Origin of the sequence: Micromonospora sp. URMC 105 (genome assembly GCF_051386295.1) — a bacterium.
Taxonomy (GTDB): Bacteria; Actinomycetota; Actinomycetes; order Mycobacteriales; family Micromonosporaceae; genus Micromonospora.
On sequence record NZ_JBPQTL010000001.1, the window covers coordinates 57256 to 172598 of the forward strand.

Consider the following 115343-nt stretch of genomic DNA (forward strand, 5'->3'; position numbering starts at 1 on the left):
GCGACGCAGCGGTCCACCAGCTCGTCCATGCCGAGCAGCGGCTCGTCCGGCCGGTTCAGGTCGTGGCCGGGCCGCTCCAGGGCGTACAACGCCACGCCCGGCGGGAGGGCGTCCGCCAGCGGCTGGAAGGTGATCGCGGAGCCGCCGCCGAACGGTACGCAGAGAAGGGTCAGCCGCGTCGGCGTCGCCGGTCGTGCCGGGGTCAGCTCGTGCAGCAGCTGCCCGGCCGAGCCCCCGGTGGCATCGAGGTGCTCGGTCAGCGACCGGATCGTCGGGTGGCGGAACAGGTCGAGGACGCTGATCGCCGGGTCGTTCCCGGAGAGGGCCTTGATGGCCTTGAAGGAGTCCCCGCCGAGGTCGAAGAAGTCGTCGTCGATGCCGACGCTGTCGTAGCCGAGCACCGCAGCCCACCGCTGCGCCAGCGCCTTCCGCAGCGGGGTGTCCGGCGCCGCGGCACCGGCGACCGCGCCGCCGCGGCGGGGTGCGGGCAGCGCCGCCCGGTCGACCTTGCGGTTGGCGTTGAGCGGCATCCGGTCGAGGACCACGAAGGCCGACGGCACCATGTAGTCCGGCAGGTAGGTGCGGGCGAAGGCCCGCCACGGCGCCGGGTCGGCGTCGAAGTCGGCCGTGACGGCCGTCCCCTGGGCCGCGTCCGGGTCCGCGCCGTTCTCCGCGTCGGTGCTCAGCGTCAGGTAGGCCACGATGGTCTTCTCGGCCTCGTCCTCGCGGACCACCACGGCGGCGTCGCGGACCGCCGGGTGGCGGCGCAGCACCGCCTCGATCTCGCCGAGTTCGATGCGGAACCCGCGCACCTTCACCTGCGAGTCGCTGCGGCCGACGAACTCGATGCGGCCGTCGGCCAGCCACCGGCCCAGGTCGCCGGTGCGGTACAGCCGGCCGCCGCCGTTCGGGTCCGGCACGAACCGCTGCGCGGTGAGCACCGGGTCGCCGAGGTAGTCGCGCGCCAGTCCCGCCCCGCCGAGGTACAGCTCACCCACCACGCCCACCGGGACGGGGGTGAGCTGCGCGTCGAGCACGTGGACCCGCATGTTCCCGATGGGACGGCCGATGCTCAGGTGGGTGAAGCCGGGTTCGAGGCGTTCCATCGTGGACCAGACGGCGGCCTCGGTCGGGCCGTACAGGTTCCACAACGCGTCGACCCGCTCGGCCAGCTGCCGGGCCAGCGGCGCGGAGACCGCCTCGCCGCCACACACGGCGGTCAGGCCGGGCGTGCCGGTCCAGCCGGACTCGATCAGCAGCCGCCAGGTCGCCGGGGTGCCCTGCGCCAAGGTGACCCCCTCCGCGCCGAGCAGGCCGGCCAGCCGCGGCGCGTCGTAGGCGACGTCGCGACCCACCAGCAGCATCCGGGCGCCCACCACGAGGGGAAGGAAGAGCTCCGGTACGGACATGTCGAAGGCGAAGCTGGCCATCGCCAGCATGGTGCCGTCGCTGGTCAGGCCCGGCCGGTCGCGCATGGTGGCCAGGGTGTTGACGACGGCGCCGTGGGTCACCCGGACGCCCTTGGGCCGCCCGGTCGACCCGGACGTGTAGATCACGTACGCGAGGTCGTCCGGCCCGGCCAGCGGCTCGGGGTCGGTGTCCGGCTCGGCGTACGGTGCCTCGCCGCCGAGCACCACCTCGCCGGCGTACCCGGCGAACCGGTCGGCCAGCTCCGCCTCGGTGACCAGGACCGGGGCGCCGCTGTGCGTCAGCACGTACCGCTGCCGCTCGACCGGGTAGTCGGGGTCCACCGGGACGTACGCGCCGCCTGCCTTCAGCACCCCGACCAGCGTGACCGGCAGCTCCGGCGAGCGGTGCATGCAGACGGCGACCGGTACGTCGGGGCCGACGCCGGCCCGGCGCAGCCGGTGCGCGAGCCGGTTGGCCCGGGAGTTGAGCTCGGCATAGCTGAGCGTGCTCGCCCCGAACGTCACCGCCGGCCGGTCCGGGTGCGCCGCCACCCGGCGCTCGATCAGCTCGACGAGGGTCGGCACGCGTCCGGCCGGGGCGGCCCAGTCGAGCGCGGTGGCGGTGTCGTTCCACTCGTCGAACCGGGCCAGCTCGGCGGGGGTCAGGACGGCCACGTCCGCCAGCCGGACGCCGGGGTCGGCGACCGCGGCGGCGAGCAGCGTCTCCAGGTGCCCCATCAGCCGCTCGGCGGTCGCCGCGTCGAACAGGTCGGTGTTGTACTCCAACCGGAACCGCAGCCCCTCGTCCACCTCGTACGCGTACAGGGCCAGGTCCTGCTGGGCGATGCCCGGCTCGACGGCGAACGGCACCATCCGCAGCCCGGCCGTCCCCAGCTCCCCCCGGTCGGGGACGTTGAGCAGGTTGAACATCACCTGGAACAGGGGGTTGCGGCTGAGGTCGCGGGGCGCGTCGACCAGGTCCACCAGCCGCTCGAACGGCACCTCCTGGTGGTCGTACGCCCCCAGCGCGGTGCGCCGTACCTGCCCGAGCAGCTCCTCGAAGGTCCAGTCGCCGTCGATCACCGTCCGCAACGGCAGCATGTTGACGAAGAAGCCGACCATCGGTTCCAGCTCCGCGCGGACCCGTCCGGCGACCGGTGTGCCGACGCAGATGTCGCGCTGGCCGGTGTAGCGCCAGAGCAGGGCCTTCAGCGCGGCCAGCACCGTCATCGCCAGGGTGGCGCCCCGGGCCTGGCTGAACCGGCGCAGCTCGTCGGCGGCCGCTCGGGACAGGACGCGGGTGCGGACCGCGCCCTCGAACGTCTGCACGGGCGGCCGGGGCCGGTCGGTCGGCACCTCCAGGGCACTCGCCATCCCGTCGAGCTGCCGGCGCCAGTACCGCATGGCGTCGCTGTCGGTGTCCGCCATCCGGCTGCGCTGCCAGCGCGCGTAGTCCCCGTACTGGACGGCCAGTTCGGGCAGCGGCGACGGGCGACCGTCGCGGACGGCGTCGTAGAGCGTGGCCACCTCGCCCGCGATGACGCCGAGGGACCAGCCGTCGGAGACGGTGTGGTGCATGGTCAGCGACAGCACGTGCCGGTCGTCGGCGATCCGCAGCAGCACGGCCCGGAACAGCGGCCCCCGGGCCAGGTCGAACGGGCGGCGGACGTCGGCGGCCAGGGCCTCGTGGGCCCACGGCGGCACCGCCTCGGCGACCGCCGGCTCCACGATGGTCCGCCGCACCGGCGCGTCCGCGCCGTCGGCGTCCGGCGGTGCGGACACGATCGGCAGGTCGACCGGGGCCGGCGGCCGCACCTCCTGCACCGGGTCGCCGTCGGGTCCGGTCGGGAAGACGGTACGCAGCGACTCGTGCCGCCGGACCAGCTCGGCCAGCGCCCCGCGCAGCGCCTCCACGTCGAGGGCGCCGTCGAGCAGCAGCGCCGTGCCGACGGTGTAGGCGTCCTGGTGGTACGCCTGGTCGAGGAACCAGAGCCGGTGCTGCCCGGAGGAGAGCGGCGCCGCTGGGGCGTCGGCGCCGGCGCGGGGGATTGCCAGCTCGGCCGGTTTGGCCGGCGCGGGGGTGGGGCGTTCGGCGGCGGCCGGTGCGGCGGGGACGGTGCCGGTCGCCGGCAGCGCCGCCGCGATCCCGGCGACGGTCGGCTGCGCGAAGACCGCCTCGAGCGGCAGCGCCACGCCGAGCCGGGCCCGCAGCCGCACCACGAACTGGGTGGCGAGCAGCGAATGCCCACCCAGCTCGAAGACGTTGTCGAGCACCCCGATCGGCCGGATGCCGAGCAGCTCGGTCCAGATCTCCGCCACGCACCGCTGTTCCGGCGTGCTCGGCTCGACGTAGGCCGTGCTGAGGGCCGGCCGGTTGCCGGCGTCGACCGGTTCGGGCGCGTCCGGGGAGGCCGGGGGCGTCACCGGCGGGGCGGGCGGGAGCTCCGCCAGGTTGGTGCGCGGCGCCGCGTCCACCCAGTAACGGTGCCGCTCGAACGGGTAGCCGGGCAGCGCCAGGCGGCGGCGCGGACCGTCGTGGAACCGGTGCCAGTCGACCGGTACGCCGGAGAGCCACAGCCGGCCGACCGCGTCGAGCAGCGTGGTGAGGTCGTCGGCGTCGGCACGCGGATGCCGCATCGCCGCCACCACCTGGCCGGGCCGCAGGCCGGCCAACCGCGCCAGGCCGCCGAGGGCGTGCCCGGGGCCCAGCTCCGCGAGGACCACGTCCTGCTCGGCGAGGAGCGCGGCCGACTCGGCGAACCGCACCGGCCGGCGCATGTGCCGCACCCAGTACTCCGGATCCGTGACCTGCCCGGGGGTGACCGGGCCGCCGGTCAGGTTGGCCAGGTAGGGCCGCGCGGGTTCGGAGTAGGTGACTCGGCGGGCGTGCGCGGCGAACTCGTCGAGCACCGGATCGAGCAGGGCCGAGTGGTAGCCACGGGTGACCCGCAGCGGGCGGCAGTCCACCCCGTCGCGGGTCAGCCGCCCGCGAAGCTCCTCGATCGCCTCGGGAGCACCGGAGAGCACGCACAGCTCGGGGGCGTTCACGGCCGCCAGCGACAGCCCCTCGCCCAGCAGCCCGGCCACCGCCGACTCGGGCAGGCTCACCGCGAGCATCGCCCCGGGCGGGGTCCGCCCGACCAGCTCACCCCGGGCGCAGACCAGGCGCAACGCGTCGGCCAGGGAGAAAACGCCGGCGAGGCACGCGGCGACGTACTCGCCGAGGCTGTGCCCCACCATCAGGTCCGGGGTCACGCCCCGGGCGAGCAGCGCGCGGGCCAGCGCGTACTCGGTGACGAAGAGCGCGGGCTGGACCAGCCGGGGCTGCGCGAGCAGCCGCTCCGCCCCGGCCTGGCCGCCGGCCGCCGGGCAGAGCAGGGTACGCAGGTCGAGCCCCAGGTCGTCGCGGATCAGCTCGGCGCACTCGTCCACCACGGCCCGGTAGGTGGGCTCCGCGCGATACAGGCCGGCGCCCATCGCCACGTGCTGGGCGCCGTGCCCCGGGAAGGCGAACACCAGCGGCCGCCGGCCGCCGGGCTCGGTGCCGCTGAACTGCCGCTGCGGCGAGTCGAGGGCGGCCAGCGCGTCGGCGTGGTCCGCCGCGACGAGGAAGCGCCGGTGGGGCATCGACTGGCGCCGGCCCAGGTTGGCCGCGACGTCGGCGAGGTCCACCTCGGAATGGGCGTCGAGCCAGGCGCGGAGCTGGCGCGTCTGCCGCTCCAGTGACTCGGCCGTACGGGCCGACACGACCAGCAGCTGCGGCCCCGGCTCCGGCGCGGCCGGTGGCGCGACCGCGGTGGCCGGCGGCTCCTCCAGCACCACGTGGGCGTTGGTGCCGCCGATGCCGAACGAGCTGACCCCGGCCCGGCGAGGTCCGTCGGCGGGCCACGGGCGGGCGGTGTCGTTGAGGTAGAACGGGCTGCCCGCGAAGTCGATCGCCGGGTTGGGCCGGCTCACGTTGATCGTCGGCGGCAGCGTACGGCTCCACAGCGCCATGATCGTCTTGATCAGGCCGGCCACCCCGGCCGCGGCGTCGGTGTGCCCGATGTTGGCCTTGACCGAGCCGAGGGCGCAGAAGCCGCGCTCGTCGGTGCCGCGCCGGAACGCCTCGGTCAGGGCGGTCACCTCGATGGGGTCGCCGAGGCTGGTGCCCGTCCCGTGGGCCTCCACGTAGCCCACCGATCGGGGGTCCACGCCGGCCGCGGCCAGCGCGCTGCTGATCACCTCGACCTGCCCGTCGACGCCCGGCGCGGTGTACCCCGTGCGGCGGCCCCCGTCGTTGTTGACGGCCGAGCCGCGGATCACGGCGTAGACGGTGTCGCCGTCGGCGACCGCGTCCTCCAGCCGTTTGAGGGCGACGATGCCGACCCCGCTGGATTCGATGCTGCCGCGCGCGTCGGCGCTGAACGGGCGGCAGTGCCCGTCGGGGGAGTAGATCCCACCGTCGTGGTAGAGGTAGCCGCGGCGCTGGGCGGGGAAGACGCTGACCCCGCCGGCCAGGACCAGATCGGACTCGCCGGTCAGCAGGCTCTGCCGGCCGAGGTGCACGGCCACCAGCGAGGTCGAACAGGCCGTGGCGACGGTGACCGCCGGGCCGGTCAGGTCGAGCTTGTAGGCGACCCGGCTGAGCAGGAAGTCCTTGTCGTTGCCGATGGACAACTGGTGCTCGCCGACGGCGCTCGTCAGCTCGGGGTGGCTGCTCAGGTGGTCGAGCAGGTAGGTGCTGCGACCCGACCCGGCGAACAGGCCGATCCGTCCGCGGTGGCCGGACGGGTCGTAGCCGGCGTGCTCCAGCGCGTGCCAGGCGCACTCCAGCAGGAGCCGGTGCTGCGGGTCGAGGGTCTGCGCCTCGCGGGGCGTGATGCCGAAGAAGGTCGCGTCGAACTCGTCGATCCCCGGCAGCCAGGTGCCGGCGCGGACGTACGCCGGGTCGTCGAGCCGGGCCGGGTCCGCGCCGTCGGCCAGCATCTCCTCGACGGTGAACTCCCGGACCGACTCCACCCCGGCGCGGATGTTGTGCCAGTACTCGTCGACCGTCGCCGCCCCGGGGAAGCGGCCGGCCATGCCGACGACGGCGATCAGGCCGCTGGGCCGGCCGGTGTCGTCGCTCACGCCGGGCCGGGCGACGCGGACCGGCGCGGCGGCGGGGCGCGGGGCGGCCGGGGCGGTCGCCGCCGAAGAGGTGGCGGTGGCCAGGAACGCCGTCAGGGACTCGACCGTGGGGTTGCGGAACAGGTCGGTGACCGTGACGACGTCACCGAGCTCGGCGCGCAGCCGCTCCAGGACGGTCAGCAGGCGCATCGAGTGGCCGCCGAGGTCGAAGAAGGTGTCCCGCACCCCGATCTGCGCGACGCCGAGCACGTCGCGCCACACGTCCAGGACCAGCCGTTCGAGGCGTACCCGGGTGGAGTCCCACTGGGCGGGGCCGGGACCGGCGGGCGCTGCCACCGGTACGTCGTGCGCGGGTCGCTGCCGCGGCACGTCGGGTGCGCGGCCGGGTGCGGGCAGCGCCGCGGCGTCCACCTTCCCGTTGCCGGTCAGCGGCAGCGCGTCCAGGAAGACGAAGGCGGCGGGGACCAGGTAGGACGGCAGCTCGGCGGCGAGGGCCGTCCGGAGGGCCGGGGCGTCCCGGCCGGTCTGCGCCCCGCCCGCCACGTACGCGACGAGCTGCGGGTCGTCGGGGTCGTCCCGGCGCAGCTGCACCGTCACGTCGCTGTCCGGCAGGTTCCGCCGGACGGCCGCCTCGATCTCGCCGCACTCCACCCGGAAGCCGCGCAGCTTGACCTGGCTGTCGGTGCGGCCCAGGTATTCGAGGTTCCCGTCGGGGCGCAGCCGCACGAGGTCACCGGTGCGGTACAGCCGGGCGCCGGGAACGGACGAGAACGGGTGCGGGACGAACCGCTCGGCGGTCAACCCCGGCTGGTGCAGGTATCCGCGCGCCACCCCCGCCCCGCCGACGTACAGCTCGCCGACCACGTCGGCCGGCACCGGGTTCAGCCACCCGTCGAGCACGTACAGCTCGGTGTTGGCGATCGGCCGGCCGATCGGGACGGAGCCGTCGGCCGGGGTGGCCGGGTCGACCTCGTAGGCGGCGCAGCCGACCACGGTCTCCGTCGGGCCGTACTCGTTGACCAGCGCGGTGCCGGGCGCGTGGGCCCGCCAGGGGGCCACCTGGTCGGCGCGCAGGTTCTCGCCGCCGATGACGAAGCACCGGGTGCGGTCGGCCAGCTCGGCGGGGCGGAGCTGATGGTTGACCAGGTCGAGCTGCGCCGGGGTGATCTTGACCAGCCCGAACGCCGGTCGCTGGTCGCGCAGCGCCTCGCCCAGCGCCTCGGGGCCGAGGTGCTCGCCGATCATCCGCACGGTGGCCCCGCCGGCCAGCGGGACCAGCAGGCTCGTGACGGTCAGGTCGAACCCGATCGACGAGTGCAGCGGGACGACGTCCCCCGGCTGCAACCGGTAGGCCTGGGCCGCCCAGCGCACGTAGTTGCACACCCCGCGATGGGTGACCATGACGCCCTTGGGACGGCCCGTGGACCCGGAGGTGTAGATGACGTACGCCAGGTCCTCCGCCGTCGGCGCCGGCCGGCGGCGCGGCCGTCGCCTCGGCCCCGAGCCGTTGCCGCCACGACCGGGCTCGGCCGCCGGGTCCGCCGGGTCCGCCGGGCCGCCCGGCGGGTCCGCGCCCGGCACCAGCAGCGCCGTGCCGTCCGGCACCAGGTGCGCCAGCTCGGGGCAGGTGAGCACGACCGGAGCGGCCGTGTCGTCGACCAGGTACCGCAGCCGGGCGGGCGGGTGGGACGGATCCATGGGTACGTAGGCCGCGCCGGTCTTCAGCACGGCGAGGACCGCCACGGCGAACGGGGTCGCCCGCGGCAGCAGCACCCCCACCAGGCTGCCGATGCCGACGCCCCGGCGGCGCAGCGTCTCCGCCAGCGCCTCGGCGCGGGTGTGCAGCTCCTGGTAGCTCAGCGCGGTCTCGTCGTCGGTCACCGCCACCCCGGCGGGGGTCCGCCGCGCCTGCCGCTCGATCAGCACGTGGACCAGGTCGTCCGGTTCGGCGGGGACGGCGGTGCGGTTCGACTCGACGACGAGCTGCCGATACTCGTCCGGGGTGAGCATCGCGGCCGAGCCGACCGGCGCGCCCGGGTCGGCCACCAGCGACCGCAGCAGCGTCTGGAGGTGCCCGGCGAGGCGGCGCATCGCGTCGTCGAAGAGGTCGGTGCGGTACTCCAGCACGGTCCGCAGGCCGTCGGCGTGCTCCCGTACCGAGACGGTGAGGTCGAACTTGGCGGTGCCGGTCGGTACCTCGATCGGGGTGACGTCGAGGCCGTCGAGGCGCGGGGGCGACGCCTCCCGGCCGTACACGAACATCACCTGGAACAGCGGGCTGACGCCGGGCCGGCGGGCCGGGCGCAGCGCCTCGACCAGCGTGCCGAAGGGCAGCTCCTCGTTGCCGAGGGCATCGAGCACGGCGGTGCGCACCCGCCCGAGCAGCGTCTCGAACGACGGGTTGTCCTCCAGCCGGGCCCGGATGGCGACGGTGTTCAGCAGCAGCCCGACGAGCTGCTGCGTCTCGGCCCGCTGCCGGTTCGCCACCGGCGTGCCCACCACGATGTCGCGCTGCCCCGTCCAGCGCGCCAGCAGCACCTGGACAGCGGCGAGCAGGACCATGTACGGGGAGACCCGCGCCCGTTGGCACAGCGCCGTCAGCGCCTGCGCGGGCATGTCCAGCGGCACCGACAGGGTGGACCCGGCACCGGACGGTACGGCGGGCCGTGGCCCACGGGTGGGCAGGTCGAGCAGGGCGGGCGCGTCGGCGAGCCGGCTGCGCCAGTACTCGCGCTGGGCGGCCGCCTCCGCTCCGCCCAGCCACTCGTGCTGCCACGCCGCGTGGTCGCGGCAGTCGACGCCGACCGGGTGGAGCTGCGCGGGGCGTCCCGCCCGGTGTGCGGCGTAGAGCCGCTCCCACTCGTCGTGCAGGATGCCCAGCGACCACTCGTCGACGGCGACGTGGTGCAGGGTCAGCAGGAGCACGTGCTCCTCCGGCGCGCAGCGCAGCAGGCTGGCCCGCAGCACCGGCCCGCGTTCCAGGTCGATCGGGGTACGCGCCTCGGCGTGGAGCCGGGCCTGCAGCTCCTGGTCACGCTGCCAGGCGGGCAGCCCGCTCAGGTCGTGCATCCACAGCAGCCCCGGGCGCGGCTGGTGGACGACCTGGACCAGGTGCTGCGCCGCACCGTCCGGCGCCGCGTCCACGCCTGCCGGGCCGGCCGGGGCGTCCGCCGCCGGCGCGAGGGTGGTGCGCAGGGCGGCGTGCCGGGCCACCAGATCGTCGAGCGCCGCCGACAGCGCCGCCACGTCCAGCGGCCCCCGGAGCCGGTACGCCAGCGGCACGAGGTAGGTGGCCGACTCGGGGTCGAGGCGGCTCAGGTGCCACATCTGGCGTTGCGCGTAGGTGGCCGTGGCCGGGCCGACGTCGTCGGGGTCGACCCGGCGCGACGCCACGGGCGTCGTCTGCCGGGACCTCAGGACGTCGGTCATCGCGTCCGCCTCCTCTGTACCCACACCGACCGGAGCGGCGCCGCCGACGTGGCGGCCCGCTCCACCGGTTGCTCGTAGTTCACAAGCCCGAGATCCGTCGACGACCACCGTCGAGCCGGCGTCGGCCCGGCGTGCTCGATCAGGACTGCGGGCACGGTGCCGGATGCGGTGACACGACCGGCCGGCGGGTTGATTCCCGCAGCTCGGAACGTACTCGCGCCCGTTCCCGTGAACAGTCATTCATGTGACACGTGTACATCTCTCGATAGCTGGAGCTGTTCCACATCATGGCACCGATGATCTTCGGCGGGATCGCCGGATCGTGTCAGCTGTCGATGCGTTCGGGGGCGGCGTTTGCACGTTCGTCTATTCCTCGCCGACGGAAACAGCGACGACGCGGAAGGCGACCACCTCCGGTGCCGCGAACACCACCGGTACGGCGGACCGAACGGTCGCCGACCCTGACCGAGTGCGGGAGGACGCCGCGCCGGTGTCCCGAATCGCCCCTCCCACGCCTGCGGGCACCGATGGCGCCCCGGCAGCCACGCCGACGGCTTCGTCGTGGTCTTGTCCGCAACGGCAGCGGACAGGCATGCCGGTGACGTTCGTGGGTAAGCGGCTGCCCGCAGTGGCCGAGGAGGGGGACCCATGGGTGACGCGGCGGCGGGACGGTCCGGAGCATCCGCAGGAGTGGTCGGTCCGACCGAGCGCCTGGCTGCCGAGGTGGCCGAGGTGGTGCGGGAGGAGATCCGGCAGGTACGCGCCCATGTGGTGCGGTCGGCCCGTCCGGCGGGCGCCGGCCTGGCGCTGCTCGCCACCGCCGGCGGGTGTCTCGTCCTGGGGGCCGGGGCCGCCTCGGCGACCGCGCTGCGCGTGCTGGAGAGCTTCCTGCCCCGCCGGCTGGCCACCGCGGGACTCACCGCGGGCTACTTCGCTGCCGCCGTGGTGCTGGGCCGGGCGGGCCTGCAGCAGCTGCGGGCGGCCGGCGGCGGCTCGGCCTGGCTGGCCGACGAGATGCAGGACGCCGTCTCCGCGACCGCGAGCCAGGTGGTGCCGGCCGGGGCCGCCGCCGTTCGGGAGGAACTCGACCGGTGGGGTTCCGCCCGACGGGACGGGTGACCTCGACGGCCGCGCGCGCGTCGGCCGTGGCGTCGCCGGTGAGCCCCGGACACGTGAACCTCGCCCTGGGTCGAGGGGCCGGCAGGCATAGGCGGTGCAGGCCCGGGTAGCTGCCACCCATGGCGCGATACACGAAGCCCGAACTCAGGGAGCAGCTCAAGGAAGAGATCAAGGCTTCCGACAAGGGCGGCAGGCAGGGGCAGTGGTCGGCGCGTAAGTCGCAGCTGCTCACCCAGGAGTACAAGAAACGCGGCGGCGGTTTCCAGGGCCCCAAGGACGAGCGGCAGAAGTCCCTGCAGCGTTGGGGCGAGGAGAAGTGGCAGACCAAGGAGGGCGACACCCGCGCGCGTCGCGACGGCACCACGAGTCGTTACCTGCCGAAGCGGGCCTGGGAGGAGCTCTCCGAGGGCGAGAAGCGCGCGACGGACAACAAGAAGCGCGCGGCGTCTCGATCCGGCAAGCAGTACGTGTCCAACACCGGGTCGGCCAAGCAGGCGCGCCGGGACGCCACCACGGCCGGCCGGCTGTCGGAGCTGCCGGTCGCCGAGGCGGCCAAGCTCGTCCGCGGCCTCGACACCGGGCAGCTCAAGACCGCCCTGCGGCGCGAGCGCGAGGGCAAGGCGCGTAAGACGCTCCTCCAGCGCCTCGAAGCGGAACTCGGCCGGCGGTGATCGGAGCGGGTCACGAACAGCGGCCACCCGAGAGCCGGGTGGCCGCTCTCCCTGCGCAGAGGCTTCGCCTTCCCCGGCCCTGACCAGGTCTCGTCAGCCGGGTGACGAGGTCCGGCCGGCCCGGTGCAGCCCGAGCAGGGCGACCAGGGCGAGGAGGATGACGGCGACGGCGAGCTCGATGGCGGTCCGGGGCAGGCCGCCGCCGTAGACCACGAGGAAGCCGGCGATGACGGTGGGCAGGCCGAAGCCGACGTACGACACGATGTAGAGCACGGAGAGCACACCGGCGCGTTGGTGCGCCTCGACCAGCGGCAGGACCGTCTTGAGGCTGCCGGTGAAGCCACCACCGAAGCCGATGCCCCCGAGCGCGATGCCGACGAAGAAGCCGGCCAGGGATTCGGCGGCGATCGACACCAGCGTGATGATCATGCCCAGGATGAGGGCGGCGATCGCCGTGTGCATCACGGTCCGCGCGGCGGCGTTGCGCAGCAGGAGGATGGCGCCGACCCCGAAGAGGGAGAAGACGAAGACGACCAGGCCGCCGACCACGATCGACATCTCCATGAGGGCGCGCACGAGCGCCGGGCCGAGGGCGAGGAAAAAGCCGGCCAGCGCCCAGACGGCGAAGACCACCGGGGCGACGGCCAGTACCGGCCCGCGGACGGCGCGGGGCAGCGTGACCTGCGGCCGCAGGCTCTGCAGCGCCCCCTTCATCGGCGTGACCGTCTCCGCCATCAGCGCGACCCCGATGCCCTGGATCAGCAGGACGACGAGCAGGACCACGTACACCAGTCGGGTCGGCGCGGGCAGGAACTGGACGAGCAGCGCCGAGAGCAGAGCACCGATCCCGGTGCCGACACCGGGGGCGAGAGCGTTCGCGAGCGTGCCGCGGGCGCGGTCGATGTCGAGCATGGCGGCACCGGCGGTACCGATCGCGGCGCCGGCCGAGAGCCCCTGCACGATGCGGGCGACCACCAGCGCGGATACGCCGTTGGCGACGATGAAGATGACCAGCGAGACCGCCTGGACGGCGATCGCCACGAGCAGCACCGGCCGCCGCCCGACGTGGTCGGAGAGCTTGCCGACCGTGAGCAGGGAGGCCAGCACCGCGACGGCGTAGACGGCGAAGATCACCGTCGTGGAGATCGGCGAGAACTGCCAGCGCATCTGGTAGATCTCGTAGAGCGGGGTCGGCGCCGCCGATGCGGCCACGAAGCTCACGAGGATCGAGGCGAGCAGCAGCAGGGCGACCTTCGGCGAGAGACGCCTCGTCTCGGCGGTACTCATCAGACGTGCTCCTCGGGTGAGCTGCGAGCGGCGGTCCGGCACGGAGGCGGACGGTGTCTAGGGACCGAAGGTGAAGGCGTACGCGCGCAAGCCGGGCCGGTCGGCGACGAGGGTCAGCAGGTGGTCGTCCCGGGACGCGGCGGCGACGAGCCGGATCATGGCGGCCCGGTCGACGTGCGCGATCGCGTCCGGGTCGACGTCGGCGCCGCGCTCGTCGCCGATCGGCTCTCCGTCGAGCAGCACCCTGACCGCGGCCTGCCCGGCGGGCCCGGGGTCGACGACGAGGTTCACCTCGCCGGCGTTGAAGGGCACGGCCAGCTCGCCGGTGCCGCCGGCGAGTTCGACGTACTCCTTGCTGGTCGCCCAGTCGCCGCTCAGGGCGAACGTGCCCGGCAGGCTGCGCGCGGCGCCGAGGTACGTCTCGGGCGTGACGCCGACGTACGAGGGCGGCCCGGTCCGGGCGAAGGTCATCGTCTCCTGGCTGACCGGCGGGAGCCTGGTGCCGGGCGCCCGGATCTCGAGAAGCCGCCGGATCTCCGACTCCACCCGCTCGTAGCTGCCCTCGCCGACCCACCGGTCGACGAGCCTGCCGTCCGCGTCGAAGAGGTACTTCGCCGGCCAGGCGTCGTTGCCGAGGGCCCGCCAGAACGTGAAGTCGTTGTCGATCGCAATGGGATGCGTCAGGCCGTGGTCGCGGATCGCCCGGTCGATGTTCTCGGCGTGCCTGCCGAACTCGAACTCGGGCGCGTGCACGCCGATGACGGTCAGCCCCAGGTCGGCGTAGTCGCGGTGCCACGCCTTGACGTACGGCGCGGTGCGGATCCAGTTGATGCAGGTGTACTCCCAGACGTCGATCAGGACCACCCGGCCGTGCAGCGCATCCGGGGTCAGCGGCGGCGAGTTCACCCACCGCTGGCCGGCGAAGGTCGGAAGCCGCATGGCCACCGCGGTCACCGCGGCGACCGGGAGGTGGCCGGGAGGTGCTCCGCGGTCCGCTGCGCGGTGGCGCCCGGGACGACGATCCGGCACGGGCGTACGACGGTCGGCATCGACATGAGACTCCCCAGTCCGCTGGGTTCCTGGACCTGCCCGGGTGCGGGCGACGGAAGACGATCGAGAGCGGCGCGGGCCGCCCGCCCCCGCAGGGCGGCGTCGCGCCCTGACCGCCGCGCGAGCGGTGCCCCCGGTGCCGCCGGTGGTTCCTCGCGATGTCGTGCTCAGCGTAGCCACGCGTCAGGGCGCGCGAGCCTGAAAGCCGAGTTCATCCCGCTCCGGTGGTCCCTCCTGGGGGCTACCGGACGCCGCCGGTCACCCACTCGTGCCGCCCGGTCCGTCCGGCCGGCCCGTCGCGCAGTGCGCGGTGAGAACCTTCGGTGTCCGATCCCGTGCACGGGACTCTCGCACAATTCCGCGGCACGGCAGCGATTCCTGACCGCTTTTGTATATCCGCCGGGACGGTGCCCCGGAAAACGGCGCTCCCCGCCCGGCGAAAAGCGGGGAAGAAGTCTGGTTTGGGGCTCCGGCCGGGGGTACTGGATCGGCACCGACAGACAGAAAAGAGAGGTGCCACATGATTGGCCAGGAGCATGCGACCACTGTCATCGGCCGTGAGGTCTTCGACCGCGACGGCGACAAGATCGGCACGGTAGGCCAGGTCTGGGCCGACGGGGCCGGCCAGCCGGCGTGGGCCAGCGTCCGTACCGGCTTCTTCGGGATGAACGAGTCGCTGGTGCCCCTGCAGTCGGCGGCGCTGGACGGTGACCGGCTGACCGTGCCGTTCGACAAGGGGCGGGTGAAGGACGCGCCGAACGTCGACGTCTCCCACGACGAGCCGCTCAGCGGCGAGGAGGTCGCCGACCTCTACCGGCACTACGGCCTGAGCTGGGACGAGTCCTACCGGGACCACGGCTCGGCCGGTTACTCCGGCGCCGACGCGTCCTACCAGGCCGGCGCCGGGCACGACACCTCCGGTCCGAACACCGACGACGCCATGACCCGCTCGGAGGAGCGGCTCCACGTCGGCACCGAGCGGGAGCAGGCCGGCAAGGCGCGGCTGCGTAAGTACGTGGTGACCGAGCACCAGCAGGTGACCGTGCCCGTCCAGCGCGAGGAGGTCCGGCTGGAGCGCGAGCCGATCACCGACGCCAACGTCGGCAGGGCGATGGACGGCCCGGCCATCAGCGAGGAGGAGCACGAGGTCACGCTGCACGCCGAGCGGCCCGTGGTCGCCAAGGAGGCCGTGCCGGTCGAGCGGGTCCGCCTGGGCAAGGAGACCGTCACCGACACCGAGACCGTCGGCGGCGAGGTCCGCAAGGAGCGCATCGAGGCCGACCTGCCCGACGAGGGTCGCCGCGACCTGAACTGAGTGCCGCGAAAATGCGGTGCCGCCTCCGAAATTGGTGCGGAGGTGGCACCGCATTTCCGTGCGTGGGATCCGATGGTCGGAGGAGTCTTGGGTGTCACGTGGGCGGGTAGATCGGATCCTGGAAATGCTTCTATAGGCATGGAGGGCGATTCGATGAAAGACAATTTTGGCGACGCGGTGGGTGACGCGCTTCCGCTCAGTGATGTTGTTCCTGCCCAAGGCGGTCGCCTTCGTGGCGATCCTGGTGGTGGGCTGGCTGATCGCCAAGGCCGTACTGAAGATCGTGGACAAGGTCCTGGAGCGGGTCCACTTCGACCGGGCCGTCGAGCGGGGCGGCATCAAGACCGCGCTGGCCCGGTCGAAGTACGACGCCAGCGACATCGTGGCCAAGCTCGCCTACTACGGGGTCCTGCTGGTCACCCTGCAGCTGGCCTTCGGCATCTGGGGCCCGAACCCGATCTCCGACCTGATCCGCGGCGTGGTCGCCTGGCTGCCGAAGGCGTTCGTCGCCATCGTCATCGTGGTCGTCGCCGCCGCGATCGCCAAGGCCGTCAAGGACCTCATCTCCAGCGCCCTCGGTGGCCTGTCCTACGGCCGGGTGCTGGCCACCATCGCCTCGGTGTTCATCCTCGGCCTGGGCATCATCGCCGCGCTCAACCAGATCGGTGTCGCCACCGCGGTCACCACTCCGGTGCTGATCGCCGTGCTCGCCACCGTCGGCGGCATCCTCGTCGTCGGCGTCGGCGGCGGCCTGGTCCGGCCGATGCAGAGCCGCTGGGAGAACTGGCTCACCCGCGCTCAGGAGGAGTCGCAGACCATCGCCGCCCACACCCGCGCCTACCAGGCCGGTCGCCGGGACGCCGAAGCGGCGATGGCCACCATGCCGCCGGCCCAGCCGGTGGGCGGACCGGGCGTGGAAGCCGGCAACGAGGCCACCATGGTCATCCCCGAGGCGGGCCGCGCCAACTACCGCTGATCGTCGACGATCGAACGAGTGGAGGGCGGGCACCGGTCCTCCGGACCGGTGCCCGCCCTCGCGCTGTGCGCACCCCGCGCACCGTTGGCGGCGCCGAGGCGTCAGGCAGCGACGGCCTGCGCGACGACGTGGGTGTCCTCGTACAGGTGCAGACGGACGATCTTGCTGTTCTGCACGGTGAAATGGAAGGCCACCGGCGTGGTGAAGGTCCGGTTGTTCGCCTTCACCGTGTGGGTGAACCGGCCCAGCCACACCGCGTCGTCGCCGTCGACGAGCAGCTTGTCGAACTCGACGACGCTCTTCCCGGCGACGAGGGCCGGCCAGAGCAGCGTGAAGTACTCGGGTACCTCCCGGCGGTGGGTGCGACGCCCGGTCCAGGGCAGGCTTTCGTCACCCGGGACGTACCAGTCGATCTCTTCGGCGAAGACGTCCGCGATGCGGTCCGGATCGCCCGCGCCGAGCAGTTGGAAGAAGGTCTGGACCGTTTCCCGGACCGTTGCCTCCCGAGCGGTGCCATGCGACATCAGAAACTCCGTATGGGGACAGGCGGTGGCGTCGGCCACCGCGAGAGTGGAACTGTGCGGTCAGCTGCGGAAGCCGGTCGCATCCGCGCTGCTCACCGCGCGTCGAGGACCTGTTCGGCGTACGCCCAGAGCCGGTCGGCGGCGGCCGGGTCGACCGCGTGCTCGGCCACGCCGGTGCTCGGCTCCGGGCCACCCGGCACGACCTCCGCCTCTTGGTTGTCGTCCTCGAAGTAGCGGCCGCTGACGCCCTCGACCAGTGGCGACGCGGCGAGCAGCACCGAGGTCGCCGCGCCCTGTGCCGGGCTCTTGTAGTACGACGGCGTGACGAGGTTGCCCGCCTCGTCCATCGCCCCGAAGGCGCGCATCGTGTCGGCGTCGAGGTGGCGTTGCAGGTTGGTGTGGACGTACCCCGGCGTGAAGGCGTTGGCGGTGATCCCGTCGCCGGCCCACCGCCGCGCGATGCCGACCGCGAGCAGGACGTCCGCGGTCTTGGACTGGCCGTACGCGGTCCACGGGTCGTACGCGCGCCGGGTGAACTGCGGGTCGTCGAAGTCGACCCCGGCCCGCAGTTGAGCGCCCGAGCTGACCACCACGACCCGGGCCGACCCGGCGGCCCGGAGGTTGTCGCGCAGCCCGCGGGCGAGCGCGAAGTGGCCCAGGTAGTTGGTGGCGAGCTGGAGTTCCCAACCCTCGGCGGTCAGTTGCCGCTGCGGCACCGCCATGATCCCGGCGTTGGCGATCAGGGCGTGCAGCGGGCCCTCCCAGCCGGCGACGAACGCGTCGACCGAGTCCAGGTCGGCCAGGTCGAGCGCCGCGGCCCGGACGGCGCCCGGGGCGGCCGCGGCGAACTCCTCGACCAGGCCCGCCGCCCGTGCGGGCTCACGGGTGGCGACGGTGACCTCCGCCCCCGCTCCGGCGAGGGCACGCACCGTTTCCGCGCCGATGCCGGAGGCGCCGCCGGTGACGATGATCCGGCGCCCGGTGAGGTCGACACCGTCGAGGATCTCGGCGGCGGTGGTCCGGGCGGTGAACGGGGTGGTCACGCGCGTGGTGCTGGTCATGGCGGCAACGCTACGAGCGCTCGGCCCGGACTGCCTATAGTCTGAACTCTTACATTCTTTCGTGTGCGTCCAAGGGGGCAGGGATGGACCCGTTGGAGGACGTGCTGTCGCTGTTGCAGGTGTCGAGCTATCTGTCGTGCGGTATGTCCGCCGGCGGGCGCTGGGCGGTCGCCTTTCCGCCGCCGGCCGGGCTGAAGTTCAACGCCGTTCGCCGGGGCGACTGCTGGCTCCGGGTGGACGGCCTGCCCGATCCGGTCCGGCTTCACGAGGGCGACTGTTTCGTGCTGACCCGGCCGCGCCCGTTCACCCTCGCCAGCGACCTGGCGCTGCCGGCCGAACCCGCGCATCCCCTCTTCGCGGCGGCCGGGGACGGCGTGGCCCGGGCCGGAGAAGGCGATGAGGCGTTCCTGATCGGCGGTGGGTTCGACTTCGTCGGGCGGGCTCGCGAGCTGCTGCTCGACGATCTGCCGCCGGTCCTGCACGTGTCCGCCTCGACCCCGGAGGCCGCGACGGTGCGGTGGGCGGTGGGGGAGATCGACGTCGAACTGCGGCGCCGGCCGATGGGGGGAACGCTGGTCGCCGAACACCTGGCGCTGGTCATGCTGATCCGCATCCTGCGCCTGCATCTGGAGCGCGATCCGGGCAGAACGGCGGGCTGGCTGGCCGGGCTGGCGGACCCGACGGTCGCCGCCGCGCTGCGCGGCATGCACGCCCGGCCCGCCCACCCCTGGACCGTGGCGGAGCTGGCCCGAGCCGCGGCCGTCTCCCGGTCCACGCTGGCCGCCCGGTTCAAGGACGTGGTCGGCAAGGGTCCGCTGGAGTACCTCACCCACTGGCGGGTCGAGCTGGCAGCCGAGCGGATCCGCCGTGGCGAGACCCTCGCGACCGTCGCCCGGTCCGTCGGCTACGGCTCGGAGAGCGCCTTCAGCGTGGCCTTCAAGCGGACCATGGGCTGCTCTCCGCGCGCCTACCGCAGCCGGCTCGCCCACGGGAGCTGAGCCCGGATGCATTGCACTTGCATTGCGAAGCGCGTACCCTGACTTCGCAATGCAGCCGCATTGCCAAAGGGTGGGGGTGCCACGTGCGGGTGATTGCGTTGTCCGAGTCGACCGCCGGCCTGGCCCACCTGGTGGGTGGCAAGGCCGCCGGACTGGGGGAGATGGCCCGGTCGGGTGAGCGGGTGCCGGAGGGCTTCTGCGTCACCACCACCGCCCACGAACTCGGGGTGATCCCGGAGGACGAGGTCGCCGAGGCGTACGAACGGCTCGGCGCGGGCCGGGTGGCGGTGCGCTCCAGCGCGACGGCGGAGGACCTGCCGGACGCCAGCTTCGCCGGCCAGCAGGACACGTTCCTCGACGTCGCCGGAGTCCCGGACCTCCTGGCGGCGATCCGGGCCTGCTGGGACTCGCTGCACCACGACCGCGTCGTCGCCTACCGCGACGCGCACCAGATCGACCAGCGGTCGGTGCGCATGGCCGTCGTGGTGCAGCGCATGATCGACCCGGTGGTCGCGGGGGTGCTGTTCACCGCGAACCCGCTCACCGGTCGCCGGACGGAGATGATGGTGGAGGCCGCCGCGGGGCTGGGCACCGCCGTCGTGGACGGCAGCGCCACCGCCGAGCGGTACGTCCTCGACGGCTCGCCACCGACCGGCGCCGGCCTGCTCACCGCCGCCCAGCTCGACGAGCTGCGGGCGGCGGGCCGACGGCTGCAGGAGCACTTCGGCGGGCCACAGGACGTCGAGTGGGCGTACGACCGGGAGGGCGTCCTGTGGCTGCTCCAGTCGCGGCCCGTCACCACCCTGTTCCCGCTGCCGCCGGAGACGGGGCGAACAGCTCCCCGCGTCTACCTCGAATTCGGACACGTGCAGGGCATGCTGCAGCCCGTCACCCCGATGGGCATGTCCACCTTGAAGTCGCTGGTGGCGGCGATGCTTGCTGCCGTCGGCCTCAGCGTGGAGATCACCGACATCGGCGGCCGGCTGTACGGCGACCTGACCGACCTCGCGCGCCACCCGTCCGCGCGCAAGCGACTGGTCAAACTGATGGCGGTGGACTTCGGCCCGCGCGCCCAGGCGGTGATGGAGCACGTCCTCGCCGATCCGCGATTCGCCCCGCAGCCCGGCGCCGCCCCTCGCCGCGCCGGGACGGGGCCTGGCCTGCGGATCGGGCTGCGTGCCGTGACCGGGGTCGTCCGGGCGCTGGCCCGCCCGGAGGCCGCCCGGATCCGCCTGCTCCGCGAGGTCGAGCGACTGAGGATCGCCTCGGCCGCTCCCGCCGGGCTGGACACCGCCGCCGAGCGGCTGCGGTTCGTGCGTGCCGTGGACACCTCGGACGGCTCCGACGAGATCGTCTGGCCGATCGTCGCCGGCATGCTCGCGTCCGCGCTGCCGCCCGTGCTGTTGCGGGGAGTGGCCGGCCCCGACGAGATCAACACGGTGCTGGGCGGGATGCCGCACAACGTCACCATCGAGATGGACCTGGCGCTGTGGGCGTTGAGCCGACAGGCCCGCGAGCACCGGGAGCTGCTGCTCACCACCGCGCCGTCGGAACTCGCCGAGGCGTACGCCCGGGGAACGCTGCCCGACATCGGCCTGGCGGCCTTCCTGGACAGGTACGGCCACCGCGGCGCCGCGGAGGTGGACCTCGGCGTGCCGCGCTGGGCGGAGGACCCCACCCCGGTCTTCGCCGCCATCGCCAACTACCTGCGGGTCACCGACCTGGAGCTGGCCCCCGACCGCCGGTTCGCCCGGGCCGCGGCGACCGCCGAAGTCACCCTGGAACAACTCTCGGTCCGGGCGCGCCGCCGCCGGCCCGTCCGTGGCCGCCTCGCCGGCTTCCTCCTGCGCCGGGCCCGGATGCTGGCCGGGCTGCGCGAGGCCGGCAAGTTCGCCGGCCTGTACCCGTTGCGGGAGATGCGCCGGCAACTGCTGCTCGTCGGCGCCGAACTGGCCCAGCGGCAGCTGCTGGAGCAGCCCGACGACATCATGTTCCTGACCCTCGACGAGGCGGAGACCGCCGTGCACGACGGTGCCGACCAGCGGTCGACCGTCGCCGCCCGACGCGCGGTGCACCGGCGGGAACTGCGCCGCCGGAGCGTCCCGGTGGCCGTGCTCTCCGACGGCACCGACGTCGAGGCCGTCCTGGCGCCTGCACCGGCCCCGAGCGGCGCGCTGCGCGGAGTGGGGGCAGCCGCCGGCCGGGCGACCGGACCCGCCCGGGTCGTGCACGACCCCGCCACCGCTCACATCGAACCCGGCGAGATCCTGGTCGCGCCCACCACCGACCCGGGCTGGACACCCCTGTTCCTGACCGCAGCCGCGCTGGTCACCGAGACCGGCGCGATCATGGCCCACGGTCCGACCGTCGCCCGTGAGTACGGCATCCCCGCCGTGATCTGTGTCCCCGGCGCCACCCGCGCGATCCGCACCGGGCAGATCGTCACGGTGGACGCCGCCGCCGGCACGGTGACCATGGCGACCGCACCGGGCGAGGGTGGTGCCGCCCAGCGGCCGGCGATCAGCGGCTCGCTCGGCACCGCCGTCTGAGGCCGTGCCGAGCGAGGCCCGGGTGGGTCACGCACCACGAGGTGTCGGGGCCCACCCTCCGCTCAGGTGGCGACGTTCTGCAGGGCCGCCGCGAGCTTCTTGAGGTCGATGCCCGCCAGGTGGTCGAGGAAGTTCCGGCGCACTGCGGCGAGGTGGGCGGGCCAGGCCTGCTCCAGGCGGGCGAAGCCCGCGTCGGTGAGGACGGCGTTCCAGCCCCGGGCGTCCTCCTCGCACCGGACCCGCTGGACGTACCCCTGGCTCTCCAGCTTCTGCACCACCCGGCTCATGCCGCTGAGCGACATCTCGCAGGCGGCGGCCAGTTCGCTCATCCGCAACCGCCGCTCGGGCGCCTCGGAGAGGTGCATCAGGGTCAGGTACTCGATGGCGGGCAGCCGCTGGGCGCGGACCATGTCGGCGTCGATCGCCCGGGGCAGGGCGTAGATGACGCGGTTGAGGGACCGGACGACGGCCTCCTCGTCCGGATTGAGCGGTTGCACCCCTTCCGGGGTCGGTGACGGCTGCGATGTGACGACGGACATGACTCCAGCGTACTTGCTTGACGAAGAAAATGCGCGGCCTATAGTTGCGACGCGAAGCAAGAACACCTGTCCGGGTGTTCTCCACCGAGAGGAAACGCAGATGACCAGGATCGGAATCATCATCGGCAGCACCCGACCGGGCCGTAACGGAGCCGCCGTCGGACAGTGGGTCCACGAGGTCGCCGCGCAGCGCAGCGACGCCGAGTTCGAGATCGTCGACCTGATCGACTACAAGCTGCCGCACCTCGACGAGATCTACCCGCCGTCGATGGGCCAGTACCAGCAGCCGCACACCCTGGCCTGGGCCAGCAAGATCGCCTCGTTCGACGGCTTCGTCATGGTCACCCCCGAGTACAACCACTCCACCTCCGGTGCCCTGAAGAACGCCATCGACTTCCTCTTCGCCGAGTGGAACAACAAGGCCGTCGGCTTCGTCAGCTACGGCGCCCTCGGTGGTGCCCGCGCCGTCGAGCACCTGCGCCTCGTCGCCGGCGAGCTGATGATGGCCGACGTCCGCGCCCAGGTCGCCCTCTCGCTGTTCACCGACTTCGAGAACTTCAGCACCTTCAAGCCCGGCGACCACCAGCGCGACGCCCTCACCACCACCCTCGACCAGGTCGTCGCCTGGAGCCAGGCCCTCGCCCACCTGCGCAAGTGATGACGTCGCCTTCCGGCGCCAGCCGGAGGGCGACCCGTCAGCTGTCCGGTTTGTGCCGGCGCTGACCGGTATCGAGGAAGGCCGCTTTCGAGCACCGGCCGCTCAGCGTGGCGCGGCTACTGCTCGGCGCGGCCTTTCTCCATGTCCGGGTAAGAACGGCCCGGGCCGGCCGGACCCGGCCACTACCGCGGCGGGTCCGGCCGCGGGGTAGTCCGCCGTCGCCGCTGCGGGGGCACGTCCGGCCCGGAAGGGTCGAGCCGTTCGACCCGGATGGGGTCGCCCCGGACCAGCTCGTCGTGGACGCGTCGGCGGGCGGCGGTGACGGCCCGCCCCGCCGCCTCGTCGCCCTGCGCGATGCGCTCGCGCAGCAGCCGCAGGGCGATCCGGCGATTGAGGCTGAACTGCCGCTCGGTGTCGACCACCACGACCAACCCCGTGGGGCGGTGGGTGGCCCGTACCGCCGTGCTGGCCTTGTTCCGGTGCTGGCCGCCGGGACCGCCGGTGCGGCAGGCGACGACGTCGACGTCCGCTTCGACGAACGGCGTCCGCGGGGTGTCCACCCGGCACGGTCGGGCGATGACGTACCAATTCTTCCGGCCGACGCCGGCCCGGTAGGGGCTCGGGGCCTGCAGGCACAGCGTTCCGGTCCAGGTACCGGCGAACTCCTCGGCGCCGGTTCCGTCGATCCGGATCAGGACCGATCGGTAGGTCTCGGGCCGGTCACCGGGAAAGGTCTCGACCCGATGGATCTCCAGACGGTGCCGGACGGCGTCGGCTTCCAGGCGCCCCAGCAGCCGGGCCAGCGCCCAGGCACACTCCTGCGGGCCCCGCCCCGCCGACAGCAGCAGGTGGACGCTCACTGCCGGCCTCGCGTACGGCGGTGGTCGCGGCGCTCCGGCCGGCTCGTGGACCCGAGCTCGGGCGTCTTGTAGGTGACCAGGGGAACCGTGGTGGCCACGGGCGTGGCCAGCTCGTGATCGACCAGGTCGGCGATCACCTGCTCGATGCGCTTGTAGGCGGTGGGCGCCTCCTCGAAGAGAAGCTGACGGTCGCCGCACACCACCAGCGACCCCACCGGCGTACGGCGCAGCTCCTCGACGGTGTGCTTGGCCCGGCCGCGGCGCAGGGCGTCGGCGCGCGACATCTTGCGGCCCGCGCCGTGCGCCACCGAGTGGTTCGCCGCCGGGCCGGCGTGGGCGGCCACGAGGTAGGAGGCGGTGCCCCGGGTACCGGCGATGAGCACGTCGTGGCCGTCTCCCGGCGCCGCGCCCTTGCGGTGCAGGTAGGCCCCGTCGCGGATCTCCACGAGGTTGTGGCACTGGTCGACGATCGGCTCGGTGGGCTCGGCACCCAGGGCGTGGGCGACCCGGGCGGCCAGCAGCCGCCGGTTGAGTGAACCCCAGCGCACGGCGTCGTCGTGCTGCGCCAGGTAGCCGGCGGGATCGGGGGCGGGGCCCGCGCCGTGGACCTCGGTGTGCGCCCGCAGGATGCGCTCACCCAGCCCGCGGGAACCGCTGTGGACCACGAGCACGAGGTCGCCGGCGGCGATGCCGAGGCGGCTCGCGTCCTCCGGCGCGAAGACGGAGCCGACCCGGGCCAGCTCGACGAAGTGGTTACCCCGGCCGACCGTCCCGAGCCCCTCGACGTGGCCGGCGGGGATCTCGCCCGGCACGACCGCCCAGGCCGGGTCGTCGGCATCCTGCTCGGGGTCGAGAGCGCGGTCGAGGTCGGGGAACCGGGCGGCCAGCCGCTCGGGCACGGCACGCCGGAGCCTGATCGGGAACACGGAGATGCCGCACCCGATGTCGGAGCCCACCAGGAACGGGTAGAGCACGGCCGACGTCATGGCCGCACCGATGGGAGCGCCCTTGCCGGGGTGCAGGTCCGGCATGGCGGCGACGTGGATCATGCCGTCGAGGGCGGCCACCTGATGGCACTGCGCGACGGCGTCGGACTCGATCCAGCTTCGCGCGGACGCGAACACGGTGACCGTGGCGGCACCGGCGGCCGGGGCGGACTGCGGCAGGGACTCCTGCCGAGGGAGTTGCTCGGACAAGACGTTCTCTTCCTGATCAGGATGTGGACGGACGGCAGCACGGCGCGCGTCGGCGCCGGGGAGCCTCGGGGGAGCGGGGTGCGGTCCGTCAGAACGTCATGGGCAACACCTTCCCCGAGCCGCGCGCAGGCGACAACCGGATTTCGCCCCGCTGCCCGCTGTTACACGCCAGTTACCCCACGGTGAAGCTGCTGCCGTGGACGCGTCCCACCGTGAACTCGACGTCACCGGCGACGACGCCGGGGAAGCCATCGGAGCGGGATCACAGGAGGAGACGATGAGGATCAGAAGTGGACTCATGGCGCTGGTCGTCGTGCTCGGCGGGCTGGTGGCCGGCGCGGGCACCGGCACGGCGGCGACCACCAGGGCCGCGGCGACGGGATCGCCGTACTGCGGGATCACCTGGGGCAGCGGGGAGAAATCGGCCGGCACGCTCAGCGGCGCGCCGCTGATCAACGTGCGTACCGGTCGGCACGACTGCTTCGACCGGGTGGTGTTCGAGTTCGCCGGGCCGGTGAGCGGCTACACGGTCACCTACGGCGAGACCTGGACCGAGGGCGAGGGGCTGGCGCTGTCGCCGTACACCGCCGGGGGCGCGCTGCTGCGGGTCTCGCTGCAGGCCCCGGCGTACGACGACGGGCACGTCGCCACCGTCCCGTACCGGGTCGGCGAGCACGCCGCGAACGTGCTGCGCCACCAGACGCTGCGGGACGTCGTCTTCGGTGGCAGCTTCGAGGGTTACACCACCTTCGCGGTCGGGGTGCGGGCCCGGCTGCCGTTCCGGGCGTTCGTGCTGGCGGGCCCGGGCACGCACAGCCGGATCGTGCTCGACGTCGCCCACCAGTGGCAGGAGTGACCCATCGGGGCGGGGGGGCCCGGCGCCGGCCGGGCCCCCTCGCTGCCGTCGGCCGGGCGACCACGCGGTGACGGTCGACACCTTGACAACCTGACACTACGCGCAAGAATTGTCAGCATGTCAGAGACCGTCGTACTGATCACCGGCTGCTCGTCGGGTATCGGCCGGGCCACCGCCCAGCGCCTGCTCGCCCGCGGCTGCACCGTCTACGCCACCGCCCGCCGGATCGACTCCCTCGCCGACCTCGCCGCCGCCGGCTGCCACACCCTGGCCCTGGACGTCACCGACGAGGAGTCCATGACCCGGGCCGTGGCCCACGTCGAGGCCGCCCACGGCGCGATCGACGTCCTGGTCAACAACGCCGGCTACGGCGAGTACGGGGTGATCGAGGAAGCCGACCTGGACCGGGTGCGGGCGCAGTTCGAGACCAACGTCTTCGGGCCGGCCCGGCTCAGCCAGCTGGTGCTGCCGGTGATGCGCCGGCAGGGCGGCGGCCGGATCGTCAACGTCGGCTCGATGGGCGGCCGGCTGGTCTTTCCCGGCGGTGGCTACTACCACGCCAGCAAGTACGCCGTGGAAGCCATCACCGACGCCCTGCGGTTCGAAGCCGCCCCGTTCGGCGTGCAGGTCAGCCTCATCGAGCCGGGCCTGATCCGTACCGGCTTCGGCGGCACCGCCGCCGGCACCCTGGCCGGCAGCGCCGTCCACAGCGGCCCGTACGCCACCCTCAACAAGGCCGTCGACGAGTCCATGGCGCGCGGCTACGCCAACCGCACCATGTCGGCGCCGCCCGAGGCCGTCGCCCGGGCCGTCGAGCACGCCGCCACTGCCCGCCGCCCCCGCGCCCGCTACGTCGTCACCGCCGCCGCGAAAATCATGGTCCACACCCGCCGCCTGCTCGGCGCCCGCGTCTTCGACGCCTTCCTCCGTACCCAGTTCCCCGTCCGCTGAGCCCCGCGATCGACCACCCGAGGTGGACGGCATTGCGCCCTACGATCGGGCGACCACGCGCGACAGGTAGGAGGCAGCAATGACGAGGACGGCCGGTTCGGCGGTGCGGGCTCTGCGCACGGAACGACTGGCGTTCCTGGCCACGGTGGCGTCGTTGGACGAGGAGGTGTTCGAGTCCGGCCCCACCCTCTGCGCCGGATGGGCGCCCCGCGACGTGCTGGCACACGTCGTCGGCATCGACGACCAACTGGGCCATTACCTCAGGGCCGGCGGCAACGTGGGACGCGCCAACGCGCGGATCGTGGCCGCGCAACGCACCCTTCCGCGTACCGAACTGCTGCGCCGGGCACGCGACTGGGCCGAGCGGCCCCGGTGGACCGCCCGGCTGGCAGCCGGGTTCCTCCTCGGCGACCTGGCCGTGCACCACCACGACGTGCTGTTCCCGCTCGGCCGCAGCCGGGAGATCCCCGAGGCGGTGCGGCGGGCCATGCTGCGGGAGGGGACCATCCTCGGGATCCGTCGGCTGCGGCACCACCGGGTCGTCTCCACGGACCTGGGCGTGGCCCGGGGGCGCGGGCCGGTGCTGACCGGCAGCACGGAAGCGATCGCCATGTGGCTGGCCGGCCGCGACGCCTACCGCCGGCACCTGCAGCCCGCGGAGCTGTAGCGGTGACGGCAGCGGCCCCGCCGGTGCTGCCGCCGACGCGCACCCGGGGCGGCCGTACCGGACCGGGGTCGACGGACGGCGGCCCGATGGCCCCGCACGGGCCCGGCGGCGCTCGTAGGGTGTGAGCATGGCTGAGCGATCCCTGACTCTGATGGCGGTGCACGCCCACCCCGACGACGAGGCGACGAGCACCGGTGGTGTCCTCGCACGCTACGCGGCGGAGGGGATCTCGACCGTCCTCGTGACCTGTACCGACGGGGGATGCGGCGACGGCCCCGGTGGGGTCAAGCCCGGCGATCCGGGGCACGAGCCGGCCGCCGTGGTGGCGATGCGCCAGGCCGAACTGGAGGCCAGCTGCGCGGCGTTGAAGATCGGTCACCTGGAGACGCTCGGCTACGCCGACTCCGGGATGATGGGTTGGCCGACCAACGAGCTGCCCGGATCGTTCTGGAGGACACCGGTCGCGGAGGCGGCGGACCGGCTGGCCGAGCTGATGCGCCGCCACCGCCCGGACGTGGTCGTCACCTACGACGAGAACGGCTTCTACGGCCACCCGGACCACATCCAGGCGCACCGCGTCACGATGGCGGCGGTCGCGCTGACCGGCATCCCCGCCAAGGTCTACTGGACGACGGCGCCGCGCTCCATGATCGAGGACTTCGGCCGGGTGATGAAGGAACTGGGCGTCGAGTGGGCGGAGCCGGAGGTGACGTCCGAGCCGGGGCCGCAGATCGGCCTGCCCGACGAGGAGATCACCACCTGGGTGGACACCAGCAGCTACGGCGCGCAGAAGTTCGACGCGCTGGCCGCGCACTCCAGCCAGAGCGAGAACATCTTCTTCCTCCAGCTCGGCCGGGAGCGGTTCACCGAACTGATGGGCGTGGAGACCTTCGTCCGGGTGCACGACACCACGAACGCGCCGCTGCCCGAGGACGACCTCTTCGCCGGCCTGCGCTGAGGTCCGAACGCCGTCACCCGCCCGGCAGTACCGACCGCACGCGTTCGCGGTGCCCTATGCTGCGCGTCACGAGTTCCCCCTCCCGCACGTGAGGACCGCAGATGAGGCGTCGATCGGCTGCCGTCGCCGCGCTGGTCGCCGCCCTGGTCGCCGGGTGTGCCGCGCCACCGGCGGGCACCGACGGCGACCTGGTCGACGACTGGGGCCGGCCGGCGGCCGCGCAGCAGTTCGTGCCCCGGGTCGGCGACTGCCACGCCGTCTCCGAGCCCACCGTCGACAACTACGAACCGGTGGACTGCGGGCAGACCCACCTGCTGGAGACGATCCACGTCGGAACGTTCACCGGCGATCTCGCCCGGCGTCCCACGCCGCCCCGGTTCTGGTCGACGGTGATGCGGCCCGCGTTCACCGAGTGCGACGCCGCGGCGCGGGCGTTCGTCGGCCGGGACTGGCGCGACGGGCGGGTGGCGGTGCAGGCCGTACCCCCGTCGACGCAGGGCTGGCAGGGGGGCGCGCGCTGGTTCCGCTGCGACGTGTTCCTGCTGAGCGGCCACAGCAGCGCCAACGGATCCAGCGACTCGATCATGAGACGGACCGGCAGCCTGCGGGGCGCCATGGCGGGAGCGTCCCCGCTGACGCACACCTGTTTCGACCTCGACCAGTGGTACACGCTGGAGGCGAGGCCCTGCGCCGGCCCGCACCGCTACGAGTACGTCGGCGTCTGGACCTCCCCGCTGGAACGACGCGCGGACGTCGACCGTGACCCGGAAGCGGTGCACGCCCGGTGCCGGGAGCTGGTCTACCGGTTCGCCGACGTGCCGGCGGACCGTGCGGTACGCACCGGGACGCAGTACAAGCTGCCGTCGGAGCAGGGCTGGGCACGGGGGGACCGGGGGGTGCGCTGCTTCCACTGGACGGGCGGTCGCACGGTCAGCCAATCGGTGCGCGGCCGCGGCGCCTCGGCCATCCGGCTCTCCTGACGCCGCGACCGCACCGGCGAACGCGCCCTGGTCCGCGTCCGGACCGGTCAGACGCGGGTCAGCCGGACGGCGTCGGCGATGACCAGCCCGCCGGAGGAACTCCACCGGCTCACCGCCACCCGGTTGGCGTCCCCCGCCGGGAGGGTAAAGGTGCCGAGGGAGCGCCACTGCCCGCCGTTCGACCGCTGGTCGACGTAGACGGTCCGGTTGCCGGTGGTGGTGGCGACGACGTACGGGGTCGCGCCGTTGTAGCCGGTGTTGGCCGGCCACCAGGCCTCCACCCGGTAGCTCGCCGTCGCCGGGACGTTGAACTTGTACCAGGCGGCGTCGCTGGCCGCGACCGGGTCGGCGTAGCGGTAGTCGGCGCCGTAGCGCTGCCCGGAGAAGGACGAGACGCCCCAGTTGGCACTGGCGCTGAACCGGCCCGCGGTGGCGTTGTCCACCACCGAACTCCAGGGGGTGCCGCCGCCGGCCATCCGCGCCGCCACGTCGGCCCGCATCACGTTCAGGTCGATGAACGACGGGTCGATCTTGCCGGAGGTGCTGGTCTCCCGGTGCCCTCGGGCGTGGCTGGCGTCGCGGCCCAGCCGGGTCAGGACGGCGGCGGTGGCGGCCAGCGACGCCTCGTACTGCGCCGCCGTCATCTCCTGGTTGACCCCGTTGTAGTCGATCTCCCAACCGATCATCAGGGTGTTGCCGTCACCGGCGGGGATCGGCCCGCTGCCGCCGCTGGTGCCGGCGTGGTTGCACCGGCCGGCGGAGATCACGTGAAAGACCCCGTGATAGTCGACGAGGGCCTGGCAGAGCGGCCCGGGCAGGTCGGACCGGCCGTTGATACAGATGTTGAGAGCCGGGTGCGGGTTGCCGGCGCTGGAGGTGGCTGCGGTGTGGTGCCACAGCACGCCGATGGGGTCGAAGGAGCCGGGGCGCATCCGGTTGAGCCAGTCGCCCTCCACGACGACCTGGACGCCCGCGGCCCGCAGGACGTCCACCAGCCAGGGGATCGTCGCCATCAGGACGCCCCGAGCAGGTCGGCCAGGCACTCGACCTTGCCGGCGGCGCTCGCCTTGGCGGGCCGGACGGTGGTGGCCAGGGTGGAAGCGGTCAGCAGCAGGGGGATGCCGAGGACACCTCGGCGCGGGAGACGGATGGATCGGGCGGTGGCCATGGCGCTCCTTCAGCGACGCGGGGGTGCCGACAGAGATTGACGCTCGTCGTGACCGGCACGCTATAGCGTTACCACCGTCTATGTCGATACCCTTCGCTTCCGAGGTTGGAATTGAAGGAAAATGTCAACGCGCCGCCGTCCCGCCACCGGCGCGGTACGCCGTCGTGGCCGAGCCTTGGTGCCGTCTGCCATGCTCGGGACCGTGACGACCGGCCGCCCGCCGAAGCTCCGTACCCGCCGCGCGCCGAGCCGCGCCGTACTCGTGCTCGGCGCGGTCGCCGCCCTGCTCGCCCTCGCCGTGGTGGTCGTGCCGCTGCTGCGGCCACCGGGTCCGCGCCCGCTCTTCCAGCTTCCCGTCGCCTGCGGCGAGACCTGGCAGCTTGGCACCTACCCCGGCCACGACGACTACGACGTCGACCTCTTCCCGGCCAAGGGGGAGGCGTGGGGCCGACCGGTGCTCGCGTCCTACGCCGGCACGGTCACCGTGGCCGGGATCAACGGCTCACTCGGCGACCGCACCCCCGAGCGGCCGGACGGCCCCCGGGGTCGCGGCGGCGGCTACTGGGTGAAGATCGACCACGGCGGCAAGTGGGAGACGCAGTACCTGCACCTGCTGGAACCGCCCCTGGTCCGGGTCGGTCAGCGGGTCGTCCAGGGCGAGCAGATCGGGCGGGTCGGCAGTACCGGCAACTCCGGCGCGCCGCACCTGCACTACGAGCAGCGCCGGGGCTGGCAGAAGGTGGAGACCTGGTTCGACGGCTCGCCCTCCGGCATCACCCGGGACGACACCGAGTACACGGTCACCCGGACGAGCAACAACTGCGCGGCGGAGGACCCGGACCGCAAGGCCGGTGCCGCCCGGGGCAGGGGCGAAGGTCCCGGTCCCGCCTGACGCCCTCCGGCCGCCGGACCGCGACGAGCCGTACGTGTCTCGGCGGGTGGCAGCGCCGAGAGGTGCGGGTGCCGCCGTCGGCGGCACCCGGACCCGGCGGCTCAGCTACCGCAGATGCCGTACGCCGTGAGTTTCCAGGAACCGGCGAAGCCGTCGGCGTCCTCGTTGGCCCAGCTCCGCACGGTGACGCCGGCGGTCACGTTGACGCCGGTCAGGAGCACCTGACCGTTGCCGGCGTTGATGTCCGCACCGGCGCTGTAGAGCGCCTTGCCGGCCGGGCAGGTCACGATCCGGGTGTCCTGCGGGTCACTCGCGCTGGAGCCCGTCGCCGTGATCCGCTCCAGGCCGGCCGGCCCGGTGGCGCAGACCGCGAACGACGTGGCGCTCCACCCGGTCGGCGCGGTGCCCTGCACCGCGACCGCCCGGACGGTGACCGACTTCAGGTCGGACGACGGCACCACCTGGTCGAGCACCACGTCGCCGAATCCACCGTTGATGCGCCCGCCCACGCCGATGACGCGCTTCGTCCCGCAACTGGCCGTGACGAACTCCGCCCCGACCGCGCCGGTCGCCGCGACCACCTGATAGCCCGCCGGCGCGGGGACGCACTGGGCGAGCGCGGTCATTCCCCAGTCACCGGTGTAGTTGACCGGGCCGGTCTCGCGCATCGCGGCGACGAAACCGCTGCCGTTCGCCCACGGCTCCAGCCGCTCCAGCCCGACCCGGCCCGCCGCGGCGGACTGGGTCAGGAAGCCGCCGCCCCCGGTGACCACCTTGCCGGCCGGACACGAGGCGGCCACTGTCTTGTCCAGGCTGCTTCCGGCCTCCGTCCCGAACACCGTCTCCAACCCGGCCGGCGCGGCCGAGGCCGGTGCGGCGATGCCGATCGTGGCCACTGCCGCCGTGGTGCCGATGGTGGTGAACAGCCGGCGTCTCGTGGTTGCTCGCATGGTCGGTCTCCCCTCCCGGTCGACGGCCGACGCCAGAGCCGGCCCGTCGACGCCGGCCCCTTGCCGGCGTATGGGAAGAGCCTGCGGGCGGCGGCTAGCCGCCCACTATCCGTCGGCTTGGCGTCAGCGGTTCCGGCCGTTCCTTCCTACAGTGGTGTCGTTCGATCACAGACGGTGAGGCAGGCCCATGCGGTGGTCCCTTCTCGGTCCGGTGCAGATCACCGCCGACGGGCGGGTGCTCGCCGTCGACCGGCCCCAGCAACGCGCGGTGCTCGCGCTGCTGCTGCTCAACGCCGACCGGCTGGTCTCCGCCGCGCACCTCGCGGCAGCGCTCTGGGCCGACGAGCCGCCGGCCAGCGCCCGGACGCAGGTGCAGGTGTGCGTCTCCCGCATCCGGGCCGTCCTGCGGGCGGAGGGCGGCGGCGACCTGCTGGTCAGCCAGGCCGGCGGCTACCGGCTCCGGGTACCGGGCAGCGAGCTGGACCTCACCGAGTTCGTCGCGGCGGTCGAGCAGGCCCGGGTCGAGGAGACGGCGGGACGACCGGCGGAGGCGGCGCGGCTGCTGCGGCGGGGCCTGGCGCTGTGGCGGGGGCCGGCGCTGGCCGGAGCGGTGGGCGCCTTCGTCGAGACCGCCGCCGCCGGGTTGGAGGAACAGCGCCTCGTCGCCTACGAGCGCCTCGCCGCGGTGGAACTCACCCTCGGCAGGTGCGCCGCGGTGGCTGACCTCCTGCGCCCCCTGGTGGAGGACCATCCGCTGCGCGAACCACTGGTGGCCAACCGGCTGCTCGCGCTGGCCGGCTGCGGCCAGCAGGCCGCCGCGCTGCGGCTCTACGCCGAGACCCGGCAACGCCTGGTGGACGAGCTGGGCGTCGAGCCCGGTGCCGAGCTGGCCGAGGCGCACCTGCGGGTCCTGCGGGGGCAGCTGCCGCCGGTCGTACCGCCGGACGAGGACGCGGACCCGGAGCCGGACCGCCCGGCGGCGGCGGAACGACCGGCGCCGCCGGCCGCCGGAGCGCGACCCGCGCAGCTCCCCGCGGACCTGGCGGTGTTCACCGGCCGGTCGGCGGTGCTACGCGAACTCGACGACCTGCTGCCCGGCGGCGACGGCACCGGGCGCGCCGTGATCATCTCCGCCATCGCCGGTACCGCCGGGGTGGGCAAGACCAGCCTGGCGGTGCACTGGGCGCACCGGATCGCGCACCGCTATCCGGACGGTCAGCTCTACGTCAACCTGCGGGGCTTCGACCTCGACGGCCGCGCGGTACCGCCGGGCGAGGCGCTGCGCGGCTTCCTGGAGGCGCTGCAGGTGCCGCCCCAGCGGGTCCCGGCCGACGTCGCGGCGCAGGCCGCGCTCTTCCGGACGCTGCTCGCCGGGCGGCGGGTCCTGGTGGTGCTCGACAACGCCCGCGACGGCGAGCAGGTGCGGCCCCTGCTGCCGGGATCGCCGGGGAGCCTGGTGGTGGTCACCAGTCGCGACCGGCTCACCGGCCTGGTCGTCAGCGAGGGGGCGTACCCCGTGACGCTGGACCTGCTCTCCGCGCAGGAGTCCCGGGAAGTGCTCGCGGCCCGGCTCGGCGCCGCGCGGGCCGGGGCCGAACCGGCGGCGGTGGACGACCTCGTCCGCCGCTGCGCGGGCCTGCCGCTGGCGTTGGCGATCGTGGCCGCGCGCGCCGCCGGTCGTCCGGACCTCCCGCTGGCCGGCCTGGCCGCCGAGCTGCGCGACACCCACGCCGACCCGCTCACCGCATTGGAGACCGGCGACGCCGCGACCGACGTCCGGGCGGTCTTCTCCTGGTCGTACCGGAGGCTGGACGTCGACGCCGCCCGGCTGTTCCGGCTGCTGGGCCTGCATCCCGGCCCCGACGTCACCCGGCCCGCGCTGGCCAGCCTGACCGGGCTGCCGCCGGCCCGGATCGCCCCACTACTGGCCGAGCTGACCCGGGCCAACCTGCTCACCGAGGGCCGCCCCGGCCGGTACACCATGCACGACCTCCTGCGGGCCTACGCGGCGGAGCTGTGCCGGCAGGTCGACCCGGACGCCGAGCGGCAGGCGGCCCGGCGTCGCCTCTTCGACCACTACCTGCACATGAGCCAGGCCGCGGACCACCTCCTCGACCCGTACCGGTTGGCGCGGCCGGTCACGCCACCCCCGCCCGAGCCGGGGGTGACGGTGAGCGTCCCCGCGGACCACACCGGGGCGATCGACTGGTTCACCGCCGAGCACGACGTCCTGCTGGCCACCGTGGAGCAGGCCGCGGTCACGGGTGCGGACCACCACGCCTGGGCACTGGCCGCGACGCTCACCACCTACCTCGACCGGCGCGGGCACTGGCCCGAGCTGGCCGCCGCGCACCGCAGCGCCCTCGCGGCGGCCCGCCGGCAGCGCCACCTCTCCGGCCAGGCCCACGCCCACCGGGGGCTCGCCATCGCCGCGACCTGGCTGGGTGATCACCGCGCGGCGCATCTGCACTACGGCCAGGACCTGGCGCTCTACCGCGAGCTGGGGGACACCACCGGTCAGGCGCACACCCACCTCGGACTGAGCTGGGTGCTGGCCCGGGAGGGCCGGCACCGCTCGGCGATAGAGGAGACCCGGCGGGCGCTCGAGCTGTACCGGCTGGCCGGCTACCGGGCCGGACAGGCCAAGGCGCAGAACAACCTGGGCTGGCTGCATGCCCGCGTCGGCGAGCACGAGCCCGCTCTGCGCTGCTGCCAGGACGCGCTGCGCCTGCACGACGAGACCGGCGACCGGCACGGTGCCGCGCTGGCGTGGGACAGCCTGGGGTACGTGCACCACGGCCGTGGCGACCATCGGCAGGCGGTGGCGTGCTACCGGCGGGCGCTGGCCCTGCATCGGGAACTCGGCGACCGGTACGACGAGGCGGAGGTGCTGGACAACCTCGGCGACAGCCACCGGGCTGCGGGCGACCTGACCGCCGCCCGCCGGGCCTGGCGGGCGGCGCACGCGATCTTCGACGAGCTACACCATCCCGACGCCGACCGGCCCCGGGCCAAGCTGGCCGCCTCCGCCGCCGCCCGCCCGGCCGGTCGCGATGCGGCAGCCGCGCCGGGCGGCCTGCCGTGCGCCGAGGTATCGCGGGAGCCGCAGCCGTACGACACCCCGGCACTGCAGGCCACCACCGGACCGTGAGCCGACCGCGCCGGACGGGTCCACCGGCCGACGGGGACCATGCGGTGAGGCTTGCGCGCCCTGCAGCCCCCGCGGGCGGCGCGCGGAGGTCACCGGTCGGGCGCGGGAGCCCGCCGGCATAGCCGGCGGTGCTCGGCGGTGACCACGCCGAGCAGGAAGAGATCGACGGCGAGCGCGGAGAGCGCCCCGAACTGGTTGACGGTGAAGCTGAAGATCTGCCCGAAGAGCAGGTCGACCAGGAGCGCGAGCTTGAACAGCCGGAAGGCCCGCACCCGGTCGCGCGGCAGCAGCCACGCCCCGCGGATGCTGAGCACCGCGGTGATCAGCGCGGCGATCGAGACCCCGAGCACCGCACCCCACTCCCGCTGGTCGTGCCACTGCCCGGTGACCGTGTCGAGCAGGAAGCTCGACACCACGACGAACGGCTCGCCGATCAGGTAGAGGACCACCAGCGACACGACCCACCGGTGGGTGGTCACCCAGACCATGGCCCGGCGGGCCCGGCTCAGCCACGGCTGCCAGAACCGGGGGCCGGGCGCCTCGCGCCGAGGCACCACGTTGAGCAGCCGGGCCACCCCTTCCTCGACGTCGGGGCCGCACCCGCGGACCAGCCGGGCCGCCGCCGCCCGGCGGTCGTCGGTGAGGCCGGAGCGGAGCCCACCGACCACCGCGTACAGCGCGTTCGCCGTCCGCTCCGGGCCGGAGAGCCGGATCCGGCCCCGGATCGCCTGGCTGATCACGACGAGCAGGGCGAAGGCGCCGTAGATGATGCCGGCCGCCGGGGCGTAGAAGTAGTCCGTTCCGGCGGTGACGAACTTGCCCACCTCGTCGATGAAGAGCCCGAACCCGATGCCGCCCAGGACCGCGCCGAGGATCCGCGCCGCGCTGCCCAGGTAGACCAGCGCGACCCCCAGACCGGCGGTCATCAGCACGCCACCCCAGAGCACGTGCGCGATGTGCAGCCCGCCCCCGCCGAGCCGGGGATAGCCGGCCGCCTGCAGGAAGGCCCGGGTGACCAGCACGGTCACCACCCCGGAGAGCACGAACGCCTGCAGGTACGACGGTGCCTCCAGTACCCGGAGCGGCATCGACCAGCGGGACGGACGGGCGGGCATGCCCCGACGCTAGTGGCGCCGGCCGTCACCCCGGGTCGGTTCCGCCCAAGTCGCGCCGGCCCGCGGCGCCCTCACCGGCGCCGGGGTCGCCAGGCGTTGACGGTGGCGGGCAGGCCCCGCCGGATGATGCCGGCCCAGTCGGTGTCGCCGCGCAGCAGCGCCGCGGCGGTGTTGCGGGCCTGCTCCAGCGTGAAGTGCGGGGGCAGCATGAGTTCGGCGGGGTCGACGAGCGCGTTGATCACCACGGGCCGGTCGGCGTTCAGGGCCCGCTCCCAGACGCCGGGGATCTGGTCCGGGGCGTCGACGAGTTCGCCGCGCAGGCCGAGCACCTCCGCCCACCGGTGGTAGCCGATGTCCGGCAGCTCCTGGCTGTCGGGGAACATCGGCGTGCCCTCGGTGGTGCGCTGTTCCCAGCTGACGAAGGCGAGGTCCCGGTTGTTCAGCACCAGCACCACGAACCGGGGATCGGACCAGCTGCGCCAGTACTTGGCCACGGTGATGAGTTCGTTGACGCCGTTCATCTGCATGGCGCCGTCGCCGATGAGGGCCACCAGCGGGCGGTCCGGGTGGGCGAACTTGGCCGCCAGCGCGTACGGCATCGCGCCGCCCATGGACAGCAGGGTGCCGGAGAGGCTGGCCAGCATGCCCGGGCGGACCCGGATGTGCCGGGCGTACCAGGCGGTGGTCGTGCCGCAGTCCACCGCGATCATCACGTCGCCGGGCAGCCGGTCGTCGAGGGTGGCGAAGAGGAGCTGCGGGTTGACCGGGTCGGCCGGCTGCTCGGCGAGGTCCCGCTGCGCCTGTCGCCACGCCCGGTTCTCCGCGGCGATCGTCTCCCGCCAGCCGGTCGGCGCGGGACCGGGCCCCAGCTCGCGCAGCAGCGCGCGGAGGGTGGCGGACGCGTCGCCGGTCAGGTTCACCTCGGTCGGGTACCGCAGCCCCAGCAGGGTGCCGTCCCGGTCGATCTGCACCGCGCGGGCCTGCCCGGGTGGCGGGTAGAACTCCGAGTACGGCATGTTGCTGCCCACGATCAGCAGCCGGTCGCAACCCTGCATGAGCTGCCAGCTCGGGCGGGTGCCGAGCAGCCCGATCGCCCCGGTCACCCAGGGCTCCCGGTGGTCGACCGCCGCGAAGCCGAGCAGCGCGGTGGAGACGCCCGCGCCCAGCCGGTCGGCGACCTCGCGTACCTCGTCCTCGGCGCCGAGCGCGCCCTGCCCGACGAGCATGGCCACCCGCTCGCCGCCGCGCAGGACGTCGGCCGCCCGGCGCAGCTCCGCCTCCGGCGGCACCGTCGGGCCGGTGCTCGCCACGCTGCTGGTGTGGTAGTACCCGTGGGCGTACGGCGGCTCGGGCACCGCCGGCTCGTCCTGCACGTCCAGTGGCAGCACCAGGGCGGTGACGGTACGCCGGGCCAGGGCCGTCCGGCAGGCGCGGTCGACCAGGTGGCGGACCTGCGCGGGATGGTCCAGTTGGGCCAGGAACGCCGCCGCCACGTCCTTGTACAGGGCCAGCAGGTCGACCTCCTGGTAGTACCCGCCCCCCTCGGCGGTCAGCGCGGTGTGGCCGACCAGGGCCACCACCGGCTGGTGGTCCAGCTTGGCGTCGTACAGGCCGTTCAACGCGTGGATCGCCCCCGGCCCGCTGGTGACCAGCACGCAGCCCAGCGGCCCACCGCCGTACTTGACGTGCGCCGATGCCGCGAAGCCCGCGGTCTCCTCGTGCCGGACCTGGACGAACTGCGCCCGCTCACGGGTGCGTTGCAGGGCGGAGGTCATCCCGTTGATGCCGTCGCCCGGATAGCCGAAGTAGCGGCGGACGCCCCAGCACGCCAACCGCTGCACGAGGTGATCCGCCACCCTGGCGTCCCTGGGCAGCGGCCAGGGCTCCGCGGGCACCGCGCCGCCGCCGTCAACGCTCACCTGACTCGCTCCCATCGGCTCGGTCCACGGCACCGGCGTCCGCCACCCGGGGCGTTTCCGCGCGGCAGCAGCGGGGCCGCCGCACGTTTCGAGTATGGGACACCCTTTGTGGCGAGACGGGGTACTTGCGGATGGTTCGGCGGAACGGGCCGCGCCGGGTGCGGGCCCGGTGGTGGCACCGGCGGATACGGTGGCAGGCGTGACCGAGGCGGCGCCGTGCAGCTGACGTGGTACGGGCACAGCACCGTGTGGATCGAGGACTCCGGCACCCGGCTGCTGACCGACCCGTTGCTGCGTGACCGGCTCGCCCACCTGCGCCGGCGCCGGGGCCCCACCCCGCGGCTGCCGGGCGCCCCGGACGCCGTACTCGTGTCGCACCTGCACGCCGACCACCTGGACTTCGGGTCGCTGCGCCGGCTGCCCGCGCAGACCGCGCTGGTGGTGCCGGCCGGCGCCGCGCGGCTGGTCCGGCGGGCGCTCGGCGCGGCCGCCGCCGGCCGCTGCACGGAGCTCGCGGTCGGTGACCGCACCACGATCGGGCGGGTCACGGTTGCCGCCGTCCCCGCCGCCCACCACGGCGGCCGTGGCCCCTGGTCCGGTCACCGGGCACCCGCCCTCGGCTACCTCGTCGAGGGGCAGGCGCGGGCCTGGTTCGCGGGGGACACCGGCCTTTTCGACGAGATGACCGGGCTGGGGCCGCTCGATGTGGCGCTCGTCCCGGTCGGCGGGTGGGGACCCACGCTCGGCGCCGGCCACCTCGACCCGGCGGGCGCCGCCGAGGCGGTCCGCCGCGCGGCGGCGGCGTGGGCCGTACCGATCCACTTCGGCACGTTCTGGCCGCTCGGCTGCGACCTGATCCGGCCGGACCGGTTCTTCCGGCCCGGAGACGACTTCGCCCGCCACGCCGAGGCGGTCGCGCCGGGCACCCGGGTGCGGGTGCTGCGACCGGGCGAGTCGCTCACGGTGCGCCGGCCGTGACGGCGACGCTCGGCGCGCTGGGCTCGCTGGTCCTGGTGGTGCTCGTCGGGTCCGTGGTTCCGGTGGTGCCGACCGGCGCGGCGGTCAGTGGCGCCGCCGCGCTCGCCGCCCACCAGCACCCGGTGACCGTGGTGCTCGTCGTGGTCGCCGGCGCCCTCGGCGCGTACGCGGGCGACCTGGCGACCTACCGCCTGCTCGGCTGGGGTGGCGAGCGGCTGGCCCGGCGCCTGCACCGGCTGCGCGGACGGCAGCGGGTCGGCCGGATGACGGCCCGCCTGCGCGCGGGACTCGTCCCGACGCTCCTGGTGTCCCGGCTCATCCCGGGCGGCCGGATCCCGGTGCTGCTCGCGGCGGCCGTGGGCGGGCTGGCCTGGCGGCGCTTCGCCGTCGCCGACGCGCCGGCCAGCCTGCTCTGGGCGGTGCTCTACGCCGCGATCGGCGTGCTCGGGGGAGCGATCTTCCCCGAGCCGTGGCAGGGCGTCGTCGCCGCGATCCTGCTCGTCGTGCTGGTCACCCAGGCGCTGAGCTGGGTGAGCCGTCGCCGGGCCCTGCCGGGCGAGCCGCCCGTGGTGCCGTAGCCGGCACCGCCCGGGCCGCTCCCGCCGCGTCTCCGGACGAGCGGCCCGCGTCGTGGTCCCGCTCGCCGTCGGCCCGGTCGTCGGCGAGGTCGTCGGGCCGGCGCAGCCCGAGCCCGCGCAGCCAGTCCAGCAACTGCCGGTGTACGGCTTCCGGGCCGACCAGCTCGCCCTGCTGCGGCCAGTCGGCGGGGTGGATGAGCAGCGCGTCGGTCTGCCAGCCGCCGAGCCCGCCGTGGCAGCCGATCAGCTCCTCGAAGGCCGCCACCTCCTCCAGGCCCGGGTCCACCGTGCTGATCACCACGAGGTCGCCCACGTGGTCCATCGCCTGGTGACGCAGCAGGTCCCGGCGCGCCCGCGGGCCGTACGGCGCCAGCGGATCGTCGCCGTCGACCTGTCCGTCGCGCAGGTTGTGGCAGCCGCGGGCCCCGATCGCCAGCGGCCCGGCGGCGGAGTCGACGACCACCAGCCCGATGCCGGGGTGCGCGGCCAGGCCCTCGATCAGTCCCGGTACGGCGGCGTCCAGACGCTCGCGGGTCAGCCGCCCCGGATGGCGGGGCAGGTAGATCATCGCCAGGTTGCCCGACGCCACCACCACGGTCTCCGGATCGGTACGCGTCGCCGCCTCCTCCCGGTCGGCCGGCCCCAGGGTGACCTCGCCGCCGTCGGTGTGCGACCGCACGGCCACCCGGGTCGCCGCCCCGGTCGCCCCGCCCCGGCCGGCCACCTCGGTGAGCAGCGTGTTCACCCGTCCCCACTCCTCGACCGGGCCGGCCGCCTCGGCGGTCGTCGCGGCCCGTACCGGGACGGGCCCCGCCGGCCCGCCCTCCGCAGCGGCCGGGCGCACCGTCGGCGCGGCGAGCCGGGCGACCACCTGTGCCAGCGACTCGCCGTACCGCTGCCGGAACGTGGCCCCCTGGCTCTGCCCGTGGTCGCTCAGCACCACGATGTGATAGCGCCGGGCCGCCTCGGCCGCCAGCCGCTGCAGGATGCCGAGCGTCTGGTCGAGCGCCTCGAGGACCGCCAGCGCCTGGGGCCGGGCCGGCCCGGCGTGGTGGGCCACCTCGTCGTAGTCGACGAAGTCGCAGAAGATCACCGGTGCCCCGCCGGCCATCTGCTCGGCGATCAGCGCCACGTTGAGGTCACTGAGCAGGCTCCCCATCGGACGCAGCGCCAGATAGGAACCGCTGCGGCGCCCCCTGGGCCGGACGCCGCGCAGCCGTTGCCGCCGCGCCTCGTACAGCTCGCGCACCACCTGCCCGGCGCCGCGCACGATGGCCCGGGCGAAGCCGTACGGGCTGGCCATGAACGCCGCGTACCCGCGGGTGGACCGCCCGGGCAGCCCGGCGCGGCTCACCGTGAGCAGGCTGGTCGGGGCGTCGCCGGAGAAGGCGGTGCTGATGCTGACGCCGCCGTCGCGCAGCAGCCCCTGACCGGTGGAGAGGCGCCGCTCAATCTCGGCGGCGTCGCGGGGCCGGCTGGTCACCATGAGACGGCCGGGGGAGGCGCCGTCGCCGCCCGCCGTCGCCTTCTCGTACCAGCGGTAGGCCGGCACCCGCCGGACGTCACCGTGCAGCAGACCGGCGTGCGCCGCCGGGGTGGTGGCCGGGAGGCCGGTGTGCCAGCGGGTCATCCGGTGGCTGCGGGAGCGCAGCCACCCGCCGATCGTGGGCAGGTTGCCGGCTCTGATCGCCCACTGCACCAGCGGCGCGGCCACGCCGTCGAGCTGGATGACGAGCAGTGCGTCGGGCGGCCGTTCGGGTGGCACCGCGTCGCCCCGGTGCCGCCACGCCGCCCGGCGGTGCCGGCGCGGTCCGCGCCGGACCCGGTTCATCACCCACAACATCTCGCTGACGAACGCGTCGTCGGTGCCGGCGTCGGCGAGCCAGTTCAGCAGCGCGGCGAGCGCCACGGCGAGCCAGGCGGCGGCGAAGGCGTCGGCGAACCCGCCGACGTGCGCGCCCGGGTCCACGCGCAACGCGACGTACATGACGACGGCCTGCACGCACACGCCGATGGCCAGCGCGCCGAGCCCGCCGAGCGCGGTGGAGAGGGCGAAGAGCAACGGACGCAGCACCGCACCGATGCCGGCGATCAGCCCGACCAGCCACAGCATCGCGACCAGCCCGTTGGCGGTGACCCCGGGCAGCAGCCACAGCGTCGTGCTGAGCACCACGAACGAGGTCACCATGCTGCGCAGCAGCGCCCGCAGCCGGGCCAGCGTGGGCCGGTAGTCGCGCAGCACCCGCAGGCCGATGCGGAACGGCTCGGACAGCGTCGGCCGCGACTCGGCGTCACCGTCCGGCTCCATCCCCATCACGATGCCACACCTGATCTGTCAGGAATCGGCGCGAGCGGGACGAGTCGACGCGGGGCCGGACCGACCTGGCGGGTGTCCTGGCCGGGCGATGGGTACGACGCCGGCGCCCCCGGCTCGGTGAACCGCTACCCGAGCGTGCCGCCGAAGGCCGCGAACGCCTGGGGGCCGATCGGCAGGTCGGCCGCCGACCAGGTGGTGTGGCCGGTGGTGGTGACCCCGCCGGGCGTGTCCGGGGTCGCCGGCGTACTGCGCAGGACGATCACCCGGCCCGCCCGTTGCAGGTCCGCGATCGTGGCGCTCCCGCAGCCCACGACGAGGGCGGCCGCTCCGTCGGGCTGGCGCACCGCGTGCAGGACCTCGCCGAGGTAGTGGAACGGCGTGCCGGTGTTCGCCGGCATGCCGGGCGTGGTCCAGTCCAGCCGGCGCAGCCCGGTGGTGGTCAGCCCCTGCGTGCTGCCGCGCAGGATCGTGACGGCACCCGCGCCGTCGACGCCACCGACGTCCTCCTGCGGGCTCGCGACGGCGATGTCGCCCCACCCGTCGTTGTCGAAGTCGGCGAAGGCGAGTTCCGTACCGAAGTAGGCCGACGGGTCGTCGCTGCCGGGGATGCCGGCGCTCCGCTGGGTCCAGTACTGGACACCGTCGACGGTCAGCCCACCGGACGAGCCACGGAGCACGGTGATCGAGGAGCCGCGGTTGGGCGTGCCGGAGCTGAAGCCCTCGCTGTCGGTGGCCACCACCAGGTCCGCGTATCCGTCCCGGGTGATGTCGCCGGCGGCGAGCGCGGCACCGAAGTTGTCGCCGTACTCGGCGACGTCCGGCACGCCCGGAGTGTCCTGGTAGAACAGCTTCGCCCCGGCGATGTCGAGGCCGTCGGCCGCGCCGGGCAGGACGACCACCGAACCGGCGAAGGACGCGGTGCTGAAGTGGTCCCGGCCGAAGCCGACCGCGAGGTCGTCGCGGCCGTCGTTGTCGAAGTCCGCCGAGGCGAGCACGCTACCGAAACCGTCGGTCTCCGGGGTGACCGGCAGGCCCCGGGCGTTGCCGGGCAGATAGCTGGCAGCGGCGGGGCTGAGCCCGTCGGGCGTACCGCGGAACAGCGCGACGCCGCCGACCCAGGGGCTGCCGGCGCGGGGCGCCCCGGCCACCAGGTCGTCGGTGCCGTCGCCGTCGAAGTCGCCGACGGTGAAGGCCGAGCCGAACAGGTTCTCGCCGGCGACGCCCTCGCCGGGGACGTCGGCGGCCGGCGCCACGTCCGCCAGCCGGATCATCCGGGCCTCGGCGGTCGTGAGCCCCGACCGGCCGCCGTAGAGGATGCGGAACCGGTCGTGCACACTGCCGATCGCGAGGTCGGCGAAGCCGTCGTGGTCGAAGTCGCCGGACGCCAGCGCGCGACCGAAGTCGTTGATCTCGCGGTGCGGGTCGGGTGAGCCGTCGTCGTTCGGCATGCCCGGCGTCGTGTGGTCGAAGGACTGGCTGCCGGCGTTGGTGAAACCACCTCTGACGTCACCGAGGAGCACGTGGACGGCGCCGGACTGCCGGCCGTCCACCACCTGTCGCAGCTCGCTCACGGCCAGATCCGGCCGGCCGTCGCCGTTGAAGTCGCTCCGTACCTCGTTGAGCCCGGTCACCGGCCGGAAATGCTGGGCGCCAGGGGGCTTGGGCAGCGGCTTCACCGGCCTGGTCACCTGCGGGGTCCCCGTCGTCGCGCCCGGCGCCGTGACGGCCCGGGCGGTGCTGCGCGCGGCCGTCGCGGCCGTGGTCGCGTCCGTCGTCGCAGGTCCAACCGCCGGGCCCGGCCGGGCGGGCCGGCCGCCGTCCACGGCCGCCGTGCCCAGGTACGACGTGGGTGCGCCCGGACCGGCGGGCGGCGCGCTCGTCGTCATGCTCGCTGCGACGAGTCCACCGAGGGCCACCGCAGTGCCCAGCAACCGGTACGCGCCCACGATGTCTCCCCCCGACGGTCCGGCGACATGATGCCACGCCGCCGACGCCTCTGGGGGGCACCGAGGTCGCCGCCCCGGCCCGCCCGCATCCTCGCCGGCATCCCGGTGTCCTGGCACGACTCCGGACGATGATCCCGACGGTCGACGGTCACATCCCCCGGTGCTCCCGGGTCAGGACCGGTAGGCGGGCCGTCCCTCGACCCGCCGCGTCATCACGAGGAGGAGCCATGGCCGCCGCCGTTTCCACCATCGACATCGCCCGGCCGCCGGAGCAGGTGTTCTCGTACGTCACCGACCCGTCGCGCTTCGCCGAGTGGCAGGACGACGTCGTGGACGTACGCCTGGAGCCGGCCGGCCGGGCCGGGTTGGGCTCGCGCTTCACGACGATCCGCCGCATCGGCGGGGCCGAGCGGACCATGACCCAGGAGGTGACCGAGGACCGGCCGCCCCGCAGGTGGGCCGTGCACGGGATCGACGGTCCGATCCGGCCGCGCATGACCGTCACCGTGGCACCCCTCGACGAGGGCGCGCGATCGCGCGTGACGTTCGCCCTGGACTTCGTCGGACACGGGATCGGCGTGCCGCTCGTGCCGATGGTCCGCCGGATGGCGGCGAAGGGCGCGCCGGCGAGCTACCGGCACCTGAAGGACCGGCTGGAGGCGGAGGTCTCCTAGCGCCTACAACCGGTGCCGGACCCAGACGTTGGGTTCGACGTAGACGGCGTGGTCGTGCGGCACGTCGCAGTGCACCGGCACCAGCGCGCCCGGCACGTGCACCGGCCCGCTCGTGTCGAACGGCAGGCCCGTCCAGCGGCGCCAGTCCGCCAGGCTCCCGCTGATCATCATCGAGCGGCTGGCGACCCGCTCGATCCGCCCGCCCGCGCGCACGTGCACCCGCAGCCACGGGTCGACCGGCAGGCCGTCCGCCCGGACCTGGGCCGCGTACTCGGTCATCGGCAGGTCCGGGTCGGTGTGCTTGCCGCTCGGGCGGACCGGGGCGACCAGGGTGTCGTACCCCCGGTCGGCGACGGCCCGCCGCATGGCGGCGAGCATCCGGGCGGACAGCCCGCCGCCGCGCCGGTCGGGGCGGACGCAGATCTCGATGGCCGAGACGATGTTCGGGGTGGCCCCGGTGAGCCGGGTGACCGTCGCCCGCTGGATGGCCCGGTCCCAGCCGCCGTCGGGAAGCTCCGGCTCCGTCCAGCGCAGAGGCACCGCGTACGCCCGGGCGATCGCGCGCCCCGGCTCGGCGGAGTCGACGGCGGCGAACACGAACTCGGGGTAGAGGTCGTGGGCGACGTTGTAGTAGATCCCGCCCATCGGGTCCCAGAGCATGAACTGCGGCCACGCCCCCTCGAAGTCCTCGTCGAGCAGGCCGGCGAGGTCCGGGCGGTCCGCCAGGCTCACGATGTCGATCGTCACGGGCGGAAACCGTAGGCGGGCACCGGGCGCGGCGCATCCTGATTTGCGGCCCGCCCCTTCCCCGGGAAGGTGCTGCCTCAGCCCCAGGCGCGCGACCGGTCGACGACCGCGGCCAGCGCGGCCCTGGCCCCGCCGGTCAGCTCCGCCACCAGCTCACCGGCCGGCGTTTCGCGGGTCAGGGAATGCGCCTGACCGGCCCACAGGTTCGCCACCGAGGCGTCCCCGCTGCTCCTGGCGGCGGCCAGCAGCGGGCGGGTGAGGTGCAGCACCTGCGGGTAGCCGACGGGTGCCGACCCGTCGTGCCGGCGGAGGAACTCGTTGACCAGGCCGCGCGCCCGCTTGCCGGTGAACGCGCGGCTCAGGGCGGTCGGCGCGGCGCCGGCCACCGCGGCCCGGTGCAGGTCGGAGGTGCCCGCCTCCGGGCAGCGGAGGAAGGCCGTACCGACCTGCGCGGCGGCGGCCCCGGCGGCGAGCACGGCCGCCACCGCGGCGCCGTCGGCGATGCCGCCCGCGGCCACCAGCGGGCGGTCGCAGCGGGCGGCGACCAGCCGGAGCAGAGGCAGGAGCGCGTAGTCGTCGTCGTCCGGCAGGCCACCGCGGTGCCCGCCGGCCTCCGTGCCCTGCACCACGACGGCGTCCACACCGAGTCCGGCCGCCGCCACGGCGGCGTCCGGGGACGTGACCGTGGCCCAGACCTCGGTGCCCCGCTCCCGCAGGGCGGCCACCGCCGCCCGGTCGGGCAGCCCGAAGACGAAGGACACCACCGGGACCGGGTCCGCGAGCAGGGCGGCCAGCTTCTCCGGGTACCCGTCGTCGCCGCTGATCGGTTCGCCCAGCGTCACCCCGTACCGCCGGGCCTCCGGGGCGAGCCGGTCGCCGTACGCCCGCACGGCGGCCTCGTCGACCGCACCGCCGTTCGGGTCCGGCAGGAACACGTTGACGCCGAACGGGCGGTCGGTGCGGCTACGGACCTCGGCCACGTCGGCGACGAGCCGGTCGACGCCGATCATCCCGGCGGCCAGGAAACCCAGGCCACCGGCCGCGGAGACGGACGCCGCCAGGGCCGGCGTCGACGGGCCGCCCGCCATCGGCGCGGCGACGATCGGGCGAGGCAGCACGGACAGCACGGACATCCACCCATCCTGCCGGATCGCCGTCGCGCCGGTGGCCGCCGCCCGCGAGGGCCGGCCGCCGGCGCCGCCGCCCGGCGCCCGGCGAGGCCCCCGTCGTGCGTACGGAATTCACGATGTCACGGCGGCGACTCCGTCGGCGGTCATAGGCTGCGGACGGATGCACCGGGTCCACCGGTCCGGGTTTCACGATCGGCAGGGGGTGTGCGTGACGGCGACACGACCGCGCCCCACGCCCGTCGACCCGGTGCCGGACGGACGCGGCCGGAAGGTGTCCAGCGGCGCGTGCCGTGACCTCCCTCCCGAGCTGGGGCCGGACGCGATCGGCGTGCTGGAGGGGCGCACCTTCATGTTCTCCGACGCGGTGGGAAACGTGCCGAAGGGGTCCATCGGCGGGCTCGTGCACGACGACACCCGTTTCCTGAACGAGTGGGTGCTCACCATCGGCGACGCGCCGCTGCTGGTGCTCTCCTCCGGCACCGTGGACCCGTACTCTGCGGCCTTCTTCCTGGCCAATTCCGCGCTGCCCGAGCTGCCGGCGAACCGGGTCGGCGTGCGGCGGCAGCGCTTCGTCGGCGAGGGGCTCTACGAACGGGTCGAGCTGCGCTACTTCGGCCTGGAGCCGGCGTCGCTGCGGCTGCGGCTGCAGGCCGGCACCGACTTCGCCGATCTGTTCGAGATAAAGGAATCCGGCCGGGACCGCGGCCCGCACATCGTCGGCCGGCACGAGCCGGACGGGTCGGCGCTGGAGTTCAGCTACCGCAACGGCGACTACGCCGCGTCGGTGCGGATCGAGGCCGACCCGCCGGCCGACCGGATCGACGGCGACAGCCTGGTCTGGGACCTGCGTCTGGAGCGGGGCCAGGAGTGGGGCTGTGAGCTGCGGGTACCGCTGCGCTTCGGCGAGGAGGACTACCGCCCCACGCCCCGGGGGTTCGGGCAGGGGGTCGACCACGGGCTGGAGGACCCGTCGACCCGGTGGGCGGCGAGCAAGCCGCACCTGCACGCGGAGACCGACCTGGTGCGCGACGTCTACCACAAGTCGGCGGTGGACCTCGTCTCGATGCGGATCGAGAAGACCATCGCCGGGGAGCCGGTCGTGCTCATCGCCGCCGGCCTGCCGTGGTTCCTCACCGTCTTCGGCCGGGACACCCTGATCACCGCCTACCAGACCATGATCTGCGGTCCGGACGTCGCCCGCGGCGCCCTGATCGTGCTGGCCACCCACCAGGCCACCACCTTCGACGACTTCACCGACCAGGAACCCGGGAAGATCTTCCACGAGTACCGGTCGGGCGAGCTGACCCGGCTCGGCCTGAAGCCCTACCGGCCCTACTACGGCGGCGCGGACACCACCGCGCTGTGGTTGATCCTGCTGTCCGAGTACTGGCGGTGGACCAGGGACGACGAACTCGTGCACCGGCTGCGCCCCAACGCCGAAGCCGCCCTGCGCTGGATCGACCGCTGCGGTGACCTCGACGGCGACGGCTACGTCGAGTACGCCACCCGCTCCAGTCAGGGCCTGGGCAACCAGTGCTGGCGGGACTCACCGGACGGCGTGCAGTTCGCCGACGGGACCATCCCGGTCCTGCCGATCGCCACCTGCGAGACCCAGGGCTACACCTACGACGCCAAGCTGCGCCTCGCGGAACTCGCCGAGGGCCCCTGGCGGGACCCGGAGCTGGCCCGCCGGCTGCGGGAGGAGGCCCAACGGCTGCGTGTGCAGTTCGACCGGGACTACTGGATCCCGCACCGGGGTGGCTACTACGCCGTCGGGCTCGACGGCGACAAGCGGCGGATCGACTCGATGACCTCCAACATGGGCCACCTGCTGTGGAGTGGCATCGTGCCCGAGGACCGCGCCGCACACATCGCCCGGCAGCTCATGTCCGACGAGATGTTCTCCGGCTGGGGCGTACGCACGCTGTCCACCGCCGACATCGGCTACAACCCCATCGGCTACCACCTCGGCACCGTCTGGCCGCACGACAACTCCATCATCGCGGCCGGTCTCGCCCGCTACGGCTACCGCAAGGAGGCCAACCGCATCGCGATGGCGATGCTGGAGGCCGCCCGCCACTCGGAGCACCGCCTGCCGGAGGCGTTCTCCGGCTACGACCGGTCCTTCGGCCGCCGGCCGGTGCCCTATCCGACCGCCTGCAACCCGCAGGCCTGGGCCAGCGGCGCGCCCCTGCTCCTGCTCCGCACGATGCTCGGCCTGCACCCGCAGCAGGAGACCCTGATCGCCGACCCGCACCTGCCCGGCGAACTCGGCCGGATCCGCCTGCACCACGTCCTGGCCGGTGGCCGCCGGTGGAACGTCGAGGCGACCGGTTCGCACGCCACCGTCACCCCCGACGACGGGCCGGGTGAGCCGGCGACCTGACCCGACGCCGCCGGGGTGAGGGCGCTCGGACGGCACGCGACCGGGGCGACGTCGCGGCAGACTGACCCGATGTCGTCGACGATGCTGGTGGTCGGTCCGAAGCTGGCGGTGACCCTGGTCGTGCTGACCGCCGTGGCGGCGGCCGTGGCCGTCGCCGGCCGGCTCGGGCACGGCCGCCAGATCGTCGTCGCCGCCGTTCGCGCCACGGTCCAGTTGGGGGCGGTGTCCCTGCTGATCGCCGCCATCGTCGCCGCGCTGTGGGCCACCGCGGCCTTCGTGGTGGTGATGTGCGTGGTCGCGGCGGGCACCTCCGGCCGGCGGATCACCGGCGGGGCGCGCGGCTGGTGGGCCGCCGTGCCGATCGTGGCGGGAAGCCTCTCCGTCGTGGCGGGCCTGCTCGTGGCGGGCCTGGTGCCGCTGCGCGGCATCGCGATCATCCCGGTCGCCGGCATCCTGATCGGCGGCGCGATGACCGCCACCTCGCTGGCCGGCCGGCGCGCGCTGGACGAGCTGACCGGCCGCTGGGGCGAGGTGGAGGCAGCCCTGGCGCTGGGCCTGCTGCCCCGGGACGCGGTGCTGCTGATCTGCCGTCCGGCGGCTGCTCAGGCGTTGATCCCGGCGCTGGACCAGACCCGCACCGTGGGGCTGGTGACCCTGCCCGGGGCCTTCGTCGGGGTGCTGCTCGGTGGGGCCGATCCGATCGCTGCCGGGATCACCCAGTTGTTCGTGCTCGTCGGGCTCCTGGCCGTGGAGGTCGTCGCGGTCGTGCTGACCGTCGAACTGGTGGCCCGCGGGCGGCTGCGCCCGGCCCCGTGACCGACCGGCACGCCCGCGACGACCTCCGCGGGGACGCTCAGGCGGCTGGAGCTCCGCCGCCGGCGGGGCCGACCGGGACCGCCGGCAGCGGTCGTGGACCCCGGTCCCGGTGGGTTGCCGGCCGCCGGGACGACGGCCGCACCGGATCCCGGACCGGCACGAGGCGACGAAGGCGCCGCTCCGGTGACGCCAGGGCCCAGTCGCGACAGGCCACCGCGCTCGCCCCGGTGTCGAGGCCCGGCGAATGCCCCCTGCCCGGCCGGGTACCCGACGAGTGCCGACGGCCCGGCCGACCACGTCCCGGTGCCGTGACCGCCTCGTGCCCGCCGACCGTCGCCGGTCCACCGGCCACGGTCGCGCGGGTCGCACAGGAAGGGATGGCTCGCGATGAAGGTGCGAAGCTCGCTGCGCTCGTTGAAGCAGAAGGCGAACTCCATCGTGGTTCGCCGCCGAGGCAAGCTGTACGTGATCAACAAGTCCGATCCGCGCCAGAAGGCGCGCCAGGGCTGAGGCGGGTACGCCCCGGCACCCCAACGAGGGGTGCCGGGGCGTACCCGGTCAGCGGGCGTCGGCGGGTCAGCCCTTGAGTGCCGCCGCGACCGCGTCGGCGAGGGTGGTGGTGGGGCGGCCGGCGAGCCGGCGCAGGTCCCCGCTGTCGGTGGTCAGCTCGCCGCGGGCGATGCCCAGGTCGCACTCGGCCAGGATGGCCGCGTACGGCTCCGGCAGGCCGGCGGCGACCAGAGCCCTGGTGTACTCGTCGGCGGGCAGGTCCCGGTAGACCACCTCGGTGCCGCTCTGCCGGGAGACCTCGGCGGCCAGTTCGGTCAGCGTGAACGGCTCGTCGCCGCCCAGCTCGTACGTCGCGTCGTCGTGGCCGTCGCCGACCAGGACGGCGGCGGCAGCGGCGGCGTAGTCGGCGCGGGTGGCGGCGGCGACCCGGCCGGCACCGGCGCTGCCGAGGACCGCGCCGTGCTCGAGCGCGGCGGCGAGGTTGCCGGTGTAGTTCTCGGTGTACCAGCCGTTGCGCAGCAGCGTGTACGGCAGGCCGGAGGCGCGGATCAGCTCCTCGGTGGCCCGGTGCTCGGTGGCGAGGGGGAAGCCGGCGGTGCCGGCGTTCAGGACGCTGGTGTACGCGATCAGGCGTACCCCGGCGGCCACGGCGGCGTCGACGACGGCCCCGTGCTGGGCCACCCGCCGCCCCACCTCGTTGGATGAGACGAGCAGCAGGCGGTCGGCGCCGGCCAGGGCGGTGGCCAGCGTCTCGGGACGGTCGTAGTCGGCCTCCCGGACGAGCACGCCCCGCGCGGCCAGGTCGGCGGCCTTCTCGGGGGTGCGGACCGCGGCGACGATCTCCTGGGCGGGCACGCCCCTGTCCAGCAGTTCGGTGACGACGAGGCGGCCGAGCAGGCCGGTGGCTCCGGTAACGACGATCATGATTGCTCCTCGGGGTGACGGGTACCTTGAAGCATGCACTAACTTTTAGAAAGTGCCAACCTAGAAGTTAGTGCGGTGGATCGGGAGGTGTCCGCCGGGTACCGTCGGAGCCATGACTGCTCCCCTCACCAACCCCGGCGGAGCGGACGCCCCGGACGCCGACGACCAGTTCCTCGTGGACGTCTTCGCCCGCAACTGCGACTCGCGCCGCACCCTGGAGAACATCGCCGGCAAGTGGGGGATCCTGGCGCTCTCCGCGCTGCACGAGGGCGCGTACCGGTTCAACGCGCTGCGCCGCCGGGTCGACGGGGTCAGCGAGAAGATGCTGTCCCAGACGCTCCAGGCGCTGGAGCGCGACGGCCTGGTCCGGCGCGACGTGCAGGCGACCATCCCGCCCCACGTCGAGTACAGCCTCACCCCGCTCGGTGCCCGGGTGGCCGAGCGGCTGGTCGGCCTGATCGAGCTGGTCGAGAGCGAGATGGGTGCCGTGGTCGCGGCCCAGGCCGAGTACGACCGGGCGGCGGACCGGAAGCGGCGCAATCCCGCCTGAGCCGGCACCGTCGCGCGGATTTCCGCCCGTTCGGGGCGACACCGTCGGAATGGCGACAGTGCCGGCGGCGGCCGAGGGCCGACCAGACCCGCTAGATTCGCCGGCGAGGCTCATCGCAGAGCCACCCCCGCTCGGCCTGCCACGTCGATGACCGCAGCCCCGGGCCCCCCGCGCACCGACGGGGTGGCCCGCAGCGCGCAAACGACGCCGGCACCCGGACCGCCGCCCCCCGGGAGGTCGTGGTGTACCAGTCGCCCGCGCGCGTCTTCGCCCGGCTCGGCGCCACCGGGCCCGCGCCCGCGCCGTCCGTGATCATCCGACGGGCCGTCGTGCTCGGCGCGAGCGTGGCCGGGCTGCTGGCGGCCCGGGTGCTCGCCGAGCACGCCGAGAGCGTGCTGGTGGTGGACCGGGACGAGCTGGGGGCGGGCACCGGGCACCGGGCCGGTGTGCCGCAGGGCACCCAGATGCACGTCCTGCTGCCGGCCGGCCGGGACCAGATCGACCGGTGGTTCCCCGGCTTCTCCGGCGAGGCCGTGGCCGAGGGCGCCGTACGCCTTCCCGCCGCCGCCCGCCGCAGTTACCTCGACGGCCGGCGCAAGGTGCCCGGTTCCGACGTCGACATGATCGCGGCGAGCCGGCCCTTCCTGGAGGAGCTGCTCCGGCGCCGCACGCTGGAGCTGCCCAACGTCACGTTGCTGCCGGGACGGGTGACCGGCCTGGAGTTCGCCGGCGGGGCGGTCACCGGTGTGCGGCACGACAGCGCGGCCGGCCCGGTCGTCACGGCCGCCGACTTCGTGGTGGACGCCACGGGCCGGTCCAGCCGGCTCGGCGACTGGCTGGAGCAGGGCGGGTGGGACCGTCCCCCGATGCGCCGGATGGCGATCAACCTGCACTACGCGACCGCCACGTTCCGGCGTACCGAAGAGCAGCCGGTGCCGGTCGCGGTGCTGGCCGCCTGCACCGCGGCGGCCGGCGGCGACATCGCCGGCGCCGCCTTCTCCGCGATCGAGGACGGCCGGTGGATCGTGATGCTCGGCAGCTACGGCGACGACCGGCCCGGCCGCGACGCGGACGACCTGATCCGCCGGTGCCGGGAGGACTTTCCCCCCGAGTTCGCCCGGGTGGTCGGCAACGAGCTGCTCGGGCCGGTCCGCACCTACCGGCAGGCCGACAGCCGGCGCCGGGACTTCCACCGCCTGCGCCGGGTGCCGGCCGGACTGGTGGCGGTGGGTGACGCCGTCTCCTCGTTCAACCCGATCTACGGGCAGGGCATGTCGTCCGCCGCCCTGCACGCCTCCTGCCTCTCGGAGTACCTCCGCTCCGGTCCCGACCTGCGCCAACCGCCCCGGGAGTTCCACGCGTTGCAGCGGGTGGTGGTGGACGCCGCCTGGGGGATGTCGACCTCCGCCGACCTGGCCCGCCCGTCCGTGCCCGGCCCCCGTCCCCGGGGATACCGGATCTCCCGCTGGGTGGCCGACGAGATCACCGCCGCGTCGGTGACCGACCCGGTGACCGCCCGGCGCTTCGACGCCGTCGTCGAGATGCGCCGCCACCCGAACGCGCTGGCCGCACCCGCCACCCTGCTGCGCGCGGTACGGGTCAACCGGGCGCGGCAGCGGGCGGGTGACTGACGCCGGTCAGCACCGCCGCCGCAGGAACTCGTCGGCGCGCTCCCGCATCGGCGCGGTGGAGACCTGCCCGCTGCGAACATCGCGGCCCCGTGCAGCGCGTCACTCGCTGGCGCTCGGCCCCAGCAGCCGGATCTCCTCGATGTCCAGCGCGGCCTGCACCTCTCGCTGCACGGCGTCGTCGATCTCGTTGTTGTCGCGCATCCGGTTGATCTCGCGGCGCTTGTGGTCGAGCAGCTGGAGCCGGAGGCGGCGGTCGCGCTCCCGCGCCTCGGCGGCCTCCTCGCCGCTCTCGGTGGTGAGCACGTCGTCGAGGTGCCGCTCGTAGTCGGAGCGGAGCCGGTGCACCACGTCGGCGTCGACGCCGATTCCGGCGGCGACCTCGGGCAGCGCGGCCAGGCCGGCCCGGGTGGCCGCCGTCCGGGCCTGCCGGATCTCCTCCTCCTGCTCGGTGTCGCCCCGCAGCCGCGCCCAGTCGAGCACGGCCGGCAGCGTGCTGCCCTGGATCAGGATCGTCAGCAGGATGACCATCGCGGTGCAGAAGATGATCAGGTCACGTTCGGCGACCGGAGCCCCCGAGGCGGTCGTCATCGGCACCGCGAGCGCCGCCGCGAGCGACACCGCGCCGCGGAATCCCGCCCACCCGGCGGCGGTGCGCACCCGCCAGCCGGTCGGGCCCCGCCGCTGCCCCTTGCGCCGTTCGACGAGTTCCAGGCCGAAGCCGGCAAGGTGCACCATCGCCATCCGGGTCACCACCACCACGACCGTCGCGACCGCCCCGATGGCCAGGGCCTGGGTCGTCGAGGTGCTGGTGATGCTCTCCGCCGCCCTGGGGATCTGCATGCCGAGCAGGACGAACAACGAACCGTTGATCAGGAAGGTGGAGAGGTCCCAGAAGGCGAACGCCAGCACCCGGGAGCGGGCCCGGATCACGCGGGGCCCGTAGTAGGACAGGAGGAGGCCGGAGACCACCACCGCCAGCACGCCGCTGGCATGGACGAGCTCCGCCAGCAGGAACGCGAGGAACGGGGTCAGCACGCTCAGCGCGCCCTCGCGCAGCGGGTCGTCGAGGCGTCGGCGGATCGCGATCACGACCGCGCCGGCCAGCAGGCCGGCCGCGACCCCGCCCCCGGCCGCGCGGCCGAACTCCCCGAGCAGGGCCGGTGCGTCCGGCCAGGCGCCGCCCACGATCAGGCCGACCGTGACGGAGAAGAGCACCAGCGCGGTGCCGTCGTTGATCAGGCTTTCCGCGCGCAACGTCGTCAGGATCCGGCGGGGCATCCGCTTGGCCAGGCCGGCGACCGCCGCGGCGTCGGTCGGCGCAAGCACCGCGCCCAGCGCCCAGGCCGCGGCCGGATCCACCCCGAGCTGCTGCACCGCCAGGGACACCGCGACCATCGTGATCCCCACCAGCACCACGGCCAGCAGCGCGATCGCCGGCAGGTTCGCCCGGATCTCGCGGATGCTGACGACCAGGCTCTCCCGGTAGAGGATCGCCGGCAGGAAGAGCAGCAGCACCACCTCCGGCTCCAGCACCACGTGCGACAGCGGTGGCAGCAGCGCGAGCAGCGCACCCATGGTGATCAGCAGGACCGGTGGGGCAACGCTGTAGCGGCCGCCGAGGGTGGTGCCGATCAGCACCGTGGCGGCCAGGACCACGATCAGGAGCAGTGCCTCCACGTCACCCCCTCCGCCGGTGGCGATCGGCGCACCGCCGCTGCGGCGGCGTTCCGACCGGTCTCCGGCCGGCGGCCCGGCGCCGCCCGCCCGGGCGCGGGCGGGCCCGCCGGTCGCCGGCCACCCGCACATCGTGATACGGCCGGTGGGCGGCGTGGGGCGGAACGATCGATCCGGTCGTCGACGGAGGTGGCCGCACCGTGCGCGGCAGCAGTAGGGGTCGGAAGGGGTACTCGGGCGCGGCGTACGTGGTTAGCGTCGGCCCCGAGCGGGCCACCGTACGCGAGAAAACCGCCGCACGCGGCGCTGCTCCCGGTCGGTCTCGGCTCACCTTTCACGCGATCCGGCAGAGGGAGACCCACATGGGGCGGGCGGAGAACAAGGTCGTCGTCATCACTGGCGCGGCCCGTGGTCAGGGGCGCAGCCACGCGGTCCGGCTGGCCGAGGAGGGCGCCGACATCATCGCGATCGACATCTGCAGGGACATCGACACGGCCGGCTACGGCATGGCCGGCAACGAGGACCTGGAGGAGACGGCGCGCCTGGTCAAGGAGACCGGTCGCCGGGTGGTCGTCCGGCACGCGGACGTCCGTGACTACGCCGCGCTGCGCACGGCCATCGAGGAGGGCGTCGCCGAACTGGGGAAGGTCGACGTCCTGATCCCGAACGCGGGCATCCTGCCGATGGGGCCGGACCAGCCGATCAGCGCCTTCACCGGCACCATCGACGTCAACCTCGCCGGCGTGCTGAACACGGTGCACGCCGCGCTGCCGCACTTCAACGAGGGCGTGTCGGTCATCATCGTCGGCTCGATCGCGAGCTTCCTGCCGCCGATGCCCTCCGACGTGATGGCGGGCGCCGGGTACGCCGGTTACCGGTTCGCCAAGCACGTCCTGGTCGACTACGTGAAGGCGCTGGCGCTGCAGCTCGCGCCGACCAGCGGGCGGGTGAACTCGGTCCACCCGACCACCGTGGACACCGACATGGCCTTCAACAAGGGCATGTTCCAGACCTACCGGCCGGACCTCGACGACCCCACCGTCGAGGACGTCGCGCCGATCCTGAGCGCCATCCACGCCATGCCGATCTCGCACGTGACCCAGGCCGACGTGACCCACGCCGTGGTCTACCTGGCCTCCGACGAGTCGCGGTACGTCACCGGCAGCCAGATCAAGATCGACGGTGGCGCGCTGGCCATGCAGCACCTCTGACGTCGTCCCGCCGTACCCCTAGGGCGGGGTGGTGGACAGCCGGCGGTCGGGCCGTGCCGGATGCGGCGCGGCCCGACCGGCGTCCGGCACGGGCAACCAAGGACCGATCGACAGCGGCGCCGGCACGCGCGCCGGCCGCGGAACAGGACGGACAGATGACCGACACGGGTGTCACGCTCTACCTCGAGCTGATCAAGAAGGTGATCGCCAACGAGATCTACACCGACAACGCGGCCCCCTGGTGGACCGGGGCCGAGGGCGCCGCGGTGCCCGAGGGCGGCCTGCCCGGTACCTCCGCCGCGCACACCCTGGTCGGTCTCGAGGGCCTGGACAACGTGCAGGAGTGCGTCGAGCGCGTGCTGGCCGACCAGATCCCCGGGGACCTGGTCGAGACGGGCGTGTGGCGCGGCGGCGTCACCATCCTGATGCGCGCCATCCTCAAGGCGCACGGCGTCACCGACCGGCGGGTCTGGGCCGCCGACTCCTTCGAGGGCGTGCCGGAGGCGGGGGAGGCCAGCCACCCCCTCGACCAGGAGATGGCGCTGCACAACCTGAACAGCATGCTCAGCGTCTCGGCGGACGCCGTACGGGCCAACTTCAAGGCGTACGACCTGCTCGACGAGCAGGTGGAGTTCCTGGAGGGCTGGTTCTCCGAGACCCTGCCGGCGGCGCCGATCTCCTCGATCGCCGTGCTGCGCCTCGACGGCGACCTGTACGAGTCGACCCGGGACGCGCTGATCCCGCTCTACCCGAAGCTCTCCGCGGGCGGCTTCATCATCATCGACGACTACAACATGGAGCCCTGCCGGGCGGCGGTGCACGAGTACCGCGACGCGCACGGGATCACCGACGAGATCCGGCCGGTGGACAACGGCGGGGTCTTCTGGCGCAAGACCGCCTGACCTGCGTACGCCGAGAAGGGCGCCACCTCCCGACGGAGGCGGCGCCCTTCTCGCGTGGCCGGGCCGGCGCACGCGCGAAGGCCCTTCTCCAACGGGGGAGGAGAAGGGCCTTCGCTGTCGGTGACCGACGCCGACGCTCAGTCGGTCTTCTTCTGGAAGAAGACGGCGGCGAGGGTGACGGAGACGACGAGGATGCCGACGGACCAGGTGAGAGCGATCCACGGGTTGTCGCCGACCGGCCGGTCGAGCAGGAAGCCGCGGACGCTCTCGATGATCGGCGTCGACGGCTGGTGCCGGGCCACGCCCTGCAGCCAGCCGGGCAGCGTGTCGATCGGCACGAACGCGCTGCTGACGTAGGGCAGGAACATCATGATGAAGGCGAAGCTGGCCGCCGCGTCGGTGGACTTGGTGAGCAGCCCGACCACCGCGGAGAGCCAGGACATCGCCAGGATGAAGGTGACCAGGATGCCCCCGGCGGCGAGCCACTGGAGCAGGCCGGCCTCCGGCCGGAACCCGATGAGCAGGGCCACCGCGATCACCACGACGGTGGAGACGACGTTCTTGATGACGCTGGCGGTGACGTGGCCGCCGAGCAGCACCGCCCCGCTGACGTCCATGGACCGGAAGCGGTCGATGATGCCGGTGCTCATGTCGTTGGCGACGCCCACGCCGGTCTGGGCGGCCCCCCACACGGTGCAGAGCAGCAGTACGCCCGGGGACACGTAGGTCACGTAGTCGCCGCCGGTCTGGATCGCCCCGCCGAAGAGGTAGACGAAGAGCACCATCATCATGATGGGCAGCATCAGCGCCATCATCAGGGCGTCCAGGTCCCGGCTGGTCAGCCGGGTGCAGCGCCCGATCATGGTCACCATGTCGGTCCCCAGCGAGGTGGGCCGGGGGCGGTTGCGCAGGACGATGGACTCAGTCACCGACAGTCTCCTTCACTCTCTCCACCTCCGGGGTCGGGGTGGGGTGACCCGTCAGCGCCAGGAACACGTCGTCCAGCGTCGCGCTGTGCACCTGGAACTTCGTGATCCGGTTGCGCTGCGGGTCTGCCTCGTCCAGGACGGCCCGCACCTGGTTGGCGGAGCCGTCGGTGGTGACCCCGATAGTCAGCAGGTCGAGATCCTTGGTGACCACCCGCTCGCCCAGCAGCACCAGGACGTCCTCCAGCGCCGTGCGGTCGACCAGCTCGAGGTCGAGCCGCTGACCGGCGACCCGCTCCTTGAGCTGGGTGGGTGTGCCCTCGGCGACGATGGTGCCGCCGTCGAGCAGGGCCACCCGGTCGGCCAGCCGGTCGGCCTCCTCCAGGTACTGCGTGGTCAGGAAGATGGTCAGGCCGTTGGCGGCCAGGTCGGCGATGACGCCCCACAGCGCGAGGCGGCTGCGCGGGTCCAGGCCGGTGGTCGGCTCGTCGAGGAAGACCACCGACGGCGCCCCGACCAGGCTGGCGGCGAGGTCGAGCCGGCGGGCCATCCCGCCGGAGTAGGTGGCCAGCCGACGGCCACCGGCGTCGGTCAGGTCGAACCGGGCGAGCAGGTGCGTCGCGCGCTCCTGCGCCTCGGCGCGGGACAGCCCGGTGAGCCGGCCCATCATGCGCAGGTTCTCCTCGCCGGTCTGGTTCTTGTCGATCGCGGCGTACTGCCCGGTGAGGGTGATGGCCCGCCGCACCTTGCGGCGCTCCTTGACGACGTCGAAGCCGGCGACCCGGGCGCGGCCCGCGTCGAGGGAGGTGAGCGTCGAGAGGATGCGGACGGTGGTGGTCTTGCCCGACCCGTTCGGGCCCAGCAGGGCGAAGACGCTGCCCCGGGGGACGCTCACGTCCACGCCCTTGAGCACCTGCACGTCGCCGTAGGACTTTCGTAGCCCGGTGGCTTCTATTGCCAATTCGTAGGCCATTGTCGTTGCACTCCTCGCCGTCCCTGCTCCGGGTGGTCTTCTGCGTGCCTCGTACGCTGATTCGTGTAGACTGTACGCAGTTCGATGTTTGCCTGTCAACCGGCTTCGATGCCGCAGGTCAGGCCCGTTCTTCAGCTCGCGTCGCGCGCCTGCCGGCGGCGGCTCGCGGGCGACGCCGGGGCCGTGTCGGGCTCGGGTCGACCGTGCCGCGGCCGACCGGTGCCCCGAGCCGGTCGCCACGGCCCGCAATGGAAGGTGGCGGGGCTGGATTTCCCGTGCCCCGACAATGCGCGGAATCATCGCTACCGGCTCGGCGGCGACGCGCCCTGAAAAGCCTTCACTCATTTTTCGTCATCCGGGATCAGATGGGGGATGACCCTGACCCGTGGCCCGGCGGAACGTTCGACGACCCCTAGGTGGCGACCATAGGCGCTGTTCACAGCCATGATCCCGAAGGCTTCCGTCGATCGCCGATGAGGGTTCCCGGTGGTCGGTCCGGGGCCGCCGGAGGGTGTGGGGTTGACGCGCCGACTACGCGGTGTGTACGGTCTGCACATAACGGTATACGGCATACACAGAAGATTTCGGAGTCTTTTACCGAGCTGATTTCTGTTCGGTTCGAGGTTGACGCCGGGAAAGTCGCCACATTCATTCCGTTCTTACTTGTCGCATTGATGTTCGACTTCTTTCTTTCGTCGCCCGGACGCGGCGACGGACGGCGGCGCGGGCGAAGCGGCGGCGCGGACGCGAGGGCGTGGGCGGCCGGCGGCCCGGGAGAGGGCACCCACGGGTGGTCGCCGGGGCACGCCACCTGCGGAGGTGAGGACGACGGTGATCGGAGCGCACGGAGAGCGAATGAAAGCGATGTCGGGAGGAATGGTGGGCCTGCGTTGGGAACACAACGTGGAGGTCACGGTGTCCCCGGACGGGTGGCTGATCCTGCACCGGCAGCCGACCGCCGTCACGTACCGGTATCCGCCCCTCGTCACGGTCTCCTGGATCTCGCTGCAGCGGCACGGCGGCGACCTCCACCTGGCGGCCGACGAGGTGGCCACCAGCTGGCAGGCCGACCGGGCGGACATCATCGTGGTCATCGGCCGGTGGCTCGACGAACTGCGCGAGGCCGGGCTGGTGCGAGAGGACTGAGCACGCCGACCGCCGACGCCCCCGGTGCCGTCCCGACCCCGGTCGTGCCGCGGCGACGGTGTCGAGGAGGTCAGTGGCATCGCGATGCCCAGGCGCCCGGCGCCCGGTAGTCCACCGCGGCGGACCAGGAGGCCTCGGCGCGCCGGGAGACCGTCGCGGTCCCGTCCCGCGCGGCGCGCAGCGAGCACATCAGCGCCACCGTGGCCGCCGCGAGCTCCTCCTCGGTGGGAGCGCCCCGGAGCACCACCAGCCGGGCCACCGGCGCGGCCGGGTCGACCTCCTCCGGGCCGGTCACGTCGGCGGATTCCCGTGCTTGCGCCCCGGCAGCTGCACCCGTTTGGCCCGCAGCGTCTCCAGCGCCCCGATCAGCACCGCGCGCGTCTCCGCCGGGTCGATGACGTCGTCCACCAGGCCCCGCTCGGCCGCGTAGTAGGGATGGACCAGCTCCTGCTCGTACTGCTTGATCCGCTGCCGCCGGGCCGCCTCCGGGTCCGGCGCCGCCGCGATCTCCCTGCGGAACACCACGTTGGCCGCGCTCTCCGCGCCCATCACCGCGATCTCGTTGCTCGGCCAGGCGAAGGAGAGATCCGCGCCGATCGACCGGGAGTCCATCACGATGTACGCCCCGCCGTACGCCTTGCGCAGGATCACCTGGATCCGGGGCACGGTCGCCGAGCAGTACGCGTACAGCAGCTGCGCGCCGTGCCGGATGATCCCGCTGTGCTCCTGCGCGGTGCCGGGCAGGAAGCCGGGCACGTCGACCAGGGTCACCAGCGGGATGCTGAAGGCGTCGCAGGTCTGCACGAAGCGGGCCGCCTTGGCCGAGGCCGGCCCGTCGAGGGCGCCGGCGAGCATCCGGGGCTGGTTGGCGACGATGCCCACCACGTGCCCGTCCAGCCGGGCCAGGCCGCAGACGATGTTGCGGGCCCAGGAGGCGTGCACCTCCAGCAGGTCCCCGTCGTCGACGATCTCCTCGATCACCTCGCGCATGTCGTACGAGCCGCGGGAATCGGCCGGCACCAGGTCGAGTAGGCGCGGGCAGCGGCGGCCCGGCGGGTCCCCGGTGGGGTGCACCGGGGGCAGCTCCCGGTTGTTGGAGGGCAGCAGCGAGAGCAGGTGCCGCACGTCGGCCAGGCACTCCGCCTCGGTGTCGTACGCGAAGGAGACGGTGCCGGTGACCGAGGCGTGGACCTCCGCGCCGCCGAGCTGCTCGTGCGTCACCGTCTCGCCGGTCACCGCCTGCACCACGTCCGGCCCGGTGAGGTAGAGCTGAGCCACGTTCCGTACGGCGAAGACGAAGTCGGTCAGCGCCGGGGAGTACGCCGCGCCACCGGCGCAGGGCCCGAGCATCACGCTGATCTGGGGGATCACCCCGGACGCCTGCACGTTGCGGCGGAAGATGCCCCCGTACCCCGCCAGGGCGGTGACCCCCTCCTGGATCCGGGCGCCCGCGCCGTCACCGAGGCAGACCAGCGGCGCGCCGGCCGACTCGGCCATGTCCATGATCTTGTGGATCTTCTCGGCGTGGGCCTCGCCCAGCGACCCGCCGAAGATCCGGAAGTCGTGCGCGTACGCGAAGACCGTGCGGCCGTCGACCTTGCCCCAGCCGGTCACCACGCCGTCGGTGTGCGGGCGGCGGTCCTCCAGCCCGAACCCGGCGGCCCGGTGCCGGCGTAACTGCTCGATCTCCCGGAAGGTGCCCGGGTCGAACAGCAGGTCGAGCCTTTCCCGGACGGTCAGTTTGCCCTTGGCGTGCTGCTGCGCCGTGGCTCGGGGCCCTGGTCCGGCCACGGCCGTGGCCCGGACGGAATGCAGCTCGGCCACCCGGGACCGGAGGTCGGAATGCGATTTGTCCACCATGCGCGCCTCGCCCCTCACGCTCGCCGACGTCGACCCGCGTCAACCGGCCGGTCGGGTTCTCACGTAACCACCGCGTGCGGGGGCCGGACCAGAACGGTCGCCCCCTAACCCGCGCGGCAGATCCCCTAGCCGCCGTCCCTGCCACCCCAGGGCCATCGCCATTACCGCAGGTCAGCCCGGTTATGGGCGGGGTCGGTGAAACTGATCGGACACTCGGCCGAAGAGCTTGACGGTGTTCCGCCGTACTGCTTAGCATGTACGCGTGGGGCATACGCAGAAGCGCGCCCCGTGTGGTGGGGCACCTTCGAAAATGGCCGTCAGGCCCGATGAGCGACGAGGTCTTGTCCCCGTCTCCAGGCGGACGACGCCGGGATCTCCGTGCCCTGGACGATCAAATCGGCATAGACGGGCATAGAAGGGTTTCGGCTCAATGAGCGATTCTGTCGGGCTACTGGCCAAACTGCCGAGTGGTCGGCGTTCCAAATGGGCCCTCCTCGCGTTGTGGATTGTCCTCGCCGTCGTGCTCGGCCCGCTCTTCGGCAAGATCGAGGAGTACGAGGACCGCACTCCCTCCGGCAGCCTCCCGCGCGGCGCCGAGTCCACCGCCGTGATGGAGGAGCTGGACAAGTACCGCTCCGCCTCCGAGGCCGTCCCGGTCGTCGCCGTCTACACCCGGGAGGCCGGGATCCAGGACGCCGACCGGAGCAAGGTGGAGGCCGACCGCGCGGCGTTCGCCCGGTTCGCCGACGGCGGCGCGGCCATCCAGCCGGCCATCCCGTCGCAGGACGGCAAGGCGCTCATGCTGGTCGTGCCGCTCACCCGTGACGACGTGGAGATCGACTTCGCGGTCAAGGACCTGCGGGCCGCCGCCCAGGCCGGCGCACCCGCCGGGCTGGACGTCGACCTCGGCGGCCCCGGCGGCCTGCTCAACGACTACACCCAGGCGTTCGAGAACCTGGACGTCAACCTGATGATCGCGACCAGCTCGATCGTCGTGGTGCTGCTGTTGCTGATCTACCGCAGCCCGTTCCTCTGGATCTTCCCGCTGCTGGCCGTCGGCTTCGCCAGCGCGCTCACCCAGGGCGTGGCGTTCCTGCTCGCCAAGCACGCCGGGCTGCCGGTCAACCCCGCGAGCTCCAGTCTGCTGATGATCCTGCTGTTCGGCGTCGGCACCGACTACGCGCTGCTGCTCATCGCGCGCTACCGCGAGGAGCTGCGCCGGCACGCCGACAAGCACCTGGCGATGGGCATCGCGCTGCGCCGCTCGGGCCCGGCGATCCTCGCCTCCGCCGCGACCGTCGTGGTCGGTCTGGCCTGCCTCGCCCTCGCCGACATGCAGAGCGCCCGCAGCCTCGGCCTGGTCGGCGCCACCGGTGTGCTCTGCGCGTACCTGGCGATGGTCACCATCCTGCCGGCGCTGCTGGTGATCGCCGGCCGGTGGGTGTTCTGGCCGTTCGTGCCGAAGTTCGGCCAGGAGGCCCGGGCCGGGCGCGGGTTCTGGTCCCGCATCGGTACGGCCGTCGGCCGCCACCCCCGGGTGGTCTGGCTCGGCTGCCTGATCGTGATCGGTGGCCTCGCCGTCAGCGCGCTGGACATCAAGATGGGGCTGGCCCAGACCGAGGTGTTCCAGACCAAGCCCCAGTCGGTCACCGCGCAGGAGAAGCTCGCCCGGCACTTCCCGTCCGGCGCGTCCGACCCGGCCATCCTGGTCGCCGACGCCTCGGCCGCCGGGCCGGTCAAGGCCGCCGCAGCCGGCGTCGACGGTGCGACGGTGGGCCAGGAGTCGCCCAGCCCGGACGGCCGCCGGGTCATCATCGACGTGGTGCTCCGGGACGCGCCGGACAGCGCCGCGGCGAAGGAGACCATCGACGACATCCGGGACGCGGTGCACGCCGTACCCGGGGCCAACGCGAAGGTCGGCGGCACGACGGCGGAGACCCTCGACATCGACCGCGCCTCCAGCCGGGACGCCCAGGTGGTCATCCCGGTCGTGCTGGCGGTGATCCTGCTGTTCCTGATCATCCTGCTCCGCGCCCTGGTGGCACCGCTGGTCCTGCTCGGCACGGTGGTGGCGTCCTACTTCGCCGCCCTGGGCGCGTCGCATTTGCTCTTCAAGCACGTCTTCGGGCACGAGGGGACGGCCTGGCAGTTGCCGCTGGTCAGCTTCGTCTTCCTCGCGGCACTCGGCGTCGACTACAACATCTTCCTGATGACCCGGGTGCACGAGGAGGCCGCGCGGCACGGCCACGCCGAGGGCGTACGCCGTGGTCTCTCCACCACCGGCAGCGTCATCACGTCGGCCGGCATCGTGCTGGCGGCGACCTTCGCGGTCTTCGCCTCCATGCCGGTGGTCGACATGATCCAGTTCGGAGTGGTGGTCGCGGTGGGCGTCCTCCTCGACGCCTTCCTGGTGCGGACCCTGCTGGTGCCGGCGCTCTCCTTCGACATCGGCCGGGCGAGCTGGTGGCCCGGACGGCTCTACCGGGACCTCGGCAGGCCGGCCACCGCGCCGGTCAGCCCCGGGGTGCCGGGCCCGGTGCGCGCCACCAAGTAGGGCCACCGGGCGGGCGGGCCGGGTCGGCCCGCCCCTCGGGTGGGGCTGCGCGCTCTGCCGCGGGTGGTCGGCCTCGGCGCCCCCTCGCCGAAAGCGTGACCCGGGGCTGGGAGGCACCGGCCCGAAACAGGACGTGCGCTTTGCGACGGCGGTGCGCCCGACGATGTCGTCGGGCGCACCGCCTCGTCGCTCTCCGGGCCAGGCATCGGTCGGTCGGGGAAGCAGGGATGCCGGATCTTCGTGGCCCGGGCCGGTGCGGCAAGACCGCGGTGGCGCCTGCCGTGTGGGTGGTGCGTGTCGGCCAGGTCGACCGGTGGCTTCGGCGCGGTTTGCGGTGTGTCGGGGTGACGATGGGCGGGGATGGCCCGACTTGCCGCAAAGCGGGTAGCAGGGCGTGTCCGTGCCCGACCGCTGCCGGGGAGGGGCTGCCCGGGGCAGGGCGTGTCATGTGCCCAGCCGCTGTCGCGGAGAGGGGCCCGTGGTGGCGGCCCGGTTTGCAGTGTGTCGGGGCGACGATCGGCGGGGATGCCCCGACTCGCCGCAAAGCGGAGGCAGCAGGACGTGTCCGTGCCCGGGGGTTGCCGGGTGACGCTGCCCGTGGCGGCCCGGTTTGCGGTGTGTCGGGGTGACGATGGGCCGGGATGGCCCGACATGCCGCAAAGCGGGGGAGGGCACCTCGTCAGCGCGCGCACCGTCCGGTCGAAGTGGAGAGTCACCCAGCCGGCGGTATTCGTCGCGGGCGGCTCGTCGAGCCTTGCGCCGCGACGGCCTGAGTCGGAGGTGGCCCCGACGACGTGACACGCCCGGGATCTGCGGGGACTCGGGAGCGGAGCCTGTCGGGAAAGGGTCAGGCCCGACGGGCACGAGCGGGAAGGGACGCCACTGGTGGGTCGTCCCAGCGGCGCGAGTCGCATCGCTGTTCGGCGGTGCCGATCAGCCGGACGGTCAGCGTGCGGAGGCCCATCGTCCGGGCCGTCGACGGGCCCCGCCGAGGTCCGGCTAGGTCACGGCCAGGTCACAGAGCGGCTGTCGGGTGACGACGGGCGGGCGAGCGCGGCCGGTACCCCGCCGGCGCGATCCGGCAGGAGAGGAGTGGACCTGCGCGAATGCGGAGAAGCGGCCGCACTCTGTTGGGAAAAGTGAACGACAAGTTGCCGGATCAAGTAACGTTTCGTGACATCTGAAGATCGTTCACAGTGGTCCTCGTATTGATTAGCGGCCGAGCCGGCGACGTGCGCAGACGCAATAAAAATGGGACACACCGACGAACTGGACATTCTGCAATTTGCGCGGATCGGATCGCCGACAGAACGGCCTGGCCGGGGGCCTGTGCCCGATCTGTGCTAAAGAGGGTGGACTGGCATCACCGTCGATCTGTGGATATGATACGCGGCAACGTGGCTACCAGTGCTGAAGCGTTTCGACTACTACGCTACTTAGGGGTATGCAAACGTGGCGACCATGGGATATGAGGGGGCCCTGTCGCTGTTGCAAGGGCTCCTTCGCCAATGCGACGGCTCAACCGGTCGACTGGCGCTAGTCGAGGGGGGACTGGCCAGCGGTAAAACATATCTGCTCCGTCAATTTTCGCGTTACGTGGCGGAGACGGATGCGTTACTTCTGACGGGTACGGGATCGCGGGCGGAGCAGTCGGTGCCGCTCGGCGTGGTCGACCAGTTGTTCCGGAGCGCCGACCTGGTGGACGCGCTGCCCGAACGGGCCGCCCGCCTCATCGGTTCGGTGGACGCGACCGGCCAGGACGGGGGATGGTCGGACCCACCTGCGGAGCCCGATGCTCGTTCGGGCTGGATGCGTGAGTTCTGCGGGGTGCTGCTGGGCCTGGCCCGGGAGCGCACCGTCGTGATCGTCATCGACGATCTGCAGTTCGCCGATTCCGCCTCGCTGCGGCTGTTGTTGTCCTTGCAGCGACGGATGGATACGGCCCGAATGCTGCTGGTCCTCGGCAAGTGGCACCGGCGCCGGCCGAGCCTGCCACTTTTCTACACGGAACTCACCCGCCAACCGCACGAGAGCATCAAGTTGTCCGCGCTTACCGTGCCGGACATCGCCAATCTGCTCGCCCGGAAATGGGGAAAGGCAGCGCCCGAGTCGGTTGCCCAGGAATACCACGAACTGACGAATGGTAATCCGCTGTTGGTGCACGCGCTGCTCGACGACAATGCGGCGGATGCCGGAGCCGAGGACGGGGCCACGCCCGTCGTCGGTGACGGATATGCCCATGCCGTGCTCGCCGGCCTGCACCGGTGGGACGGGCAGCTGCTGGACGTGGCCGCCGCGGCCGCGGTGCTGGACGACCGTTCCGACCCGGCCCTGATCGGCCGTCTTCTCGGAATGCGGACGGAAACCGCCGAGGAGATCGTCGGAATCCTGACCGAGGCCGGCGTGCTGCGGGACTGCCGCATGCGGCACAGTCTCGGCGGCACCACGGTGCTGGAGAGCATGACCGCGGCCGATCGGGCCGCCGTCTACGTCCGCGCCGCCGACCTGCTGCACCAGCAGGGCGCACCGGCGGCCGAGGTCGGGCGGCACCTGCTCCACGCCGAGCAGGTCCCCGCCGACTGGGCGGTCGCCGTGCTGCGTACCGCCGCCGATCAGGCGCTGGCCGGGGACGACCCGGACCTGGCGGTGCGCTACCTGGAACTCGCGCTCTCCGGCTGCACCGACCGCCGGGAACGGATCGCCATCATGTACGCGCTGACCGGCGCGCTCTGGCGACGCAACCCCTCGGCCACGCTGGCGTACCTGCCCTGTCTGCAGGGTGCGGTGCAGGACGGGGAACTGCACGGGCCGGACGCGGCGGCGGTGATCCGCTACAGCCTCTGGAACGGCGACGAGGACGCGGCGGCCCAGGCGGCCACGGCGCTCGGCGCCTCCGCCGATCCGGTCGACGCGCAGACGGCGGCCGAACTGGCCGTCAGCTTCCACTGGTTCCTCGGCACCGCCCGCGGGCGGCTGCCCGAGTTCGGACCCAACGGCACCACCCACCCGAGGGATCTCTGGGCGGACGCCGCGCAGCGGCTCACCTCGCTCTGGGGCCGGGGCGGCGGGGAGGCCGCCACCACCAGTGCCGAGCACATCCTGCGTAGCTGTCAGATCGGTGAGACCCCGCTGGAGATGGTGGCCGCGGCGGTGCTCGCACTGCAGCGCGGCAACAAGCCGGAACTCGCCCGCAGCTGGTGCGACCGGCTGCTGCGGCAGGCCGCGGACCGGGGGGAGGTCACCTGGCAGGCGGTGCTCTCCTCGCTGGCCGGCAGCATCGCGTACCGGCGTGGTGACCTGGTCAACGCGATCCGGCACGCCGAGCAGGCGCTGGCCCTGCTGCCGGAGAAGGGCTGGGGGGTCCTGATCGGTCAGCCACGCGCCACCCTGATCGTCGCGCGGACGGCCCGGGGCGAGTTCGAGCAGGCGGCGCAGGTGCTCCAGGCGCCGGTTCCCGACTCGATGTTCGGCACCGTGTTCAGCCTGCCGTACCTGCGGGCCCGGGGGCAGTACCACCTGGCCACCGATCGGGTGCTCGCCGCCGGGCGGGACTTCCAGCTGTGCGGCCGGCTGATGCGCGAATGGGACGTGGACGTGCCGGCGCTGATCCCCTGGCGCAGCGACCTGGCCGAGGTGAACCTGCGACTCGGCCGCTCCGTCGAGGCCCGGGACCTGCTCACCCAGCAACTGGAGCGGGCCCGTGGGGCCGACGTCCGGGTGCGGGGCATCTCGCTACGGGTGCTCGCCGCCGCCAGCGAACCGGCGCAGCGTCCGACGCTGCTGCGGCAAAGCGTGGAGTGCCTTCAGGCGGCCGACGACCGGCTGGAGCTGTCCAAGGCCCTGACCGCGTTCAGCGTCGTCCGGCAGCAGCTCGGGGAGTTCGACCGGGCCCGGGTGCTGGCCCGGCGGGCCGCGCAGGTCGCGCAGACGGGTACGACCGGCCCATCGGTCCCCGCCGGCGGGGACCGGCCGGTCGAGCCGCCCGCGCTGGTCGGCCGCTGGCACGACCGGGAGAAGGAGGAGCGGCACGTGCTCAGCGAGGCCGAGCGCCGGGTGGCGAAGCTGGCCGCGTTGGGTCACACCAACCGCGAGATCAGCCAGACGTTGTACATCACCGTCAGCACCGTCGAGCAGCACCTGACGCGGGTCTACCGCAAGCTCGGCATCACCCGGCGTACCGACCTGCCGGCCGAGCACGAGCTGCGCAAGCGGCTGTCGGAGTCCCGTGGCGAAAGTGCCGCCGGGCTGCTCCACGCCGGGCAGGACTGGGAGGAACTGGCCGGCTGAGGGGAGACCGCGCCCGTCCGGAGCATCCGGGACAGTGCTCCGGGCGGGCGCTCCGCCGTCCGCACGTACGACGGCGCCCCGACCGGTCCGGTCGGGGCGCCACTGCGGTGCGGAAACCGTCGCCCGAGGAGCTGGCCGGACCGGCCCGCCGGGCCGCGCACGTCAGGGGGCGCTAGGGGTTTTGCGGGGGTACGGGGCTGCACCAGCATTGCCTCACACGGGCGTCACGGATCAGTGGCCGACCCGGGCCTCGGTCACCTGGCCCGTGACGCCCAACGCGGTGAGGCTCGCCCAGATCGTGCCGGGAGTGGCGAAGTTCTCCAGGCTCAGCAGGTCGTCGACGAACCGGACCCGGTACGTCGACTCGAGGTCGGAGATCAGCTCCACGGTGGCCATCGAGTCCAGGCCGAAGTCGCGCAGCGGGGTGTCCTCGGTGAGGGTGTCGGTCGGCGACAGGAAGGCCAGGTAACCCCGCAGGATCCCCTCGAACCGTTCGTCCAGCATGAGTCACTCCGAATCTGTCGGAACCGGTGTCGGCGGTGACCTCGATACAAGTACCTGCCCGTGCGGCCGACAACCCCTGTCGCCCCTTACTGTTGGAGCACCGGATGGTAGATGTGGACGGTCCCGCCCTGTCGGCGCGTTTCCTTCGCGGCCTGGCGGCCAACCCCACCGGCACGGCCCTGCGGGTCGGATCCCGCGCCGTGAGTTACGAGGAACTGCACGAGCTGGCGCTGGCCCGGGCCGGTGCCCTGCACGCCGCCGGGGACGGGCAGCCGCCGCGCGCCGTCGCGGTGCTCACCGGCAAGAGCGTCGAGGCGTACGCGGGGATTCTGGCCGTGCTGTACGCCGGCGCCACGGTCGTACCGCTGCACGCCGGCTTCCCGGTGTCGCGGACCCGGCGGATGCTGGAGGTCTCCGGCGCGACCGCGGTGGTGGCCGACGAGGCCGGCCTGGCCACCCTCGGCGAGCTGGCCGCCGCCGGGCTGGAGCTGCCGGTGCTGGCGCCCGGCCTGGACGCCGACGCGGTGCCGGTCGCGGCGCGCATCCCGCTGGGCCGCCGGTCGCTCGACGCGCCGCTGCCGGTCACCGCGTCGCAGGTGGCGTACGTGCTGTTCACCTCGGGCTCCACCGGCCGGCCCAAGGGCGTGCCGATCACGTACGGGATGACCGACCACTACTTCCGGCTGGTCGACCGGGACTACGACTTCGACGCCGCGGACGTCTTCTCGCAGACCTTCGACCTGAACTTCGACTGCGCGGCGTTCGACATGTTCTGCGCCTGGGGAGCCGGCGCGACCGTGCAGCCGGTGCCCGCGCAGGCGTACCGGGACCTGCCCGGCTTCCTCGCCGAGCGCGCGGTGACCGTCTGGTTCTCCGCGCCGAGCGCGATCACCTTGATCCGTCGGCTGGGTGGCCTGCGCCCCGGCGGCATGCCGGGGCTGCGGTGGAGCCTCTTCGCGGGCGAGGCGCTGCGCGCGGCGGACGTGGCCGACTGGCACGCCGCCGCCGACCGGTCCACGGTGGCGAACATCTACGGTCCCACCGAGCTGACCCTCACCGTCACCGGCCACCGCTGGTCGCCGGAGACCTCCCCGGGGCTCTGCGTCAACGGGCTGGTGCCGATCGGGCGCCTGCACGAGGGGCACGACGCGCTGCTGCGCACCCCCGACGGGGAGCTCTCCGACCACGAGGGTGAACTCTGCGTCACCGGTCCGCAGATGACCCCCGGCTACCTCGACCCCGCCGACGACGAGGGGCGGTTCCTCGACCACGACGGGCGCCGCTGGTACCGCACCGGCGACCGGGTCCGCCGGCTGGCCGACGGGGAGCTGGTCTACCTCGGCCGGTGGGACGCGCAGGTGCAGGTGAACGGCTGGCGGATCGAGCTGGCCGAGATCGAGCACGCGCTCGCCGGCTGCCCCGGCGTACGGGACGCGGTGGCGGTCACCCGGACCGTCGACGGGCTGGTGGAGATCGTCGTCTACTACACCGGCGAAGAGGTCCCGGCCGCCCAGCTCGCCAAGCAGCTCGCCGAGATCCTGCCCAAGGGGATGCTGCCCCGCCGGTACACCCACCTCGACGAGTTCCCGCTGAACTCCAACCGCAAGATCGACCGTGGCCGGCTGGCCCGGGCGGCGGCGGCGAGCTGATCCACCGGCCCCGATCGGCACCGGTAGGGGCTGGTAGGGGATTCGGAAAGCCCGGCCGGACCGTAATTCTGGGCGGGTGGCAGAAGAGGGTACGGAGAACCGGGGAACGCCCACGTCGGCCGCCCGCCTGGCGGGCCTGCCGGGACCGGAGCAGACGCGCGTCCTCGTCGACCTGGTCCGCGCGCAGGCGTTGGCCGTCCTGCGGGAGATCGGCGCGGACGACGCGCCGGACGCCGTCGACGCCGGCCGGCCGCTGCGCGAGCAGGGCCTGGACTCGCTCGGGCTGGTCCAGCTGCAACGGCAGCTCACCGCCGCCACCGGCCTGACCCTGCCACCCACCGTCGGCTTCGACCACCCGAGCGCCACCGCGCTCGCCGCGCACCTGCGCACCCTGCTGCTCGGCGAGGGGCCCGACGGCACCGAGCCGGCCCCGGCCGGACCCCCGGCCGAGGAGGAGCCGATCGCCGTCGTCGGCATCGGCTGCCGCTACCCGGGCGGGGTGGACTCCCCGGACCGGCTGTGGGCGCTGGTCGCCGAGGGCGGCACCGTGGTCACCGGCTTCCCCACCGACCGGGGCTGGGACCTCGACCGGCTCTACCACCCCGACCCGGACCACCCCGGCACCACGTACGTGCGGCACGGCGGCTTCCTCGACGACGCCGCCGGCTTCGACGCCGAGTTCTTCGGCATCAGCCCGCGTGAGGCCGGCGCCATGGAGCCGCAGCAGCGGCTGGTGCTGGAGACGGCCTGGGAGGCCCTGGAACGGGCCGGCATCGACCCGCAGTCGCTGCGCGGCAGCCGCTCCGGCATCTTCATCGGCGCCGACCCGCAGGACTACGGCATGCGCCTGCACGAGGCCCCGGACGGCCTCGACGGCTACCTGATGACCGGCAACTCGCCGAGCGTCGTCTCCGGGCGGCTGGCGTACGTGCTGGGCACCGAGGGACCGACGCTGACCGTCGACACCGCCTGCTCGGGTTCGCTGGTCGCGCTGCACCTGGCCGTCCGGTCGCTGCAACGCGGCGAGTGCACCCTGGCGCTGACCGGCGCGGCGTCGGTCATGGTCAACCCCGGCGCGTTCACCTCGTTCAGCCGGCAGCGCGGGCTCTCCCCGGACGGCATCTGCCGCCCGTTCGCCGCCACCGCCGACGGCACCGCCTGGGCCGAGGGCGTCGGCCTCCTCGTCCTCGAACGACTTTCCGACGCCCGCCGCCACGGCCACCCCGTGCTCGGCCTCATCCGGGGCACCGCGATCAACTCCGACGGCGCCAGCAACGGCCTCACCGCCCCGAACGGCCGAGCCCAGCAACGGGTCATCCGGCAGGCGCTGGCCGACGCCGGGCTCACCCCCGGCGAGGTCGACGCGGTGGAGGCGCACGGCACCGCCACCACTCTCGGCGACCCGATCGAGGCGCAGGCCCTGATCGCCACGTACGGACGGGGCCACCACGCCGACGCGCCGCTCTGGCTCGGCTCGATCAAGTCCAACCTCGGTCACGCCCAGGCCGCCGCCGGCGCCGCCGGGGTGATCAAGATGCTGATGGCGATGCGGCACGGCACGCTGCCCCGCACCGTCGGGGTGGACGCGCCGACCCCGCACGTCGACTGGTCGGCCGGCACCGTACGACTGCTCACCGAGGCTCGGCCCTGGCCCGCCGGTGGCGCCCCGCGCCGCGCCGGCATCTCCTCCTTCGGGGTCAGCGGCACCAACGCGCACGTCATCGTCGAGGAGCCGCCAGCGGTCGAGCCGGCCCCCGCGGCGGACCCCGGGCCGCCGGTCACCACCGCGCTGCGCCCGGTCGTCGTCTCGGCCCGGACCGCCCCGGCGCTGCCCGCCCAGGCCGCCCGGCTGCTCGACGCCACCGAACCCGCCGGCCCGTCCCCCGACCTGGCCGACCTGGGGTGGTCGCTGGCCACCGGCCGCGCGGCCCTCACCCACCGCGCCGTGCTGCTGGCCCGCGACACCGACGAGGTACGCGCCGGACTGCGCGCCCTCGCCGCAGGTGACCCGGCCCCCGGGCTGATCCGGGGCACCGCCACCGGCGGCCGGCTGGCCCTGCTCTTCACCGGCCAGGGCAGCCAGCGCCTCGGCACCGGACGCCGGCTGCACGCCGCGTACCCGGTCTTCGCCGACGCCCTGGAGGAGGCGATCGGCCACCTCGACCTGCAACTGGAACACTCGCTCTGGGACGTGCTCTTCGCCGCCGAGGGCACCCCCGAGGCGGCCCTGCTCGACCAGACCGGGTACGCCCAACCGGCGCTCTTCGCCGTCGAGACCGCGCTCTACCGGCTCGTCGAGTCGTGGGGCCTGCGGCCGGACTTCGTCGCCGGCCACTCCATCGGCGAGCTGGCCGCCGCCCACGCGGCCGGGGTCTTCTCGCTGCCCGACGCCGCCATGCTGGTCGCCGCCCGGGGCCGGCTCATGCAGGAGCTGGAGTCGACCGGCGCGATGGTCGCGGTGGCCGCCGCCGAGGACGAGGTCCGCGAGCTGCTCGTCGACGGGGTGGACCTCGCCGCCGTCAACGGCCCGGCCGCCGTGGTGATCTCCGGGGTCGAGGACGAGACGCTGCGGATCGCCGCCCAGCTCGCCGGCCGGGGCCGGCGCACCAAGCGGCTGCGGGTCAGCCACGCCTTCCACTCGCCGCTGATGGAGCCGATGCTCGACGAGTTCCGCCGGGTCGCCGAGCTGGTCGCGTACGAGCAGCCCCGCGTCCCGGTGGTCTCCAACGTCACCGGCGCGCTCGCCGACGCCGACCTGGCCACCCCCGACTACTGGGTACGGCACGTCCGGCAACCGGTCCGCTTCGCCGACGGCATCGCCTTCCTCGACGCGGCCGGCGTCGACACGTACCTCGAACTCGGGCCCGACCCGGTGCTCAGCGCGATGGCGCAGGAGTGTGTCACGCCCGACGGCGACCGCGCCTTCGTCGCCGCCCTGCGCCGCGACCACGACGAGGAGCGCGAGGTGCTCACCGCGGTGGCGGTGGCGCACGTGCGGGGCGCGGGCGTCGACTGGTCGGCCTGCTACGCCGGCAGCGGCGCCCGCCGCGTCGAGCTGCCCACCTACGCCTTCCAGCACCGGCACTACTGGCTGAGCACCCCGCCCGCCACCGGCGACGCGTCCGGGATCGGGCAGCTCGCCGCCGACCACCCGCTGCTCGGCGCGCTGCTGCATTTGGCCACCGAGGACGGCACGGTGCTCACCGGCCGGCTGTCCCGCCGCTCCCACCCGTGGCTCGCCGACCACGTCATCGGCGGGGTCAACCTGGTGCCCGGCACCGCGCTGGTCGAACTGGCCGCGTACGCCGGCGACCAGGTCGGCTGCGCCCTGGTCGAGGAGCTGACCCTGGAGGCGCCGCTGGTGCTGCCGGACGACACCGGGGTCGCCCTCCAGGTCGTGGTCACCCCGCCGGACGCCGACGGGCGGCGCACGGTGGAGTTCCACTCCCGTCCGGAGGACGCCCCGCCCGGCGGCGACTGGACTCGGCACGCCAGCGGGGTGCTCGCCCCGGCCGCTGCCGCCCCGTCCCGCGACGACGACCTGACCCGGTGGCCGCCGCGCGACGCCGAGCCCGTCGACGTGACCGACTTCTACCCGCGCCTGGCCGCGCAGGGCTACGGCTACGGGCCGACCTTCCACGGGCTGCGGGGCGTCTGGCGGCGGGCCGGCGAGGTCTTCGCCGAGGTGGCGCTCCCCGAGTCCACCACGGACGGTGCCGCGTACGGGCTGCACCCGGCGCTGCTCGACGCCGCGCTGCACCCGCTGGACCTGGCGCTGCCGCAGCCCGCCACCGGGGTCACCCTGCCCTTCACCTGGTACGACCTCACCCTGCACGCGTCCGGTGGCACCGCCGTACGGGTGCGGCTCACCGCGACCGGGCCGGACACCGTCCGGGTCGTGCTGGCCGACGCCTCCGGCGCCCCGGTCGCCACCGTCGGCTCGCTGCTGGTGCGCACCGTGGACGCCGAACAGCTCGGCGCCGGCACCGGCGGCGGGGACCTGCTGCGGATCGAGTGGACCGAGCAGCCCGCGCCCGCCCCGGTCGAGGCGTCCGTGGCCGTCCTCGGCCCGGACCCGTACCGGCTGGCCGACGCGCTCGGCGTACCCGTGCTGGCCGGTCCGGCGGCCGTCGAGGCCGCACCGGACCTGCTGGTCGCGACGTTCGACGCCGTGGAGGGCGAGACCCTGGCCGGCGTACGGGCTGCCGCGCACCGGGCACTGCGGCTGGCCCAGGACGTCCTCGCCGACGACCGGTTCGCCGACACCCGGCTGGTCGTGGTGACCCGGCACGCCGTACGGGCGCTGCCGGAGGACCCGATCGAGCTGACCACCGCACCGCTGTGGGGCCTGCTGCGGGCGGCGCAGGCCGAGAACCCCGACCGGCTGCTCCTGCTCGACCTCGACGCCGCGACCCCGGCCACCGCCCTGCCCGGGGCGGCCACCACGGGCGAGCCGGAGGTGGCGCTGCGCGAGGGCCGGCTGCTCGCCCCCCGCCTGGTGCCGGTCCGCCGCCCGCGCGCCGCCGCTCCCGGCACCTGGGACGGCACCGTCCTGGTCACCGGGGGCACCGGCGGACTCGGCGCGGTGCTGGCCCGGCACCTCGTCACCACCCACGGGGTCCGGCACCTGCTGCTGACCAGCCGGCGCGGACCGGACGCCCCGGGCGCCACCGCGCTGCGCGACGAGCTGACCGCCCTCGGCGCCCGGGTCACCCTCGCCGGCTGCGACGTCGGCGACCGCGACGCCCTCGCCGCGCTGCTCGCCACCATCCCCGCCGACCATCCGCTGACCGGTGTCGTGCACGCCGCCGGAATCGTCGACGACGGCACCTTCGACGGCCTCACCCCGCAGCGGGTGGACGCGGTGCTGCGCCCCAAGGCCGACGCCGCCTGGCACCTGCACGAGCTGACCCGCGACGCCGACCTGCGCGCGTTCGTGCTCTACTCCTCTGCCGCCGGCTTCCTCGACGGCTCCGGGCAGGCCAACTACGCGGCGGCCAACACCTTCCTCGACGCCCTCGCCGCGCACCGCCGCGCCGCCGGGCTGCCCGCCACCAGCCTCGGCTGGGGGCTCTGGCCCCGCCACATCGGCATGGGCGCCGGGGTGGACGACGTCGGCGCGCACCGGGTGAGCCGCCTCGGCCTGCGCGAACTCACCGTGGCGCAGAACCTCGCCCTCTTCGACGCCGCGCTCGACGTGGACGAGGCGTTCCTCGCCCCGCTCCGCTTCGACCTGGCCGACCTGCACCAGCGGGCCGCCGAGCTGCCGCCGCTGCTGCGCCGGCTGGTCCGCGCGCCCCGGCGGCCCGCCGTCCGGGCCGGGGGTGCCGTCCCGGTGGAGCTCTCGCTGGCCCGGCAGCTCGCCGACCTGACCGAGGCGGAGCGGACGTCGGTCCTGCTCGACCTGGTCCGTACCCAGGTGGCCGCCGTGCTCGGGCACAGCGGCGCGGACGCCATCGCGCCCCGGCAGGCGTTCAACGAGATCGGCTTCGACTCGCTGGCCGCGGTGGAGCTGCGCAACCGGCTCAACGCGGCGACCGGGCTGCGGCTGACCGCCACCCTCGTCTTCGACTACCCGAACCCACGCGCGCTGGCCGGGCACCTGGGCGAGAAGCTGCTCGACCTGCGTCCGGCGGCGGAGCCGGTCCGCACGGTGGCGCCCGCTGTCCCCGACGAGCCGATCGCCATCATCGGCATGAGCTGCCGCTACCCGGGCGGGGTCAGCTCGCCGGAGGAGCTGTGGCGGCTGGTCGCCGACGGGGTGGACGCCATCGGCGAGTTCCCCGCCGACCGCGGCTGGAACGTCGACGAGCTGTACGACCCGGAGCCGGGCCGGTCGGGGCGTACCTCCACGAAGGAGGGCGGCTTCCTCTACGACGCGGCCCTGTTCGACCCGGACTTCTTCGGCATCAGCCCGCGCGAGGCCGCCGCCATGGACCCGCAGCAGCGGCTGATGCTGGAGGCGTCCTGGGAGGCGTTCGAGCGGGCGGGCATCGACCCGCACTCGGTCGCCGGGTCCCGTACCGGGGTGTTCGCCGGGGTGATGTACCACGACTGGGCGACCCGGCCCGGCGAGATGCCGGAGGAGGCGCTGGGCTACCTGGGCAACGGTGGCCACACCAGCGTGGTCTCCGGGCGGGTCGCGTACGTACTCGGCCTGGAGGGGCCGGCGGTGACCGTGGACACCGCCTGCTCGTCGTCGCTGGTGGCGCTGCACTGGGCGATCCAGGCGCTGCGTACCGGGGAGTGCGAGCTGGCCCTGGCCGGCGGCGTGACCGTGATGTCCACGCCGGACACCTTCATCGACATGAACCGGCAGGGCGGCCTCTCCTCCGACGGGCGGTGCCGGTCGTTCGCCGCCTCGGCCGACGGCACCGGCTGGGGTGAGGGCGTCGGCGTCCTGCTGGTCGAGCGCCTCTCCGACGCCCGCCGCAACGGGCACCCGGTGCTGGCGGTGGTGCGCGGTTCGGCGGTGAACCAGGACGGTGCGTCGAACGGCATGACCGCGCCGAATGGCCCGTCCCAGCAGCGGGTGATCCGCGCCGCCCTGGCCTCGGCGGGCGTCAGCGCCGCCGAGGTCGACGCGGTGGAGGCGCACGGCACGGGTACGACGCTGGGCGACCCGATCGAGGCGCAGGCGCTGCTGGCCACCTACGGCCAGGAGCGCCCGGCGGACCGCCCGCTCTGGCTCGGCTCGATCAAGTCCAACCTCGGCCACACCCAGGCCGCCGCCGGAGTCGCCGGGATCATCAAGATGGTCCACGCGATGCGCGCCGGCATCCTGCCGCCCACCCTGCACGTGGACGCGCCGTCGCCGCAGGTGGACTGGTCCGCCGGGGCGGTGGAGCTGCTGACGCAGGCCCGCCAGTGGCCGGTGAACGGGCACCCGCGCCGGGCGGGTGTGTCGTCGTTCGGCATCAGCGGCACCAACGCGCACGTCATCATCGAGCAGGCCCCGCAGGACGTTTCGGCTGCCGAACCCGCGACACCGGCCGGAACCACCGGCGACGCTGCCGATTCTGCCGGAATCGTCGGCCTTCCGGCGGTGGTGCCGTGGCTCCTCTCCGCCCGGTCCGAGCCGGCCGTCCGGACCCTGGCCGGCCGGCTGGCGGAGTTCGCGTGGTCGATGGACGCCGCAGAGATCGCGCCGGCCGCGCGGACCCTGGCGACCGGGCGGGCGCTCTTCGACCACCGGGCCGTGGTGTTCGGCGCTAACCCGGCGGAGCTGTCGCCGGCTCTCGCCGCACTCGCCGACGGCGCTTCCCAATCCGACGTGGTGTCCGGTGTCGCTCGGGCCGGTCGGCTGGCGGTGCTCTTCACCGGTCAGGGTGCGCAGCGTCTGGGTATGGGCCGTGAGTTGCACGCGGTGTTCCCGGTGTTCGCGGCGGCGTTCGATGCGGTGGTGTCGGAGCTGGATGCGCATCTGGATCGGCCGTTGCGGTCGGTGGTGTGGGGTGATGACGAGGAGCTGATCCGGCTCACGGGTTATGCGCAGGCGGGGTTGTTCGCGACCGAGGTGGCGTTGTTCCGGTTAGTGGAGTCGTGGGGTGTGCGGCCGGACTTCGTGGCGGGGCATTCGATCGGTGAGCTTGCCGCGGCCCATGTCGCCGGCGTGTTGTCGCTGCCGGACGCGGCTCGTCTGGTGGCGGCGCGGGGCCGGTTGATGCAGGCGTTGCCGGCTGGTGGGGCGATGGTCGCGGTGCAGGCGTCGGAAGACGAGGTGCGGGCTGTCCTGGCGGGTCCGCAGGCCTCTGTCGCGTCCTACCAATCTGATGACGTAGATGATTCAGCCTCCACCGGCACCGGCACCGGCACCGGCACCGGCACCGGCAGCGGCAGCGGCGCGGTTGCCGGCGGTGGCGGTGGCACGGTTGCGGTCCACGGCGCGGGCATCCCGGTCACAGGTGCCGCCGGTGTGGACATCGCCGCCGTCAACGGTCCCCGGTCCGTGGTCATCTCCGGGCCGGAAGCCGCCGTGCTCGCGGTCGCCGAACACTTCACCAACCAGGGGTGCAAGACCACCCGGCTGCGGGTCAGCCACGCCTTCCACAGCCACCTGATGGACCCGATGCTCGACGACTTCCGCACCGTCGCCGCGAGCCTGACCTACGCCGAGCCGCAGCTCCCGGTCGTGTCCAACCTAACCGGCGCCATCGCCACGACCGAGCTGACCGACCCTGACTACTGGGTGCGGCACGTTCGCGAGGCGGTCCGCTTCGCCGATGGGATCACCGCCCTGCATCAGGCGGGCGCGACCACGTTCCTCGAACTCGGCCCGGACGCCGCCCTCACCCCGCTGATCGAGGACATCCTCACCGACGACGTCACGATCGTGCCCAGCCTGCGGCGGGGACACGACGAACACCGCCAGGCCCTCACCGCGCTGGCGAGGCTGCACGTCACCGGCAGCACCGTCGACTGGACCGCCCTGCTCCCGCAGACCGGCCGCACCGTCGACCTGCCGACCTACCCCTTCCAGCGGCAGCGCTACTGGTTGAACCCGCTGCCACCCGCCGGTGACGTCGGCTCGGTCGGGCTCGATCCGGTCGGGCACCCGCTGCTCGGCGCCGCCGTGCCGGGCGCCGACACCGACCGGGTGGTGCTCACCGGGCGGCTCGCCGTCGACCGGCAACGCTGGCTGGCCGACCACGAGATCCTCGGCGCGGTGCTGCTGCCCGGCACCGGCTTCGTCGAACTCGCCGTCCGGGCCGGTGACCACGTCGGCTGCGGCCGGGTCGAGGAACTGACCCACCGGGCCCCGATGATCCTGCCCGGGCGGGGCGCGGTCACCGTACAGGTGGCCGTCGGCTCGCCCGACGACAGCGGGGTACGGCAGATCGGCATCCACTCCCGACCGGAGGGCGGGGACGGGGCGTGGACTCTGCACGCCACCGGCGCGGTCGCGCCGACCGCCGCCCCGGCGACCTGGGACCTCACCCAGTGGCCGCCGCCGGGTGCCACCGTACTGCCGGTCGAGAGCTTCTACCCGGGGCTGCGCGCCCGCGGCTACGGCTACGGTCCGACGTTCCAGGGGCTGCGGGCCGCCTGGCGGCGCGGCGAGGACGTCTTCGCCGAGGTCGCGCTCCCCGAGGGCGAGGACGCCGAGCGGTACGGCCTGCACCCCGCCCTGCTCGACGCCGCCATGCACGCCGACCAGCTCGGCGAGGACGGGCCGCTGGACGGCGAGACGCTGCTGCCGTTCTCCTGGTCCGGGGTCACCCTGCACGCCGCCGGGGCCCGCGCGCTGCGCGTCCACCTGGAACGGGTGCGCGGCGACGAGGAGTGCCGGATCCGGGTGGCCGACCCGGACGGGCAACCGGTCGCCACCGTCGAGTCGCTGCTGGTCCGGCCGGTCTCCGCCGGGCAGCTCGCCGCCGCCCGGGACGACCGCGCCGGTGCGCTGCTGCACCTGGAGTGGACCCCGGCGCCGGTCCCGCCGACGCCCGCCCGGGCCGTCGTGCTCGGTGACCTGCCGGGGACCGGACTGCCCGCGTACCCGGATATGTCCGCGCTCGGCGCGGCGCTCGACGCGGGGGAGAGCGGCACCCCGGACCTGGTGCTGCTCGCGCTCGGGCCGGCCGGGGGAGACCCGGCCGAGGCTGCCCGGGCCGTCACCCGCGACACGCTGCGGACCGTCCGGTCCTGGCTGGCCGATCGCCGGCTCGACGGGGCCCGGCTGACCGTCGTCACCCGGCAGGCGGTCGCCGCCGCGCCCGGCGAGGACGTCGACCTGACCCAGGCGCCCGTCTGGGGGCTGCTGCGGGCGGCGGCCGGCGAACAGCCGGGCCGGTTCGGGCTGCTCGACACCGACGGCAGCGGCGACTCCGCGCGGCTGCTCGCCGCCGTCGCCGCCACCGAACCCGAGGCGGCGGTCCGCGCCGGCCGGGTCACCGTGCCGCGGCTGGCCCGGCTGCGCCCCGTTGACGGCGCACCCGGCTGGAACCAGGACGGCACGGTCCTGGTCACCGGTGGCACCGGCGGGCTGGGCGCGCTGATCGCCCGGCACCTGGTGACCACCCACGGGGTACGCCGGCTCGTGCTCACCAGCCGGCGCGGCCCCGACGCGCCCGGCGCGGCGACGCTCCGCGACGAGCTGCGCGCGCTCGGCGCGGTGGACGTCACCGTCGCCGCCTGCGACGTCACCGACCGGGCCGCCGTCGCCGCCGTGCTCGCCGCCGTCGGAGCCGAGCACCCGCTCACCGCCGTGGTGCACGCCGCCGGCGTACCCGGCGCCGGCCTGGTCGCCGACCTCGACCCCGACGGGCTCGACCCGGTGCTGGCCCCCAAGATCGACGGCGCCTGGCACCTGCACGAGCTGACCCGGGACCTGCCCCTCGACGCGTTCGTGCTGCTCTCCTCCGCCGGTGGGCTGGTGCTCGCCGCCGGGCAGGGGCACTACGCCGCCGCGAACGTCTTCCTGGACGCCCTCGCCGCCCACCGGGCCGCCGCGGGCCTGCCCGCCACCGCGGTCGCCTTCGGTCTCTGGGACCTCGGCGAGGCCTCCGCCGCCGACGTGGCCCTGGTGCGCCGGCTCGGCCTGCCGGCGCTCGCCGTCGACGACGGGCTGGCCCTGCTGGACGCCGCCGTCGCGACCGCCGAGCCGCTGGTGGTGCCACTGCGCGTCGACCCGGCCGCCGTCCGGGCTCGCGGCGACGTGCCGACCCTGCTGCGCGGCCTGGTCACCGCCCCCACCCGACGCGCCGCCGCCGGTACGACCGGCAGCGGCGGCGCGGGCAGCGGACTGGCCCAGCGGCTCGCCGGCGTCACCGAGGCGGAACGGCACCGCCTCCTGGTCGAGCTGGTCCGGACCCGGGTGGCGGCGGTGCTCGGCCACTCCGGCATCGACGCGGTCGCCCCCGACCGGGCGTTCAAGGACCTCGGCTTCGACTCCCTCGCCGCCGTCGAGCTGCGCAACGCCCTCAACGAGGCGACCGGCCTGCGGCTGCCCGCCACCCTGGTCTTCGACCACCCGACGGCCGAGGTCGCCGCGCGTTTCCTCGCCGACCGGCTGATCGGTGTCACCCCCGCCGCCGCGCCGGCCGTCGCCGCGCCCACCCCGGCCGCGCCCGACGACGACCCGATCGCCATCGTCGCCATCCACTGCCGCTACCCGGGCGAGGTGCGCTCCGCCGACGACCTGTGGCGGCTGCTGGTCGAGGAACGCGACGCGATCTCCGAGTTCCCGGTCGACCGGGGCTGGGACGTCGACGCGGTCTACGACCCGGAGCCCGGCGCGGCCGGCAAGACGTACGTCAAGACCGGCGGCTTCCTGCACGACGCCGCCGAGTTCGACCCGGAGTTCTTCGGCATCATGCCGCGCGAGGCGCTCGCCATGGACCCGCAGCAGCGGCTGCTGCTCCAGGGCGCCTGGGAGGCGTTCGAGCGGGCCGGCATCGACCCCGCCTCCGTGCGGGGCAGCCGCACCGGCGTCTACATCGGCGTCATGTACACCGAGTACGGCAGCCGGGTGCAGCAGCACGTACCCGAGGAGATCGCCGCGTACCTCAGCGGCGGCAGCGGCGCCAGCATCGCGTCCGGGCGGGTGGCGTACGCGCTCGGCCTGGAGGGGCCGGCCGTCACCATCGACACGGCCTGCTCCTCCTCCCTGGTCGCGCTGCACATCGCCTGCCAGGCGCTGCGCCAGGGCGAGGTGGAGATGGCGCTGGCCGGCGGCGTGACGGTGCTGCCCACCCCCGACGTCTTCGTCGACTTCAGCCGGCAGCGGGGTCTCGCCCCCGACGGCCGGTGCAAGGCGTACGCGAACGGCGCCGACGGCACCGGCTGGTCCGAGGGGATCGGGCTGCTGCTGGTGGAACGCCTCTCCGACGCCCGGCGCAAGGGCCACCCGGTGCTCGCCGTGGTACGCGGGTCGGCGATCAACCAGGACGGCGCGTCGAACGGGCTGACCGCCCCGAACGGCCCTTCCCAGCAGCGGGTCATCGAGGCGGCACTGGCCGCCGCCGCGCTCGCCCCGGCCGAGGTGGACCTGGTGGAGGGGCACGGCACCGGCACCGCGCTCGGCGACCCGATCGAGGCGCAGGCGCTGCTGGCCACGTACGGCCGGGACCGGGACCGACCACTGTGGCTGGGGTCGGTCAAGTCGAACCTGGGCCACACCCAGGCCGCCGCCGGCGTGGCCGGGGTGATCAAGGCGGTGCAGGCGATGCGGCACGGGTTGATGCCGGCGACGCTGCACGTCGACGCCCCCTCCGACGAGGTCGACTGGTCCGCCGGCGCGGTGGAACTGCTGACCCGGCCGCGGGAGTGGCCGGCGCAGGGCCGCCCCCGCCGGGCGGCGGTCTCCTCGTTCGGACTCAGCGGCACCAACGCCCACATGATCATCGAGGAGGCGCCGGCGGACCTGGCCGGTCCGGCCCGGCCGGCCGACGCGGCGGACGGCGACCAGCCGACCGCGCCGGTGCAGCCGTGGGTGTTGTCCGGGCGTACCGACCGGGCGCTGCGGGCGCAGGCGGAGCGGCTGGTCGCCCACCTCGACGGCCGGAACGACCTGGCCGACCGGGACGTCGCGTGGTCGCTGGCCACCGGCCGGGCGGCCCTCGAGCACCGGGCCGTGGTGCTCGGCGCGGACCGCGCCGAGCTGACCGACCGCCTCACCGCCCTGGCGACCGGGCAGGTCGCCACGGGCGTGGTCTCCGGCGTGGCCCGCTCCGGTGGCCGGACGGCGGTGGTGTTCACCGGTCAGGGCGCGCAGCGTCTCGGCATGGGCCGTGAGTTGCATGCCGCCTTCCCGGAGTTCGCGGCGGTCTTCGACGCGGTGGTGTCCGAGCTGGACGCGCACCTGGACCGGCCGTTGCGGTCGGTGGTGTGGGGTGATGACGAGGAGCTGATTCGGCTCACGGGGTATGCGCAGGCGGGGTTGTTCGCCGTCGAGGTGGCCCTGTTCCGGTTGGTGGAGTCGTGGGGTGTGCGGCCGGATTTCGTGGCGGGGCATTCGATCGGTGAGCTTGCCGCGGCGCACGTGGCCGGTGTCCTGTCGCTGTCGGACGCCGCGCGTCTGGTGGCGGCTCGTGGGCGGTTGATGCAGGCGCTGCCGGCTGGTGGGGCGATGGTTGCGGTGCAGGCGTCGGAGGAGGAGGTGCGGGCTGTCCTGGCGGGTCCGGAGGCCTCTGTCGGGTCCTACCAATCTGATGACGTAAACGATTCGGCCTCCAACGGCATCGGCACCGGCACCGGCCCGAGCACCGGCAACGGCGCCGGCCCGGGCATCGGCAACGGCGGCGGCGTCGGCCCGGTCGCGGCCAATGGTGGCGGTGTCGGCCCGGTCGCGGCCCACGGCATCGCCCCGGGGGCGGGCACCGGTGTGGACATCGCGGCCGTCAACGGTCCCCGATCCGTGGTCATCTCCGGTCCGGAAGCCGCCGTGCTCGCGGTCGCCGATCACTTCACCAGGCTGGGCCGCAAGACCACCCGGCTGCGAGTCAGCCACGCCTTCCACAGCCGGCTGATGGACCCGATGCTCGACGCCTTCCGCACGATCGCGGCGAGCCTGACCTACGCCGAGCCCCAGCTCCCGGTCGTGTCCAACCTGACCGGCGCCGTGGCAAGCAGCGAGCTGACCGACCCCGACTACTGGGTGCGCCACGTCCGTGAGAGCGTCCGCTTCGCCGACGGCATCACCGCACTGCACCAGGCGGGCGCGACCACGTTCCTCGAACTCGGCCCCGACGCCGCGCTCACCCCGCTGATCGAGGGCGTCGTGACCGGCACCGTCGTCGCGCCGGCCCAGCGCCGGGACCGGCCCGAGGTGCCGCAGCTGCTCGACGCCCTGGCCCGGTTGCACGTCACCGGGACCCCGGTGCGCTGGACCGAGATCCTCGGCGGCGGCCACCGGGTCGACCTGCCCACGTACCCGTTCGAGCAGCGGCACCTGTGGTTGCACGCGCCGAAGACCCGGGCCGGCGACGCCACCGGGCACGGCCAGCGCGACGCCGGCCACCCGCTGCTCAGCGCCGTCATGGTGGCGCCACAGGGCGGCGGGGTCGTGCTCACCGGCCGGCTCGCCCTCGACACGCACGCCTGGCTGGCCGACCACAACGTGATGGGCATGGGGCTGCTCCCCGGCACCGGCTTCGTCGAGCTGGCTCTGCGGGCCGCCGAGGAGGTCGGCTGCGACGTGGTCGAGGAACTGATCATCGAGCAGCTGATGCCGTTGCCCGACCACGGCGGCGCGGCCGTGCAGGTCGTGGTGGGGGAGCCGGACGCCGGCAACCGGCGGAGCATAGCCATCTGGTCCCGCTTCGACGACGCCCCGGCGGAGGTGGGCTGGACCCGGCACGTCACCGGCTGGCTCGGCACCGAGAACGCTCCGCCGGTCACCCCGGAGGAGTTCGACGTCGGGGTCGGCCAGTGGCCACCGGCCGGCGCCCAACCGGTCGACATCAGCGGCGTCTACGACTACCTCACCGCACAGGGCTACCACTTCGGCCCGATGTTCCGTGGGCTGCGCGCCGTCTGGCTGCGCGGCCGGGACCTCTTCGTCGAGGTGGCGCTCCCCGACGAGGCCCGGCAGGACGCGGCCGCGTACCGGCTGCACCCGTCGCTGCTCGACGCCGCGCTCAGCGCCACCGACTTCCTCGGCGGGCGCAAGCCGCAGGACATCGGCGCCGGCCAGCTGCCGTTCTCCTGGACCGGGGTACGCCTGCACTCCGGCGGCCGCAGCCGCCTGCGGGCACGGATCAACTGGACCGACTCCGACGCGAGCGCCGGCTCCGAGGCGGTCCGCCTCGACCTGGCCGACATCACCGGCACCCCGGTCGCCACCGTCGAGTCGCTGGTGGTCCGGCCGGTCACCGCGGACCGGCTGGTGGCCGCCGGGGCGGCGATGACCGGCACCCGCCACCTCGACTCGGTGTTCCGGGTCGACTGGCCGCAACTGCCGCTGGGCGAGGCCGCCGAGGCGGTACCCGGGCGGTGGGCGGTGCTCGGCGACGAGGTCGACCTCGGCCGCGCGGACGTGCCCGCGTACCCGGATCTGACGGCCCTGGCCGAGGCGGCCGCGACGGACGGCGTACCCGAGGTGGTGTTCCTGCCGGTGGAACCGGCGGACGGCGAGGTGCCCGCGGCGGTCCGCGACGGCCTGGCCGGGGTGCTGGAGACCGTCCGGGCCTGGCTCGCCGACGAGCGGTTCGCCGCCACCCGGCTGGTGGTGCTGACCTGGTTCGCGGCCGACGACGACAGCGGGCACCTCGACCTGACCGTCGCCCCGGTGTGGGGCCTGCTGCGCGCCGCGCAGGCCGAGAACCCGGACCGGCTGATGCTGGTCGACCTCGACTCCGACGAGGCGAGCCTGCGGATGCTGTCGGCCGTGGTCAGCCTGGGTGAACCGGAGGTCGCCGTGCGCGGCAACCAGGTGAAGGTGCCCCGGCTGGCCCCCGTCCCGGTACCCACCGAGCTGCCCCCGTCGCCCTGGCGGGCCGACGGCACGGTGCTGGTCACCGGCGGCACCACCGGGCTCGGCGCGCTGGTCGCCCGGCACCTGGCCGGTACCCACGGGGTGCGGCACCTGGCGCTGGTCAGCCGGCGTGGCCCGGACACCCCCGGAGCGGCGGAGCTGCGCGAGGAGCTGGCCGGGCTCGGCGCCGAGGTGACCGTGGCCGCCTGCGACGTCACCGACCCGAAGGCGCTCGCGGCGCTGGTCGACGGGCTGGCGCAGCCGCTGACCGCCGTGGTGCACGCCGCCGCCGTACTCGACGACGCGCTCTTCACCTCGCTCACCCCGGACCGGCTCGACGCGGTGCTGCGCCCCAAGGTGGACGCCGCCTGGGCGCTGCACGAGCTGACCGAGGAGCGGGAGCTGACCGAGTTCGTCCTCTTCTCCTCGGTCGCCGGGCTGCTCGACCCCGCCGGGCAGGGCAACTACGCGGCGGCGAACAGCTTCCTCGACGCGCTGGCCCGGCACCGCCGGTCGATGGGGCTGCCCGCCACCTCGCTGGTCTGGAACCTCTGGGGCGAGGGCGCCGGCCTGGCCGGTGGCACCGACCCCGGCGTCACCCGGCGGCTCGCCGCGATGGGCATGCCGGCGCTGGCACCGGCCGACGGGCTCGCCCTGTTCGACCAGGCGCTGCGCGTCGCCGAGCCGGTGCTGGTGCCGCTGCGCCCCGACCCGACCGGCACGCAGATCCCGGCCAAGCTGCGCGACGTCGCCCGCGCCGCCGCCGGCCGCCGGCCCACACCGACGGCCACCCCGGCCACGACCGCCGAGGCGCCGGCGGCCCCGGTGGACGAGGGCAGCCTCGTCCAGCGTCTCGCCGCGCTGCCCGAGGAGGGCCGGCAGCGGATGCTGCTGGACCTGGTACGCGGCCACGTCGCCGCCGTCCGGCACGCCGAGCCGGGGGAGATCGACGTCCACCGGGGCTTCACCGAACTCGGCCTGGACTCGCTGGCCGCGATCGAGCTGCGCAACCGGCTCAGCGCCGCGACCGGGCTGCGGCTCGCCGCCACGCTGATGTTCGACCACCCGACCCCGGCCGAGGTCGCCCGGCTGCTGCGCGAGGAACTGGCGGAGGAGGTACCGGTCGGCCCGTCGCCGGACGCCCCCGCCGGGCCGGACGCCGCCGACGCCCCGGACGAGGACGACGTACGCCGTCGGCTGGCCACCATTCCGCTCGACGCGCTGCGCGAGGCGGGCCTGCTCGACGCCCTGCTCCGGCTCACCGCGCCGGGCGTCGCACCCCCGCCCACCGCGGCGCCCGCCGCCGCCGACCGTAGCGAGGAGATCCGGAACATGGCGGTGGACGACCTGGTCCGCGCGGCCCTCGGCGGCGCCGACCCGAACGGGGCGAACCGGTGAGCGGCGTGGACACCGACCGGATCGTCGCGGCGCTGCGGACCTCGCTGCTGGAGAACGACCGGCTGCGGCAGGAGAACGCCCGGCTCGCCCAGGCGGCCGACGAGCCGATCGCCATCGTCGGGATGGCCTGCCGGCTGCCCGGCGGGGCGGACTCCCCGGAGAGCTACTGGGAGCTGCTGGCCCAGGGCCGGGACGCGGTCACCGGGTTCCCGACCGACCGCGGCTGGGACACCGACGCCCTGTACGACCCGGAGCCCGGCCGCCCCGGCCGGACGGTGACCCGGGAGGGTGCCTTCCTGCACGACGCCGCCGACTTCGACGCCGACCTGTTCGGCATCTCCCCCCGCGAGGCCCGCGACATCGACCCGCAGCAGCGGGTGATCCTGGAGACCGCCTGGGAGGCGCTGGAGCACGCCCGGATCGACCCGCTGTCGCTCAAGGAGAGCCGCACCGGCGTCTACTGCGGCGTGATGTACCACGACTACGACGGGGCCGACGGCGGCGGCAGCATCACCAGCGGCCGGATCTCCTACACCCTCGGGTTGCAGGGGCCGTCGGTCTCGCTGGACACCGCCTGCTCGTCGTCGCTGGTCGCGCTGAACCTGGCCGGGCACGCGCTGCGCGCCGGGGAGTGCAGCCTCGCGCTGGCCGGCGGCATCACCGTGATGTCCACCCCGGAGACGTTCGTCTACTTCAGCTCGCAGCGCGGGCTCGCCCCGGACGGCCGGTGCAAGTCGTTCGCCGCCGCCGCCGACGGCACCGGCTGGGGGGAGGGCAGCGGCCTGCTCGTCCTGGAACGGCTCTCCGACGCCCGCCGCAACGGCCGGCGGATCCTGGCCGTGATCCGGGGCGCGGCGGTGAACTCCGACGGTGCGTCCAGCGGCATCACCGTGCCGAACGGGCCCGCCCAGCAGCGGGTGATCCGGCAGGCCCTGGAGAGCGCCGGGCTGCGCCCCGCCGACGTGGACGCGGTGGAGGCGCACGGCACCGGCACCCGGCTCGGCGACCCGATCGAGGCCCAGGCGCTGCTGGCGACGTACGGGCGGGAGCGGGCGGGGGAGCCGCTCTGGCTCGGGTCGGTGAAGTCGAACCTCGGGCACACCCAGGCCGCCGCCGGGGTCGCCGGGGTGATCAAGATGGTGCTCGCCATGCGGCACGGGCTGCTCCCCGCCACGCTGCACGTCGACGCGCCCACCCCGCAGGTCGACTGGTCGGCCGGGCGGGTGGCGCTGCTGACGGAGGCCCGGCCCTGGCCGGAGACCGGCCGGGCGCGCCGGGCCGCGGTGTCCTCCTTCGGCATCAGCGGCACCAACGCACACGTGATCCTCGAAGAGGCGCCGGCCGAGGGCGGGGACGCCGCCACGCCGGTGCCGGGCTGACGGGCGGGAGAGCGATGACATCGCGTACGGGAACCACGGCGGGCCGGGTGGACCCCGGTGCCTTCCGGCACGTCCTCGGGCTCTTCTGCACCGGGGTCACCATCATCACCGCCGCCGGCGGCGGGGTACGCCCGGTCGGTTTCACCTGTCAGTCGTTCGTCTCGCTCTCCCTCGACCCGCCACTGGTCTCCTTCTCGGTGTCCCGCACCTCCCGCTCCTGGCCGCTGATCCGGGACCGGGGGGCGTTCGGGGTGAACATCCTGACCGCCGAGCAGGAGGGGCTGTGCCGGACCTTCGCCGGCCGGGCCACCGACAAGTTCACCGGCGTGGACTGGACCCCGGGCCCGGTCACCGGCTCGCCCCGGCTGCCCGGCTCACTGGCCTGGGTGGAGTGCACCGTCGAGGCGGAGTACCCGGGCGGGGACCATGTCATCGCCGTCGGCCGGGTCCGTGACCTGGAGGTGGTCGACGGCGACGCCGACCCGCTGCTGTTCTTCCTGGCCGGCTTCCGTCGCCCCGCACCCGCCGTCCCGGGCACCCCCTAGGCCGCGCCGGCCGACCCCAGAACGGCCCCCGCCGGCCCCCTGATTACGGCCCTCGCCAGGGCGGATTCCGCGTTTCCGGCCCTAGGGTCGAGGCGCGCGTCATGGCCACCGGGCAGCATCTCGTCACGCGGAGGAACGCATGCGATTCGGCTTGATCTACCACCACCAACTGCCCCGCCCGTGGGCCGAGGACAGCGAGGAACGCCTCTTCGCCGAGGCGCTGGAGCAGATCGAGCTGGCCGACCGGCTCGGCCTGGACTACGCCTGGGGCACCGAGCACCACTTCTTCGAGGAGTACTCCCACTCCGCGGCGCCGGAGGTCTTCCTCGCCGCCGCGGCGGCCCGGACGAAGAACATCCGGCTGGCGCACGGCATCATCCACATGCCGCCGGCGGTGAACCACCCGGTGCGGATCGCGGAGCGGCTGGCCATGCTGGACCTGATCTCCGGCGGGCGGGCGGACTTCGGTTCCGGCCAGGGCAGCTCCCAGCTGGAGGTGGGCGCCTTCGGCATCGAGCTGGCGGACAAGCAGGAGCAGTGGCACGAGGCGCTCGAGGTGGTCATCCGGATGATGACCGAGACCCCGTTCACCGGCCACAAGGGCAAGTGGGTCGACGTGCCCGTCCGCAACATCGTGCCCAAGCCGAAGCAGAAGCCGCACCCGCCGCTCTGGCGGGCCTGCACCCGGCGGGAGAGCATCCAGGAGGCGGCCCGCGAGGGCATGGGCGCGCTCGCCTTCTCCTTCGTCAACCCGGAGGAGGCCGAGGAGTGGGTGCAGGCCTACTACCGGACGCTGGAGTCCGACGACTGCGTCCCGATCGGTCAGGCGGTCAACCCCAACGTCGCCATGGTGCTGCCCTTCATGTGCCACGAGGACGAGGAGGTCGCCCTCGACCGTGGCCTGGAGGGGGCGTACTTCTTCTCGTACGCGCTGATGCACTACTACATCACCGGTGAGCACCAGCCGGGCGTGACCGACATCTGGCAGAGCTTCCAGGACGCCCGGGAGGGCATGGGCTTCACCCGCGACGCCATCGTGCCGGACGAGAAGGACCTCCAGTCGGCCGAGTCGCAGGCCATGATGGACCAGGTCGGGCAGCTGCGCCGGGGCATCGGCACCCCGCAGCAGATCGCCGACATCATCCGCCGGTACGAGGCGGTCGGTGTCGACCAGATCATCTTCTCGGTGCAGATCGGCAAGAACAAGCACGAGCACATCATGGAGTCGCTGGAGCTGTTCGCCCGCGAGGTGATGCCGGAGTTCGTCGACCGCCGGGAGGCCCGCGAGGCCGCCAAGCGGGACCGGCTCGACGTAGCCGTCAAGGCGGCCCTCGGCCGGGTCACCCGGCAGACCAAGGACGTCTCCGACTTCGTCATCGCCCCGGAGATGTCGCTGTACGGCGACGCCGACGACGACGACTGACCCACCGCCGCACCCGAGACGACCCGACGGCCGCCGTGGTCCGCACCACCGGACCCGGCGGCTGCCGTGTCCCCGACGCAAGGATGGACGAGATGGCCGTACCCACGGACAACGGCGCCTGGATCCGGCGCTTCCACCCCGCCCCGGACGCCCCCACCCGGCTGGTCTGCTTCCCCCACGCCGGGGGCTCCGCGTCGTACTTCTACCCGGTATCGCAGGCGCTGAGCCCCACCCTGGACGTGCTCGCCGTGCAGTACCCGGGCCGGCAGGACCGGCGTGCCGAGCGGGCCTTCGAGGACGTACCCGGGCTGGTCGACGCCCTGGTCGACGAGGTGGCCGTCTGGGCCGACCGGCCGCTGGCGCTGTTCGGGCACAGCCTGGGCGCGACCGTGGCGTTCGAGGTGGCCCGGCGGCTGCAGGCGCGCGGGACCGAGGTGTCTGCGCTCTTCGCCTCCGGCCGGCGGGCGCCGTCGCGGCACCGCCCGGCCTGGGTCCACGAGGGCGACGACGGCGCGCTGATCAGCGAGATGCTGAAGCTGGAGGGCACCGACGCGCAGATGCTCACCGACCCCGAGCTGGTCCGCATGATCCTGCCGGCGCTACGCGCCGACTACAAGGCCGCCGAGACCTACCGCTACCAGCCGGGTCCGCCGCTGACCTGCCCGGTGTACGCCCTCACCGGCGACGCCGACCCGCAGGTCGACGTGCCGGACGCGGAGAGCTGGCGGGAGCACACCACCGGCCCGTTCGCGCTGCACGTCTTCTCCGGCGGGCACTTCTACCTCAACCGGCACGCTGCCCAGGTCATGGCCCTGATCCGTCGGCACGCGGCGGACGGGATGGCGGTCGGCCAGGTCCGCGCCTGACGCCCGGCTTCCCACGGGACGGACCGGCTCCGCGCGGAGCGTCGCCGGTGCCGGCCCGGTGCTGGCCCGCCGGTGCCATGCCGGCGATCCAGGCCCGCCGAGCTCGCTAGCGACCTGACGTCATGGATGACTCAGGCCGCTGCGAGCGCGTTGGTGTCGCGGTCGCTGTGGGCTGGTGTGGTGGGTGACTCGGGCTGCCGCTGGGGGCGGTGGTGTCGTGGTCGCTGTGGGCTGGTGTCGTGGGTGACTTGGGCTGCCGCTGGGGGCGTGGTGGTGCTGCGGTCGCTGTGAGCTGATGCCGCTGGTGACTCGGGCTGCCGCCGGGGGGCGCCGTGGCGTCGTGGTCGCCGTGGGCTGATGCCGTTCAAGACCAGCCTGCCGTCAGGTGCCGGTGGTGTCTCGGGCGCTGTCGAGTTGATGACGTGAATGACTCGCGGCCGCCGGCGGGCAAGGTCCGCGCACCGAGGCGTCGAACCGATCCGTCGGGACGGCCTCGCGCCGATTCATCCACGACATCAGGTCGCTAGCGAGCGAACAGGGGGCGCCTCGGCCGGCGAGGCGGGCCGGGGCGAGCCGGGCCGGGGCGGGGGGTCAGTGCCCGTCGCCGCCCGCGCTCCTCGCCGCGGCGCGCTGCTCGACCAGGGCGCCGACCCCGTCGAGGATGCGCTCCAGGCCGAAGACGAACTCGTCGTCCGGCCCGGCCGGGGTGTCCAGCACGCCGGCGTCGATCACCGCGGTGAACGCCGGGAAGCGGTCCGGCCCGGCGAGCTTGCGGACCAGCTGGCCGTAGGAGGACATCGCGGCCAGCTCGTCGGGGGCCTTGGCCATGAACGAGGCCTGCACGTCGGCGGAGACGGTGGCGTCGTTGCGGCAGAAACCGCTCAGCAACATGATCACCGACAGCTTTTCGCCCTCGCCCAGCGCGGTGCCGCCCAGGCACTCCAGCCCCCGCTCCAGCCAGATGATCTGGTTGGGGGTGACCGGCGGGCCGAGGGTCGGGATGTGCAGCGCCCAGGTGTGCTTGCGCAGGATCGCGTGCTGCTCCCAGGTCCATCGGGCCAGCCCGGCGCGCCACCCCTCGTCCGGCGAGTCGGGCCCGGACGGCGGCGTCTGGTAGATCGCGTCCATCATCAGCTGGAGCAGCTCGTCCTTGGCCGACAGGTAGCGGTACAGCGACATGGTGGACGCGCCCAGATCCGACGCCACCCGGCTCATCGACACCGCCGACAGGCCCTCCGACGCGGCGATCGCCACCGCCGCGTCGACGATGCGCGGAAGGCTCAACGCGCGCTTGGGACCCTTGTTCGGTCGGTCCCGCAAACCCCAGGCGTCCCCGATGTATCCCGGCAGCCCCGGATCAATGCTTCCGCCCATCGACTCCACTTTCCCTCTGAGACGCCCGGCCGCGGTCATCCGCGCCTCGCCGCTGCCCCTCGCTGCGGTTCAGGGTATGCCGCCGCCCGAACGATGTCTGCACGGGATTGGGAAACCGGACCGTCGGTGCCGTGACAGTAACCGTTCCGTACCGTCCCGTGGTGCCGGCATAGGGGGCGCAGGGCCGACCTTAGGGGGTGCGGAACCTGTCCGGCGTCCCGGCGCGCTGCTTGAATCGACCCGATCGATTTCCCGCCGCCCCCTTGAAGAGAGGCGCCGCAGCGATGACCGAAACAGCCGATGCCGTGACCACCGGTACCGAGCGCCCGGATTTTCCGCTGGACCGGCGCCGGTGCCCGCTCGCCGTTCCGCAGGAATACGAGCGGATGCGCGAGGAGAATCCACTCGCCCCGGTGACCAACCGGATGACCGGAAAGCCCGTCTGGGCACTGACCCGTTACCGGGACGTGCGCCAGGTGCTGGGTGACCCGTCGATGAGTTCGAACGCCCGCAATCCCTCCTATCCGGCGCAGTTCCACGTGCCGGAGGAGATGCTGCCGTACATCGCCTTCCCGTTCCCGGCGATGGATCCCCCGGAGCACACCGTCCGCCGCCGAATGGTGATCCCCGAATTCACCGCCGCGCGGATCACCAAGCTCCGCCCGCGGATGCAGCAGATCGTCGACACGCAGATCGACCAGATGCTCGCCAAGGGCGGCCCGCTGGACCTGATGGCCGAGCTGGCGCTGCCCGTGCCGGCGCTGCTGTTCTGCGAGATGCTCGGCGTCGACCCGGTGCACATCGGCTATTTCCGTCGCTACGCGGAGACCACCACCGGCCGGGACTCCAGTCAGGAGGCGGTGGCCGGCGCGATCGCCGAGATGGACGAGTTCCTCGACGAGCTGATCACCGAGAAGACCAAGAATCCGGGCGACGACCTGCTCAGCAGGATCGCGGCCCGGCTGCCCGACGAGCCCACCCTCGAACACGAGGACCTGGTCGCCATCGCCCGGGTGCTGGTCATCGCCGGCTCCGACACCACCGCCAACGTCGTCTCCCTCGGCACGGTGGTGCTGCTGCAGCACCCGGAGCAGCTCGCCGAGCTCAAGGCGGACCCGTCGCTCTGGCCGGGCGCGGTCGAGGAGCTGCTGCGCTTCCTCAGCATCCTGGACTCGGCGACCGTGCGGGTGGCCACCCAGGACGTGGCGGTCAGCGGCGGCACCATCCGCCAGGGCGAGGGGGTGCTCGCGCTCAACGGCGCGGCGAACTGGGACCCGGAGCGATTTCCGGAACCGGAGAAGTTCGACATCCACCGCAACGCCGAAGGGCACATGGCCTTCAGTTACGGCAACCACATGTGCCCCGGTGCGAACCTGGCCCGGATGCAGCTCGAAACCGTCTTCCGTACGCTCTTCGAGCGCATTCCGGACCTGCGCCTCGCCGCCGACGTCGACAAACTGTCGTACATGTTCGACGCGCACGCCTACGGGTTGCACGAACTGCCCGTCACCTGGTGAGCGACGGGTCGCCGACAATGCGCGTCGAGGTCGACCGGGAAACCTGCGTCGGTTCCGGCAACTGCGTGCACTTCGCACCCACCGTGTTCGATCAGGACGACCGCGACGGACTCGTGGTCGTCCTGGCCGAATCGCCGGAACCGGCGCTGCGCGCGGCGACCCGTACGGCCGCGCTGAACTGTCCGGTCGGTGCCATCTCGGTCGATCGGATGAATTCCGGCAGCCCGCCGGTCCGGCCCGCCCCCTAGGCGCGGTCGGGCCGGCGGAAGCCGTTCAGGGGTTGCCCCGGAATTAGGGGGTCGCCGCTATGGAACCGCACTCCCGCGAGTCGCTTGAATTGTGCCGACTCGATCCAGACGACGGTTCGGAGCCCAAAAAATGATCAAGCTTCCGGAGTCGGACGGCACGCTGACCGTCTACCACCCGACCCAGGCGCCGCGCGTGGTGCAGCCCGCCGACCCCTCGGAGTTCCGGACCCGTTCCGTGCTGGCCACCGCGCACGTGCTGGGTGACCCACTGGCCGACAACGAGCCCTTCGGGCCGCCCGGCGGCGACCCGCCGCCGCAGTCGCTGGACTGGGAGGCGACCCTGGCCTTCCGCCGGCACCTGTGGTCGTACGGCTTCACGCTCTGCGAGGGGATGGACACCGCGCACCGCGGCATGGGGCTGGACTGGCCCCGCGCCGCCGAGCTGATCCGCCGCTGCGGCGCGGAGGCGAAGGCGGTCGGCGGGCGGATGGCCGCCGCCGTCCTCACCGACCAGCTGGAGCCGTTCGCCCCGGTCACCCTGGCCGAGGTCCAGGCGGCCTACGAGGAGCAGCTGGCCGTGGTCGAGGAGGCCGGCGCGCAGCCGGTGATCATGTGCAGCCCGCACCTGAACGTCGCCGTCCGCGGCCCCGAGGACTTCGCCACCGTGTACGGCAACCTGCTGCGCCAGTCGAGCCGGCCGGCCATCGTGCACTGGATCACCTCGGAGTGGGACCCGCGCAACTCGGAGTACTTCGGCTACGAGGAGCCCGACGACGCGTACGACGCGCTGATCGCGATCGTGCGGGACAACCTGGACAAGGTCGACGGCGTCAAGATCGGACCGGCGTCGCTGGCCCGGCAGGTGGAGTGGCGCAAGCGGCTGCCCGAGGGCGTCAAGTTCTACACCAGCGACACCACCGAGTACCCGGAGATGTTCGTCGGCGACGGATTCGGGCACAGCCACCCGCTCACCCCGGTCATCGACGCGGTCGTCCCGATCGCCGCCGAGGCGTTCCGGGCGCTGGACGCCGGCGACGACAGCCGGGCCCGGGGGCTGCTGGAGGAGACGCTGCCGCTCAACCGGCACCTGTTCAGCGGCGAGGGGCGGAGCATCTTCTTCTTCAAGACCGGGGTGGTCTTCCTGGGCTGGCTGGCCGGGCACCACGACCACTTCCGGATGGTCTGGGGCGAGCAGTCGGCCCGCTCCGTGCCGCACCTGGCCGCCGCGTACCGGCTCGCCGACCGCCTCGGCGCGCTGCCCGACCCGGAGCTCGCCGAGCGGCGGATGAAGCTCTTCCTCGCAACCTCGGGGATCGAGCAGTGAGCCGGGCCGTCGTCCTCGGCGGCGGCCTCGCCGGGATGCTCGCCGCCGCGGCGCTGGCCCGCGCCGTGGACGAGGTCGTCGTCGTCGAACGCGACCAGCTCCCCACCGAGCCGCAGCCGCGCCGGGGGCTGCCGCAGGGTCACCACAGCCACATCCTCATGCGCGGCGGCGTCGAGGCCTTCGACCAGCTGCTGCCCGGGGTCACCGACCGGCTCTACGCCGCCGGCGCCAAGCGTCGCGGCCTGCCCTCCGGCGCGCTGGCCCGCGGGCCGGAGGGCTGGATGGAACGGCTCGACACCGACGCGTACCTGCTGCTGTGCAGCCGGGAACTGCTCGACCACGTGGTCCGCGACCAGGTGCTGCGCGAGGCGCGGATCAGCGTCCGGGAGGGCACCCGGGTCACCGGCCTGATCGGCGACGCCGACCGGGTCACCGGCGTGCGGATCGAGCAGGGCGGCGCGGAGGACACCCTCGACGCCGACCTGGTCGTCGACGCCACCGGCCGCGCCACCAGCGCCCCGAAGTGGCTGGTCGACCTGGGCCTGCCCCAGGTCCACGAGGACGTGGTGGACGCGGGCATCGTCTACGTCAGCCGCTGGTTCACCGAGCCGCCCGGCACCCGCGACGACTTCCCCGGGGTCATGATCCAGATGCAGGCGGGCACCGGCCGGCCCGGGCAGGGCGCCGGGCTGCTGCCGATGGAGAACGGCCGCTGGATCCTCAGCCTCTTCGGCAGCCGGGGCGGTGAGCCCCCCACCGACGAAGAGGGCTTCGCGCAGTTCGCCCGGGACCGGCACCACCCGATCATCGCCGACCTGATCGCCCAGGCCCGCCCCGCCGGGCCGATCCGCGCCTACCGGAGCATCCCGGACCAGCGGCGGCGCTTCGAGAAGCTGCCCGTGCCGGAGGGCTTCCTCGTCATCGGCGACGCCGCCCAGGCGCTGAACCCGGTGCACGGCACCGGCATGTCGGTCGCCGCCCAGTGCGCGCTGGCGCTGCGTACCGAGCTGGACGTGCGGGGCCTGCGCCCCGGCTTCGCCCGCAACGTGCAGGCCGCCATCGCGAAGATCAACCAGGGCGCCTGGCAGATCGCCGTCAACACCGACCAGGGGCTGCCGCACGTGCGGGCCAACGTGCCGCTGCGCGGCGGCGCGTTCGCCAACAAGCTGGCAGCCCGGGTGGCCCGGACCGGCTGCGGCAACCGCATGGTCATCAACACCGTGTTCAACGTCGCGTCGCTCTGCGCGCCGATGACCCGGATGATGACGCCCGCCTTCCTCTGGGCGGTGCTGCGCGGCCCCCGGACGCCGGCCCTCACCGCCGAGCAGGCCATCGCGCAGTTCCCCGAGTTCGGCGACCTCGTCAAGGTCGACGCGGCGCCCCGGTCCACGGCCAGCCCGGCCTGACCATGCACGACCCGCAGACGGCTCACCTCGCGATCGGAACAGGCGGTGGTACCCGGTGAACCAGGAGATGCCGTCGCGGGACGGCGAGGTGCTGCCCTGGCTGCTCTCCGCGCGCGGCGCCGACGCGCTGCGCGGGCAGGCGGCCCGGCTGTCGGCGTACCTGGAGGACGCCGCCGACCTGCGGGCGGCGGACGTCGGTCACTCGCTGCTGACCACCCGGGCCCGGCTCGGCCACCGCGCCGTGGTGCTCGGCGCGGACCGCGCCGAGCTGCTGACCGGGGTACGCGCACTGGCCGACGCGGTCGACGCCCCCGGCCTGGTCACCGGCACCGTGCTGCCGGACGCCCGGGCGGTCTTCGTCTTCCCCGGCCAGGGCTCCCAGTGGCCGGGGATGGCCCGGGCACTGCTCGACGAGGCGCCCGCCTTCGCGGCCCGGCTCACCGAGTGCGCCACCGCGCTGGAACCGTACGTCGACTGGCGCCTGCTGGACGTGCTGCGCGACACCGGCTCCCCGCTCTGGGACTCCGTCGACGTGGTGCAGCCGATGCTCTGGGCGGTCATGGTCTCGCTGGCACACCTGTGGCAGGAACACGGGGTACGGCCGGCCGCCGTGGTCGGCCACTCGCAGGGCGAGATCGCCGCCGCCTGCGTCGCCGGCGCGCTCACCCTCGAGGACGGCGCCCGCGTCGTCGCCCTGCGCAGCCGGCTCATCGGCGCCGAACTCGCCGGCCTGGGCGGGATGATGTCCGTGCTGCTGCCCCGCGACGCCGTCGAGGCCCGGCTGCAGCGCTGGGCCGGCCGGCTCCAGCTCGCCGTGGTCAACGGCCCGTCGTCCATGGTGGTCTGCGGCGAGGTCGCCGCCCTCGACGAATGCCACGCCGAGCTGACCGCCGACGGCGTGCAGGTCCGCCGGATCGCCGTCGACTACGCCTCGCACTCGCACTACGTCGAGGGCATCCGGGAGAAGCTGATCGAGGCGCTCGCCCCGATCAGCCCGCGTACCGCTCCGGTGGCCTTCTACTCCACCGTCACCGGGGGGCCGCTGGACACCGCCACGGTGACCGCCGACTACTGGTACCGCAACCTGCGCCAGACCGTCCGCTTCTCCGACGCCGTCCGGGCGCTGCTCGCCGACGGGCACCGCGTCTTCGTCGAGTCCAGCGCCCACCCGGTGCTCACCTCCGCCGTGCAGGACACCGCCGAGGCGGCCGGCGTCAGCGCCGTACCGATCGGGTCGCTGCGCCGCGACGACGGCGGGCTGCGCCGCTTCGCCACCTCGCTCGCCGAGGCGTACGTGCACGGCGCGCCGGTGGACTGGGCCGGCTTCCTCGCCGGGGGCCGCGTCGTCGACCTGCCCACCTACGCGTTCCAGCGCCGCCGCTACTGGAAGAACCCGACCGGGCGGACCACCGGCGCCGGCGAGGGCACCCCGGGCCACCCGCTGCTGACCGGCCTGGTCCGGCCCGCCGACGGCGACGGCCTGCTGCTCACCGGCCGGCTCTCGGTCACCCGGCAACCCTGGCTCGCCGACCACGAGGTGTACGGCCGGCCGGTGCTACCCGGCGCCGCCCTGGTGGAGCTGGCGCTGCACGCCGGCGAGCAGGTCGACCTGCCCGGCGTCGCGGAGCTGACCCTCGGCGCGCCGCTGGTACTGCCCGAGCGGGGCGCCCTCGCGCTCCAGGTGGTCGTCGGCGGCCCCGGCACCGACGGCACGCGGCCGGTCAGCGTCCACTCCCGCCCCGAGGAGTCCGACCAGCCGTGGACCCGGCACGCCGAAGGGCTGCTGGCCCCCGCCGCGCCGGCCCCCGCCGCCGCACCGGCCGACTGGCCGCCGCGCGACGCGACCGCCGTCGACATCCGCGACGGGTACGCCCGCCTGGCCGACCGGGGCTACGGCTACGGCCCGGCGTTCCAGGGCCTGACCGGGCTCTGGCGGCGCGGCGACGACCTCTTCGCCGAGGTGGCGCTGCCCGAGGCGGCCCAGCCCGAGGCGGACCGGTTCGCGGTGCACCCGGCGCTGCTCGACGCCTGCCTGCACGCGGGCGTGATCGAGGAGGCGGGCGGGGACACCCTGCTGCCGTTCGCCTGGACCGACGTCACCCTGCACGCCGTCGGGGCCACCACGCTGCGGGTACGGGTGCGGCGTACCGGGCCGGACCGGGCCACGATCGAGGCGGCCGACCCGGCCGGGGCGCCGGTGATCTCGGTCGGCGCCCTGGTGGCCCGCCCGGTCGCCGCCGAGCAGCTGGCCGCCGCCGCCGGCTCACCGGCCGTGCAGCCGCTGCGTCTGGACCGCCGACCGGTGGACCTGCCGGCGGACGCCGACTCGTTCGACGGCTGGGCGGTGCTCGGCACGGACCCGCCCATCGGCGCACCTGCCAGCTACCCCGACCTGACCGCGCTCCGGGCCGACCTGGACGCCGGTGCCGCCGTACCCGAGGTCGTGCTCTGGGCCGACACCCCGGACGGGGGCGACGTGGTCGACGCCGCCCACGCCGCGGCCCGGCGGGCGCTGCGGGTCGTCCAGGAGTGGCTGACCGACGAGCGGCTGGCCGAAGCGACGCTGGTGGCGCTCCTCCCCGAGGCCGACGACGACCTGCGCGCCGCGCCGGTGCGCGGCGTGCTCCGGGCCGCGGCGGCCGAGCACCCCGGGCGCTTCCTGCTGGTCGGCGCCGACGACGATCCCGCCTCCCTGGCGGCGCTGCCGGCCGTGCTGCGCCTCGGCGAGCCCGAGGTGACGCTGCGGGCCGGCGCGGCCGCCGTACCCCGGCTGGTGCGGGCCCCCGCGGACGGCGGCGCGCCGCCGGCGCTCGCCCCCGACGGCACCGTCCTGGTCACCGGCGGCACCGGCGGCCTCGGCGCCCTGGTCGCCCGCCACCTGGCCGCCGTTCACGGCGTGCGGCACCTGCTGCTGACCAGTCGCCGCGGCCCCGACGCCCCCGGCGTCGACGCGCTGCGCGCCGAGCTGACCGGCCTGGGCGCCCGGGTCACCGTCGCCGCCTGCGACGCCGCCGACCCGGTGGCGCTGCGCGCCCTGCTCGCCGCCGTCCCGGCCGCACACCCGCTGACCGGGGTGGTGCACGCCGCCGGGGTGCTCGACGACGGGCTGGTGCAGTCGCTGACTCCCGAGCGGATGGACGCCGTGCTGGCGCCGAAGGTCGACGCCGCCTGGCACCTGCACGAACTGACCCGCGACGCCGACCTGGCGCTGTTCTGCCTCTTCTCCTCCGCCGCCGGGGTGCTCGCCCCGGCCGGGCAGGCCAACTACGCCGCCGCGAACCTCTTCCTGGACGCGCTCGCCGCACACCGCCGCAGCCGGGGCCTGCCCGCCCACTCGCTGGCCTGGGGGCTCTGGGCCGGCGGCACCGGGATGACCGGGCACCTCGACGAGAGCGCCCTGCGTCGGCTGCGGCAGCAGGGCTTCGACGCCCTCTCCGAGGCCGACGGCCTGGCCCTGCTCGACGCCGCGCTGGCCGGCGACGTCACCGCGCCGGTGCTGCTCCGCCTGGATCCCGCCGGTCTGCGCGCCCAGGCCACCTCGGGTGCGCTGCCCGCCGTGCTGCGCGACCTCGTCCGGGTGCCGCGCCGGCAGGCCCACCGGGGCGCCGGCGCCGCCTCGCTGGCCGACCGGCTGTTGCGGCTGCCCGAGGAGGAACGCCGCCGTACCCTGCTGGACCTGGTCCGCGCCGAGGTCGCCGGGGTGCTCGGCCACGCCACCGGGGACGCGGTGGAGGCCGACCGGGCCCTCAAGGAACTGGGCTTCGACTCGCTCACCGCCGTGGAACTGCGCAACCGGCTCAACGCGGCGACCGGCCTGCGGCTCCCCGCCACCCTGGTCTTCGACCACCCGACCGTCTCGGCGGTCGCCGCCCACCTCGCCGCGACGCTGCTCGGTGCGGCCCAGCCGGCCACCCCGGTCGCGGCGGCCCCGGCGGTCGCCGACGAGCCGATCGCGATCGTCGCGATGGGCTGCCGTTTCCCCGGCGGGGTCGGCTCGCCGGAGCAGCTGTGGCGGCTGGTGGCCGACGGGGTGGACGCCATCTCCGAGTTCCCCACCGATCGGGGCTGGGACACCGACGGGCTGTACCACCCCGAGCCGGGCCTGGCCGGACGCACGTACACCCGGTCGGGCGGGTTCCTGGCCGGCGCGGGGGAGTTCGACGCGGACTTCTTCGGGATCAGCCCGAACGAGGCCGTGGCGATGGACCCGCAGCAGCGGCTGTTGCTGGAGTGCGCCTGGGAGACCCTGGAACGCGCCGGCATCGACCCGGCCACGTTGCGCGGCAGCGACACCGGCGTCTTCGCCGGCCTGATGTACCACGACTACGCCGGCAGCACCGCCACCGGCTCGATCGCCTCCGGCCGGATCGCGTACGCCCTCGGGCTGGAGGGGCCGGCGGTCACCGTGGACACCGCCTGCTCGTCGTCGCTGGTGGCGCTGCACTGGGCGGTCCGCGCGCTGCGCGCCGGCGAGTGCTCGCTGGCCCTCGCGGGTGGCGCGACCGTGATGGCCACCCCGGAGGTCATCCTGGAGTTCTCCCGGCAGCGCGGCCTCTCCCCGGACGGCCGGTGCCGCTCCTTCGGCGCGGGAGCCGACGGCACCGGCTTCTCCGAGGGCGTCGGCCTGCTGCTGGTCGAGCGCCTCTCCGACGCCCGCCGCCACGGTCACCCCGTTCTGGCGGTGGTGCGCGGCTCGGCGGTCAATCAGGACGGCGCGTCGAACGGGCTCACCGCCCCGAACGGTCCGTCGCAGCAGCGGGTCATCCGCGCCGCCCTGGCCTCGGCGGGGGTGGCGGCGTCCGAGGTGGACGTGGTGGAAGCACACGGCACGGGCACCACGCTCGGTGATCCGATCGAGGCGCAGGCGCTGCTGGCCACGTACGGTCAGGAGCGGCCGGTAGAGCGTCCGCTCTGGTTGGGGTCGATCAAGTCGAACCTGGGGCACACCCAGGCCGCCGCCGGGGTCGCCGGCGTGATCAAGATGGTCCTGGCGATGCGGCACGGGGTGCTGCCCCGCACGCTGCACGCCGAGGAGTCCTCGCCGCAGGTGGACTGGTCCGCCGGGGCGGTGGAACTGCTGACCGAGGCGCGCGAGTGGCCGGTCGACCGCCGCCCCCGCCGGGCCGGGGTGTCGTCGTTCGGCATCAGCGGCACCAACGCCCACGTCATCATCGAGCAGGCCCCGGACAACGCGCCGACCGACGCCTCCGGCCCCGGGATGACCGGTGCGCTGCCCTGGCTGGTGTCGGCGAGGTCGGTACCGGCCCTGCGAGCCCTCGCCGGTCGGCTGGCGGATCTCGCCGGGCCGATGGACCGGGCGGAGGCGGCCGCGGCGGCCCGCACCCTGGCCACCGGCCGGGCGCTGCACCTCCACCGGGCGGTGGTGCTCGGCGCGGAACCGGCGGAACTCTCCGCCGGCCTCGCCGCCCTGGCGACCGGCGACACCGCGCCGAACGCGGTGACCGGCACGGCCCGGGGCGGCCGGCTGGCGGTGCTCTTCACCGGTCAGGGCGCGCAGCGCCTCGGTATGGCCCGTTCGTTGCACGGGGTGTTCCCGGTGTTCGCGTCGGCTTTCGATGCGGTGGTGTCGGAGCTGGATGTGCATCTGGATCGGCCGTTGCGGGAGGTGGTGTGGGGTGATGACGAGGAGCTGATTCGGCTCACGGGGTATGCGCAGGCGGGGTTGTTCGCGGTCGAGGTGGCGTTGTTCCGCCTTGTGGTGTCGTGGGGTGTGCGGCCGGATTTCGTGGCGGGGCATTCCATTGGTGAGCTGGCTGCCGCTCATGTGGCGGGGGTGTTGTCGCTGTCGGATGCGGCTCGTCTGGTGGCGGCTCGTGGGCGGTTGATGCAGGCGTTGCCGGCTGGTGGGGCGATGGTCGCGGTGCAGGCGTCGGAAGACGAGGTGCGGGCTGTCCTGGCGGGTCCGGAGGCCTCTGTCGGGTCCTACCAATCTGATGACGTAGATGATTCAGCCTCCAACGGCAACGGCAACGGCAACGGCAACGGCAACGGCAACGGCACCGAATCGGCCGTGGGCAACGGCACCGGCACCGGCTCGGCCGTGGACGGTGGCGGTATGCCCGGCAGCAACGGCGTGGTCGCGCTCATCGGCACCGGCTCGGCAGTGGACGGCGGCGACGGCATGCCCGGGGGCACCAGCGCGGCCAGCGGCACCGGCGTCGGCGCGTCCGCCGGCGGTGGCCGTGGCACGGTCGCATCCCACGACACGGGCATCCCGGCGACAGGTGCCGGCGTGGACATCGCCGCCGTCAACGGCCCCCGATCCGTGGTCATCTCCGGCCCGGAAGCCGCCGTGCTCGCGGTCGCGGACCACTTCACGAACCAGGGGCGGAAGACGACCCGGCTGCGGGTGAGCCACGCGTTCCACAGCAGCCTGATGGACCCGATGCTCGACGACTTCCGCGCCGTCGCGGCCAGCCTGACCTACGCCGAGCCGCGCCTTCCGATCGTGTCGAACCTGACCGGCGCCCTCGCCACGACCGAGCTGACCGACCCCGACTACTGGGTGCGGCACGTCCGCGACGCCGTCCGCTTCGCCGACGGCATCACCGCCCTGCACCAGGCAGGCGCGACCACGTTCTTCGAACTCGGCCCCGACGCCGCGCTCACCCCCATGATCGAGGGCATCCTCACCGACGACGTCACTGTCGTGCCCAGCCTGCGACGCGGGCACGACGAACACCGTCAGGCACTCACCGCGCTGGCGAGGCTGCACGTCACCGGCAGCACCGTCGACTGGACCGCACTGCTCCCGCAGACCGGCCGCACCGTCGACCTGCCGACCTACCCCTTCCAGCGGCAGCGGTACTGGCTCGCCGCCCCGTCCGCCGCCGACCTCTCCGGATTCGGGCAGGTCGCCACCGGCCACCCGCTGCTCGGCGCGAAGGTGACCGTCCCCGACGACGACCTGCTGGTCCTCACCGGCAGGATCTCCGTACCCGGTCAGCCGTGGCTGGCCGACCACGACCTGCACGGCCGGGTCGTCTTTCCCGGCACCGGCCTGCTCGACCTGGCCCTGCACGCCGGGCAGCAGGTCGGCTGCGACCGGCTGGTCGAGCTGACCGCCGAGACGCCACTGGTGCTCACCGACGAGGCGGTCACCGTACGCGTGGTGGTCGGGTCCCCCGACGACCAGGGCGCGCGGCCGGTCGGCGTGCACACCCGCGGACCGGACGACGACCTGCCGTGGACCCGGCACGCCACCGGCGTGCTCGCCCCCGGCGGACCTGCCCCCGTCCCGCCGCCGTCCGCCTGGCCGCCCCCGGGCGCGGTCCGCGCCGCCGTCGAGGACGTCCAGCGCGGCCTGCTGCGCCACGGCTACGGGTACGGCCCGACCTTCCAGGGCCTGCGGGCGGTGTGGCGGCGCGGCACCGAGATCTTCGCCGAGGTGACGCTCCCCGAGGGGGCCACCGCCGACGGCCACGAGACGCATCCCGCCCTGCTCGACGCGGCCCTGCACCCGCACCGCCTCGACGACCCCGCCGGACCCGTCCAGCCGTCGGTCTGGCGGGACGTCGTCCGCCACGCCACCGCCCCGGCCACGCTGCGGGTCCACCTCGTGCCGGTCGGCGGCGGCGTCACCCTCACCGCCACCGACGCCGACGGCCGGCCGGTGCTCACCGTCGGGCACCTGGAGAGCCGGCTGGTCGGCGCCGACGAACTGGCCGCCGTCAGCGGCGCCGGCGACGAGAGCCTGCTCCGCCTCGACTGGGTGCCCGCGCCCGAGGCCACCCCCGACGCCGCGCCGGTGACCTGGGCCGTGCTCGGCGAGGACCGGTTCGGCACGGCCCCCGGCGCGCCGGCCTACCCCGACCTGGCCGCGCTGCTCGCCGCCGTGGACGCCGGGGCGCCCGAACCGGCGTACGTGCTGCACGCCCCGGCCACCCCCGCCGGCCCGGGGCCCGAGGCGGTCCACGCCCTGCTCACCGGGCTGCTCGGCACGGTCCGGGACTGGCTCGCCCAGACCCGGCTGCCCAGGACCCGGCTGGTGCTGCTCACCCAGGGCGCGGTCGGGGCCGGGGAACTCCCCGCCGACCCGGTGCTCGCGCCCGTCTGGGGACTGGTCCGCTCCGCGCAGTCCGAGCAGCCCGGCCGGTTCGTGCTGGTGGACACCGACGGCAGCGGACCCTCCAGCGTGGCCCTGCCGGCGCTGCTGGCGTACGGCGAACCGGAGCTGGCCGTCCGCGACGGCCGCGCGCTGCTGCCCCGGCTGACCCGGGCCCTCGCCGGAGCCGGCGCGCCGCCGCGCTGGGACACCGACGGCAGCGTGCTGGTCACCGGCGGGACCGCCGGACCCGGCGCGGCGATCGCCCGGCACCTGGTCGCGGAGCACCGGGTCGACCACCTGCTGTTCGCCGTCGACCCGGCCGAGGAGGCGGACAAGGACCTCCTCGCCGAGCTGGCCGACCTCGGCGCCGACGTGACGGTCGTCGCGTGCGACCTCACCGATCGGTACGCGGTGGCCGCGCTGCTCGACTCGATCCCCGAGCGGCATCCGCTCACCGCCGTGGTGCACGCCCCCGCCGTACGCGAGGAGAGCCTGCTCGCCGCCACCGCGCCGGAGGCGTTCGCCGCCGCCCTGCGCGCCGCCGTCGACCCGGCCTGGCACCTGCACGAGCTGACCGCCGACCGGCCCCTCGCGGCGTTCGTGCTGGTCTCCTCGGCAGCCGGACTGATGTTCGGCGCCGGCCGGCCGGCCACCGCGGCGGCGGCCACCTACCTCGACGCGCTCGCCACTTACCGGGCCGCCCGCGAGCTGCCCGCCACCGCCCTCGCCTTCGGCGCGTGGGCGGCCGGCCCGCCCTGGCTGGACCGGATGGGCCTGCACCCGCTCGGCGTCGCCGAGGGGCTGGCCCTGGTCGACCGGGCGCTCGGGCAGGCCACCCCCGCCCTGGTCCCGGTACGCCTCGACGTCGCCGCGCTGCGCGCCACCGCCGACGCGCTGCCCGCGCTGCTGCGCCAGGTGGTCCGGGTACCGGCCCGCCGCGCCGCGCCGACCGGCCCCGACCTCGCGCAACGCCTCGCCGGGCTCCCCGACGACCAGCGGGACCGGTTCCTGCTGGAGCTGGTACGGAGCCACGTCGCCGCCGTCCTCGGCCACCCCGACTGGCGCTCCGTCGAGCCGGACCGGGCCTTCCAGGACCTCGGCTTCGACTCGCTGGCCGCCGTCGAGCTGCGCCGGACGCTCAGTGAGGCGTGCGGCCGGTGGCTCTCGCCGACGCTGGTCTTCGACTACCCGACCTCGCGGGAACTCGCCGCCCACCTCGACGCGGAGCTGGGCGCGCGCGACACCGGCGAGGCCGACCCGGTGCTGAGCGAACTGGACCGGCTCGCGGCGGTGCTCGCCGGCCCCACCGACGGCGACCCGGCCCGGGTCACCGCCCGGCTGGAGGCGGTGCTGCGCGAGTGGCGGACCCGGCACGACCCGGCCGGGCCGCCCGGCACGGACGACGACCTGGCCACGGCGACCGACGACGAACTGTTCGCGGTGCTGGACAACCTGGGGATGGGCTGAGCGGCGATGGCGACCGACGACAAGCTGCGCGACTACCTCAAGCGCGCCACGGCGGACCTCCAGCAGACCCGGCGGCGGCTGCACGAGGCCGAGCAGCGCCGGCACGAACCGATCGCGATCGTGGCGGCGGCCTGCCGCTTCCCCGGCGGGGTGCGCACCCCCGCCGACCTGTGGGAACTTGTCGCCTCCGGTGGGGACGCGATCAGCGGCTTCCCGCAGAACCGGGGCTGGGACGTCGCCGGCCTGTACGACCCGGAGCCGGCCACGCCCGGCCGGACGTACTGCGTCAACGGCGGGTTCCTGCACGACGCGGGGGAGTTCGACGCCGACTTCTTCACGATCAGCCCTCGCGAGGCGCGGGAGACCGACCCGCAGCAGCGGCTGCTGCTGGAGACCGCCTGGGAGGTCGTCGAGCGGGCCGGCATCGACCCCGCCTCGCTCAAGGGCAGCGCCACCGGCGTCTTCGCCGGCCTCGTCTACCACGACTACGCCGCCAAGGGCGTCGGCAGCCTGGCCAGCGTCGCCTCCGGCCGGGTCGCGTACGCGCTGGGCCTGGAGGGGCCGGCGGTCACCGTGGACACCGCCTGCTCCTCGTCGCTGGTCTCGGTGCACCTGGCCGCGCACGCGCTGCGCGCCGGCGAGTGTGGCCTGGCCCTGGCCGGCGGGGTGACCGTGATGTCCACCCCGGACTCGTTCGTGGGGTTCAGCCAGGACCGGGGGCTGGCCCCCAACGGCCGGTGCAAGTCCTTCTCCTCCGACGCCGACGGCACCGCCTGGGGCGAGGGCATCGGCCTGCTGCTGCTGGAACGCCTCGCCGACGCCCGCCGCCACGGCCACCCGGTGCTCGGGCTGCTGCGGGGCAGCGCGGTCAACTCCGACGGCGCCAGCAACGGCCTCTCCGCCCCGAACGGGCCGGCCCAGCAGCGGGTGATCCGGGCCGCGCTGGCCGCCGCGCAGCTCACCGCCGACCAGGTCGACGCCGTCGAGGCGCACGGCACCGGCACCACCCTCGGCGACCCGATCGAGGCGCAGGCGCTGCTCGCCACGTACGGGCAGGGCCGGCCGGCGGACCGGCCGCTCTGGCTCGGCTCGTTCAAGTCCAACGTCGGGCACGCCCAGGCCGCCGCCGGGGTCGGCGGGATCATCAAGATGCTGGAGGCGATGCGGCACGACACCCTGCCGCAGACCCTGCACGTCAAGGAACCCACCCCCAACGTGGACTGGTCCACCGGCAACGTGCGGCTGCTCACCGAGGCCCGGCCCTGGCCGCGCGGCGACCGGCCGCGCCGGGCCGGGGTCTCCGCGTTCGGGCTCAGCGGCACCAACGCCCACGTCATCGTCGAGGAGCCACCCGCCGGGGCCGCCCCGGCCCAGGACGACGGCGGCGTGCGGCCGGGACGTCCGGTGGCACTGCTGGTCTCCGGGCGCGACGAGGCGGCGCTGCGGGCGCAGGCCCGCCGGCTCGCCGGGCATCTGGAGGAACACGCCGACCAGGCGCTCGCCGACGTGGCGTACTCGCTGGCCACCACCCGCGCCGCGCTGGAGCACCGGGCCGCCGTGATCGGCGCGGACCACGCCACGCTCCGCGCCGGACTGGCCGCGCTCGCCGACGGCACGCCCGCCGCGCACCTGGTCCGCGACACGGTACGCGTCGACGGCCGGACCGCCTTCTGCTTCGCCGGCCAGGGCGCCCAGCGCCCCGGCATGGGCCGGCAGCTGCACGCCGCCTTCCCGGCCTTCGCCGATGCGTTCGACGCCGCCGTCGCCGCCCTCGACGAGCACCTGGACCGGCCGCTGCGCGAGGTGGTGTGGGCCGCCGACGCCGACCCACTCAACGGCACCGGGTACGCCCAACCGGCGCTCTTCGCGCTCGAGGTGGCGCTGTACCGGCTGCTGGAGGGCTGGGGAGTGCGCCCGGCGTACCTGGTCGGGCACTCCATCGGCGAGCTGGCCGCCGCGCACGTCGCCGGCGTGCTCACCCTGCCCGACGCGGCGGCGCTGGTCGCCGCCCGGGGCCGGCTGATGCAGGCGCTGCCCGCCGGTGGGGCGATGGTCGCCGTCGAGGCGACCGAGGAGGAGGTCCGGCCGCTGCTCGACGAGCGGGTCGACCTCGCTGCGGTGAACGGCCCGCGCGCGGTGGTGGTCTCCGGCGTCGAGGCCGCCGCGCTGGCCGTCGCCGAGCAGTTGCGCTCCCTCGGCCGGCGGACCCGGCGGCTGGCCGTCTCGCACGCCTTCCACAGCCCGCTGATGGATCCCGTGCTCGCCGACTTCGCCGAGGTCGCCCGCTCGCTGCGGTACGCTGCGCCGACCCTGCCGGTGGTCTCCACCCTCACCGGGCAGCCGGTCACCGGCGAGCTGGCCGACCCCGAGCACTGGGTACGCCAGGTGCGCGGCACCGTCCGCTTCCACCACGCCGTACGGTGGCTCGCCGAGCAGGGCGTCACCACGTTCCTGGAGCTGGGCCCGGACGCGGCGCTCACCGCCACCGGCCCGGACTGCGTCGGCGAAGGTGCGGACGCCGTCTTCGTACCGCTGCTGCGCCGGGACCGCGACGAGGAGCGGGAGCTGGTCACCGCGGTGGCCCGCGCCCACACCCGGGGCACGGCGGTCGACTGGGCGGCCGTGCACCGCGGCGCCCGCCGGGTCGAGCTGCCCACCTACGAGTTCCAGCGCCGCTGGTACTGGTGGGAGGCGCCCGAGCCGGTCGCCGCCGACCCGACCTTCCTCGACGACCTCGCCGCCGCCGACCCCGCCGCCCTCGCCGCCGACCTGGGGGTGGACCCGGCCGCCCTCGGCCAGGTGCTGCCCGCGCTGGCCGCGCTGCGCCGCCGGCACGCCGACCGGTCCGCGGTGGACGGCTGGCGGTACCGGGTGGTGTGGGAGTCCGTCGCCGACCCCGAGCCGGGCCCGGCGCCGGCCCGCTGGCTGCTCGCCGTGCCCGACGGGTACGACAACGACCTGCGGGTCGGCATGATCGCCATGACCTTGGTCGAGCACGGCGGCGAGGTGGTCCGGGTACCGGTGGCCGACGCCGACCGGGCCGCCCTGGCCGCCCGGCTGCGCGACCTGCGCGGCCCCGGCACGGTGGTGCTCTCCCTGCTCGCCCTCGACGACCGGCCGCACCCCGGCCACCCGGCGCTGACCCGGGGCCTCGCCGGGACGGTGGCACTGGTGCAGGCGCTCGGTGACGCCCAGCTCGACGCCCCGATCTGGTGCCTCACCACCGGCGCGGTCGCCGTCGACCCGGGCGAGTCCGCCGACCCGGCCCAGGCCGCCGTGCACGGTCTCGGGGCCGGCCTCGCCCTCGACCTGCCCCGGCACTGGGGCGGGCTGGTCGACCTGCCCGAGTTCCCCGACCCGGCCGCCCTGCGCCGGCTGCGCGCCGTGGTCACCGCCACCGGTGGCGAGGACCACGTGGCCATCCGCGACGGCGGGGTGCGCGCCCGGCGGATGGTGCGGGCCGCCCGGCCGGTGGCCCCGCCGTCGTGGCGCCCGCGCGGCACCGTGCTGGTCACCGGTGGCACCGGCGGCCTCGGCGCCCACGTGGCCCGCGCCCTCGCCGGGGCCGGCGCCGAGCACCTGGTGCTGGTCGGCCGGCGCGGCATCGACACCCCCGGAGTGGACACGCTGACCGCCGAGCTCAGCGCCCTCGGTACCGAGGTGACCGTCGCCGCGTGCGACGTCGCCGACCGCGACCAGCTCCGCGACCTGCTCGACGGGCTGCCCGCCCGGTGGCCGCTGACCGCCGTGGTGCACGCCGCCGGGGCCATGCAGCGCATCGCCCCGGTGGGGGAGCTGACCCTCGCCGAGATCGCCGACGTGGCCGCCGCCAAGGTGGCCGGCGCCGCCCACCTCGACGACCTGCTCGCCGAGACCGAGCTGGACGCCTTCGTGCTCTTCTCCTCCGGCGCCGCCGTCTGGGGCAGCGCCGGGCAGGCCGGCTACGGCGCCGCCAACGCCTACCTGGACGCGCTCGCCGCCCGCCGGCGGGCCCGGGGGCTCGCCGCCGCCGCGATCGCCTGGGGCTCCTGGGACAGCGGCATGGTCGACGCCGACCTGGCCGCCGGCATGCGCCGGCTCGGCGCACCCCCGATGCGACCCGAGCTGGCGATCACCGTGCTGCCCGAGGCGTACCGGCGCGACGCCGGGGACCTCGTCGTCGCCGACCTCGACTGGTCGCGGTTCGCCCCCGTCTACACCATGGCCCGCCGCCGGCCGCTGCTCGACGCGCTGCCCGAGGTGGCCGAGGCGATCGCCGGCGACGCCACCGCGGGCGCCGGCGGGCTGGCCGACCGGCTCGCCGCGCTGCCACCGGCCCAGCGCCCGCGGGCCCTGCTGGACACCGTCCGCGCCGAGGTGGCCGCGCTGCTCGGCTACGACAGCCCGGCCGCCCTCGACCCCACTCGTCCCTTCGCCGACCTGGGCTTCGACTCGGTCGCCGCGATGGACCTGCGGCAGCGGCTCACCGCCGCCAGCGGGCAGGCGCTGCCGGCCACGCTGGTCTTCGACCACCCGACGCCGGCCGCCGTGGCGGAGTTCCTCGGCACGGAACTGGGCCTCGGCGCCACCGACGGCGCGACCGGCCTGGCGGCCGACCTCGACCGGGTGGAGGCCGCCCTCGCCGCGCTGCCGGCGGACGACGCCGACCGGCCGGCGCTCGCCGCCCGGCTGCGCGCCCTGATCGGCCTGGTCGACACCGCCACCGGCGACGACCGGCTCGGCGAGGCGGCGACCGCCGACGAGATCTTCGACTTCATCGACAACGAACTCGGGTTGCGCTGACCCACAGGGGTGAGGACGGGCATGGCGGAGGACGGGAAGCTTCTCGACTACCTGAAGCGGGTCACGGCGGATCTCACGCAGACGCGCCAGCGGCTCCAGGAGGTCGAGGGCGTCGAACGCGACCCGATCGCGATCGTGGCGATGGCGTGCCGCTACCCGGGGGACGTGCGTACCCCGGAACAGCTGTGGGACCTGGTCGCCGGTGGGGTGGACGCGGTGGGGCCGCTCCCGACCGACCGGGGCTGGGACCTGGCCCGGCTGCTCGCCGACGACCCCGACCGGATCGGCACCAGCTACGTCGCCGAGGGCGGCTTCCTCGCCGACGCCGCCGAGTTCGACGCCGCCTTCTTCGGCATCTCGCCGCGCGAGGCCGCCGCGATGGACCCGCAGCAGCGGCTGATGCTGGAGGTCTCCTGGGAGGTGCTGGAACGCGCCGGCATCGCCCCGGACGCCGTGCGGGGCAAGCCCGTCGGCGTCTTCACCGGCTCCGGCTACCAGGACTACGGTGACCTGCTCAACGCCGCCCCGGAGGCGGCCGAGGCGTACCTGGGCACCGCGGCGGCGGCCTCGGTGATCGCCGGGCGGGTCGCGTACACGCTGGGGCTGGAGGGGCCCACGCTGACCGTGGACACCGCCTGCTCCTCGTCGCTGGTCGCGCTGCACCTGGCGGTGCAGGCGCTGCGCCGCCGCGAGTGCACCCTCGCCCTGGCCGGCGGGGTGATGGTGATGTCCACCCCGGCGCCGTTCGTGGCGTTCAGCCGGCAGCGTGGGCTCGCCCCCGACGGCCGCTGCAAGGCGTACTCCGACGACGCCGACGGCACCGGCTGGGCCGAGGGCGCCGGCGTGCTGCTGCTCGAACGGCTCTCCGACGCCCGCCGCAACGGTCACCCGGTGCTCGCCGTGGTGCGCGGCAGCGCGGTCAACCAGGACGGCGCGTCCAACGGCCTCACCGCCCCCAGCGGACCGGCCCAGCAGCGGGTCATCCGCGCCGCCCTGGCCAACGCGCAACTGCCGCCCGGCGAGGTCGACGTGGTCGAGGGGCACGGCACCGGCACCACCCTCGGCGACCCGATCGAGGCGCAGGCGCTGCTCGCCACGTACGGGCAGGGCCGGCCGGCGGACCGGCCGCTCTGGCTCGGCTCGCTGAAGTCCAACTTCGGGCACGCGCAGGCTGCCGCCGGGGTCGGCGGTGTGATCAAGATGGTGCAGGCCATCCGGCACGGCCTGCTGCCCAAGAGCCTGCACGTCGGCACCCCGTCGTCGCATGTGGACTGGACGCCGGGGACCGTCCGGCCGCTCGCCGAGGCGCTGCCCTGGCCCGGGTCGGGCCGCCCCCGCCGGGCCGGGGTCTCCTCCTTCGGCGTCAGCGGCACCAACGCGCACGCCATCATCGAGCAGGCCCCCGCGGAGGAGCCGGCCGAGATCACCGCGCCGGCGCCGGCAACGCCGGGGCGTACCCTCGCCTGGGTCCTGTCGGCCCGCGACCCGCAGGCGCTGCGCGCGCAGGCCGCGCGGCTCGCCGCCGTCGCCGCCGGACCCCACCCGGCCGACGTCGGGCACGCCCTGGTCACCGGCCGCTCGGCGCTGGAACACCGCGCCGTCGTCACCGGTACGGAGACCGCCGCGCTGCTGGCCGGCCTGACCGCCCTCGCCGACGACCGGGAGGCCGCCAACCTGGTACGCGGCACCGCCCGCGCCGACGCCCGGGTGGCGTTCGTCTTCCCCGGCCAGGGCTCGCAGTGGGCCGGGATGGCCGTCGAACTGCTCGACTCCTCGCCGGTCTTCGCCGACACGATCGCCGAGTGCGCCCGCGCACTGGAGCCCTTCGTCGACTGGAACCTGGTCGACGTGCTGCGCGGCGCGCCCGGCGCGCCCACCCTCGACCCGGTCGACGTGGTGCAGCCGGTGCTCTGGGCGGTGATGGTCTCCCTGGCCCAGCTGTGGCGCAGCCACGGCGTCGAACCGGCCGCCGTGGTCGGCCACTCGCAGGGCGAGATCGCCGCCGCCTGCGTCGCCGGTGCGCTCACCCTCGACGACGGCGCGCGGGTGGTCGCCCTGCGCAGCCAGGTCATCGCCGCCGAGCTGGCCGGCCTGGGCGGGATGATGTCGGTCTCGCTGCCCGCCGACGCCGCCCGCGAGCGCCTCACCGGCTGGGCGGGACGGCTCTCCCTCGCCGCCGTCAACGGGCCCGGCTCGGTGGTGGTCTGCGGCGAGGTGGACGCCCTCACCGCGTTCCAGGCCGAGCTGGCCGCCGAGGAGATCCGCACCCGGATGATCCCGGTGGACTACGCCTCGCACTCCGTCTTCGTCGAGGGCATCCGCGACCGGCTCGCCGAACTGCTCGCCCCGGTCCGCCCCCGCACCGCCGAAGTGCCGTTCTACTCGGCGGTTACCGGTGGACTGCTGGACACCACCGCCCTCGGCGGCGACTACTGGTACACCAACCTGCGGCAGACCGTGCTCTTCGCCGATGCCACCCGGGCCATGCTCGCCGACGGGCTGACCGTCTTCGTCGAGCCCAGCGCCCACCCGACGCTGAAGGTCGGCATCGAGGAGACCGTCACCGACGCCGGTGCCCCCGCCGTCGTGATCGGTACGCTGCGCCGCGACGACGGCGGGGACGACCGATTCGCCGCCTCGCTCGCCGAGGCGTACGCCCACGGCGTCGGCGTCGACTGGCTGCCGCTGTTCGACGGGCGGCCCGGGCAGCGGGTGGAGCTGCCCACGTACCCGTTCCAGCGCCGCCGGCACTGGCTCGACGCGGCCGCCGCCGGCACCGGCGACGTCACCGGCGCCGGTCAGCACCCCGCCGAGCACCTGCTGCTCAGCGCGGTCGTCGCCACCCCCGCCGACGACGGGGTGGTGCTCACCGGACGGCTCTCCACCAGCACCCACCCGTGG

63 protein-coding genes and 2 pseudogenes (2 of these 65 only partly in view) are annotated in these 115343 nt (G+C 74.4%); 40 read left to right on the forward strand and 25 right to left on the reverse strand.

Going from position 1 to position 115343, the window contains the following annotated elements; all coding sequences use genetic code 11:
* Window positions 1-9950, reverse strand: the 5' portion of a protein-coding gene (locus ACSNN7_RS00250; RefSeq protein ID WP_436678434.1) for an amino acid adenylation domain-containing protein. The gene continues 2089 nt to the left of window position 1, outside the view; only the first 9950 of its 12039 coding nucleotides appear in the window; its start codon is at window positions 9948-9950; its stop codon lies off the left edge, out of view.
* A gap of 690 nt (window positions 9951-10640) precedes the next feature.
* Between ACSNN7_RS00250 and ACSNN7_RS00255 the strand changes: the two genes are divergently transcribed.
* Both ACSNN7_RS00255 and ACSNN7_RS00260 read left to right on the forward strand, forming a co-directional pair.
* Window positions 10641-11069 carry a phage holin family protein gene (locus tag ACSNN7_RS00255; RefSeq protein WP_436678435.1) on the forward strand — a complete coding sequence of 143 codons (429 nt, stop codon included), beginning with the start codon at window positions 10641-10643 and terminating at the stop codon, window positions 11067-11069.
* Between the two features lie 119 nt (window positions 11070-11188).
* Entirely contained in the window at window positions 11189-11740 is a 552-nt protein-coding gene (locus tag ACSNN7_RS00260; RefSeq protein ID WP_436678436.1) for a DUF5872 domain-containing protein, read from the forward strand.
* A 93-nt stretch (window positions 11741-11833) separates the two neighbouring features.
* Here the strand turns inward: ACSNN7_RS00260 and ACSNN7_RS00265 are convergent, their stop codons facing one another.
* Complete coding sequence (locus ACSNN7_RS00265) at window positions 11834-13027, reverse strand: MFS transporter (protein WP_436678437.1); 1194 nt, start codon at window positions 13025-13027, stop codon at window positions 11834-11836.
* 57 nt (window positions 13028-13084) lie between these two features.
* Window positions 13085-13966, reverse strand: a complete 882-nt coding sequence (locus ACSNN7_RS00270; protein WP_436678504.1) for a redoxin family protein — start codon at window positions 13964-13966, stop codon at window positions 13085-13087.
* Window positions 13967-14597: 631 nt separating this feature from the next.
* Between ACSNN7_RS00270 and ACSNN7_RS00275 the strand changes: the two genes are divergently transcribed.
* Window positions 14598-15392, forward strand: a complete 795-nt coding sequence (locus ACSNN7_RS00275; RefSeq protein WP_436678438.1) for a DUF2382 domain-containing protein — start codon at window positions 14598-14600, stop codon at window positions 15390-15392.
* A 163-nt stretch (window positions 15393-15555) separates the two neighbouring features.
* Entirely contained in the window at window positions 15556-16368 is an 813-nt protein-coding gene (locus tag ACSNN7_RS00280; RefSeq protein WP_436678505.1) for a mechanosensitive ion channel family protein, read from the forward strand.
* A gap of 101 nt (window positions 16369-16469) precedes the next feature.
* Here ACSNN7_RS00280 and ACSNN7_RS00285 read toward each other — a convergent pair whose 3' ends face one another.
* On the reverse strand, window positions 16470-16931 hold the full coding sequence (locus tag ACSNN7_RS00285) for a nuclear transport factor 2 family protein (protein ID WP_436678439.1): 462 nt from the start codon (window positions 16929-16931) through the stop codon (window positions 16470-16472).
* Window positions 16932-16984: 53 nt separating this feature from the next.
* Complete coding sequence (locus ACSNN7_RS00290) at window positions 16985-17953, reverse strand: SDR family NAD(P)-dependent oxidoreductase (RefSeq protein ID WP_436678440.1); 969 nt, start codon at window positions 17951-17953, stop codon at window positions 16985-16987.
* Between the two features lie 83 nt (window positions 17954-18036).
* Between ACSNN7_RS00290 and ACSNN7_RS00295 the strand changes: the two genes are divergently transcribed.
* Window positions 18037-18951 (forward strand): AraC family transcriptional regulator, encoded by a 915-nt coding sequence (locus ACSNN7_RS00295; protein ID WP_436678441.1) that lies wholly within the window; start codon window positions 18037-18039, stop codon window positions 18949-18951.
* An 89-nt stretch (window positions 18952-19040) separates the two neighbouring features.
* Window positions 19041-21500: a PEP/pyruvate-binding domain-containing protein gene (locus tag ACSNN7_RS00300; RefSeq protein ID WP_436678442.1), complete on the forward strand. Its 2460-nt coding sequence runs from the start codon at window positions 19041-19043 to the stop codon at window positions 21498-21500.
* Between the two features lie 62 nt (window positions 21501-21562).
* Here the strand turns inward: ACSNN7_RS00300 and ACSNN7_RS00305 are convergent, their stop codons facing one another.
* Window positions 21563-22039, reverse strand: a complete 477-nt coding sequence (locus ACSNN7_RS00305; RefSeq protein ID WP_436678443.1) for a MarR family winged helix-turn-helix transcriptional regulator — start codon at window positions 22037-22039, stop codon at window positions 21563-21565.
* A gap of 100 nt (window positions 22040-22139) precedes the next feature.
* On the opposite strand from ACSNN7_RS00305, the gene ACSNN7_RS00310 reads away from it, so the two are divergent.
* Complete coding sequence (locus ACSNN7_RS00310; RefSeq protein ID WP_436678444.1) at window positions 22140-22697, forward strand: NADPH-dependent FMN reductase; 558 nt, start codon at window positions 22140-22142, stop codon at window positions 22695-22697.
* 182 nt (window positions 22698-22879) lie between these two features.
* Here the strand turns inward: ACSNN7_RS00310 and prfH are convergent, their stop codons facing one another.
* Both prfH and ACSNN7_RS00320 read right to left on the reverse strand, forming a co-directional pair.
* A complete protein-coding gene (gene prfH / locus ACSNN7_RS00315) occupies window positions 22880-23557 on the reverse strand; it encodes a peptide chain release factor H (protein WP_436678445.1) in 678 nt (225 codons plus the stop codon).
* Window positions 23554-24753 (reverse strand): RNA ligase RtcB family protein, encoded by a 1200-nt coding sequence (locus ACSNN7_RS00320; RefSeq protein ID WP_436678446.1) that lies wholly within the window; start codon window positions 24751-24753, stop codon window positions 23554-23556. Before ACSNN7_RS00320 ends, prfH begins: the two co-directional genes overlap by 4 nt.
* A 277-nt stretch (window positions 24754-25030) precedes the next feature.
* Here ACSNN7_RS00320 and ACSNN7_RS00325 point away from each other — a divergent pair, with 277 nt between their 5' ends.
* The 5 genes from ACSNN7_RS00325 (at window position 25031) to ACSNN7_RS00345 (ending at window position 29165) form a co-directional block, all read left to right on the forward strand.
* A complete protein-coding gene (locus tag ACSNN7_RS00325; RefSeq protein WP_436678447.1) occupies window positions 25031-25609 on the forward strand; it encodes an AMIN-like domain-containing (lipo)protein in 579 nt (192 codons plus the stop codon).
* Between the two features lie 117 nt (window positions 25610-25726).
* The gene (locus tag ACSNN7_RS00330; RefSeq protein ID WP_436678448.1) at window positions 25727-26560 is read left to right on the forward strand and encodes an oxidoreductase; all 834 of its coding nucleotides are present in this window, start codon (window positions 25727-25729) and stop codon (window positions 26558-26560) included.
* Window positions 26561-26639: 79 nt separating this feature from the next.
* Window positions 26640-27227 (forward strand): maleylpyruvate isomerase family mycothiol-dependent enzyme, encoded by a 588-nt coding sequence (locus tag ACSNN7_RS00335; RefSeq protein WP_436678449.1) that lies wholly within the window; start codon window positions 26640-26642, stop codon window positions 27225-27227.
* Between the two features lie 127 nt (window positions 27228-27354).
* Entirely contained in the window at window positions 27355-28185 is an 831-nt protein-coding gene (locus ACSNN7_RS00340; RefSeq protein WP_436678450.1) for a PIG-L family deacetylase, read from the forward strand.
* Window positions 28186-28286: 101 nt separating this feature from the next.
* The gene (locus ACSNN7_RS00345; protein ID WP_436678451.1) at window positions 28287-29165 is read left to right on the forward strand and encodes a septum formation family protein; all 879 of its coding nucleotides are present in this window, start codon (window positions 28287-28289) and stop codon (window positions 29163-29165) included.
* Between the two features lie 47 nt (window positions 29166-29212).
* On the opposite strand, the gene ACSNN7_RS00350 is transcribed toward ACSNN7_RS00345, so the two are convergent.
* Both ACSNN7_RS00350 and ACSNN7_RS00355 read right to left on the reverse strand, forming a co-directional pair.
* Window positions 29213-30178, reverse strand: coding sequence for an N-acetylmuramoyl-L-alanine amidase (locus ACSNN7_RS00350; RefSeq protein ID WP_436678452.1), 966 nt, complete (start codon window positions 30176-30178; stop codon window positions 29213-29215).
* Complete coding sequence (locus ACSNN7_RS00355) at window positions 30178-30333, reverse strand: hypothetical protein (RefSeq protein WP_436678453.1); 156 nt, start codon at window positions 30331-30333, stop codon at window positions 30178-30180. Before ACSNN7_RS00355 ends, ACSNN7_RS00350 begins: the two co-directional genes overlap by 1 nt.
* Window positions 30334-30535: 202 nt before the next feature.
* Between ACSNN7_RS00355 and ACSNN7_RS00360 the strand changes: the two genes are divergently transcribed.
* The gene (locus ACSNN7_RS00360; protein ID WP_436678454.1) at window positions 30536-31225 is read left to right on the forward strand and encodes a M23 family metallopeptidase; all 690 of its coding nucleotides are present in this window, start codon (window positions 30536-30538) and stop codon (window positions 31223-31225) included.
* 101 nt (window positions 31226-31326) lie between these two features.
* Here ACSNN7_RS00360 and ACSNN7_RS00365 read toward each other — a convergent pair whose 3' ends face one another.
* The gene (locus ACSNN7_RS00365) at window positions 31327-32175 is read right to left on the reverse strand and encodes a hypothetical protein (RefSeq protein ID WP_436678455.1); all 849 of its coding nucleotides are present in this window, start codon (window positions 32173-32175) and stop codon (window positions 31327-31329) included.
* A 187-nt stretch (window positions 32176-32362) separates the two neighbouring features.
* Here ACSNN7_RS00365 and ACSNN7_RS00370 point away from each other — a divergent pair, with 187 nt between their 5' ends.
* On the forward strand, window positions 32363-35326 hold the full coding sequence (locus tag ACSNN7_RS00370) for an AfsR/SARP family transcriptional regulator (RefSeq protein ID WP_436678456.1): 2964 nt from the start codon (window positions 32363-32365) through the stop codon (window positions 35324-35326).
* An 89-nt stretch (window positions 35327-35415) separates the two neighbouring features.
* Here the strand turns inward: ACSNN7_RS00370 and ACSNN7_RS00375 are convergent, their stop codons facing one another.
* Complete coding sequence (locus tag ACSNN7_RS00375; protein ID WP_436678506.1) at window positions 35416-36414, reverse strand: hypothetical protein; 999 nt, start codon at window positions 36412-36414, stop codon at window positions 35416-35418.
* A gap of 98 nt (window positions 36415-36512) precedes the next feature.
* On the reverse strand, window positions 36513-38360 hold the full coding sequence (locus ACSNN7_RS00380) for a thiamine pyrophosphate-requiring protein (protein WP_436678457.1): 1848 nt from the start codon (window positions 38358-38360) through the stop codon (window positions 36513-36515).
* A gap of 216 nt (window positions 38361-38576) precedes the next feature.
* Between ACSNN7_RS00380 and ACSNN7_RS00385 the strand changes: the two genes are divergently transcribed.
* Together ACSNN7_RS00385 and ACSNN7_RS00390 are read left to right on the forward strand one after the other, a co-directional pair.
* Window positions 38577-39338: an MBL fold metallo-hydrolase gene (locus ACSNN7_RS00385; RefSeq protein WP_436678458.1), complete on the forward strand. Its 762-nt coding sequence runs from the start codon at window positions 38577-38579 to the stop codon at window positions 39336-39338.
* On the forward strand, window positions 39335-39916 hold the full coding sequence (locus ACSNN7_RS00390; protein WP_436678459.1) for a DedA family protein: 582 nt from the start codon (window positions 39335-39337) through the stop codon (window positions 39914-39916). Before ACSNN7_RS00385 ends, ACSNN7_RS00390 begins: the two co-directional genes overlap by 4 nt.
* Here ACSNN7_RS00390 and ACSNN7_RS00395 read toward each other — a convergent pair.
* Entirely contained in the window at window positions 39849-42224 is a 2376-nt protein-coding gene (locus ACSNN7_RS00395) for an alkaline phosphatase family protein (RefSeq protein ID WP_436678460.1), read from the reverse strand. The two genes, ACSNN7_RS00390 and ACSNN7_RS00395, sit on opposite strands and share 68 nt — an antisense overlap.
* 134 nt (window positions 42225-42358) lie before the next feature.
* Complete coding sequence (locus tag ACSNN7_RS00400) at window positions 42359-43921, reverse strand: FG-GAP and VCBS repeat-containing protein (RefSeq protein ID WP_436678461.1); 1563 nt, start codon at window positions 43919-43921, stop codon at window positions 42359-42361.
* A 485-nt stretch (window positions 43922-44406) separates the two neighbouring features.
* On the opposite strand from ACSNN7_RS00400, the gene ACSNN7_RS00405 reads away from it, so the two are divergent.
* The gene (locus ACSNN7_RS00405; protein ID WP_436678462.1) at window positions 44407-44853 is read left to right on the forward strand and encodes an SRPBCC family protein; all 447 of its coding nucleotides are present in this window, start codon (window positions 44407-44409) and stop codon (window positions 44851-44853) included.
* 3 nt (window positions 44854-44856) lie between these two features.
* Here the strand turns inward: ACSNN7_RS00405 and ACSNN7_RS00410 are convergent, their stop codons facing one another.
* On the reverse strand, window positions 44857-45600 hold the full coding sequence (locus ACSNN7_RS00410) for an N-acetyltransferase (protein WP_436678463.1): 744 nt from the start codon (window positions 45598-45600) through the stop codon (window positions 44857-44859).
* A gap of 77 nt (window positions 45601-45677) precedes the next feature.
* A complete protein-coding gene (locus tag ACSNN7_RS00415; protein ID WP_436678464.1) occupies window positions 45678-46733 on the reverse strand; it encodes a nitronate monooxygenase in 1056 nt (351 codons plus the stop codon).
* A gap of 205 nt (window positions 46734-46938) precedes the next feature.
* Between ACSNN7_RS00415 and ACSNN7_RS00420 the strand changes: the two genes are divergently transcribed.
* The 3 genes from ACSNN7_RS00420 (at window position 46939) to ykgO (ending at window position 50442) form a co-directional block, all read left to right on the forward strand.
* Window positions 46939-49116, forward strand: coding sequence for an amylo-alpha-1,6-glucosidase (locus ACSNN7_RS00420; protein WP_436678465.1), 2178 nt, complete (start codon window positions 46939-46941; stop codon window positions 49114-49116).
* A 69-nt stretch (window positions 49117-49185) separates the two neighbouring features.
* Window positions 49186-49932, forward strand: coding sequence for an ABC transporter permease (locus tag ACSNN7_RS00425; RefSeq protein WP_436678466.1), 747 nt, complete (start codon window positions 49186-49188; stop codon window positions 49930-49932).
* Window positions 49933-50319: 387 nt separating this feature from the next.
* Complete coding sequence (gene ykgO / locus ACSNN7_RS00430) at window positions 50320-50442, forward strand: type B 50S ribosomal protein L36 (RefSeq protein ID WP_334455269.1); 123 nt, start codon at window positions 50320-50322, stop codon at window positions 50440-50442.
* A gap of 66 nt (window positions 50443-50508) precedes the next feature.
* Here the strand turns inward: ykgO and ACSNN7_RS00435 are convergent, their stop codons facing one another.
* Window positions 50509-51366 (reverse strand): SDR family oxidoreductase, encoded by an 858-nt coding sequence (locus ACSNN7_RS00435; RefSeq protein ID WP_436678467.1) that lies wholly within the window; start codon window positions 51364-51366, stop codon window positions 50509-50511.
* Window positions 51367-51478: 112 nt separating this feature from the next.
* On the opposite strand from ACSNN7_RS00435, the gene ACSNN7_RS00440 reads away from it, so the two are divergent.
* Both ACSNN7_RS00440 and ACSNN7_RS00445 read left to right on the forward strand, forming a co-directional pair.
* Window positions 51479-51916, forward strand: a complete 438-nt coding sequence (locus ACSNN7_RS00440) for a winged helix-turn-helix transcriptional regulator (protein ID WP_436678468.1) — start codon at window positions 51479-51481, stop codon at window positions 51914-51916.
* 242 nt (window positions 51917-52158) lie between these two features.
* Window positions 52159-53547, forward strand: coding sequence for an NAD(P)/FAD-dependent oxidoreductase (locus ACSNN7_RS00445; protein ID WP_436678469.1), 1389 nt, complete (start codon window positions 52159-52161; stop codon window positions 53545-53547).
* A gap of 99 nt (window positions 53548-53646) precedes the next feature.
* Here ACSNN7_RS00445 and ACSNN7_RS00450 read toward each other — a convergent pair whose 3' ends face one another.
* A complete protein-coding gene (locus ACSNN7_RS00450; RefSeq protein ID WP_436678470.1) occupies window positions 53647-55224 on the reverse strand; it encodes a Na+/H+ antiporter in 1578 nt (525 codons plus the stop codon).
* Between the two features lie 359 nt (window positions 55225-55583).
* Between ACSNN7_RS00450 and ACSNN7_RS00455 the strand changes: the two genes are divergently transcribed.
* Window positions 55584-56432: a mycofactocin-coupled SDR family oxidoreductase gene (locus tag ACSNN7_RS00455; protein ID WP_436678471.1), complete on the forward strand. Its 849-nt coding sequence runs from the start codon at window positions 55584-55586 to the stop codon at window positions 56430-56432.
* 155 nt (window positions 56433-56587) lie between these two features.
* On the forward strand, window positions 56588-57334 hold the full coding sequence (locus tag ACSNN7_RS00460) for a TylF/MycF/NovP-related O-methyltransferase (protein ID WP_436678472.1): 747 nt from the start codon (window positions 56588-56590) through the stop codon (window positions 57332-57334).
* 137 nt (window positions 57335-57471) lie between these two features.
* Here ACSNN7_RS00460 and ACSNN7_RS00465 read toward each other — a convergent pair whose 3' ends face one another.
* Together ACSNN7_RS00465 and ACSNN7_RS00470 are read right to left on the reverse strand one after the other, a co-directional pair.
* Window positions 57472-58263 carry an ABC transporter permease gene (locus ACSNN7_RS00465; RefSeq protein ID WP_436678473.1) on the reverse strand — a complete coding sequence of 264 codons (792 nt, stop codon included), beginning with the start codon at window positions 58261-58263 and terminating at the stop codon, window positions 57472-57474.
* The gene (locus tag ACSNN7_RS00470; RefSeq protein WP_436678474.1) at window positions 58256-59233 is read right to left on the reverse strand and encodes an ATP-binding cassette domain-containing protein; all 978 of its coding nucleotides are present in this window, start codon (window positions 59231-59233) and stop codon (window positions 58256-58258) included. Before ACSNN7_RS00470 ends, ACSNN7_RS00465 begins: the two co-directional genes overlap by 8 nt.
* Window positions 59234-60088: 855 nt before the next feature.
* Here ACSNN7_RS00470 and ACSNN7_RS00475 point away from each other — a divergent pair.
* Window positions 60089-60379, forward strand: coding sequence for a hypothetical protein (locus ACSNN7_RS00475; protein WP_436678475.1), 291 nt, complete (start codon window positions 60089-60091; stop codon window positions 60377-60379).
* Window positions 60380-60449: 70 nt separating this feature from the next.
* On the opposite strand, the gene ACSNN7_RS00480 is transcribed toward ACSNN7_RS00475, so the two are convergent.
* Both ACSNN7_RS00480 and ACSNN7_RS00485 read right to left on the reverse strand, forming a co-directional pair.
* On the reverse strand, window positions 60450-60674 hold the full coding sequence (locus tag ACSNN7_RS00480) for an acyl-CoA carboxylase epsilon subunit (RefSeq protein ID WP_436678476.1): 225 nt from the start codon (window positions 60672-60674) through the stop codon (window positions 60450-60452).
* Entirely contained in the window at window positions 60671-62239 is a 1569-nt protein-coding gene (locus ACSNN7_RS00485; RefSeq protein WP_436678477.1) for an acyl-CoA carboxylase subunit beta, read from the reverse strand. Before ACSNN7_RS00485 ends, ACSNN7_RS00480 begins: the two co-directional genes overlap by 4 nt.
* A 499-nt stretch (window positions 62240-62738) precedes the next feature.
* On the opposite strand from ACSNN7_RS00485, the gene ACSNN7_RS00490 reads away from it, so the two are divergent.
* Complete coding sequence (locus tag ACSNN7_RS00490; protein ID WP_436678478.1) at window positions 62739-64793, forward strand: MMPL family transporter; 2055 nt, start codon at window positions 62739-62741, stop codon at window positions 64791-64793.
* 1461 nt (window positions 64794-66254) lie between these two features.
* Complete coding sequence (locus tag ACSNN7_RS00495) at window positions 66255-69080, forward strand: AAA family ATPase (RefSeq protein WP_436678479.1); 2826 nt, start codon at window positions 66255-66257, stop codon at window positions 69078-69080.
* Between the two features lie 231 nt (window positions 69081-69311).
* On the opposite strand, the gene ACSNN7_RS00500 is transcribed toward ACSNN7_RS00495, so the two are convergent.
* Window positions 69312-69584, reverse strand: a complete 273-nt coding sequence (locus ACSNN7_RS00500) for an acyl carrier protein (protein ID WP_154938605.1) — start codon at window positions 69582-69584, stop codon at window positions 69312-69314.
* A 104-nt stretch (window positions 69585-69688) separates the two neighbouring features.
* Between ACSNN7_RS00500 and ACSNN7_RS00505 the strand changes: the two genes are divergently transcribed.
* The 6 genes and pseudogenes from ACSNN7_RS00505 to ACSNN7_RS00530 all read left to right on the forward strand — a co-directional run bounded on the left by ACSNN7_RS00505 (window position 69689) and on the right by ACSNN7_RS00530 (window position 92256).
* On the forward strand, window positions 69689-71233 hold the full coding sequence (locus tag ACSNN7_RS00505) for an AMP-binding protein (protein WP_436678480.1): 1545 nt from the start codon (window positions 69689-69691) through the stop codon (window positions 71231-71233).
* 76 nt (window positions 71234-71309) lie between these two features.
* On the forward strand, window positions 71310-88043 hold the full coding sequence (locus ACSNN7_RS00510) for a type I polyketide synthase (RefSeq protein ID WP_436678481.1): 16734 nt from the start codon (window positions 71310-71312) through the stop codon (window positions 88041-88043).
* A 32-nt stretch (window positions 88044-88075) separates the two neighbouring features.
* Window positions 88076-89413, forward strand: a pseudogene (locus ACSNN7_RS00515) (type I polyketide synthase); the annotation flags it as partial.
* A 23-nt stretch (window positions 89414-89436) separates the two neighbouring features.
* On the forward strand, window positions 89437-89967 hold the full coding sequence (locus ACSNN7_RS00520; protein WP_436678482.1) for a flavin reductase family protein: 531 nt from the start codon (window positions 89437-89439) through the stop codon (window positions 89965-89967).
* Window positions 89968-90106: 139 nt separating this feature from the next.
* Window positions 90107-91390, forward strand: a complete 1284-nt coding sequence (locus ACSNN7_RS00525; RefSeq protein WP_436678483.1) for an LLM class flavin-dependent oxidoreductase — start codon at window positions 90107-90109, stop codon at window positions 91388-91390.
* Window positions 91391-91482: 92 nt separating this feature from the next.
* Complete coding sequence (locus ACSNN7_RS00530) at window positions 91483-92256, forward strand: thioesterase II family protein (RefSeq protein WP_436678484.1); 774 nt, start codon at window positions 91483-91485, stop codon at window positions 92254-92256.
* A gap of 591 nt (window positions 92257-92847) precedes the next feature.
* On the opposite strand, the gene ACSNN7_RS00535 is transcribed toward ACSNN7_RS00530, so the two are convergent.
* Complete coding sequence (locus ACSNN7_RS00535) at window positions 92848-93630, reverse strand: TetR/AcrR family transcriptional regulator (RefSeq protein WP_436678485.1); 783 nt, start codon at window positions 93628-93630, stop codon at window positions 92848-92850.
* Window positions 93631-93935: 305 nt separating this feature from the next.
* Between ACSNN7_RS00535 and ACSNN7_RS00540 the strand changes: the two genes are divergently transcribed.
* From ACSNN7_RS00540 to ACSNN7_RS00570, 7 genes and pseudogenes are all read left to right on the forward strand, one after another.
* Entirely contained in the window at window positions 93936-95147 is a 1212-nt protein-coding gene (locus ACSNN7_RS00540) for a cytochrome P450 (RefSeq protein WP_436678486.1), read from the forward strand.
* Window positions 95148-95164: 17 nt separating this feature from the next.
* The gene (locus ACSNN7_RS00545; protein WP_436678487.1) at window positions 95165-95395 is read left to right on the forward strand and encodes a ferredoxin; all 231 of its coding nucleotides are present in this window, start codon (window positions 95165-95167) and stop codon (window positions 95393-95395) included.
* A gap of 130 nt (window positions 95396-95525) precedes the next feature.
* A complete protein-coding gene (locus ACSNN7_RS00550) occupies window positions 95526-96719 on the forward strand; it encodes a DUF993 family protein (protein ID WP_436678488.1) in 1194 nt (397 codons plus the stop codon).
* Window positions 96716-98125, forward strand: a complete 1410-nt coding sequence (locus ACSNN7_RS00555; protein ID WP_436678489.1) for an NAD(P)/FAD-dependent oxidoreductase — start codon at window positions 96716-96718, stop codon at window positions 98123-98125. Before ACSNN7_RS00550 ends, ACSNN7_RS00555 begins: the two co-directional genes overlap by 4 nt.
* A gap of 88 nt (window positions 98126-98213) precedes the next feature.
* Window positions 98214-107660: pseudogene (locus ACSNN7_RS00560) on the forward strand (SDR family NAD(P)-dependent oxidoreductase); the annotation flags it as partial.
* A gap of 6 nt (window positions 107661-107666) precedes the next feature.
* A complete protein-coding gene (locus ACSNN7_RS00565; protein WP_436678490.1) occupies window positions 107667-112442 on the forward strand; it encodes a type I polyketide synthase in 4776 nt (1591 codons plus the stop codon).
* A 21-nt stretch (window positions 112443-112463) separates the two neighbouring features.
* Window positions 112464-115343 carry the 5' end (the start) of an SDR family NAD(P)-dependent oxidoreductase gene (locus ACSNN7_RS00570; protein ID WP_436678491.1) on the forward strand. It continues 13035 nt past the right edge of the window, so the window shows 2880 of its 15915 coding nt (coding positions 1-2880); it begins with the start codon at window positions 112464-112466; the stop codon falls past the right edge of the window.

Bases quoted from the DNA above. Each gene is read 5' to 3' on its own strand.
- ACSNN7_RS00310 (WP_436678444.1), top strand. From the start codon at position 22,140: ATGACCAGGATCGGAATCATCATCGGCAGCACCCGACCGGGCCGTAAC.
- ACSNN7_RS00415 (WP_436678464.1), bottom strand. From the start codon at position 46,733: ATGTCCGTGCTGTCCGTGCTGCCTCGCCCGATCGTCGCCGCGCCGATG.
- ACSNN7_RS00355 (WP_436678453.1), bottom strand. From the start codon at position 30,333: ATGGCCACCGCCCGATCCATCCGTCTCCCGCGCCGAGGTGTCCTCGGC.
- ACSNN7_RS00375 (WP_436678506.1), bottom strand. From the start codon at position 36,414: ATGCCGCTCCGGGTACTGGAGGCACCGTCGTACCTGCAGGCGTTCGTG.
- ACSNN7_RS00520 (WP_436678482.1), top strand. From the start codon at position 89,437: ATGACATCGCGTACGGGAACCACGGCGGGCCGGGTGGACCCCGGTGCC.
- ACSNN7_RS00335 (WP_436678449.1), top strand. From the start codon at position 26,640: ATGACGAGGACGGCCGGTTCGGCGGTGCGGGCTCTGCGCACGGAACGA.
- ykgO (WP_334455269.1), top strand. From the start codon at position 50,320: ATGAAGGTGCGAAGCTCGCTGCGCTCGTTGAAGCAGAAGGCGAACTCC.
- ACSNN7_RS00350 (WP_436678452.1), bottom strand. From the start codon at position 30,178: ATGGCGACGATCCCCTGGCTGGTGGACGTCCTGCGGGCCGCGGGCGTC.
- ACSNN7_RS00470 (WP_436678474.1), bottom strand. From the start codon at position 59,233: ATGGCCTACGAATTGGCAATAGAAGCCACCGGGCTACGAAAGTCCTAC.
- ACSNN7_RS00365 (WP_436678455.1), bottom strand. From the start codon at position 32,175: ATGCGAGCAACCACGAGACGCCGGCTGTTCACCACCATCGGCACCACG.
- ACSNN7_RS00475 (WP_436678475.1), top strand. From the start codon at position 60,089: ATGAAAGCGATGTCGGGAGGAATGGTGGGCCTGCGTTGGGAACACAAC.
- ACSNN7_RS00530 (WP_436678484.1), top strand. From the start codon at position 91,483: ATGGCCGTACCCACGGACAACGGCGCCTGGATCCGGCGCTTCCACCCC.
- ACSNN7_RS00395 (WP_436678460.1), bottom strand. From the start codon at position 42,224: ATGGAGCCGGACGGTGACGCCGAGTCGCGGCCGACGCTGTCCGAGCCG.
- ACSNN7_RS00440 (WP_436678468.1), top strand. From the start codon at position 51,479: ATGACTGCTCCCCTCACCAACCCCGGCGGAGCGGACGCCCCGGACGCC.
- ACSNN7_RS00270 (WP_436678504.1), bottom strand. From the start codon at position 13,966: ATGCGGCTTCCGACCTTCGCCGGCCAGCGGTGGGTGAACTCGCCGCCG.
- ACSNN7_RS00275 (WP_436678438.1), top strand. From the start codon at position 14,598: ATGATTGGCCAGGAGCATGCGACCACTGTCATCGGCCGTGAGGTCTTC.
- ACSNN7_RS00495 (WP_436678479.1), top strand. From the start codon at position 66,255: ATGGGATATGAGGGGGCCCTGTCGCTGTTGCAAGGGCTCCTTCGCCAA.
- ACSNN7_RS00260 (WP_436678436.1), top strand. From the start codon at position 11,189: ATGGCGCGATACACGAAGCCCGAACTCAGGGAGCAGCTCAAGGAAGAG.
- ACSNN7_RS00295 (WP_436678441.1), top strand. From the start codon at position 18,037: ATGGACCCGTTGGAGGACGTGCTGTCGCTGTTGCAGGTGTCGAGCTAT.
- ACSNN7_RS00435 (WP_436678467.1), bottom strand. From the start codon at position 51,366: ATGATCGTCGTTACCGGAGCCACCGGCCTGCTCGGCCGCCTCGTCGTC.
- ACSNN7_RS00305 (WP_436678443.1), bottom strand. From the start codon at position 22,039: ATGTCCGTCGTCACATCGCAGCCGTCACCGACCCCGGAAGGGGTGCAA.
- ACSNN7_RS00525 (WP_436678483.1), top strand. From the start codon at position 90,107: ATGCGATTCGGCTTGATCTACCACCACCAACTGCCCCGCCCGTGGGCC.
- ACSNN7_RS00505 (WP_436678480.1), top strand. From the start codon at position 69,689: ATGGTAGATGTGGACGGTCCCGCCCTGTCGGCGCGTTTCCTTCGCGGC.
- ACSNN7_RS00535 (WP_436678485.1), bottom strand. From the start codon at position 93,630: ATGGGCGGAAGCATTGATCCGGGGCTGCCGGGATACATCGGGGACGCC.
- ACSNN7_RS00405 (WP_436678462.1), top strand. From the start codon at position 44,407: ATGGCCGCCGCCGTTTCCACCATCGACATCGCCCGGCCGCCGGAGCAG.
- ACSNN7_RS00455 (WP_436678471.1), top strand. From the start codon at position 55,584: ATGGGGCGGGCGGAGAACAAGGTCGTCGTCATCACTGGCGCGGCCCGT.
- ACSNN7_RS00325 (WP_436678447.1), top strand. From the start codon at position 25,031: ATGAGGATCAGAAGTGGACTCATGGCGCTGGTCGTCGTGCTCGGCGGG.
- ACSNN7_RS00290 (WP_436678440.1), bottom strand. From the start codon at position 17,953: ATGACCAGCACCACGCGCGTGACCACCCCGTTCACCGCCCGGACCACC.
- ACSNN7_RS00340 (WP_436678450.1), top strand. From the start codon at position 27,355: ATGGCTGAGCGATCCCTGACTCTGATGGCGGTGCACGCCCACCCCGAC.
- ACSNN7_RS00545 (WP_436678487.1), top strand. From the start codon at position 95,165: ATGCGCGTCGAGGTCGACCGGGAAACCTGCGTCGGTTCCGGCAACTGC.
- ACSNN7_RS00565 (WP_436678490.1), top strand. From the start codon at position 107,667: ATGGCGACCGACGACAAGCTGCGCGACTACCTCAAGCGCGCCACGGCG.
- ACSNN7_RS00370 (WP_436678456.1), top strand. From the start codon at position 32,363: ATGCGGTGGTCCCTTCTCGGTCCGGTGCAGATCACCGCCGACGGGCGG.
- ACSNN7_RS00425 (WP_436678466.1), top strand. From the start codon at position 49,186: ATGTCGTCGACGATGCTGGTGGTCGGTCCGAAGCTGGCGGTGACCCTG.
- ACSNN7_RS00265 (WP_436678437.1), bottom strand. From the start codon at position 13,027: ATGAGTACCGCCGAGACGAGGCGTCTCTCGCCGAAGGTCGCCCTGCTG.
- ACSNN7_RS00345 (WP_436678451.1), top strand. From the start codon at position 28,287: ATGAGGCGTCGATCGGCTGCCGTCGCCGCGCTGGTCGCCGCCCTGGTC.
- ACSNN7_RS00460 (WP_436678472.1), top strand. From the start codon at position 56,588: ATGACCGACACGGGTGTCACGCTCTACCTCGAGCTGATCAAGAAGGTG.
- ACSNN7_RS00330 (WP_436678448.1), top strand. From the start codon at position 25,727: ATGTCAGAGACCGTCGTACTGATCACCGGCTGCTCGTCGGGTATCGGC.
- ACSNN7_RS00500 (WP_154938605.1), bottom strand. From the start codon at position 69,584: ATGCTGGACGAACGGTTCGAGGGGATCCTGCGGGGTTACCTGGCCTTC.
- ACSNN7_RS00550 (WP_436678488.1), top strand. From the start codon at position 95,526: ATGATCAAGCTTCCGGAGTCGGACGGCACGCTGACCGTCTACCACCCG.
- ACSNN7_RS00485 (WP_436678477.1), bottom strand. From the start codon at position 62,239: ATGGTGGACAAATCGCATTCCGACCTCCGGTCCCGGGTGGCCGAGCTG.